This window comes from Paracoccus sp. S-4012 (assembly GCF_009674885.1).
Classification (GTDB): Bacteria; Pseudomonadota; Alphaproteobacteria; order Rhodobacterales; family Rhodobacteraceae; genus Paracoccus.
In genome coordinates, this window is sequence record NZ_WKKA01000006.1 from 1 (window position 1) to 110,748 (window position 110,748).

Below are 110,748 nucleotides of genomic sequence, written 5' to 3' on the forward strand. Positions count from 1 at the left end.
ACGCTGCCAGACTGGTGGTCGCCCAGGCGAGCGCAATTTGCGTCGGGTCGATTTGTCAGAACGACGCTTGTGGGTATTCATCGCAACCTCCTGGTTCAGGCCGTTGCGACGACCGGTTGAATCCGCCCAATACCTGTCGATCCGCTATACGGATCGTCTCGCCGAGGCCGGGATCGAGCCGTCGGTCGGCAGCGTCGGCGACCGCTACGACAACGCTTTGGCCGAGACGATCAACGGCCTGTTCAGAGCCGAGGTGATCCACCGACGTGGACCCTGGCGCAGCGTCGAGGCCGTCGAACACGCCACCCTCGAATGGGTCGACTGGTTCAACCACCGCCGTCTTCTCGAGCCGATCGGGAGCATCCCGCCCGCCCAAGCCGAAGCGAACTTCTACGCCGCCATGGATACCCCGGTCATGGCCGCGTCGCTAAGACCAACCGGCCTCCGGGAAACCCGGTGCGGTTCAATCACGAGGTGGACACCTCCGCTTACTGCCCCAATCGCCGAGCTGGCGCTGCAAGCAGCCGCCGACGGTCCGTTTGGCTGGTGACGGGTCGGCCTGGTTGCAGAAGTGCTGGTCTTTCTTGATGGACTGCCGTCAGACGGACGCGGCTCGGCCGTTGAGCCAGCGCCAGCGGGTCATGTTGTAGGCCATGTTCGCCAGCGTGATCGCCGCCTCGGCGCGCGCGATACCGATGGTCCGGATTGTCAGCCGCATGCGCGCCTTCTGTCTAAGACGTGCTCCACCTTCGAGCGCAGCGCCGACCTCGCGGCGGTGGCTCGGCTGGTCCGTGTCGCCATCGCACGGCCGCGCCGCTTCTTGCGATGGATCCGGCTCATCATCCTGTGGTCCGTCAGCCAGACCTCCTTCTCGGCCGAGCGGTAGGCACTGTCTGCCCACACGTCTCTGGACGCCTTGGCACGCCGGATTAGCCCCTCGCAGACGGGCGCCGTCGCGACCTGGCGGCGGACGATCTCGTGCCTCCGGTCGATGGAGATGTGCGACTTGTAGCCGTAGCCGGGGATCGCGAGGTCGACCGGCTTCGTGCCGTCTGCGCGGGCGGTCGCATGGAATACTTGACGGTGCAGCGGCCATCGAGAGCCTTCTGCCGTGCCCTGGCAGGCTTCTCGGGCCAGATCTCGGCGGCGCTCCGGCCCGCGTTGATCTGCGCCTTCTCCGCCTCGGTGTTGCGCTGCCGCGGAGCGGCAATCAGCGTAGCGTCGAGGATCTGGCCGCCGCGCCGCAGATGCAGTGGCTGGTTCGGTAGCGGGGCTCGTCATCGTCGATAACTGAGAACAGGTCATCTTCTGCATTTGTATCTACGCGGTGGTGAAGGGTGAGCGGGAAGCATTGATATCCGCCCATCGCCGGGGCGACATTAAAGATCCGGGATAGAGTTCAGAAGAAGGGCCGAGAAGCCTTTGTCGCCGCCACGACCTGGAACGCAGATCAGCCAGTTAGGCACTCGCGTGTCCGGGAACAAACGCGGGATTTGGCCCATTCGTTCGTTTAGTTGGCGACCAAGGTAAAGCCATTGTCGAAAGAATGGACGGCAGGTCGCCAGAACCAAAGGTGCCATCGCTGAAGCGGAATTTCTTACTGCTCGCGGAATTGCGTCGCATTCCTTCGGACCATGATATCTCATGTGGCGCGTTCTGCCGAAAGTCTTCGGGATAAACGTCAACGGCTGCCTGCCAAGCCCCAGGGGCAGCCCGCCACCGGCCGGGCCAGAAGCGGCGCCTCCAAGGGGCCGCGACGGGCAGGCCCGCCTGCGGGGACACCCAGGAACGCTCGGCGGGAGCCCGGCCGGGTCCCGCGATGCGTCCGTCACGATGACGCCGAGGAACAGCGCCATTCCCGCCAGCGAAGACAGCGCGCCGAGGATCACGACGCTGATGAAGGCGCCGTTGCTGGTGAGGAGATAGGCGACCAGGCCGCCGGTCATCAGCGGAAATCCATCGCCGCGCAGCCGACCTGCGTCCAGCCAAGGCGGTAGTCCTCGCGCCGGATGCCGCGGTGATACAGGCCATCGAGGGTCATCGTCACCCAGCCGAGCAGGTTGAGGTGGGCATGGACGGGCACGCTCGAGAACTCGCCCTCAAGGCCCAGGTAGAGGCCGACGGTCACGCCGCTTAGCGCTGCGAGGCCTGAAGTAACGAAGCAGAAGCTCGCGATAGCCATTTGACAACTCCCAGGGTGTTGAAGTGGTGGATGAGCGCCATGCTCGTTGTCGTGCGTGCGCCGCGGGCCGGGTGAGCGCCACTGCGCTCCAGCACGTAGCCGTCGGCTGCGGGGTTCTGTCCTTGCCGTCATGTCCGTCTCCGCTCGCGCGCGACCCGCCCCCGGAGTGCTTTTCCGTCCCCGCCGGTGGCGCGGGCGTGGTAGAAAGCGTGGTAGAGTCGACAATCAGCGTGGTTTCTGGCCGGAGTGCTTGGCCGATGTCTCCGTCGCTGCGCCTCGAGGTCCTCGGCGGGCTGCGCGTCCTGCGCGGCGGGGAGCCGGCCGTGCTGCCGCCCTCCAAGAAGACCCGCGCGCTGCTGGCCTACTTGGCGCTCACGGGCCGCCCGCACCGGCGCGAGCGGCTGTGCGAGATGTTCTGGGACCTGCCCGACGATCCCCGCGGCTCGCTCCGCTGGGCGCTCAGCAAGCTGCGCCCGCTGGTCGGCGGCGAGCGCAGCCGCATCGAGGCCGACCGCGAGCGCGTGGCCCTGCCCCTTGCGGCAGAGGAGGCCGACCTGCTGGAGATCCGCCGCCTGCTGCGCCCCGGCGCCCCCGAGCCGCAGGTGGAGCGGCTGAAGGAAGTCGCCGCCACGCTGGCGCAGCCGCTGCTGGACGGGCTGGACCTGCCACAGCTCGAGATCTGGCAGGCCTGGCTGACCGCCGAGCGCGAGGAGGTCTTCCGCCTGCGCCTGGCGGTGCTCGAGCGGATCACCACCCGCTCGGAGACGGGGGACCTGGAGGCGCTGCGCTGGCTGCGTGACCGTCTCGCCGCCGACCCGCTGTCGCCCCAGGCGGTCGGGCTGCTCGCCCGCGCGCTGACGCGGCTTGGACGCACGGGCGAGGCCGAGGCGGTGGTCCGCGACTTCCGCGAGACTGCCCGCGCCGCCGGCCTGCCCGAGGCGCCCCAACTGCTCTCGGCCCCGGCGCAGCGCGCCGCCGATGCCGTGACCGCGCGCGGTCTGCTGCGCCACCAGACCATCGGCTTCTGCGAGGCGCCCGACGGCGTGCGGATCGCCTATGCCTGCGTCGGCGACGGCCCGCCACTGGTGAAGGCCGCCAACTGGCTCAACCACCTCGAGCTCGACTGGCAAAGCCTGATCTGGGGCCGCACCTTCCAGCGGCTGGCCAGGGGGCGGACCTTCATCCGCTACGACGAGCGCGGCAACGGCCTCTCGGACTGGGAGGTGGACGAGATCGGCTTCGAAGCCTTCGTCCGCGACCTCGAGACCGTCGCCGACGCGCTGGACCTGGAGCGATTCCCGCTGCTCGGCATGTCGCAGGGCTGCGCCGTGTCCATTGCCTACGCCGTGCGCCACCCCGAGCGCGTCTCGGCCCTGATCCTGATCGGTGGCTACGCCGCGGGCTGGCGGATCGGCGCCTCCCCAGAGGAGCGCGAGCGGCGGCAAGCGGTGATGACGCTGACGCGCCTCGGCTGGGGCACCAACAACTCGGCCTATCGCCACATCTTCAGCCAGACCTTCATGCCCGACGGCACCCCCGAGGAACTGGCCTGGTTCGACGAGTTTCAACGTCAGACCACCTCGCCCGAGAACGCCGTCCGCTACCAGGACGCCTTCGGCGACATCGACGTGCGCCATCTGCTGCCCGAGGTCCGCGCGCCCACGCTGGTCCTGCACGCGCGCGGCGACGAGCGCATAACGCTCGCGCAGGGTCGGGAAGTCGCGATCGGCATCCCCGGCGCGCGCTTCGTGCCGCTCGACAGCCGCAGCCACATCATCCTCGGCCACGAGCCTGCCTGGGCCGTCTGCATGGCGGAGGTGGAGCGGTTCCTGGTGGAACAGGGGCTGTGAGGCCGAACCGCACCGGGTTTCCGGGAGCCGTTTTGTCTTAGCGACGCGGCCATGACCGGGGTTTCCATGGCGGCGTAGAGGTTCGCTTCGGCTTGGGCGGGCGGGATGCTCCCGATCGGTTTGAGAAGACGGCGGTGGTTGAACCAGTCGACCCATTCGAGGGTGGCGTATTCGACGGCCTCAAGGCTGCGCGAGGGTCCACGTCGGTGGATCACCTCGGCTTTGAACAGGCCGTTGATCGTCTCGGCCAAAGCGTTGTCGTAGCGGTCGCCGACGCTGCCGACCGACGGCTCGATCCCTGCCTCGGCCAGACGTTCCGTGCCGCGGACCGACAGGTATTTGGGAACCGCGGTCACGGTGATGGCCAGCCCCATCCCCTTGGCGGGGCGGCGCTCGTGGACCGCCTGCTCCAGGGCATCGAGAACGAAGCCGGCCTGCGCGGTCGAGCTGACCCGCCAGCCGACGATGCGTCGGGCATAGGCATCGATGGCGAAGGCGACATGGACGAAGCCCTTCCAGGTGGGGACACAGGTGAAGTCGCGGACCCAAAGCAGGTTCGCGCCGGCACCCTGAACTGGCGGTTCACCTTGTCGAGCGGACGAGGCGCCGATCTGTCGGGGATCGTCGTCCGGTGCGGCTTGTCCTGATACCTCGAATGCCCATGCTCTTCATCAGCCTCGCAACCGTGCAACGGGCAATGTCGAAGCTCTCGCGGCCGAGCTGTCGCCAGACCTTGCGAACGCCGTAGACGCGCCAGTTTTCCTCGAACACGCGACGGATTTCGGGGCGCAAGGCCGCGTCCCGGCGCGCCGGGTGCGACAGCCGCGCCGGATCAGCCCGCTTCGCCAGGTGATCGTAACAGGTGGACAAAGCGATCGGCAGCAGCCTGCAGATCGGCTCGACCCCGTGTGTCCCTCGATGCCCGTCGATGAACGACACCATCACGCAGGCGGCGGTCGAGCGCCGCCATAGCAAAATATGCTGACGCCTTGCGCAGGATCTCGTTGGCCTAGCGGAGGTCCCGGTTCTCGCGCTCGAGCGCCTTCAGCCGCTCCGCCATCTCCGTCGGAATCCCGGTCCGATGGCCGCTGTCGATCTCGGCCTTCTTCACCCATTCGTTCAGCGTCTGGGCCGCGCAGCCGATCTTCGCAGAGATCGACACGATGGCCGCCCAGCGAGAGCGGTGCTGGCCTTGGTAGTCAGCACCATCCGCACCGCACGCTCACGCATCTCGGCGCAATACTTGTTCGTCGTCTTGCTCATGGGGCTTCATCCTACTCAGGAGTTGAAGCCTCGGGGACACCCGGTGCGGTTCACATCGGGGTCTCCTGTGGTCCGTGGTTGAAGCGTCGAAACTCCACCTCGACCATACACCTCGATGGCCACCTCGGGTTACACCGGCAGAGCCAGCGAAATTACACCACCTGCGCGGACGCTAACCCAATCCAAGGCCTGGAACCGCGGCGCGTATCTCGTGGAGGGCCTGAGACATTGCGGTGCCTGTCATACGCCTCGCAACCGTCTCGGGGGGCTCGACGGCGCCGCCAAGTTTTCGGGCGCGGAACTCGCCGCTGGCTGGTACGGTCCTGCGATGGACGAGCAGACGCCCGGTCGTTCCTTGGACAGAGGACGCGATGGTCAACTATCTGCTCGACGGCTGGGATCGGGATCACGGCACCGCCGACGGGCCCATGACCTCGGTCGTGAACAATCTCTACACCCACTTGTCTGAAAGCGACGCCTACGCAATGGCCGAGTACGTCCTGTCCTTCCAACCTCAGCGAGACGGGCAGGCGGATCGAGAGAGCATCCGGGCCGAGGCAGAGGAACGTAACCTCTCAGGAGCCTTGCTCACAGAAGAAGAAACCGCTCGGACCGCGGATGAGCCCGTTCTGAGCCTTGGGCAGGAGGTCTTTGCTCGCGCCTGCGCCAACTGCCACCGTGCAGGGACAGACACTGTTCCGCTGGCGCTGACGACCGCCGTCAACGTCCCACATGCCGGAAACATGCTGGGTGTGACCCGCTGTGGCATCAGGCCGCCTCTCGGCGCATCGTCGCGGTCCATGCCGCCGAACCTTGCACTTACGCGAGAGGAGCTTGCAGCACTGGCCAGCTTCGTGCGCTGGCAGTTCACGGACAAGCCCGCTTGGGACAACATCGAGGATGACCTCGACGAGGTGCTTGCCGGTGCCTACAACGCGCCGACTGGACTAGGAGAGGCGACCCCCACGGCTGCCTCGCCTTGAGAACGTGATGTCAGCCGCTCAGGCCGAACCGATAGACGTCCACGGGTACTCTGCCGTCCAACCCGGCGTCGCCTGCGCCTCGCGCATCGGTGCCCGCGGCTTCGGCACCCTCCGGCTGGCCGCCCTGGGCAGTATCGTCCGCGGCAGCATCCTCCACCGCGGCAGGCTGATCGGCACTCGGGGCAGCAGAGCCATCCTCTCCGGCGAGGCCTTCGGCATCGGTCGCAACTACCTCAGCATCATGGGCTCCAGCGTCTATCCCTGCCGCGTACTCGCCCTTGTCCTCCCACCCGGCGGCCATCGCAGCGTCGCGTGCGCGAGTGAACCGGTCGGCGCCCGCGCTGCTGTATTCCATGAGCGTGAGATCGCCCGAGGTATCGGCGTCAAGCCGCTGGAACTCGGTCTCGACCCCGGCAGCCTCGCGGCCTTGGCCCTCACCCATCCACTCCTCCGGTGTCAACGCGCCATCACCGTCCGCATCGAGCAGCCGGAAGAATACCACGGCCCTTGCCGCAAAGCCGTCACGGCCGAGAGATCGTATGTCCGTCTGGGACTCGTCTGCTGTGAGGAATATGAACGCACGCGCGCCCACTCCAACTGAATGTCTTCCTCGTTTCCTGTGGCGTCGAAGGCGCTCATGGCAGCATCCATGAACTCTTGGCGGCCAAGGGATCCGTTGACGAGACCCTCAAGTTCCACCTGCACACCCGAGCCGTCGAGTTCGCCGCTGCCAGTGCGCGAAACATTGCGAGGAGCCATTTCGGTGGAGCGATCCTGGTCCGCACGCAGCGAACTCTTCGGCACTCACAGCGCCGCTTGCGTCCGTATCGAGGCCACCGAATTCCTGTTCCCAAAGCGCCTCCGCCTCAGCGATCCCAAGGATGCCGTCTCCATCCGCATCGGCGAGCACGAAACCTGCCCGGCAGAAGTCGGGAGCCTCCTGGGCGATGACGGGGGCGGCAAGACTCGAGACGGCGATCGCCGCGATCAGCATTCACTGAAGAGCGTTTCTGGGGGTTTCTCTCCGGAGGCTGCGTCGAGGCCGACGTCGCACGTCATGCACGCGCAGCTTTCGCGACAGGCGAGCCATGCCGATTGACATACGGTCATGGCAGCCCGTTTTTTGATATCCGATTGCCCTGCTGAGGCCGCATCGATCTCCTCGTTGAAGTCATCCGTCCGCACGACCCAGACATCCTCACGCTCGTTGGGAGCGCGGAAGTCCGTCGTCCTTTGCGCTACCTCAGCGATGGCCGCCGCCGGCAAGTGGCCCAGCCAGTAGAGGCGGCAGGGGAAGATTGGATAGTGCGCCGCTTGTACGAGCCGCCGCAGAGGCTTGCGGTGGTGGGGAGCGATCCTTTCGCGCTGGCGATTGCCGCGGCGGGGCTCCAGCAGGGTTGGCAGGTTACGCTCATCCGTCCCAACGGTCCTTCGGTGCCTCCACCATTGGCAGTGGCATACAGCACCGCGGCTCCGGATGTCGCCTTGTCCAAACTCGCGCCTGACCCCTGGACGGCCGTTGCGGTGGCGAGCCATGACTCTGAGCTTGACCACAAGGCGCTGTACGCAGCTCTGACCTCTTCAGCGGGATATGTAGGAGTCCTGGGCTCGCGCCGGCGGCTTGAGGAACGTAGAGAACGGCTTCTCTCCGCCGGCTTGGCTCCGGGGCTGTTCGCTCGGCTGCGCGCGCCCATAGGCCTGCCAATTGCCGCCCGTTCGCCTCGGGAAATCGCGGTGGCGGTAATCGCTGAGATCCTCGACCATCGGCCAAGTTCCGTCGCCTGCTTCGAGCCGATCAGGGCCGTGGCAGCCTCTGTCTGGGAGCCGGCACCGGCATGCGACTGATCGCGGTGTGCTTGCGGGATTGGATGTGGCGAGGGACGGCTATGTTGATCATTCGACATGTGGGGTGACCAAGCGCTCAAGAGCGGCGTCACGGGCAACGACATGCGTCGCGCGGGAGTTGACGGCTCTGATCGCCCGGCGCGGGCCAAGCCAGGCCTGATCGTCAGCGATCATGGAGCCGAGTTCACTCGAACGCCATGCTGGGGAGCCGCCGGCCCACCGACCCGCCACGCCGCAACCCCGCGAATTCCGGCTTCTTCCGGAACGAATGGCGGCGTGCGGCCATTGTGGGAGGGAGGGGTCGGCCGGACCGGGCCCGGCCATGAGCAGCGCGAAAGGGGAAGTTCCGTGACCGGCACGTCCGACGACGCCACGACCCAGAACCCGGCAACGCCCCATTATCCCGGCCCCGCAGGCGGCTATGGCTCGCTCGAGGGCATCAGCAAGGTTCTCGCGGGCCATCCGCCGTCGCCCGCCGCGATCGACACGCTGCGGCGCCAGAACAAGCCCGGCGGGCATATGTGCACCTCCTGCGCCTGGGCCAAGCCGAAGCATCCGCATCTGGCGGAGTTCTGCGAGAACGGCGCCAAGGCCACGATCTGGGACCTCGACCGCGCCAGTTGCGGCCCGGAGTTCCTCGAGCGCCATCCGGTGACGGAACTCTGGGGCTGGACCAGCCACGACCTTGAGGCGAAGGGCCGGCTGACGCATCCGATGCGCTTCGATCATGCCAGCGGCTGCTACCGCGAGACGAGCTGGGAGGAGGCCTTCAGCGGCATCGGCAAGGCGCTCCGGCGGCTGCGGGCGCAGGATCCGAGGTCGGTGGTCTTCTACGCCTCGGGACGCGCGGCGCTCGAGACCTCGTTCATGTGGCAGCTTCTGGCGCGCCTCTACGGCAACAACAACCTGCCCGACTCCTCCAACATGTGCCACGAGACGACCAGCGTCGCGCTCGAGAAATACATCGGCTCGCCGGTCGGCACCTGCGTCCTCGACGATTTCGAGCATTGCGACCTGATGCTGTTCATGGGTCAGAACACCGGCACCGCGAGCCCGCGCTTCCTGCACCAGATACAGACGGCGGTGGAGCGTGGCTGCCGGGTCATCACCTTCAACCCGATCCGGGAGCCCGGCCTCCTCGGCTTTCGCAACCCGCAGCGGCCGAGACAGATGCTGGGTGGGCCGGTCACGAAGATCTCCGACCCCTATCTGCAGATCCGTCCGGGCGGCGATCTCGCGGCGCTCATGGGCGTCATCAAGCGGGTGTTCGAGATGGAGGAGGCCGAGGGCAACATCCTCGACCGCGACTTCATCGACGCCCATACGACCGGCTTCGCCGCGCTGCGCCAGCGGGTGGACGCGACCCCGTGGCAGGAGATCGAGGCGGAGTCGGGGCTGACCCGCGCGCATCTGACCGAGGTGGGGACGGTCTATGCCCGCTCGAAGGCGGCGATAGCGATGTATGGCATGGGGCTGACCCAGCATGTGCATGGCGGCGAGACGCTGGGGATGCTGGTCAACCTGATGCTGCTGCGCGGCAACATCGGCAGGCAAGGCGCCGGCATCTCGCCGGTGCGTGGGCATTCCAACGTGCAGGGGCAGCGCACGGTCGGCATCGCCGACGACCCGAGCCTCGTGCCGATGGACAAGCTGGCCGACCTCTTCGGCTTCGATCCGCCGCGCGAGAAGGGCCGCACCACCGTCGAGGTGGCCGAGGGGATCATCGACGGGTCCGTGCGCGGCTTCCTGCAACTCGGCGGCAACTTCGCCTGCTCGATCCCCGACACCGGCCGGGCCGAGCCGCACTGGGCCGACCTCGAACTGGTGGTGAATGTGGCGACCAAGCTCAACCGCTCGCATCTGCTGCCGGGCAAGGAGACGTGGCTGCTGCCCTGCCTGGTGCGATCCGAGGAGGACATGCAGGCCAGCGGCCCGCAGACGGTGTCGATCGAGGACTCGCTCTCCCACATCCACGCCTCGCTGGGGAAGGTGACGCCCCATGCCGAGACGCTGCTTTCCGAGCCCGCCCTCGTCGCCGGGATTGCCAAGGCGGCGCTCGACCCGAATCCGCGGGTGAAGTGGGACGAATGGGTCGGCGACTATGCCAGGGTGCGGGCGCTGATCGAGGCGGTCTGGCCCGAGGAGTTCGAGGGTTACGAGAGCCGGATGCGCGAGCCGGGCGGCTTTCACAAGGGCAACAAGGCCCGCCAGCGCATCTGGAAGACCGAGAGCGGCAGGGCCGAGTTCACCGCCCCCGAAGTGCTGAGCGGGCTCGGCCGGCCGCTGGAGGATGGCGAGTTCACGCTCGTCACCCTGCGCTCGAACGACCAGTTCAACACGACCATTTACGGCTATGACGATCGCATGCGAGGCTTGGCCCGAAACCGCATGATCGTGCTGATGAACCCGGACGAGATCGCACGAGCGGGGCTGGAGGAGGGGCAGCATGTCCGCATGGTGTGCGCCGAGGAGGATGGCCACCGGCGCGAGCTGGGCGGGCTGATGGTCACGCCTTACGACCTGCCCGATCGCTGCGTCGCGGCCTACTACCCGGAGATCAATCCGCTGATCCCGGTGGGCCTGCACGACCGGATGTCGAAGACCCCGGCCTACAAGGGAACCCCGGTCCGGCTGGTGCCGGACGCGGCCAGCGGAGGGAGCGGACGTGCCTGACACCCCGATCGCCTATTGCGGCGCGGCCCCGCTTCCGGGCGAGCTGATGACGGTCTGGAACCTCGACCCGGTGCTGCTGGCCGGGCTGGGGGTCCTCGCCTGGGCCTGCCATGCCCGTGCGACCCGCCCCGGCGCCGCCTGGGCGGGCTTCGCGCTGGCGGTGCTGGTCTTCGTCTCGCCGCTCTGCAACCTGACCTCGGCGCTGTTCTCGGCCCGCGTGCTGCACCACGTCCTGCTGACGGCCGCCATCGCACCCCTGCTGGTCCGCGGCTTCGGCCTCGAGCGTTTCGCCATCGGCGGCGGCCTTGCGGCGGCGGGGGTCCATGCGGTGCTGATGTGGCTCTGGCACATGCCCGGCGCCTATGCTTGGGGGCTCGGCAGCGTGCCGGGCTACTGGCTGATGCAGGCGACGCTGCTGCTCAGCGCGCTGTGGCTCTGGTCGGTGATCCTCGGCCGCGCCGGCGGAGCGGCGCTTGGCGCGGCGGCGGCGAGCTTCATCCAGATGGGGATGCTGGGCGCGGTGATCGTCTTCGCCTCCGTCCCCCTCTACGGCGCGCATCTGCTTACCACCGCACCCTGGGGCCTCACCGCGCTTGAGGACCAGCAGCTTGCCGGCCTGCTGATGTGGGTGCCGGCGGCGGGGCCCTACATGGCGGCGATCCTCTGGCAGGTGATGGTGCTTCTGCGCGAGGACGAGCCGGCGGCCGGCCACGCATGACGGCCGAGACCTGGGTCTGGCTGCTCAAGTTCGTGCATGTGTCGGCGATCGCCATGTGGGTAGGTGGGCTGTTGTCGATGCCCTACCTCATCTGGCAACGCCACGGGCTGCTGGAGAGCGTGGGGGCGCACGCCGTCCACCGGCTGCACCGGGCGGTGCGGATGGTCCATGTCGGCATGACCTCGCCCGCGGCAGTCATCGCCATCGGCACGGGCGTGCCGCTGATCTTCCTGCGCGAGACCTATGACCCCTGGTTCATGGCCAAGCTGCTCTTCGTGGGCGTGCTGGTCCTCGCCCACAACATCGCCAGCCGGACCGAGCGTCGCGTCTTCGCCGACGACCCGGTGCGCGCCGATCCTGACGAGGGCGGCGGCGAGACGGGCGTGCGGCTCAGCGGAGCGCGGGCGCTGGCCCTCGGCGTGATGATCGCCATCGGCTCCAGCGGGGTTCTCGTCACGGTTCTCGGCAAGCCCGACTGGAACCTTCGCGCGCTGGCGCCGGAGCTGCTTCAGCCCGGCGCGCTTGGCCCCATCCTCGCCCGCCTCATCCCCTGGACATATTGATCCCGATGCCCTCCTCGAAGATCAGCTTGCCGCCGTGGTATCCCGCAACGCCCGCGAGGACGGTGCAGATCAGCGACAGCGCGAGGGCGTCGGGCACCACCGGCAGGCCGACGAGGCGCAGACCCCAGCTGGCGGCAAGCGCGGCGAGGAAGGTCATGCCCGCCGAGGCATGGGTCCAGCTGGCGGCGCGGGCGCGGATGCCGGGGACCAGCAGTACCTCGACGATGCCGACGAGGCTGGCGAGCGCGCCGCTGAGGAAGGCCCCGCCCGCGGCCCAGGTCCCGGCCCGGGCGAAGAAGGGATCGCCGGTGATCCACACGAGCAGGTCGCAGCCCAGCACGGCGATGGCGAGCGCGATGGGGAAATGCACCAGCATCGCATGGACCGGATGGCCGATCACCGCGACGGCGGATTCGGTGCTCTTGGCCTCGATCTCGGCCACGACCGGGCTGGTCGGGTGCTCCTCGCCGCCGTTCTCGTCGCCGGAGACGGTCGAATGATCGGATCGTTGCGCCATGTTGCCCTCGCTTCCCTGCGCCGCAGCCTGATCTCGGGGGCAACACTTGTCACGCTCGCCGGTTGCGAGGCGCTGCCGCTTCCATCGCTGCATCCGATGGGCGCGGTCGCCGCGGACATCTCGGCCATCACCTGGACGCTGATCGGGCTTTTCGGCGCTATCTGGATCGCGATGGTCGTCCTGTTCCTCGTGGTGGCGCTGCGGCCCGGCCCGCTCGCACGGCCGCGGACCAGCACCTGGGCGATCTGGGGCGGCGTCGTGCTGCCCCTGGGCGTGTCGATCCCGCTCTTCGTCTGGGGCGCGGTGGTGGCGCACCGGGTCTGGCCCGAGGGTGGCCCGGACGTGACCCGGATCGAGGTGCTGGCCTATCAGTGGGGCTGGGAGTTCACCTATCCCGATTTCCCCGGCGCGGTCAGCGAGGATGTCCTCTACCTGCCCGCGCGGACCGATGTTGAACTGTCGATGCGCTCGCGCGACGTGATCCATTCGGTCTGGATTCCGCGCCTCGCGGGCAAGCTGGACGCGTTGCCGGGCTATGTCGGCACGCTGACGCTCCGCGCCGACGCGCCGGCGGTGATCGAGGGGCAATGCGCCGAGTTCTGCGGCCTCGGCCATACCGAGATGCGCTTCATCGTCGACATCCGCACGCCCGAGGACCACGCGAGCGCCGTGCAGGGGCTGATCGACGGCACCACGCCCGCCACCATCGCCGAGGTCTCGGACGAGACCCTGATCGCGGCGCAGGGCGCGGCCATCGCCGCCACCCGCGCCCCCGCCGCCATCGAGGGGCTTGCCCGATGACCGACATCCCGGCCACTGCCACCGGCCCCCCCGACGAGGCGCAGGACGACGCCGCCGCCGTCACCCTGCCGCGGCCGGTGGCGCCCGATGACGGGATGGCGCCGATCGCCCGCCACAAGGCGCTGCACGCGATCTGGAATCCCGGCCGGGGGCTCTACGGCTTCACGACCACGATCAACCACTCAGTTCTCGGCGTCCGCTTCATGGTCACGGCGGGGATCTTCTTCGCCATCGGCGGGATCCTGTCGATGCTGATCCGGGCGCAGCTGGCGACGCCCGACAGCGGGTTCCTCACCGCGGATACCTACAACCAGATCTTCACCATGCACGGCACGGTGATGATGTTCCTCTTCGCCATCCCCATGCTGGAGGGCTTCGGCCTCTACATCCTGCCGAAGATGCTGGGCACGCGCGACATCGCCTTCCCGCGGCTCGGGGCTTACGGCTACTGGTGCTACCTGTTCGGCGGCTCGATCCTGGTCGTGTCGATGCTGTTCGGCGCGGCCCCGGATGCGGGCTGGTTCATGTACACGCCGCTGTCGTCGGACGTCTACACGCCGGGGATCAGCGCCGATGTCTGGCTGCTCGGCGTCACCTTCGTCGAGATCTCCGGCCTGACCATGGCGGTCGAGCTGGTGGTCTCGATCCTCCTGATGCGGGCGCCGGGGATGAGCCTCGGGCGGATGCCGATCCTCGCCTGGTACTACCTCGTGACCTCGGCGATGATGGTCGTCGGCTTCCCGCCGCTGATCGCCGGCTCGCTGATGCTGGAGGCCGAGCGCGCCTTCGGCTTCGCCTTCTTTGATCCGCTGAGGGGCGGCAGCCCGCTGCTCTGGCAGCACCTGTTCTGGCTCTTCGGCCACCCGGAGGTCTACATCATCTTCCTGCCCGGCGCGGGCATCCTCTCGACCATGATCCCGACGCTCTGCGGGGTGCCGCTGCGGGGCTACCGGATCGTGGTCGCCGCGATCGTCGGCATGGGCATCATCAGCTTCCTCATCTGGGCGCACCACATGTTCACCGTGGGCCTGCCGCTCATGGGGCTGCACTTCTTCTCGGTCAGCTCGGTGCTGGTCGCGGTGCCGACGGCGGTGCAGATCTTCGCTTGGCTGGCCACCATGGCGAAGGGGCGGACGCGGCGGACGATGCCGATGCTCTATGTCTTCGGCTTCGTGGTGATCTTCGTGAATGGCGGCCTCACCGGCGTCATGGTCGCCATCGCGCCCTTCAACTGGCAGGTCCACGACACGCATTTCATCACTGCGCACATGCATTACGTGCTGATCGGTGGCTTCCTGTTCCCGCTGCTCGGCGCGCTCTACTACTGGATGCCGCATGTGACCGGACGGCTGAACCTGCAGAGCGTCGGCATCCCCGCCTTCTGGCTGATCTTCGCGGGCTTCAACGGCACCTTCCTGCTGATGCACCTGACCGGGCTGCTGGGGATGCGGCGGCGGGTGCATGGCTATGAATGGGCCGACGGCTGGCACTGGCTGAACCTGCTCTCGTCGGTCAGCGGCTTCGTGCTGGCGATGGGACTGGCGCTGGTGCTGGCCGACATCATCCTGCACCGCAAGCTGGGGCAGCAGTTCCGCCGCAATCCATGGGAGGCGCAGACGCTGGAATGGGCGATCCCGACCCCGCCCGCCAGCTACGCCTTCGCCGCGATCCCGGCGATCAACAGCCGCGCCGACAAGCTCGATCCCGACCGCCTCGGCCGCGAGCTTGCCGGGGGCGAGGGGTATCTCGCGATCCCGCGCGGCTGGCAGGAGACGATGGTCGTGGACATGCGGACCGGCCGGCCGGACCATATCGTGATCCTGCCGCGGAACACGGTGCTGCCGCTGCTGACCGGCCTGGCGACCGCGGCGGCGATCCTGGGGATGCTGTTCAAGGTCTACGCCGCCGCGATCGGTTTCGCCGGGCTGGTGGTGGTGCTGTTCCTGATCTCGGCCGCGCGCTCGGGGCAGAAGGAGGACCACGGCCTGATCGACGCCGGGCAGGGCCTGAAGCTGCCCGTCCATACCGAGGTCGCGCGCCCGCTGCCGGTGAGGGCCACGCAGATCACGCTCTTCGCCGATGGCGCGCTCTTTGCGTCGCTGCTGTTCGGCGTGGCCTATCTGCGCTTCGCCTCGCCCGGCTGGCCGCCGCCCGAGGCGGCCCGGATGCGCGGCGAGACGGGCGAGATGCTGATCCTGCTCGCCGCCGGGGCGGTCGTGACGCTCGCGACCTGCGTCCTGCGCCGCTGGTGGGTGGCGCGGAACGCCGAAGGCGGTGGCTGGGGCGTGGTGCCATGGCTCACCGGCGCCGTCGAGCTGGCGGCGGGGGCGGCGCTGGTGTTGCTGCTCTGGTCCGGCTGGCTGCCCGATCCGCGCGCCCACGCGCTGGGGGCCACGATGGGCGCGCTGGTGGCCTATGCAATCCTGCATGTCGGGGTGGGCTTCCTGATGACGGTCGCGACGCTGATCCGCCGGATGCTGGGCCGGGTGGGGATGCGCCGCCGCTACGAGCTGGAACTGGCGCGGATCTGGACCGACTACACCGCCGCGACGACGGCGGTCGCGCTGGGGGTGGCGGCGGCGCTGGTGCTGACCCTCTGAGGGCCGCCGGGCTTCCCGCGCGGCCGCGACGACGGAGGGCTACTGCCCGCTGCTCGGCTCGGCGATCACCGGCGCCATGCCTTCGAGGATGCCGCGGTCGAGATGGCAGCAAATGGCGTGGCCATTCTCGAAGCGTTGCATCGGCGGCAGGACGGTCTCGCAGAGGGTCCCCGGCACCTGCGCCTTGCGGTGGCAGCGGGTGTGGAAGGGGCAGCCGGGCGGCGGGTGCGTGGCCGAGGGGATGTCACCCTCCAGCACGATGCGGCGCTGACCGGCGCCGGGATCGGGGAGCGGGACGGCGGAGAGGAGCGCCTCGGTATAGGGATGGAAGGGCGGCGAAAAGACGGCCTCGGCAGGGCCGATCTCGACGATGTGGCCGAGATACATGACCATGACCCGGTCCGCGAGGTGGCGCACGAGGGCGAGGTCGTGGCTGATGAAGATCAGCGTCGTGCCCGTCTCGCGCTGCATGTCGGTCAGCAGTTTCGTGACCGCCGCCTGCACCGAGACGTCGAGGGCGCTGACCGGCTCGTCCGCGACCACGATGCGGGCGCCCGAGGCGAAGGCGCGGGCGATGCCGACGCGCTGCTTCTGGCCGCCCGAGAGCTGGCGCGGCAGGCGGGCCGCGAAGGCGCGCGGCAGCTGCACGAGGTCGAGGAGGTCGAGGGTCCGCGCGCGGCGGTCGGCGTCGGAGGCGCCCTGGCGGAAGACCTCGAGGGCGCGGGTGATCTGGCGGCCGACGCTGATCGCGGGGTTCAGCGTGTCGGCCGGGTTCTGGAAGATCATCTGCAGGTCGGCGACCACGGCGCGGGGGCGGGCTTCGACGGGGAGGTGCTGGACCTCGTGCCCGTCGAGCAGGATGCGGCCGGAGGTGGCGGTCTCGAGGCCGACCAGCAGCTTGGCGAGGGTGGACTTGCCGCAGCCGGATTCGCCGACGATGGCGAGTGTTTCGCCTTGCCGGACGGTGAAAGTGAGGGACTCGTTGGCCTTGACGATGGCGCCGGCGCGGGGGCCGAAAAGGCCGGAGCCGGTCTCGTAGTATTTCCGCAGGTCCTCGATCCGCAGGATTGTTTCACCGGACGGGGCGTGCGGCTGGATTTCGCCCGCGGGCGGCCGGGCGGACCAGTCGATCTCGTCCCAGCGGATGCAGCGGCTCGCATGGGGCGGGGCCACGGGCAGCATCGGGATCTTCTGCGCGTCGCAGCGGCGGGGGACGACATGCGGGCAGCGGGGGCCGAAGTTGCAGCCGGGCGGGCGCTCCTGCGGCAAGGGCGCGTTGCCGGGGATGGGAACGAGGGCCTCCGTGGCGCGGCGGGCGGCGAGACGGGGGATCGCGCGGAAGAGGCCCTGCGTGTAGGGGTGGCGCATGGCGGTGAAGACCTCGGCCACCGTGCCGGTCTCGACCGCCTCGCCCGCATACATCACGCAGAGGCGGTCGCAGGTGTCGCGGATCAGGCCGAGATTGTGGCTGATGAACAGCATCGCGGTGCCGTGTTTCCGCCTCAGCTCGCGCAGCAGGTCCACGATCCCGGCCTCCACGGTGACGTCGAGGGCGGTGGTCGGCTCGTCGAGGATCAGCAGCGAAGGGTTTGACATCAGGGCCATCGCGATAACGATGCGCTGCTGCTGGCCGCCCGAGAGCTCGTGCGGGTAGGCGCGCAGGATGCGGTCGGGATCGGGCAGGTGGACATCCGCCAGCATCGCGCGGGCGCGGGCGAGGGCTTCGCGGCGGGAGGTGCCTTCGTGGGTCATCGGAACCTCGGCCAGCTGCGCGCCGACGCGCATGGCGGGGTTCAGGGAAGCCATCGGCTCCTGGTAGACCATGGCGATCTCGCGGCCGCGGATGGCGCGGAGGTCGCGGGGCGAGAGGGCGGCGAGGTCGCGCGCGTCGAAGCGGACGCGGCCTGCGGTGACGCGACCCGCGGGGCCGAGATCCTGCATGATGCCGAGCGCGACAGTGGACTTGCCGCAGCCTGATTCGCCCACGAGACCCATGGCTTCGCCGGGCATGATGGTGAGCGAGAAGTCCGTCACGGCCGGGATGGTCAGGCCGCGCGTCTGGAAGCTGATGGACAGGTTCTCGATCTCGAGGAGCGGCATCGGTCAGTCCCTCAGGCTTTCCTCGCGCAATCCGTCGGCCAGCAGGTTCAGGCCGAGGACCAGCGACATCAGCGCGAGCGCGGGCGCAAGGGCGGCATGCGGGTAGGCCGTCAGCAGTCGCCGGCCCTGGTTGATGGTCGAGCCCCAGTCGGGGCTCTCGGGCGAGACGCCGAGGCCGAAGAAGCCGAGCGCGCCGAGCAGGATGGTGATGTAGCCGATGCGCAGGCAGAAATCGACGATCAGCGGGCCGCGGGCGTTCGGCAGGATCTCCCAGAGCATGATGTAGGCGGGTGTCTCGCCCCGCGTGCGGGCGGCGGCGACGTAGTCGCGGCTGGCGAGGTCGAGGGTGAGGCCGCGGGTGATGCGGAAGACGACCGGGGCGCTGACGAAGACGACGGCGATGAAGATGTTGAGCAGGTTCGGAGGCATCCGCCAGAGGCCCAGCGGGTCGGCGTCGAGGACGAGGCCGGACCATGCCCAGACGCCGAGCGCGAGGGTGAGGGCGAGCAGCGCGCGGCGGCGGGTGCGATTGGCGACGTGGCGGGTGCGGATGAGCTGCGCGGCGAAGGCGAGGGGGATGGCGAAGAGGATCGCGGACATGGCGCGGGGGATCGGGGTCTGCCGGATCTCGGGCGTCACCAGCAGGAAGAAGAGCAGGATGCCCGGAAAGGCGATCACGAGGTTCGCCGCGAAGGTCAGCCCGGCGTCGATCCGGCCGCGGTAATAGCCGGCGGGAAGGCCGAGCGAGATGCCGGTCATGTAGGCCACGAGCGCCGCCGCGGGGGCGATCGCCAGCACCGCGCGCGCGCCGGCGATCATGCGCGAGAACACGTCGCGGGCGAGGGCGTCGCCGCCGAGGAGGTAGTGGGGATAGCCGCCGCCCTGCGGGTCCGGCAGCGGCGTGCCGGGGACGGCGTTGCGCATCCCGGAGAGTTGCGCGAGCGGGTCGTGGGTGACGATCAGCGGCGCGAGCAGGGCCGCGAAGGTCCAGAACAGGACGAGGGCGAGGCCGGTCATGCCGGTGCGGGAATCGAGCAGGCGGCCAAGGAAGCCGAGGCGGTGGCGGAAGGCGCGGGCGGCGCCGAAGCTGAGCGCGAGGGCGAGCCAGACGGGCCAGAGGCGGAGCGCGATGCGGAGCAGGATCGCGGCCCAGCCGAGCTCCATCAGCGGACCCGGATGCGGGGGTTGAGCCAGACATAGCCGAGATCGGAGATCAGCTGGGTGGCGAGGACCAGCACAACCGCGACGACCGAGCAGGCGAGCAGCAGGTCGATGTCGTTGTTGCCCGCGGCCTCGACCAGCGTCCAGCCGAAGCCGGGGTAGGAGAACAGGACCTCGGTGATGACGACGCCGTTCAGAAGCCACGGAAATTGCAGCATGATCACGGTGAAGGGCGCGATCAGGGCGTTGCGGAGGGCGTGTCTCAGGACGATGTCGCGGAAGGGCAGGCCCTTGAGGCGCGCGGTGCGGATGTAGGGCTGCGCCATGACCTCGGCCATCGAGGCGCGGGTCATGCGGGCGATGTAGCCCATGCCGGCGAGCGCGATGGTGGCGACGGGGAGGGCGAGGTTCCAGAAGGTTGGCTCGGTGGCGGCGCTGCGGGCGTTGCCGAGGAACAGGGTCGGGCGGTCGATGAGGCCGAGGTCGGTCAGGAGCGGCGAGAGGCCCGCCTGCGTCGAGGCGAGCAGCGCGATCAGCAGGACGCCGGAGACGTATTCGGGGGTCGCGGTGGTGGTGATGGCGACGGTCGAGAGGGCGCGGTCGATGCGCGAGCCCTCGCGCATCCCCGCGAGGATGCCGAGGGTGAGCGCCGCGGGAATCATGACGAGCATGACCCAGAACATGAGGCGGCCGGTGGCGGCGAGGCGGTCGCCGAGGATCGCGGACACCTCGCCCTGGAAGCGGGTGGACCAGCCCCAGTTGCCCTGAAGCACGCCGCAGAAGCGGGGGGCGGGGTCCGTGTTGCAGCGGCCGCCGGTGCCGTCCTCGCCGCGCCATGCGGGGACCACGCCCAGCCACTCGCTGTAGCGGATCAGCATGGGGCGGTCGTAGCCGTTGCGGGCGAGCCAGCTTGCGACCTCGGCGTCGGACATGCGGGTCGAGGCCTGGGTGCGGGCGAGCTTCTCGAGGTTCGGCTGGAGGTTCGTCAGGGCGAAGACGATGACGGTGAGCGCGAGGGCGGCCAGCGCCATCGACGCCAGCCGCCGCAGGAGGAAGCGGGTCACGCGCCCGGCCGGGGCGTCAGGAGGCGAGCCAGTAATGCTGGTAGCGCACCTCGAAGCTCGGGTGGATCTCGGCGCCGCCGACGCCTTCGCGCGCGTGGCGGTAGGTCTTGCGCCAGAAGGGCAGGATCGTGACGGCGTCGTCGCGCATCATCTGTTCGGCCTCGGCCATGATCGCGCGGCGCGCCTCGACATCGGGCGTGCCCATGGCGCGGTCCACGAGGGCGTCGAAGGCAGGGTTGCGCCAGGCGGTCTCGTTCCATTCGGCGGTGGAGTAATAGGCGAGCTTCAGGGTCTGCACGCCGAGCGGGCGCATGTTCCATTCGGTCGCGCTGAACGGTAACTTCAGCCAATCGTTCCAATAGGTTGCGCCGGGCAGGACGCGGCGCTCGACAGGGATGCCGGCGTCGCGGAGTTGCGCCGCGATGGCGTCGCAGGTGGCGGCCTGGTAGTCGCCGTCGAGGGAGACGAGCTCGATGGGGGTGGTCGGGGCGGCGGCCTCGAACATCTCGCGGGCGCGGGCCGGGTCGTGTTCGGGCGGGCCGATATCGGCGTATTCGGGGTGGATCGGGCAGAGATGGTGGTTCTCGCCGACCTCGCCCTGGTTGTCGTAGCCGATCTCGAGGACGCGGGCGTTGTCCACGGCGAGCTGGAGCGCGGCGCGCACGTCGCGGTTGGTGAAGGGCTCCTGCTCCTGGTTGAAGCGGACGGTGAGGGTGTTGGCGGTCAGCGTCTCGGTCCGCGGCCAGCCGAGGGCGTCGAAGAGCGGGATGAAGTCGCCGATGGTGGTGTAGTTGAGGTCGATCTCGCCCGCTTCCGCGGCGGCGAGGGTGGCGGCGGGGTCGGTCCCGAGGTCCACGAACTCGATTGCGTCGAGCCAGGCGCCGTTGCCTTCGTTCCACCACGCATGATCGGGGTTCTTCTCGATCAGCGCGCCCACGCCGGGTTCGTGGCGGACGGGACGGTAGGCGCCGGTGCCGATGGGCAGGGCCACGGGATCGCCGTCGAAGGAGGGATGGACGACGGCGGCCGGGTAGTCGGCGCAGCCGACGATGAGGGTGATGTCGGGGGCGCTGAGGCTGAGGCGCAGCGTGAGATCGTCCACGATCTCGGCGGCATCGCCGCGAAGCTGGCTGGTCGCCTCGTCCATGATGGCGGTGAAGCGCGAGGCCATGGAGTTGCCCTCGACCGAGCCGTCGCACCACCGCTGGAAGTTGTGCAGCACATCTTGGGCGGTGAAGCGGTCGCCGTTGTTCCAGGTGACGCCGGGACGCAGGTGCAGGACGTATTCGGTAGCGTTGTCGTTCACGTCCCAGCCTTCGAGGAGGACCGGCTTGAGGGTGCCGTCGTTCTCGTAGGAAACGAGCCACTCGAGCCAGCCACGGCAGACATTGGCGTGCTCGGACCAGTCCCAGGTGCGGGGGTCCTTCTGGGCCTTGATGTACATCTGCATCCTGAGGGTGCCGCCGGGCTGGGGCGCGCCCTGCGCGCGGGCCGGGGCGGGGAGGCCGAGGAGGCCCCAGGCGGCCGTGGCTGTCACGCCGACGGCGGTGGCGCGGGTCAGGAACTCGCGGCGGGACAGGGTTCCGGCCTGCGCTTCGCGGGCCCACATGCGGGCGGCGGGATGGATGCGGATGGTCACGGTCAGTCCTCCCGAGGCTGATTCTGGGGAAGGTTAGCATTCCTCTTTGCGCGAGCGCGACAGCGAAGGGGGGGCGCTGCCCCCCGTCGCGCGGCGCGCGACTCCCCCCGGGATATTTGGGGCAAGGCAAAGCGGGGCGTTGCAGCCTCCGGCTGGAGTGTTGCGCGGGTGTTGCGCGGTCAAAGACCTGTAAATGCTGGTTTACGGAGGGTTGAGCGCGCGGTGCTGGGGCGAGTCGTTGACCAGGCGCTCTCCTCAGGGTAGAACAACCACATGCTGGGAGAGGTGGGCAAGCGGCCGAGGGGGCAACCCCGGCCGCTTGTTTCGTCTCTTGCGCCCGTGCGGACACCACGAGGCAGGACAAGCAGAACAATGACGGTGATCGACGATCTGCGCCACGCGGCGCCGGACGCAACGCACAGCCTCGCCGCCGCGACCGGCGGCGAGGGCCGGGAAGACGCCTCGCTGGGCGTCGCCTTCGACCTCGCCGAGAGCCTGTTTCTGGGCTGCGCGGCCGACCTCGAGCGGATCGAGCGGCGGCTGCGGAACGCCGAGGCCGAGGGCTGCGACGAGGCGGTCAAGGTGGCGCGCGCACTGCGCGGCGCGACCGAGAAGATGCTGGAGGAGAGAAACCGTGTCGACAAGCTTCGCAGACAGGTCGCCGGTGTGGTCGAGGGGGCGGGAAGCCTCGACCTCAACGCCGCCCGGCACGAGATCGGGCGCCGCCTGGCTTGCCTCCGCCGCGCCGGAGGAGGTGGATGAGTTCCTGCTCGGCTTGAGCGACAACGCGCTGGCGGCGCTGCCGTGGCTGTTCGAGTTCTGGGCGCTGCCGCATCAGCTGCCGCCCGAGGGCGACTGGAAAAGCTGGGTCATCATGGGCGGGCGCGGCGCGGGCAAGACCCGCGCCGGGGCCGAATGGGTGCGGGCGCAGGTCGAGGGGCCGACGGCGGGCGCGCCGGGGCGCGCGCGGCGGGTGGCGCTGGTGGGGGAGACCTTCGATCAGGCGCGCGAGGTGATGGTGATGGGGGAGAGCGGGATTCTGGCCTGCTCGCCCCCCGACCGGCGACCGGTGTGGGAAGCCACGCGGCGGCGGCTGGTTTGGGCCAACGGCGCTGTGGCCACCGTCTATTCGGCGCATGAGCCGGAGGCCCTGCGGGGGCCGCAGTTCGATGCGGCCTGGGTGGATGAGCTGGCGAAGTGGAAGAAGGCCGAGGAGACCTGGGACATGCTGCAGTTCGCGCTGCGGCTGGGCGAGCATCCGCAGCAGGTGGTCACGACCACGCCGCGGAACGTGGGGGTGCTGAAGCGGATCCTCGGGAATGCGTCCACGGTGACGACGCATGCGCCGACGGATGCGAACCGGGCCTATCTGGCGGAGAGTTTTCTGGCCGAGGTCGAGAGCCGCTATGGCGGCACGCGGCTGGGGCGGCAGGAGCTGGAGGGGGTGCTTCTCGACGATGTCGAGGGAGCGCTGTGGACGACGCGGATGCTGGAGGCGTGCGGGATCGGGGAGGCGCCGAAGCTGGACCGGGTGGTGGTCGCGGTCGACCCGAGCGTGACGGCGGGGCGCGGCAGCGACGAATGCGGGATCGTGGTCGCGGGGGTCGTGGCGCAGGGCGAGCCCTCGGCGTGGCGGGCCTTTGTGCTGGAGGATGCGAGCGTCCGGGGCTCGCCGGTGGACTGGGCGAAGGCGGCGATCGCGGCGCGGGACCGCTGGGCGGCCGAGCGGCTGGTGGCCGAGGTGAACCAGGGCGGCGATCTGGTCGAGAGCGTGCTGCGGCAGGTCGATCCGCTGGTGCCGTTTCGGGGACTCAGGGCGGCGCGCGGCAAGGGGCTGCGGGCCGAGCCGGTGGCGGCGCTCTATGAGCAGGGGCGGGTGCGGCACCTGCGGGGGCTGGGCGCGCTGGAGGATCAGATGTGCCAGATGACAGTGCGCGGCTGGGAGGGGCGGGGCAGCCCCGACCGGCTGGATGCGCTGGTCTGGGCGGTCCATGAGTTGGTGATCGAGCCGGCGGCGGGCTGGCGGCGGCCGCAGGTGCGGATGCTGTAGCGTCCCGCGGTTTCGGGCGCTGCTCCCGAAGATGGATATTTGAGGACAGAAGAAGGGGCTGGCCATTTGGCTGGCCCCTTCGCGTTTGGGATGGAGGGTCGCGCGATGGCGCTGAGACTGTTCGGGCGGGGCGAGCGGGCCCCGTCACAGGCGGAAGTGCCGGCGGCGCCGGAGCGGAAGGCCTCGGCCGCGGGGCGTGTGGTGGCGCTGGCGACCGGGTCGGGTCGCGTCGCCTGGAGCGCGCGGGACACGGCGAGCCTGACGCGGACGGGGTTCACGGCGAACCCGGTGGGGTTCCGCACGGTGAAGCTGATCGCGGAGGCGGCCGCCGCCGTGCCGCTGGTGTGTCAGGACGAGGCGCGGCGCTACGAGACCCATCCGGTCCTTGACCTGCTGCGCCGGCCGAACCTTGGGCAGGGGCGGGCGGAGCTGTTCGAGGCGCTCTACGGGCAGATGCTGCTCTCGGGGAGCGGGTTTCTGGAGGCGGTGGGCGCGCGGCCGGACGGGGTGCCGGAGGAGCTGCACGTCCTGCGCTCGGACCGGATGGCGGTGGTGCCGGGGACGGACGGCTGGCCGGAGGCCTGGGAGTATCAGGTCGGCGGGCGCAAGGTGCTCTTCGACATGACCGGCTCGCCCGATCCGGTGTGCCACGTCAAGGCGTTCCATCCGCAGGACGACCATTACGGGTTGTCGCCCATGCAGGCGGCGGCGGTGGCGGTGGATGTCCACAACAGCGCCTCGGCCTGGTCGAAGGCGCTGCTGGACAACGCCGCCCGGCCTTCCGGTGCGATGGTCTATCGCGGGGTGGACGGGCAGGGGGTGCTGAGCCCTGAGCAGTTCGAGCGGCTGCAGTCCGAGATCGAGATGCATCATCAGGGCGCGCGAAATGCCGGCCGGCCGATGCTGCTGGAGGGCGGGCTCGACTGGAAGCCGATGGGGTTCTCGCCCGCGGACATGGAGTTCCACCAGACCAAGGCCTCGGCGGCGCGGGAGATCGCGCTGGCCTTCGGGGTGCCGCCGATGCTGCTGGGGATACCGGGCGACCTGACCTACGCCAATTACGCCGAGGCGAACCGGGCCTTTTACCGGCTGACGGTCCTGCCCTTGGCGACGCGGGTGGCGGCGGCGGTGGCCTGGTGGCTTTCGGAGCATCTGGGGGCGGAGGTCATGCTGAAGCCGGACCTCGACCAGATCCCGGCGCTCGCCGACGAGCGCGACCAGCACTGGCGGCGGGTGGCGGCGGCGGATTTTCTGACCCCGGCCGAGAAGCGCGCGGCGCTGGGGCTGCCGCCGATCGCGGGTGCCTGAGGTGGAGGGGTCGCGCTTCACCCCGCCCGGCTGGCACGAGCACCGCTTCGAGACGCAGGAGCGGATCATGGCGCTGCAGTTCGGGCAGGTCGAGAAGCGGCTCGAGCGGATCGAGCTGCTGATGGGGGCGCTGGAGAAGCGGCTCTGGGTGACGGTCTACGGCGTCGTCGCTGTGATCCTCACCCAGGCTGTGCAGGGCATTCTGGATTACGTTCCGAAAGGGGGCTGACCCATGCGGCTGACGGACTGGGGACTGGAGACGAAATACGCCGCGGCGGCGCCGGCGCCGGTGCTGACCGGGGGCCGGGTGATCGACGGCTATGCGAGCCTCTTCGGCGTGCCGGATCAGGGCGGCGACGTGGTGCGGCCGGGCGCCTATGCGGCGGGGCTGGCGCGGCTCGCGGCGGGAGCAGGGCGGGTGCGGATGCTGTGGCAGCACGACCCGGCGGCGCCGATCGGGGTCTGGGACGAGATCGCCGAGGACGAGCGGGGCTTGCGCGTGAAGGGGCGGCTGCTGACCGAGGTGGCGCAGGCCCGCGAGGCGGCGGCGCTGATCGAGGCGGGGGCGATCGAGGGGCTCTCGATCGGCTACCGCACGATCCGCGCCGAGCGCGACGACAAGGGCCACCGGGCGCTCAGCGAGGTGGAGCTGTGGGAGGTGTCGCTGGTGACCTTCCCGATGCTGCCGGAGGCGCGGCTGGCGGCCACCAAGGCGGCGGGCGAGCCCGAGGCGGCGGCGCTGGCGGGGGTCTTCGCCCGCGCGGCGGCAGCCCTGCGGATCGCCTGACGCAAGATTTCCGACAAGGAGGAGAGAGCGATGACCGAGGCAAGGGCCGCGGCCGAGGCGGGCATGCCCGCCACCGACCTGCACCGGGCGGTCGAGGAGTTCGTGGGCGAACTCAAGACCTTCCGCACTGACATTCACAACCGTCTGATAGCACAGGACACCCGCATGACGATGCTCGACCGCAAGGCCGCGTTCCGCGGCCGCTCGCCCCTCTCGACCGACGCGCAGGCCGAGGCCCCGCACCAGAAGGCCTTCGCGGCCTATGTCCGCTCCGGCGACGAGGACGCGCTGCGCGGCCTCGGGGTCGAGCAGAAGGCGATCTCGGTCGCCGACGGGGGCTTCCTGATGCCGCCGCAGGTGGCGGAAACGGTGCAGTCGGCGCTGCGCGCGGCCGGTTCGCTGCGCGCTATCGCCAATGTCGTGCAGGTCGAGGGTTCGAGCTACGATGTGCTGGTCGAGACGGGCGACACCGGCACCGCCTGGGCCAACGACATCGCCGCCACGGCGGAGACGGCGGCGGCGGGCGTGTCGCGCATCACCGTGCCGCTGCATGAGCTGTCGGCGATGCCGAAGGCCAGCCAGCGGCTGCTGGACGACGCGGCCTTCGACGTCGAGGCCTGGCTGGCCGAGCGCATCGCTGACCGGTTCGGCCGCGCCGAGGCCGCGGCCTTCATCAACGGCGACGGCAGCGACAAGCCGCGCGGGTTGACGCGGGTGCCGCAGGGTCCGGCGAACAGCAACGACCCGGCGCAGATCGGCACCCTGCCCGAGGGCTTCGAGCCGGACTACGCGGACGAGACGCTGATCTCGCTCGTCTATGCGCTGCATCCGGCCTATCGCGCCAATGCCTGCTTCGTCATGAGCTCAAAGACGGCGGCGGCGCTGCGGCGGATGAAGGACGCGGACGGGCGGTTCCTCTGGGCCGACACCCTCGCGCAGGGAGAGCCGGCGCGGCTGCTGGGATACCCGGTGATGATCTCGGAGGACATGCCGGAAGCCGGCCCCGGCGCTGCGGCGCTGTTCTTCGGCGATTTCCGCGCCGGCTACACGGTGGCCGAGCGGCCCGAGCTGCGCGTGCTGCGCGATCCCTTCTCGGCCAAGCCGCATGTGCTCTTCTACGCGACCAAGCGCGTTGGCGGCGCGGTCACAGACGGGCGCGCGATCAAGCGGCTGAACTTCGCCTGATCCACGGGCGAGGCGGGGCCGCGCAACACGACGCGCAGGCTGGTCCAGCTGTCCGCGCGCAACGGCCCGCGCGCGGGCGCGCGGCCCCGACATCGCCGCCGAAGCCGCCCGCGCGGGGCGGCCATTGCGTGCCCCGTGGCTTGGGCGTGGGACGGGAGGTCCAGGAGATGATGCTAGTCGAGGAGACGGCCCCGCCGGCAGAGGCGCTGCCGGTGGCGGGGCTCAGGGCGCATCTGCGCCTCGGGTCGGGCTTCGCCGGAGGGGTGGATGCGGCCGAGGACGCGGCGCTCGCCTCGTTCCTGCGCGCAGCCATCGCGGCGATCGAGGCGCGCACCGGCAAGGTGCTGCTGCGCCGCCGTTTCCGCATGCGGATTGAGGACTGGCGCGAGCCGGAATGCCAGCCGCTGCCGCTGGCGCCGGTCGCCTCGGTGGACGAGGTGGTGGTGACGGATCGGCGCGGCGTGGAGCGCGCGGTCGAAGCGGAGGCCTGGCGGCTGGTGCCGGACAACCAGCGGCCGCTGTTGCGCGGGGCGGGCCTGTCGCTGCCGGTGGTGCCGGCGGGCGGGTTCGTGACGATCACGTTCACCGCGGGATTCGGCAGCGGCTGGGAGGCCATTCCGCCGGATCTGGCGCATGCGGTGATCCTGCTGGCGGCGCAATACCATGACGACCGCGGCGCGGCCGGTCTTGGCGCGGCGCTGCCGTTTCCGGTGGCGGCGCTGATCGAGCGCTGGCGCGCAGTGCGGGTGCTGACCGGCAGGGTCGCGCGATGAGGCGGGTGCAGCCGGATGTGGCGCTGGTGCTGGAGGCGCCGCTGAGGATCGCGGACGGGCTCGGCGGCCAGGTCACGCAATGGGTGGCGCGCGGGCAGCTCTGGGGCGCGATGGACGCGGGCTCGGGGCGCGAGGCGCGGGGCGAGGCGGGGGCGGCGAGCGTGGTCGCCTGGCGCATCACGGTGCGGGCGGCGCCGCCGGGTGATCCGCGAAGGCCGAGGCCGGGCGAGCGGCTGCGGCTGGGGCCGCGGATCTTCCGCATCGAGGCGGTGGCCGAGGACGGGCCCAGGGGGCGCTGGCTTGTCTGTCACGCGAAAGAGGAGGGCGGCGCATGAGCTTCATGGCGTCCATCGCGCTGCAGGGCGCGGTCTATGAGCGGCTGCGGGACGATCCGGCGGTCGCGGCCCTAGTGGGCGATGCGGTCTACGACGCCATGCCGGTGAGCCCGCCCTCGGGCACGCATGTGTCGCTGGGGCCGGAGGTGGTTCGCGATGCGGGCGACATGACGGCGGCGGGGTCGGAGCATGATTTCACCGTCTCGGTGCTGAGCGGCGCGGATCAGGACAATGGCGGCTTCGGCGGCGTCAAGGCCGCCGCCGCCGCGGTGGCCGCGGCGCTGGAGGGCGGCGAGGCGCTGGCGCTGTCGCGTGGCCGGCTGGCGGGACTGTGGTTCCTGCGCGCGAATGCGCGGCGGACGGAGAACGGGGCGGGGCGACGGGTCGACTTGACCTTCCGCGCCCGCGTGGACCTGGGTTGAGGAGGACGGCTGATGCCGGTGCAGAACGGACGCGACCTGCTGATCAAGATGGACATGACCGGCAACGGGCAGTTCGAGACGGTCGCGGGGCTCAGGGCCACGCGGCTCGGCTTCAACGCCGAGACGGTTGACGTGACGAGCCTCGACAGCACCGGGCGCTGGCGCGAGCTGCTGGGCGGGGCCGGGGTGAGGTCGGCCACGATCTCGGGCTCGGGCGTGTTCCGCGACGCGGGGTCGGACGCGCGGATGCGGCAGGTCTTCTTCGACGGCGAGGCGCCGCGCTGCCAGGTCATCATCCCGGATTTCGGGACGGTGGAGGGGCCGTTCGTCATCACCGGGCTGGAATATGCCGGGACCTGGAACGGCGAGGCGACCTATGAGCTGACGCTGGCCTCGGCGGGCGCGCTCGGGTTCCTCGCGGATGCCGCGGTGGGCCCGTGAGCGGTGCGAACCCGCATGCGGGGGAGGTGGAGGTCGTGCTCGACGGGCAGCCGTGGCGGGCGCGGCTGACGCTGGGCGCGCTCGCGGGGCTCGAGGCCGATCTGGGGGCCGAGAGCATGATCGCGCTGATAGAGCGGTTCGAGGGCGGCGGCTTCTCGACCCGCGACGTGCTGGCGGTGCTGGTCGCGGGGCTGAGGGGGGGCGGCTGGCAGGGGCAGGCGGCCGACCTCGTGACGGTCGAGATCGGGGGCGGGCCGCTGGGCGCCGCGCGGGCGGCGGCGGAGCTGATCGCGCGCGCCTTCCGCATCGCGGCGTGAAGCCGCGGGGGCTGGACTGGCCGGGGCTGATGCGGGCTGGGATCGCCGGGCTGGGGCTGAAGCCGGCGGAGTTCTGGGCGCTGACCCCGGCGGAGCTGGCGCTGATGCTGGGGATCGATCCGGGGGGCGCGGGCGGTGGCATGAGCCGCGCGCGGCTCGACGAGCTGGCGGCGCGGTTTCCCGACGCTGCGCGCGACAACTGAGAGGAGGGCGGCCGATGGCCGATCAGGACGGGCTGGACCGGCTGGAGCAGGGATTTGCCAACTCGGGGCGCATCTCCGCCGAGTTCGAGGCGGAGCTGGCGCGGCTGCGGCAGTCCATGCTCTACACCGGGCGCGAGACGGGGCAGCTGGCGGCCGGGATCGGCGGCGGGCTCAGGCGGGCCTTCGACGGGCTCGCGCTCGACGGCATGAAGCTCAGCGACGCGCTGAAGGGGATCGCGCGGAGCCTGGTGGATACGGCCTACAGCATTGCCATGAAGCCGGTGCAGCAGGCGCTGGGCGCGGCGGTGGCGAACGGGATGAACGCCATGATCGGCGGCATCGGCGCGCCGACGCCCTTCGCGCGGGGCGGCGTCTTCACCGAGGGGCGGGTGATGCCGTTTGCGCGGGGCGGGATCGTTTCGCAGCCGACGCATTTCCCGATGCGCGGCGGCACCGGGCTGATGGGCGAGGCGGGGCCGGAGGCGATCATGCCGCTGCGGCGGGGGGCCGATGGCCGCCTGGGGGTCGCGGCGGCGGGGTCAGCAGGCCGCGCGGTCAACGTGACGATCAACGTCTCGACCCCGGATGTCGCCGGCTTCTCCCGCAGCCAGAGCCAGATCGCCCAGCAGATGCGCCGCGCGCTTGCCCGCGGCGAGCGCAATTCGTGAGGAAAACATGGCCTTCCACGAGATCCGCTTTCCCCCGAAACTCAGCTTCGGCTCGCTCGGCGGCCCCGAGCGGCGCACCGAGATCGTCGCGCTGACGAACGGCTTCGAGGAGCGCAACACGCCCTGGGCGCATTCGCGGCGGCGCTATGACGCGGGGCTAGGGCTGCGCTCGCTCGACGATGTGGCGGAGCTGGTGGCCTTCTTCGAGGCGCGCGGCGGGCAGCTGCACGGTTTCCGCTGGAAGGACTGGGCCGACTACAAGAGCTGCGCGCCGTCGCGGGTGCCGGCGGCGCAGGACCAGATGCTGGGGCAGGGGGACAGCGCGCGGACGGCGTTTGCGCTGCACAAGGCGTATGTCTCCGGGCCGGGGCGGTACGTGCGGCCGGTGGTGAAGCCGGTGCAGGGCACGGTGCGGATCGCGGTTGGCGGCGACGAGCTGCGCGAGGCGGTGCACTGGAGCCTCGACTACGCGACGGGGGTCGTCACCTTCGCCGAGCCGCCGGGCGACCGGGCGGCGGTCACGGCGGGGTTCGAGTTCGACGTGCCGGTGCGCTTCGACACGGATCATGTGGCGGTCTCCGTGGCCTCGTTCGAGGCCGGGAGCATGCCCGACGTGCCGGTGATCGAGGTGCGGACATGAGCGGGGTCACGACGACGCGGGCGCGGGCCTGGGCGGTCAAGCGGGGCGATGGGCTGGTGCTGGGGTTCACGGACCACGATGCGGCGCTGAGCTTCGAGGGCATCCGCTTCCGGCCCGAGACAGGCATGAGTGCTGCGGCGGTGATGCAGAGCGCGGGGCTGGCGGTCGACAACAGCGAGGTCGCGGGGATGCTCACGGACGACGCGATCACCGAAGCCGACCTCGCCGCGGGGCGCTGGGACGGGGCCGAGGTGCGGTTCTGGGAGGTGGACTGGACGGCGGTCGACGAGCGACGGCTGATGTTTCGCGGCTCGCTGGGCGAGATCACGCGCAAGGGGGCGTCGTTCCGGGCCGAGCTGCGGGGGCTGGCCGAGGCGCTGAACCGGCCCTGCGGGCGGGTCTATCACACGCGCTGCTCGGCGTTGCTGGGGGACGGCGCCTGCCGGGTGAACCTCGACGCGCCGGGGTATCGGGGGGAGGCGGTGGTGGCCGCGGTGGAGGAGGAGACGCGCATCACGCTGCTGGCGCTGCCGGGGCATGACGCGGGGTGGTTCGAGCGCGGGGTGCTGGAGGCGCTGGACGGTGCCGCGAAGGGGCTCTCGGGGAGCATCAAGCGGGACGTGGCGCGCGCGGATGGCGGGCGCGAAGTGGAGTTGTGGGCGGGACTGCGGGCGGGGCTCGCGCCGGGGGACCGGGTAAGGCTGACGGCGGGGTGCGATCGGCGGGTTGAAACCTGTCGGTTGAAGTTCAACAATCATCTGAACTTCCGCGGCTTTCCTCACCTGCCGAGCGAGGACTGGCTGACGGCGCCCTCGGCGGCGGCGACCCGCGGGAGGAGGGCATGAGCCTCGCGGCCGCGATTGTCGAGGAAGCGCGGGCCTGGATCGGGACGCCCTATGTGCATCAAGCTTCGGTGAAGGGCGCGGGGGCGGACTGCCTCGGGCTGCTGCGCGGGATCTGGCGGGCGCGGCTCGGGCCGGAGCCGGAGGCGGTGCCGCCCTATTCGCCCGACTGGGGCGAGACCGGCGCAGCGGAGCTGCTGGCGGGCAGCGCGGCGCGGCATCTGCTGCCGGTCGCGTCCTCGGCGCCGCTGGCGCCGGGGCAGGTCCTGCTGTTTCGCATGCGCGACGGCGCGGTGGCCAAGCATCTCGGCATCCTCGCCGAGGCGGGCGCCGCCCCGAGCTTCGTTCACGCCTATGAGCGGCATGGCGTGGTCGAGAGCCCGCTGTCGCAGCCCTGGCGCGCGCGGATTGCCGCGCGGTTCACCTTTCCGGGCGCCTGACGCCCAGCCTTTTCCGGGAGGAAGCGATGGCGACGATTCTGCTGTCCGCAGTCGGGGCGTCCATCGGCGCCGGCATGGGCGGGACGATGCTGGGCCTGTCGACCGCCGTCATTGGCCGCGCGGTCGGGGCGACGGTGGGGCGGATCCTGGACCAGCGGCTGCTGGGCTCGGGGTCGCAGGCGGTCGAGACCGGGCGGATCGACCGGCTGCGGCTGCAGAGCGCGGGCGAGGGCACGCCGATCGCGCGCATCTGGGGGCAGATGCGGGTGCCGGGGCATGTGGTCTGGGCAGCGCCGCTGGAGGAGGTGCGCCGCACAACGGGCGGGGGCGGGGGCAAGGGCGCGCCGTCGGGGCCGGAGGTGACGGAGATCAGCTATCGGCTGAGTGCGGCCTTTGCGCTGTGCGAGGGACCGATCGCGGGCGTGGGGCGGGTCTGGGCCGATGGGGAGGAGGTGGACCCGGCGGAGCTGGGGCTGCGGGTCTATCCGGGTGACGAGGCGCAGCTGCCCGATCCCTGCCTTGCGGCGCATCTGGGCGAGGCGGCGCCGGCGTTCCGCGGCATCGCCTATGTGGTGGCGGAGGGGCTGAGCCTCGAGCGCTGGGGGAACCGCGCGCCGCTGCTGACCTTCGAGGTGACGCGGCATGTGCCGGGCGGGCACGGCCTCGCGCAATGCGTCGAAGGCGTGGCGATGATTCCGGGGACCGGGGAATACGCGCTGGCGACGACGCCGGTGGAGGTTGACCTGGGCCTCGGCGAGACGCGCGTGGTCAACCGCAACACGGTGGCGGGGCCGACGGATTTCGCGGCCTCGCTTGGGACACTGACGCGCGAATTGCCGCGGGCGAATGCAGTGGCGCTGGTGGTGTCGTGGTTCGGGGACGACCTGCGCTGCGGTGAATGCACGGTGCAGCCGAAGGTCGAGAACGACACCGATGCGAGCATGGTGTGGCGCGCGGGCGGGGTCTCGCGGGCAGAGGCCGGGCGGGTGGCGCAGGTGGACGGCAGCCCGATCTATGGCGGCACGCCGGCCGACCGTTCGGTGATCGAGGCGATCCGCTGGATGAGGGCGCGCGGGCGGCACGTCACCTTCTACCCGTTCATCCTGATGGAGCAGCTGGAGGGGAACCGGCGGCCCGATCCCTGGAGCGGAGCGGCCGATCAGCCGGTGATGCCGTGGCGGGGGCGGATCACGACCGCGGCGGCCGCCGGGCGGCGCGGCAGCACGGACGGGACGGCTGCGGCGGCGGACGAGGTGGCGGCGTTCTTCGGGTCGGCGCAGCCGGAGCATTTCGCGCGTGTGGGCGGCCAGGTGCGCTACAGCGGGCCCGACGAGTGGCGCTATCGCCGCTTCATCCTGCATTACGCGCATCTCTGCGCCGAGGCGGGGGGCGTGGATGCCTTCCTGATCGGCTCGGAGATGGTCGCGCTGACGCAGGTTCGCGGCCCCGGCGGCAGCTATCCGGCGGTGGCGGCGCTGCGGCGGCTGGCGGTGGAGGTGCGGGCGATCCTCGGGCCGGAGGTGAAGCTGAGCTATGCGGCCGACTGGAGCGAATATGCCGGGCACATGCCGGGCGGGGGCGAGCGGCGGTTCCATCTCGACCCGCTCTGGGCCGACGATGCGATCGATTTCATCGGCATAGACAACTACATGCCGCTGACCGACTGGCGCGAGGGCGAGACGCATCTCGACGCCGTGTGGCGGCGGATCGACGATCCCGACTACCTGCGCGCAGGGGTCGCGGGGGGCGAGCTTTACGATTGGTATTACGCCGACCCGGCGCATCGCGACGCGCAGATCCGCACGCCGATCACCGACGGCGCGCATGGCGAGGCGTGGATCTGGCGGCAGAAGGACCTGCGCGGCTGGTGGGAGAACCCGCATCACGAGCGGGACGCCTCGGGGCGGCGGGCGGCGCAGCCGACGGCATGGGTGCCGCGCAGCAAGCCGTTCTGGTTCACGGAATACGGCTGCGCGGCGCTCGACAAGGGGACCAATCAGCCGAACAAGTTCCTCGACGCGCGCAGTTCGGAGTCGATGCTGCCCTTCTACTCGGACGGCGGCCGCGACGACGCGGTGCAGGCCGCCTATGTGCGGGCGGTGGTCGAGCACTGGCGCGATCCGGCGAACAACCCGGTCGGTCCGGCGGGGCGCATGGTGGACACGGCGCGGATGCATGTCTGGTGCTGGGACGCGCGGCCCTGGCCGGCGTTTCCGGCGCGGACCGACCTTTGGACCGACGGGCCGGCCTGGGCCCGCGGGCATTGGCTGAACGGGCGCGCGGGGGCGGTGCCGCTGGCGGATGTGGTGGTTGAGATCTGCCGCGCGGCCGGGGTCACGGCGATCGATGCCTCGCGCCTTTCGGGCGTGGTGCGCGGCTATGCGGCGCAGTGGGACGAGACGCCGCGGGCGCTGCTGCAGGCGCTGATGCTGGTGCATGGCTTCGACGCCGTCGAGGCCGACGGGCTGCTGCGGTTCCGCATGCGGGACGGGCGGGTTGACGCCGTGGTCGGGTCCGACGATCTCGCGGAGGCCGAGGGGCTGGCGCAGCCGGAACTGGCGCGGGCGCCGGAGGCGGAGCTGTCGGGCCGGGTGCGGGTGAGCCATCTGGAGGCGGGAACCGATTACGAGACCTGCACCGCCGAGGCGATCCTGCCCGACAGCCGCGCGACGACGCTGGCGACGGACTCGGAGTTCGCGATGGCGCTGACGCGGGGCGAGGGGCGCAGCCTCGCCGAGCGCTGGCTGGCCGAGGCGCGAGTGGCGCGGGACGGCGTGCGGCTGGCGCTGCCGCCCTCGCGCGCGGCGGGGCTGTCGCCAGGGGACGTGCTGCGGCTGGAGGCGGGCGCGGGTCCCGCGGGGCGGTGGCGGATCGACCGTCTGGAGCGGGCGGGCGCCGTCACGATCGAGGCCGTCAGGGTGGAGCCGGGCCTCTATCGCGCGCGGGCAGAGGGGGATGTGCCGGGCGCGATGCGCCTCTTCGTGCCGCCGATCCCGGTGCTGGCCGAGTATCTCGACCTGCCGCTGCTGCGCGGCGACGAGGTGCCGCACGCGCCGCATGTGGCGATCAGCGCGACCCCTTGGCCGGGGAGCGCCGCAGTCTACAGCGCGCCGGAGGCGGAGGGCGGCTTCACGCTGAACCGCCTGGTGACGCGGCCCTCGGTGGTGGGCGTGACCCTGAACGCCTTGCTGGCGGCGCGGCACGGCGTGATCGATCGCGGGCCGGCGCTGCGGGTGCAGGTCAAGGGCGGCGCGTTGCGGTCTGCCTCGATGGCGGCCCTGCTCGGCGGGGCCAATGCGCTGGCCATCGGCGACGGCACGCCGGACGGCTGGGAGGTGCTGCAGTTTGCCACCGCGACGCTCGCGGCGCCGGGGGTGTGGGAGCTGTCGGCGCGGCTGCGCGGGCAGGCAGGGACCGACGCGCTGATGCCGGAGGTCTGGCCGGCGGGCAGCCATGTGGTGCTGCTCGACGGGGCGCCGGTGCAGCTCGATCTGCCGCCCTCGGCGCGAGGGCAGCTGCGCAGCTGGAGCGCGGGACCGGCCCTGCGGGGCGTGGCGGATGCGAGCTACCGCGAGCGGCGGCTCGCCTTCTCGGGCGTCGGATTGCGCCCCTACGCGCCCTGCCACCTGCGCCTCGACGGGCGGCGGCTGACCTGGGTGCGGCGGACGCGGATCGGGGGCGACGGATGGGACGGTCCCGAGGTTCCGCTCGGGGAGGGGCGCGAGGCCTACCGGGTGCGACTGCTGCGCGCGGGCACACGGCTCGCGGAGGTGATGGTGGGGGCGCCCGAATGGGTGATTCCGGAGGCGGTCTGGTCTGCGGCGGTGGCGGGCGGGCCGCTTGACGCGGAAGTCGTGCAGCTCTCGGACCTCTATGGGGCCGGGCCTGCGGCAAGGAGGATGATCGATGCCTGAGATGGAAACCGCGCGCCTCGGCCTGCCGCTGTTGCAGGCGGCGCAGGCGCAGAAGCACGTCACGCTGAACGAGTCGCTGCTGCGCCTCGACGGGCTGGTGAACCTGGTGCTGCAGCAGGCCGCCCGCACGACCCCGCCCGGGGCGGCCGCCGACGGGCTTTGCTGGGGCGTCGGCCGCGGCGCGGTGAACGCCTGGGAGGGACACGACGGCGAGATCGCCATTGCCAGCGACGGCGGCTGGATCTTCGTCCACCCCCGCGCCGGCATGCGCGCCCATGACGCGGCGAGCGGGCGGCCGCTGATCCATGACGGCGAGGACTGGATCGCGGGCGCGCTGACGCTGGGCCCCTCCGGCACCGGCATGATCGCCGGGCTGGCAGAAGGGGAGGTGGCGATCACCCCCGGCACCGAGGTTGTCTCGACCGTGACGGTGCCGGCGGGGGTCATGCTGGTCGGCGCTACCGCGCGGGTGCGGGAGGCGATCACCGGCAGCGTCTCGACCTGGTCGCTGGGCACGCAGGGCGCGCCGGACCGCTTCGGCACCGGCCTCGGGACCGGGGCCGGCTCCTGGGCGCGCGGCATCCTGTCGGCGCCCATGACCTACTGGGAGGCGCAGCCGCTGCGCCTGACCGCGCAGGGCGGCAGCTTCGCGGGCGGGCGGGTGCGCCTCGCGCTGCACTGGTGGGAGCTGCGGCTGCCCGCGTGAGACCGCTACCCTCGGCGGCGCGCGGGATGTAGGATTGCCCGCGCGACGCAGAAGGGGACGGCAGTGGACGACGGCAGGATGCAGACGCGGGGCGAGGCCATCTGGCGCGAGATGCGGGTCGAGGCGGAGGCGGCGGTCGGGGCCGAGCCGCTCCTCGGCGCGCTGATCCATGCGGGGCTGCTGCACCACGCGCGACTGGAGCAGGCGCTGGCCTACCGCTTCTCGCTGAAGCTCGCCTCGGGCGAGATGAGCGAGCAGATCCTGCGCGAGATCGCCGATGCCGCCTATGAGGAAGACCCCGCGCTCGGCGACGCGGCGCTGCGCGATCTTCTGGCGGTCCGCAGCCGCGATCCCGCCTGCCACCGGCTGATCCAGCCGCTGCTGTTCTTCAAGGGCTACCAGGCGTTGCAGGCCTATCGCATCGGCCACTGGCTCTGGCGGGGGGGCCGCCGGGACATGGCCTATTTCGTGCAGATGCGGACTTCGGAAGCCTTCGGGGTCGATATCCACCCGGCCGCCCGGCTCGGCGCGGGCCTGATGATCGACCATGCCCATTCGATCGTGATTGGCGAAACCGCGGTCGTGGGCGATGACGTCTCGATGCTGCACAGCGTGACGCTGGGCGGGACCGGCAAGGCGCATGGCGACCGGCATCCGAAGATCGGCGACGGGGTGCTGATCGGCGCGGGGGCGAAGGTCCTGGGCAACATCCGCGTCGGTGCCCGCAGCCGGATCGCCGCGGGGAGCGTGGTGTTGGAGGAGGTGCCGGCCTGCGTGACGGTGGCCGGGGTGCCGGCACGGGTCGTCGGCCCGGCGGGCTGCACCGACCCGGCCGAGGCGATGGATCAGCAGCTTCCACCAGAGGCGGGCTGAGGCGGGGATCACAGCAGGAAGCCCTCAGGTTCGGCAGTAGGGCCGGGGCTTGCCGAAGCGAGCAGCCGTTGCCTCAGGCTTTCAAGCCGCAACGGGGCGCCCAGGATCGCGGGATCGATTCTGATGCGCGCGAGCGGCGATTGCGCCGCCCCCGCGGCAAGGCCGGCCAGATCGTCGAGGATCTGGGTCAGCGGGTCGAGGTCCTGAAGCGCGATCATCATCCCCGGCAGCGGGGGGCGCCCGTCGTCTCCGGCTGCGGCCGACTGCAACATGCGGCAGCGCAGTACGAGGTCGCGAAGCTCGCGTTCGAGATTGACCATCAGCAGGCCGAAGGGGATGTCGGGCGCGCTCACAGCCGGCCCACCACCGCCTCGAGACAGGCCCGGAGCTCCGCCGGGGTGAACGGTTTTCGCAGGAAGTTGTTCATGCCCAAGGCTTTGCCCCGGTCGACGATCTGCTGATCCGCGCGTCCGGTGATGAGAATGAAACCAGTGCCGCGGGTGGTCGCCTCGGCGCGTATCGCCTGCAGAAGGCCCAGGCCGTCCATGCCCGGCATGTTGTAGTCGGAGAGCACCAGATGCACGGAGCGCGCCTTCATCGCCTGGAGCGCGCCCTGCGCATCGGCCGCGTGGCGAAGGTCGCTGATGCCCATGGCCTCGAGCGCCTGGATGATGAGGCCGCGGCTGGTGGACATGTCGTCCACAACCAGCACCCGCAGCCGGTCCCGCACGCTCATGGCGTCGCCGCGGCGGGATGTTTCACATAGGCCGTGCGGCCGAGGTAGCGGACCTGCGCCAGCAGGCTTTCCGGCAGCCGCTCGGCGTGGCCCAGAAAGAGCCACCCGCCGGGCCGCAGGACCCCCAGAAGACGGGTCCATAGCCGCGCCTGCGTCGCGGCGTCGAAATAGATCGCGACATTGCGGCAGAAGATGGCGTCGAACATCGCCCGGAACGGCCAGTCAGCGATCAGGTTCAGCGGCCGGAAGCCCACCCGCTCCTGCAGCGTTCGGGCGATTTGCCCGCCGCCCGGCACCGGCGCGATGAAGCGACGGCGCAGGAGCGCGGGAACAGGCCTCAACTCACTGGTGCGGTAACAAGCCGTGGCGGCGCGGGCGAGAACGCCCCGGTTGATGTCGGTTCCCAGCACCGCGGCCTCTCCCGTCTCGAGACCCGCGGCGGCAAGGGTCATGGCAATGGACCAGGCCTCCTCGCCGGTGGAGCATCCGGCCGACCAGATCCGCAGCGGCTGTGCGGGGTTGCGGGCGCCGATCACCTCGTCGCGCAACAGCTCGAAGTGAGGCGCCTCGCGGAAGAACTGGGTCACATTGATGGTCACGGCGGAGACGAGTTGCATGCGCTCCTCGCCGCCGCCGGGGCCGCCGAGGACGTCAAGATATGCGGGCAGATCGGGGCAGCCTGTGGCCGCCATGCGCCTCGCGAGCCGGGACCGGAGCATGTCCGTCCTGTGGTCCCCGAGCACGATTCCCGACGTCTCCTGGATAAGCTGCCGCACCCGGCCGAAGGCTCGGGCATCGAGCGGCGCCGCGTCCAATCGATCATCCCTCATGCTGCGCGGCTCCCACCCGGCGGCATGATCGCTGAAAGGTTCAGCACCCGCACCAGCTGACCTTCGAGCAGCGTCAGGGCGCGGATGCAGCCGGGAATGTCATCGCCCAGCTCGGGCAGCGGCTGCAACTGCGCCGCCGGAATGGTCAGGATGTCCGACACCGCGTCCACCATCAGCCCGGCGCTGACGCCGTTCAGCTGGACGACGACGATCACCTTGCGCTCGCCGTCCGCGATCCCCTCCATCCCGAGACGCAGCGAGAGGTCGAGCACCGGCAGAATCGTTCCGCGAAGGTTGATGACGCCCTTCACGTGGCTGGGCGCGAAGGGCAGCGGTGTCGCCGGGGTCCAGCCGCGGATTTCGCGCACCGAGGCGACCTCGACGCAGAACTCCTGCTCGCCCAGGCGGAAGGAGAGGAGTTCGACATCGGCGAGAGAATCGTGAGACATGGGCTATCCTGCGAGGGCGGTCGGAGGGACGGGGCCGGAGCGGGCCGCGGGGGCGAGGTCCGCGGGGTCGAGGATCAGCGCGATCTTGCCATCGCCGAGGATCGTCGCGGCGGCGACCCCCGGCACCGGACCGAGGAGCGCGCCGAGGCCTTTGATCACGACCTGGCGCTGCTCCATGATCGTGTCGACCACGAGGGCGATGCGACCGCCGTCGTCGCGGGCGGTCAGCAGCACGATGCCCCCGCGCGCATTCCCGTCGGGCGCGCGGAAGCCGAGATGCGAGGCGAGGTCGACCAGCGGGACGACCTCGCCCCTGATCTGCAGCAGCTCGCCCCGCGGGCCGACGCGCCGGATCGCCTCGGGGGCCAGGGCCGCCGTCTCGAGGATGCCCGAAAGCGGCACCACGAAGGTCTGCCCCGCCGCGCCGATCACCATCCCGTCGAGTACCGCGAGGGTCAGCGGCAGCGAGACCGAAAGCGTGGTGCCCTGGCCCCGCAGGCTCGAGACCGAAATGCGGCCGCCGATCGCCGCGATGGCGCTTTTCACGACATCCATGCCGACGCCGCGGCCGGACAGGGCCGAGACGCTCCCCGCGGTCGAGAAGCCGGGGAGAAACAAGAGGTTGGAGATCTCGGCCTCGCTCAGCGCCGCATCGGGCGCGACCAAGCCTCGGGCCGTGGCGACGCGTTGAACCTTGGCGTGGTCGATCCCGGCGCCGTCGTCGGCGACCTCGATGATGATGCGGCCGGAGCGGTGGAAGGCCGAGAGCGTGATCACCCCTTGGGACGGCTTGCCGGCCGCGCAGCGTGCCTCGGGCGTCTCGATTCCGTGGTCCACGGCGTTGCGGATCATGTGGGTCAGGGGATCGGCCAGGCGCTCGATCACGGTGCGGTCAACCTCGGTTCCCTCGCCCTCGGTCCTCAGGCGGACGCTCTTGCCGGTCGCCGCCGACGCCTCGCGGACGATGCGCGCCATGCGCTGGAAGAGCGGTCTCACTGGCTGTGCCCTGACGGACATGACGCTGTCCTGGAGGTCGCGGGTCAGGGTCATGAAGGCCTCGAGGCCGGTCGTGACCTCGGGGTTGGCGAGGCCGGCGGCGCCGACGCTCTGCGACAGCATCGCCTGGTTGATGACCAGTTCCCCCACGAGATTTACCAGGCGGTCGATCTTCTCGAGATCGACCCGCAACGTGACGGCGCCGGGTTCGGGGGCGGCGGGCTCAGGGCGCAAGCCCGCGGCGGACGAGGGCGGTTCGGGCAGGCCTGATCGGTCGTGGTGCGGGCCAGGGAAAGCCAGAACCGGTGCCGGTGGCGGCTCGGGGGGCAGGCGCTCGGACGCGAGCTCGGCCGGGCCGGGCTCGATCGTGATGTCGCAGACGTCCTCGACGAAGTCGAAGAGGTCGTCGATCTCGGCCCGCTCCACATCGCCGACGAGGTGGATGGTCCAGACGAGCCGCGGGACCTCGGCCGCGTCCTCGGTCAGCGCGAGGTCGGGTGGCACCTTGCAGCGGATCCCGGTGCGGCCGAGGGTCGTGAGCGCGCGCAGCAGGTGCAGGGCCTCGTTGCCGCTGCGGTAGAGGCCCTCGCGCGGCGCGAGGCGGATCAGCCAGCCGCGGCCGCCGATTTCCGCGGCATCGGCGCTGCAGTCATCTTCCGACGCGAAATCGAGGGCGATGAGGCTAGGGCTGAAGTCGATCGGCGGCTCGGCGTTCACGGGCTGCGCGCCTGTCAGGGCCTCGATCCGGGCGAGCAGCGTCTCGCCGGCTGGCACCTCCCCACCCTCCTGCGCGGCGCGGACGTGGTCGGCGAGCAGGTCGGCGGCCTGCAGGAACAGGCTTGCGACCTCGCGCGAGGGCGCCAGCCGTCCGGTGCGGAGGTCGTCGAGGACCGTCTCGCAGCGATGCGAGAACCCGACCAGCCTCTCGAGGCCGAAGGCCGCGGCACCGCCCTTGATCGAATGAACGGCGCGGAAGGCGGTGTTGACCGTCTCCGCATCGCCGGCGCCCTCGTCCATGGCGGACAGCGCGTCCTGCAGCGATTGAAGCAGGTCCTCGCATTCGGCGAAGAACCCCGCCCGGATCTCGGCCATCGGATCGGTGCCCATGCCGCCGCCTCAGCCCGTGACCATGCGGATCGAGCGCACGAGCTTCTGCGGGTCGAAGGGCTTCACGATCCAGCCAGTCGCGCCTGCGCCGCGGGCGCGGGCCTTCAGCTCGGGAGCGCTCTCGGTCGTCAGGACCAGGATCGGGGTTGCGCGGAAGCGGTCGATGCGGCGCACGGCCTCGATGAAGCCGAAGCCGTCCAGGCGGGGCATGTTGATGTCCGAGATGATGGCGTCGGGCGGGCCGCCTTCTTCGAGCACCTCGAGGCCGGCGACCCCGTCCTCGGCTACCGTCACCTCCATCCCGGCACCGGTCAGGGCGAGGGTCAGCATGTCACGCATGGTGCGGCTGTCATCCACCGCGAGGATCTTCAGGCTCATGCGGCGCCTCCGGCCTGCAAGGCGGCGGGTGTCAGGCCGAACTGCGCGAGCGCCGCGTCGAAGGCGGCGGATCGCGGGCCGAGGTCCAGCGCCGCGCCGCGCCGCCGCCATTCCTGCGCAGCCGCGAGCAGCACCTGCAGGCCAAGTCCCCCAAGGCTCTCCACCCGCGATGCGTCGAGCGTCAGCGGTGTCCCGGCATGATCGCGCAAGGCGCGCGTCAGGCGCCGGGCCTCGGTCAGGTCGAGCCGGGCGGGCAGCGTCAGGCCGACGCTCATGCCCGGCCCCGGTGTCGAACGATTCGGATCGGCGTCACGGCGGCGGGTCCTTTCCTGGGGTTCCGCCAAGCCATAGCGCGGAGGCGTTAAGGCAGGGTTAGCGCCGCCCGGCCTCCGCGTCCCGCGATCGCTCAAATGCCGCGCACTCGCCCTGCGCTCAGGTCGGTTTCGCGCCGCGGGTGACGCAATCGGCGCCTCGGCCCGCACGCCGCGCACCTATCTTGAGCCCGCGACAAGGCACGAGGCACAGGCGATGGACCAGGGACGGCGGCGGGGCGGCGGCGGGGCGGCGCGGCGGGCGGAGCGGGGCGCGCCCAGCCATGAGGTCGCGCGTTATATCGAACGCAACATCCCCAACCTCGAGATCCTGAACGCCGAGGCGCTCGAGATCATCGAGGCCAATGCCGAGACCGTGCTCGAGGAGATCGGCGTCAACTTCACCGACAACCCGGCCGCGCTGGACCGCTGGCGGCAGGCCGGCGCGGATGTGGAGGGCGACCGCGTGCGCCTGCCGAAGGGCCTCGCGCGCAGCCTTTGCGCAACGGCCCCGCGGCAGTTCACCCAGGCCGCCCGCAATCCCGAACGCTCGGTCGAGATCGGCGGGCGCAACCTCGTCCTGGCGCCGGTCTACGGCCCGCCCTTCGTGCGCGACGCCGAGGGCGGGCGGCGCTATGCCACCATCGAGGATTTCCGCAACTTCGTGAAGCTCGGCCAGTCCTCGCGCTGGCTGCATCACTCCGGCGGCACGGTCTGCGAGCCGACCGACGTGCCGGTGAACAAGCGCCACCTCGACATGCTGCTGGCGCACATGACGCTCAGCGACAAGCCCTACATGGGCAGCGTGACCGAACCCTCGCGCGCGGCCGACAGCGTCGAGATGTCGAAGCTGCTCTTTGGCGAGGGTTTCCTCGACACGAACACGGTGATGACGAGCCTCGTCAACATCAACTCGCCGCTGACCTTCGACGGCACCATGATGGGCGCGCTCGAGGTCTATGCGGCGGCGAACCAGGCGGCGATCGTCTCGCCCTTCATCGTCGGCGGCGCGATGGCGCCGGTGACGGTCGCGGGCACGCTGACGCAGGTGCTGGCCGAGGTGCTGGCGGGCGTGGCCTACAGCCAGCTGATCCGCCCCGGCGCGCCGGTGATCTTCGGCGCCTTCGTGACCTCGATCGACATGAACTCCGGCGCGCCGACCTTCGGCACGCCCGAGGCGGCGCAGATCACGCTGGGCGCCGGGCAGCTCGCGCGCCGGCTGGGGCTGCCCTACCGCTCGGCCGGGGCCTTCTGCGGCTCGAAGCTGCCCGACGCGCAGGCGGGGTATGAGAGCGCCAACAGCCTCAACATCGGCCTCATGGCGGGGGTGAACTTCATGCTGCACGCCTGCGGCTGGCTGGAGGGGGGGCTGGTCTCGAGCTACGAGAAGTTCGTGATGGACGCCGACCAGCTCGGCATCCTGCACCGCCTCGCCGCGGGCGTGGACATGAGCGTGAACGGGCAGGCGATGGATGCGATCCGCGAGGTCGGGCCGGGGGCACACTACCTCGGCTGCGACCATACGCAGGCGAACTACAAGGATGCGTTCTGGCGCACGCAGGTCCTCGACTACAAGCCGTTCGAGACCTGGGAGGAGGAGGGCGCGCGCGACACGCAGGCGCTTGCCTCGGCGCGGGTGAAGCGGATGCTGGCGGAATACGAGGCGCCGCCGATGGATGCGGGCGTGCGCGAGAGCCTCGAGGCCTATGTGGCCCGCAAGAAGGAGTCGATGCCCGACGCCTTCGTGTGAGGCGTTGATCCCCGCCGCCGTCCGGGTCACGATGGCGGCCAGAGGAGCGCCCATGACCGCCACCATCTATCACAACCCGAACTGCAGCACCTCGCGCAAGGTGCTGGAGATGCTGCGCGAGGCGGGCGAGGAGCCGAAGGTGGTCGAGTATCTCAAGGCCCCGCCCCCGCGCGAGGAACTCCGCCGCCTGTTCGCGGACGCGGGCCTCACGGTGCGCGAGGCGCTGCGGCGGCGCGGCACGCCCTATGACGAGCTTGGCCTTGACGACCCCTCGCTCTCGGACGAGCAACTGCTCGACACGATCGCCGCGCATCCGATCCTGCTCGAGCGGCCTTTCGTCGTCACCGACCGCGGCACCCGCCTCGCCCGCCCCGTCGAGCGGCTCCACGAGATCATGGACCCCGCCTGACCCTTGCGCCGCGCGGCCCTATCGGCTAAGGCGCGCGCACTTCACAGGCGAGGGCGGGCCGATGCGGGGAGACATCCCGTGCGGTCCACCGGTTGGGGCTTCCCTCGGGATGCCCTGAAATCCCCCGCCGAGGCGCAAACCGGAAAGGAAACCCCATGGCGCTTCCCGAATATTCCATGCGTCAGCTCCTCGAAGCTGGCGTGCATTACGGCCACCAGACGCAGCGCTGGAACCCGCGGATGTCCGAATACATCTACGGCGACCGCAACGGCATCCACATCATCGACCTGACCCAGACCGTGCCAATGCTGGACGCGGCGCTGCAGGCGGTGCGCGACACCGTTTCCAAGGGCGGGCGCGTCCTCTTCGTCGGCACCAAGCGGCAGGCGCAGAAGGCCGTGGCCGACGCGGCCGAGCGGTCGGCGCAGTTCTACATGAACCACCGCTGGCTCGGCGGCACGCTGACCAACTGGAAGACCGTCTCCCAGTCCATCAACCGCCTGCGCCAGATCGACGAGACGATGGAGCGTGGGGCCGAGGGCCTGACCAAGAAGGAGCGTCTGGGCATGGAGCGCGAGCAGCAGAAGCTGCAGGCGTCCCTCGGCGGCATCCGCGAGATGGGCGGCCTGCCCGACATGCTGTTCGTCATCGACGTGAACAAGGAGGACCTCGCCGTCCTCGAGGCCAACAAGCTCGGCATCCCGGTCGTCGCCGTGGTGGATACCAACTGCTCGCCCAAGGGTATCGACTACGTGATCCCCGGCAACGACGACGCGGCCCGCGCCATCGCGCTCTACTGCGATCTCGTGTCGCGCGCGGCGCTTGACGGCATGTCGGCGCAGATGGGCGCCGCGGGCGTCGATCTTGGCGCGCTGAGCGATGCGCCCGAGGAGCTGCTGGACGAGGACCTGCCCGCCGAGACCGGCGCCGAGGCCGAGCCTGCCGCTGAGCCGGCGGCCGAGGCCGCCCAGGGCTGAGCCACTGTCACGAGACCTTTGCCGGGCCGCGTCCTGCGCGCCCGGCATGACCCATTCCGCACGAGGAGAGACCCCATGACCGTCACCGCCGCCATGGTGAAGGAGCTGCGCGAGACCACCGGCGCAGGCATGATGGATGCCAAGAAGGCGCTGACCGAGACCTCTGGCGACATGGAGGCCGCGGTGGACTGGCTCCGCAGCAAGGGCCTCGCCAAGGCCGCCAAGAAATCCGGCCGCGTGGCCGCCGAGGGCCTGATCGGCGTCGCCGTCCGCGACGGCCGCGGCGTCGCGGTGGAGATCAACTCCGAAACCGACTTCGTCGCCAAGAACGCCGACTTCCAGACCCTCGTCCGCGAGATCACGGAACTGGCGCTCGAGACCGGCGAATCGGTCGAGGTGCTGCGCGCCACGCATCTGAACGGCACGCCGGTCGAGGAAGTGGTGCAGAACGCCATCGCCCGCATCGGCGAGAACATGACCCTGCGCCGGATGCATCTGCTCGAGGGCGAGACCGTCGTCCACTACGTCCACAACGCGGCCGCCCCCGGCATGGGCAAGATCGGCGTCCTCGTGGCGCTGAACGGCCCCAAGGACAAGGCAGCCGAGATCGGTCGCCAGATCGCCATGCATATCGCCGCGACCTCGCCCGCCTCGCTCTCGGAGGCCGACCTCGACCCGGCGCTGATCGAGCGCGAGAAGAGCGTCCTGACCGAACAGGCCCGCGAAAGCGGCAAGCCGGAGGCCGTGATCGAGAAGATGATCCAGGGCCGGATGTCGAAGTTCTTCGAGGAAGTCACGCTCCTCGGCCAGAAGTTCGTCATCAACCCGGACGTGACCGTGGGCCAGGCGGCCAAAGACGCGGGCGCCGAGGTCACCGGCTTTGCGCGCGTCGCTGTGGGCGAAGGCATCGAGAAGAAGGAAGAAGACTTTGCCGCCGAGGTGGCGAAAACGCTGAAGGGCGACTGATCGCGCCATTACTTCAGAACGGAGGCCGGTCCCTCGGGGCCGGCCTCGACGTTCCGGCTCATCCCGCGCCGGGCAGCACGAAGCCGCGGTTCCGCCTGCGCGCGAGTTCGGTCTTGGCGTGGCGGATGATCGTCGCCGCGCCGTGCAGCGCGAGCGCCGCCATGATCGCGGCCACGATCAGGTCCGGCCAGCCGCGCCCGGTGCCGAACACCCCGAGCGCCGCGGCCATGACCGCGAAATTTGCCAGCACGTCGTTGCGCGAGCAGATCCAGACCGAGCGCATGTTGGCATCGCCATCCCGCCAGGCATGAAGCAGCGCGAGACAGGCGAGGTTCGCGGCGAGCGCCGCGGCGCCGACCGTCCCCATCGTTCCCCAGGCCGGAACCGTGCCGTGGATCGCGTGCCAGGCGACCGTGGCGATCACCCAGAGCCCGAAGCCGCCCATCGACAGCCCCTTGAGGAGCGCCGCGCGCGAGCGCCAGACCCGCGCGAGGCTGAGCGCGAGGAGGCTGATGCCGTAATTCGCCGCATCGGCGAGGAAGTCGAGTGCATCGGCCTGCAACGCCGCCGACCCCGCGAGCAGCCCGGCTGCCGCCTCGACGGCGAACATCCCGGCATTGATCCCGAGGACGATCCAGAGCACCCGCCGATACCGCCCGACGGCGGCGGGGGCGCATCCCTCATGCGAGCAGCAGGTCATCCGGTTCGCCTCCGCGGACGGCAACCACGCCCACAGGATCGGCCCGCGCGCCTCGGCCGTCAAGCGGGCCGGCCGGCTGCCAGGCCGTCAGCTTCGGTCGAAAGCCGGATGATAGGTGACGCGGCCGGCGGGTAGCGGGCCGGCAAGGACAAGCCGCATGAAGTATTCCGGCGGCACCCCGTCCAGCCGCAGCGCCGGATCGGGCGCAAAACCGAAACGCCGGTAGTAGGCCGGATCGCCCAGCACCACGCAGCCGCGCGCGCCCGCGTCCCGCAGTCGCGCCAGTCCCGCGTGGATCAGCCCGGTGCCCACTCCGCCGCGCTGCCGGTCGGGCCGCACCGCCACCGGCCCGAGGCCGAACCAGCCGTCGGCGGCCGCCGCGCCACCCTCGCCCGCGATGCTGACGGGCGAGAAGGCCACATGGCCGACGACCGCGCCCTGATCCTCGGCGACCAGCGACAGGGTCAGCCCGCCCGCTCGCCGCAGCCCCGCGACGATCTCTGCCTCCCTCCCCGAGGCATGGGCGGCGCCGGCAAAGGCCGCCTCGATCAGCGCCGCGATGACCTCTCGATCCTCGGCTGTCTCAGGCCTGAAGTGCATCTGCCCCGCGCTTTCCTTCATCCCGGCCCCGTGCTAACCGCCCGGCGCATCGCCGCGGGCGCCGCCCGCGAGCCCTTCCCAGAGGATTCCATGGCCATCGAACGCACCCTTTCGATCATCAAGCCGGATGCCACCAAGCGCAACCTGACCGGCCGCATCAACCAGAAATTCGAGGATGCGGGCCTGCGCATCGTCGCCCAGAAACGCATCCAGCTGACGCCCGAGCAGGCCGGCAAGTTCTACGAGGTCCACAAGGACCGTCCGTTCTTCGGCGAGCTGCGCGACTTCATGGCCTCGGGTCCGGTCGTGGTCCAGGTGCTGGAGGGCGAGGACGCGATTGCGAAGAACCGCGAGGTGATGGGCGCGACCAACCCGAAGGACGCCGCCGAGGGCACCATCCGCAAGGAGTTCGCCGAGTCGGTGGGCGAGAACTCGGTCCATGGCTCGGACGCCGCCGAGACCGCGAAGGAGGAGATCGCGTTCTTCTTCTCGGGGCTCGAACTGGTCGGCTGACCCTGCCCGCAGGAAAGGAGGGCCGGCCCCGCGAAAGGCCGGCCCCCAAACCGCAAGCAATCCTGCAAACAATGAGCGATGCGCCGGGAGCCCCAGCCGTAGGCCATCGTTAACCATTTCGGTCCCGGTGATAAATCGAAGGATTGTATTGGAGGAATAGCCTCCGCTGATAGGATGGGCAAAGGCCGGCCGGGGGAGACGGTGGGCATTGCCGCGCTTGACCTCAATCTGCTGAAGGTGCTCGACGCGCTCCTGCGCGAGGGTTCGACGGTGCGTGCCGCCGCCCGCGTGGGGCTGTCGCAGCCCGCCGTCTCGGCCGCGCTCGCCCGGCTGCGCCAGTCCCTCGGCGATCCGCTCTTCGTGCGCCGCGGCCGCGGCCTCGAGGCGACCGACTTCGCCCGCGAGATCGAACCCGACGTGCACCGCCTGATCGAGGACATCGAGGCCGTCCTCCGCGGCAAGTCGCGCTTCGATCCGGCCACCGAGGAGCGCGCCTTCCGCATTTCCGGGAACGACTTCTTCGCGCCGACGCTGCTGCCGCGGCTCGAGGCCCGGCTGGCCGCCGAGGCGCCGGGCATCGTCGTGCAACTGATCGACCTGCCGTATCCGGTCGTGACCGATGCCCTGGCGCCCGGCCGCGCCGACCTCGTGCTTGACCGCGACATCGAGCCGGCCGAGTGGCTGGTCAGGCGCGACCTGATCGACGTGCCGCTCTGCGTCTGCGCCCGCGTCGGCCACCCGGCCGTTGCCGCCGCGGGCCTGCGCCGCGGCCGGCCGATGCCGCTCGACCTCTACTGCGGGCTGCGCCACGTGATCTATTCGATCGACGGCAGCCGCGCCGGCATCGAGGAGCCGCTGCTGGCCGAACTGGGCTGCACGCGTTCGGTGGCCCAGACCGTGCCCGATTTCTCGAGCGCCTTCTCGGTCGTGGCCCGCAGCGACCTCATTGCGCTCCTGCCGCTGCACCTCGCGCACAGTTTCGATGACGGCCGCATCCACGTCTATGCCACGCCGTTTCCGATCGCGCCGGTCCGCGTGCAGATGGCCTGGGCGCGGCGGTCGCATGATTTCCCCGCGCATCGCTGGCTGCGCTCACTGGTCGCCGACATCATGGCGCGGCTCCCGTCCGGCTTCCCGCCGCCCGCCTCCACCCCCTAGCCGCTTGCGCGCCCGGCCGCGCCTGCCTACGGAAAGGCAGACGGGACCTGCGGGAGAGTGGTTGATGCGCGCCTTCGTGTTTCCGGGCCAGGGGGCCCAGACGGTCGGAATGGGCAAGGCGCTTGCGGATGCCAGTCCGGCCGCGCGTGCGGTCTTCGACGAGGTGGACGAGGCGCTCGGCGAGAAGCTGTCCGCGCTGATCTGGGAGGGGCCGTCCGAGACGCTGACCCTGACCGCCAATGCGCAACCGGCGCTGATGGCGACCTCGATCGCCGCGTTCCGCGCGCTCCAGGGCGAGGGCTCCGGCCTGGGCGACGCCGCCTTCGTCGCGGGTCATTCGCTGGGCGAATATTCCGCCCTCTGCGCCGCCGGTGCGCTGACCCTCTCGGACACCGCCCGGCTCCTGCGCCTGCGCGGGCAGGCGATGCAGGAAGCGGTGCCGGTGGGCGAGGGGGCGATGGCCGCGATCCTCGGCCTCGACTTCGTCGCCGTGGACCATCTCGCCCGCGAGGCGGCGGGGGACGAGATCTGCCAGGCCGCGAACGACAACGACCCCGCGCAGGTGGTGATCTCGGGCCACAAACCGGCGGTCGAGCGCGCCGCGGCGCTCGCGAAGGAGCGCGGCGCCAAGCGGGCGCTGATGCTCCCGGTCTCTGCCCCGTTCCATTCCGAACTGATGCAGCACGCCGCCTCCGTCATGGCCGAGGCCCTCGCCGGCGTGGACATCCAGCCGCCGCAGGTGCCGCTCGTCAGCAACGTGCGCGCCGAACCGGTAACCGAGCCGGGCGCGATCCGGCGGCTGCTGGTCGAACAGGTGACGGGCGTGGTCCGCTGGCGCGAGTCGGTCCTCTGGATGGGCGAGGCGGGCGTCACCGAGTTCTGGGAGATCGGCGCGGGCAAGGCGCTCTCCGGCATGATCCGCCGCATCCTCCCCGACGCCACGGTCAGGGCCGTGGGCACGCCAGAGGACATCGCCGCGCTCAAGGGCTGAGCCTGAGGGCTTGCGAAAGCCGCGGCGGCTTGCCACACCCCGGCCGTCCCCAGCCGGAGCCTGCCATGATCCGCCCCTACCGCTCGGTCCTCTACCTGCCGGCCTCGAACGCCCGCGCGCTCGAGAAGGCGCGCACGCTGCCGGTGGACGCGATCATCTTCGACCTCGAGGACGCCGTGGCCCCGGACGAGAAGCCCGCCGCGCGCGCGGCGCTGAAGCCCGCCCTCGGCGGTGACTGGGGCAGGCGCGCGCGGATCGTGCGGATCAACGGGTTTGAGACCGAATGGGGCGAGGCCGACGCCCGCGCCTTCGCCACCGGCGCCGACGCGGTGCTTGTCCCGAAGGTGAACGCCCCCGCCGACCTCGACCGCGCGGCCGCGCTGATCCCCGACACCCCCCTCTGGGCGATGATGGAGACGGCGGCCGGGATGCTCAACGCCGCCGCCATCGCCGCGCATCCGCGGCTGCAGGGCATGGTCATGGGCACCAACGACCTCGCCAAGGAGCTTGGCACCAAGGCCCGGCCCGACCGGCTGGGGCTGCTGACCGGCCTCGGCCTCTGCCTGCTGGCCGCGAGGGCGCATGGCCGGGTGATCGTGGACGGGGTGTATAATGCCTTCAAGGACGAGGCCGGGCTGGCCGCCGAATGCGCCGAGGGGCGCGACATGGGCTTCGACGGCAAGACGCTGATCCACCCGGCGCAGGTCGCCACCGCCAACGCGGCCTTCGCGCCGTCCGAAGACGACGTCACCCTCGCCCGCCGCCAGATCGAGGCCTTCGAGGCCGCGCAGGCCGAGGGCCGCGGCGTGGCCGTGGTGGACGGGCGCATCGTAGAGAACCTGCACGTCGAGACCGCCCGCCGCACGCTCGCCACGGCCGAGGCCATTGCCGCCGCGGGCGGCTGACGGCATGGTGGCGCGCGAAACGGCAGGGGAACCGCAATGCTGATCCTGATCCTCGGCGTGATCCTCTGGTGGGCCGCGCATCTGTGGAAGCGCGTGCTGCCGGGCAACCGGGCGGTGGTCGGCGATCGCGGCAAGGGCCTCGTGGCCGCCGCGCTCGTGGTGGCGGTGCTGCTGATGATCTGGGGCTACCGGATGGCCGACCAGACGATCTGGTGGGCCGCCACGCCGATGCTGAAGGGCATCAACAACCTGCTGGTGCTGATCGCCTTCTACCTCTTCGCCGCTTCCGGGTCGAAGTCGCGCGTCGGCGTCCGCCTGCGCCACCCCCAGCTGATCGGCTTCTCGCTGTGGGCCGTTGCGCATCTGCTGACCAACGGCGACCTGCCATCGCTCGTGCTGTTCGGTGGCCTGCTCCTCTGGGCGCTTCTCGAGATGGCCCTCATCAACGCCGCCGAGCCGGGCTGGACCCCGCCGCCGACCAGGCACATCCCCGTCCGCAAGGAGTTCACAACCGCCATCGCCGCAATCGTGGTCTTTGGCATCGTCGGCCTGATCCACGGCTGGCTGGGCCCCAACCCCTTCGGAGCCTGACATGGCGCTGCTCTACCGCTTCCTCACCGAGGACGACACCTCGGCCTTCTGCCACAAGGTCAGCGAGGCGCTGTCGCGAGGCTGGGAACTGCATGGGGCGCCGGCGATGGCCTTCGATCCGCTGAAGGGCGTCATGCGCTGCGGGCAGGCGGTGGTGAAGGACGTGGCAGCGGACTACGCGCCGGAGATGAAGCTGGGGGCGCAATGAGCAAGACGAACCCGGGCCGCTTCTTCGAGGATTACCGGTTGGGCGAGGTGATCCGCCATGCCGTGCCGCGCACGCTGGGGCAGGGCGAGCGCGCGCTCTGCCACGCGCTCTATCCCGCGCGCCATGCCCTCAACTCCTCTGACGCCTTCGCGCAAGCCTGCGGGTTGAAGTCCGCGCCGCTGGACGACTGGCTGGTGTTCCACACCGTCTTCGGCAAGACCGTCCCCGACATCAGCCTCAACGCGGTGGCCAATCTCGGCTATGCCGAGGGCCGCTGGCGGGCGCCGGTCTGGCCCGGCGACACTCTGTCGGCCGAGAGCGAGGTGATCGGCCTCAAGCTCAACTCCAACCGCGCCTCGGGGGTGGTCTGGGTGCGGACCCGCGGGGTGAACCAGCACGGGGACACGGTGCTGGACTATGTCCGCTGGGTCATGGTCCGCACCCGCGATCCGAACGCGACGATGCCCGAGACCGCGATCCCGGAGCTTGCCCCCGCCCTCGGCGCAGGCGACCTCGTGCTGCCGCCGGGCCTCGACTTCGGCGATTACGACTTCGCCCTCGCGGGCGAGCCGCATCGCTGGGGCGACTACGAGCCGGGCGAGATCATCGACCATGTGGACGGCGTCACCATCGAGGAGGCCGAGCACATGCTCGCCACCCGGCTGTGGCAGAACACCGCCAAGGTCCATTTCGACGCCACCTTCCGCGAGGACGGGCGGCGGCTGATCTATGGCGGGCATGTCATCAGCATGGCCCGCGCGCTCAGCTTCAACGGGCTGGCGAACGCGCAGCTGGTGGTGGCGCTGAACGGCGGCGCGCATGCCAATCCGTGCTTCGCGGGCGACACCGTGCGGGCGTGGTCGCAGGTGCTGGACCGGGCCGAGACCGCGCGGCCGGGCATCGGCGCGTTGCGGCTGCGGACCGTCGCCATGCGTGACGGCGGCCGGGCAGGGGCGCTTCGCGGCGAAGACGGCCGCTATCTGCCCGAGGTGCTGCTCGATCTCGATTACTGGGCGCTGATCCCGCGGTGATATGTGATCGCACGCTTGCAGCGTGTGATCACAACGGGGGACGCCGGTCGCAAGAAGGCCATCATGCAGCGAAAATGGGCGTGACACTCCCTCGGCCTTAGGGTTAAGCAGCGCCCGAACCCCGCGTCACTTGGGGCGCAAGGCACCGGAGGAGGCATCATGGCCGATGTTCCGCGCGGCAACCGTCCGCTGTCCCCGCATCTGCAGGTCTATCGCCTGCCGCTGACCGCGATCACCTCGATCATGACCCGCGGCACCGGGCAGGGCATCCTGCCGGGGCTGCTGCTGGTGGTCTGGTGGCTGGTCGCGGCCGGGACCTCGGACGCGGCCTTTGCGACGGCCGACTGGTTCCTGCGCTCGTGGCTCGGCTGGCTTATCCTGCTCGGCTCGACCTGGTCGCTCTGGTTCCATTTCCTCGCCGGGCTGCGGCACCTCTGGTATGACTCGGGCCGCGGGCTCGAGATCGACCAGGGCCGGACGCTGAGCATCGTCATCATCGTGGGCTCGGTGGTGCTGGCGCTGCTGACCGTCATCCTGATGCTGGTCTGAGGAGCGGACAATGCATTTCTACACCCCCCGCAAGCTCGCCGCCGGACTCGGCTCCGGCCACGGCGCCACCGCCGCGCACTGGTTCATGAGCGTCAGCGGCATCGGTCTCGCGATCCTCACGCCGCTCTTCGTGATCGCGGTCGGCGGCGCCATCGGCCTCGACCGGGCGGGCGTCGTCGCTCATTTCGGCCGTCCCTTCGCGGCGGTCGTGACCGGCCTCTTCGTCGTCGTGGGCATGATCCACTGGATTCGCGGCACCTTCGTCATGATCGACGACTACGTCCAGGGCGGCCCGCGCGCCTGGGCGCAGATCCTGACGCAGCTCTTCGGCTGGGCGGTCGTCGCGCTCACCCTCTTCGCGCTCGCCCGAGTGCTCCTGGCGCCGGATGTGGCGGTCGTGGTTCCCGCCGCCGCCCCCGTCGTCATCGTCAACTGAAGGCCGAGCCCCCATGTCCGCATATGAAATCCAGACGCATGACTATGACGTGGTGGTGGTGGGGGCCGGCGGCGCGGGGCTGCGCGCGACCCTCGGCATGGCCGAGCAGGGCTTCCGCACCGCCTGCGTGACCAAGGTCTTCCCGACCCGCAGCCACACGGTCGCCGCGCAGGGCGGCATCGCCGCGTCGCTGTCGAACATGGGCCCGGACAACTGGCAGTGGCACATGTATGACACCGTCAAGGGCTCGGACTGGCTCGGCGACACGGACGCGATGGAATACCTCGCCCGCGAGGCGCCGAAGGCGGTCTATGAGCTCGAGCATTACGGCGTGCCCTTCAGCCGCACCAAGGACGGCCGCATCTATCAGCGCCCCTTTGGGGGCCACACGACCGAGTTCGGGGAAGGCCCCCCCGTGCAGCGCACCTGCGCCGCCGCCGACCGCACCGGGCACGCGATCCTGCACACGCTCTACGGCCAGAGCCTCAAGGAAAAGGCCGAGTTCTTCGTCGAATACTTCGCCATCGACCTCGTGATCACGGACGGCGCCTGCACCGGTGTCGTGTGCTGGAAGCTCGACGACGGCACGATCCACGTCTTCAACGCCAAGATGGTGGTGCTGGCGACCGGCGGCTACGGCCGCGCCTATTTCAGCGCCACGAGCGCCCATACCTGCACCGGCGACGGCGGCGGGATGGTGGCGCGCGCCGGTCTGCCGCTGCAGGACATGGAGTTCGTGCAGTTCCACCCGACCGGCATCTACGGCTCGGGCTGCCTCATCACCGAGGGCGCGCGCGGCGAGGGCGGCTACCTTACCAACTCCGAGGGCGAGCGGTTCATGGAACGCTACGCGCCCACCTACAAGGACCTCGCCTCGCGCGACGTGGTTTCGCGCTGCATGACGCTGGAGATCCGCGAGGGCCGCGGTGTCGGCGAGCACAAGGACCACATCTTCCTGCACCTGTCGCACCTGCCGCCCGAGACGCTGGCCGAGCGCCTGCCGGGCATCAGCGAGAGCGCCCGCATCTTCGCCGGCGTCGATGTCACGCGCGAGCCCATCCCGGTGCTGCCGACGGTGCATTACAACATGGGCGGCATCCCGACGAACTACTGGGGCGAGGTGCTGGACCCGGTCGAGGGCGAACCGGACCGCGTCTTCCCCGGCCTGATGGCGGTGGGCGAGGCGGGCTGCGCGTCGGTCCATGGCGCGAACCGGCTGGGGTCGAACAGCCTGATCGACCTCGTCGTCTTCGGCCGTGCCGCCGCGATCCGTGCGGCCGAGGTGATCGACCGCGAGGCCGCGATCCCCGGCACCAACCGGGCCGAGGTGGACCGTGCGCTCGACCGCTTCGACGCGCTCCGCCACGCCAACGGCGGCACGCCGACGGCACAGCTGCGCGACGAGATGCAGCGCACCATGCAGCGCGACGCGGCGGTGTTCCGCACCGACAAGACGCTGGCCGAGGGCGTCGAGGCGATGACCGCGATCGCGGCGAAGCTCGACGACCTGCACGTCACCGACCGCTCGATGATCTGGAACAGCGACCTGATGGAGACGCTGGAGCTGACCAACCTGATGCCGAACGCGCTGACGACCATCGTCGCGGCCGAGGCGCGCAAGGAGAGCCGGGGCGCGCATGCGCATGAGGACTGGCCTGAGCGGGACGACGCCAACTGGCGCAAGCATTCGCTGGCGCGCGTGGACGGAAACCGCGTAGAGTTGAGCTATCGCCCGGTGCATCTCGAGCCGCTGACCACCGCGGAGGAGGGGGGCATCGACCTGAAGAAGATTGCTCCCAAAGCGAGGGTCTATTGATGCGTTCCGTTCTTGCCCTGTCCGCCGCCGCTCTGACGCTCGCCGGTTGTGCTTATCCGGTGGTCGCACCCGCCCCGGTGACGCGCCCGCCGGTCGTGGTGACGCCGCCCTCGACGGTAAGCACCGCGACCCGCTCGGCCGCGATCACGGTCATCAACCGCGAGATGGCGGCGCGTCTGCCGGGCACGAACGTCGCCCCCTACACGACCTGCGTCGTGAACAACGCCAACCAGGCGGAACTGGCCGACCTCGCCTCGATGTCGGGCAACAGCGCGGCGGCCTCCTCGGCCGTGGCGGCAATCGTGCAGCGCCCGGCGGCGACGCAGTGCATCGCCAGCATCGCGCGCACCGCCTGACGATGACGCCGCGGCTCGCCCTCGCTGCCATTGCGCTCGCGGGCCTCGCCGCCTGCGGGCCGATCCCGGTCGAGCAGGCCGAGCGTGTCTGTCTCGATCAGGCGCGCGGGGCCGCGGGGCCGCGGTCCCAGGTGTCGATGGGCGTGGCGACGGATGGCCACCGGGTCCGTCCGGTCGCCGGGATCGAGCTTGCGATCTCGTCCGACTGGATCGCCGGGCGCGATCCGGCGCAAGCATTCGACCGCTGCGTCGTCAACCGCTCGGGGCAGATGCCGACCCGGCCGCTGAGCCAGCAGCCGGGCTGGATCGGCCGCCAGTAACATTCCGGGCGGCGCCGCTCGCGCGCCCTCCGACCGACCCGAAGGAGCCGACATGGTCCAGTTCACCCTGCCCAAGAACAGCCGGATCACGACCGGCAAGACCTGGCCCGCGCCGCAGGGCGCCACGCGGGTCAAGACCTTCCGCATCTACCGCTGGGACCCGGATTCGGGCGAGAACCCGCGGATCGACAGCTACACGCTCGACCTCGACAAATGCGGGCCGATGGTCCTTGACGCGCTCATCAAGATTAAGACCGAGATCGACCCCACGCTGACCTTCCGCCGCTCCTGCCGCGAGGGGATCTGCGGCTCCTGCACGATGAACATCGACGGCGGCAACCACCTCGCCTGCATCTACGGCATCGACGAGGTGAAGGGCGACGTGGCGATCTACCCGTTGCCGCACATGCCGGTGGTCAAGGACCTGATCCCTGACCTGACCATGTTCTACGCCCAGCACGCCTTCGTGCAGCCTTACCTCAAGACCGAGACCCCGGCCCCCGGCAGGGAGTGGCGGCAGACGGTCGAGGACCGCAAGAAGCTCGACGGCCTTTACGAGTGCATCCTCTGCGCCGCCTGCTCGACCTCCTGCCCGAGCTACTGGTGGAACGGCGACCGCTTCCTCGGGCCAGCGGCCTTGCTGCACGCCTATCGCTGGATCATCGACAGCCGCGACGAGGCTACGGGCGAGCGGCTGGACGACCTCGAGGACCCGTTCAAGCTCTATCGCTGCCACACGATCATGAACTGCACCAATACCTGCCCGAAGGGGCTGAACCCGGCCAAGGCGATCGCGAACATCAAGCACCTGATGGTCGAGCGCAGCCTCTGACGCCTGCTGGATTCGACCGGAACGCCGCCCCGCTGCGAGGCCGGGCGGCGTTTCTCGTCGTGGCGCCGCGGAGGGTTCCCGAGGGTTACGCTGCGTCGCAGCATCTTCCCTCCGTGCCTGAGACATCCCACATATGCCGCGGGAGGGCCACGACCTTTATCGAAGGAGGCCCATGAAGATGGCCGATATCCGCAACCTGCCCCGCCGCCCCGAAGCCGCCGCCGAAGCCGCGCGCCGGGCCGAGGACGTGCTGGCGCAGATGTATGCCTATTTCGACTACGACGACCTGCCGGTGCTGGCACCTGCGGCCGACGAGCCGGAATATGCGCTCGTCGCCTGATCGCCTGCCAAGCCACCGCCGCGTGGGCTTAACGCCGCGGCGGCGGCCTCGCTCATGCGGCGGTGCAGCGCCGGGCTGACCGGCGGCGGCACCTGCTCGGGATGAGCACGGACGAGGCCCGCGAGGTCGGCCGCGTCGAGAAACTCGATATCCGGCCGATCCGACAACCCGAGGTAACGCGACACCGCGCGAGTCATCGCCCCCGGCCCGGTCAGCGCCCATTCGCCGCTGCCATCCCCCTCCGCCAGTTCTGCCTGCATCTGCCGCAGGATCGCCGCGATCAGCGGATGCCCCGCGCGGGCCGCGATCAGGTCCTGGCCGATGCTGCCATCGGCCTCCACGACCAGCACCGCCCCCGCGCGCCGCGCTTGCAGAAAGGCGCGCAGGTCGCCCCGCCGCCGCAGATGCGGCGCGACGAGCAACCCGCCCTCGACCGCGAGCGCCGCGAGCGAGAGCAGCACGCGGCGGGACTGCGCCGAGGGCGCCTGCCGCAACCCCTCGGCCAGCGCCGCCCCGAACCGAGGCACCGCGCGGTCGAGCGCGGCTCCGGCCTCGAGCCGCAGATGCGCGATGCCGTCCTGCGCCCAGCTTTCCGACATCGGCCGCAGGGCTGCGGGCGTATCCACTTGAAGCACCGTTGGCGGGATCGCACCCGCGCCAGCCTCCGGCTGCCCATCCCGCCAGCGGGCTATCGCCGCCCGAGCCACCGGAAACAGGTCGGCATCGTGGACGCCCGCTTCGGCGAAGGCTCTGGCGAGCCGCATCTCGTTGAACCGCGCGCCCTCCGGCGACTGCGACAGGTGCCGCCCGCTGCCGCGGCGCTCGGCCTCTGCGAGGATCGCCGCCGCTGCCTCGGTGTCGCCGGCTGCCACCGCGAGGGCAAAGGCGCGGCGGGGATCGGTCGCAGGATCGAGGAGCGCGAGGGCTTTGGCGTGGCGGCCCTCGGCCGCAAGGATGCGGATGCGTTCGGCCGCGGCGACGGCGGGAGGGATGGCAGCGAGGAGGCCAGCGGCCGTCGCCGCCCGGCCCTCGGCGATGCGGATGCCGATGCGGTCGGTGGTGAGGAAATGCGCCCGTGGATGCCGCGCGGCGGCGCGGGACAGCAGCCGGTCGGCCGCCGCCGCATGGCCGGCGCGGTCGAGGAGCCGGGCGAGGGCGGCGATCTCCACCGGTTCATCGGCCGGGCGCAGGCCGCCGCGCGCGCGGGCCGCGGCGAGGACGGTGTCGGGCGGGTCGGTCAGGATCGCCAGATGCGGGTGCCACCGGACCGCGCTCGCCGCGTCCTGCCGCGCCAACAGCGCCGCTGCGACCTGCCGCGCCGCATCCACCGCGCCCGCCCCGGCCACAAGCCGCACCACGCGGATGGCCGAGGACAGCGTCAGCCGCCGCTGCAGGAGCGCGGCGAGGAGCGGCGCAAACGGCGCGTAGGGGTCCTCCGCAGCGGCTTCGAGGCTGGTGACGAGGTCGGCCTCGAGCAGCGCCGCCATCGCCCGGCGCGCACGCTCGCGGCGGCGGGCGATGGCGGCCGGATCGGCGTTGTCGGGCATCTCCTGGAGGGCAGCGACGGCCTCGGCGGGCCGGTCCGCCGCGAGCAGCAGATCGACCTTCCGCAGCGGTGGGACCGCATCGCGCGGCGCGGCGGCGGCGACCGCGTCGAGGCCGCGCAGCAGCGCCGGGACGTCCCCGGCCTCCCGCGCGGGCGCATGCTCGTAGAGCCAGAGCGCGGCCATGACCACCGCGCGATCCGTCGGAAAACGCGCCCGGACGCTGCGCCAGAGGGCAAGGCCGTCGGTCCCCGCGCCGTTGCAGGCCAGATGCCGCAGGACCGCGCCGGCCTCCGACCCGTCCTGTCCGAGGCAAGCGGCGGCTGCCTCGCGCTCGGCCGCCGTGCCCGCCGCGAAAAGCCGCAGCGCCGCGCGCGGGCCGAGGCGACCGGTGGCAAGCGCCTCGCGGGCCGCGGCGAGGCCCGCCTCCGGGCCGGCGGTCAGCGCGGCCAGCTCGGCCTCGCGGTCGGCCCTCAAGCGGTCCTCGACGCCGGCGAGGGTCCCCGGCGCTTCCGCCAGCCGCCCGCGCCCGATCGCCAAGTCCGCGGCGATCAGTGCCGCGCCCGAGGGATCGCCCGCCGCGCGCGCCTCGGCGGCCAGCGTTTCGAGGCGGCCGAGATCGCCCGTCGCCGCGGCAAGCGCCGCGCGCCGCAACCGCGCCGAGGGCAGGGGAGTGTGCTGTGCGGCGTCATCCATGGCCGCAGGATAGCCATGCGGCCCGGCGCGACGCTACAAGCGCAGGTTGCGCGAGGCATCCGCAGCGCGAAGGGCGCAGCACATCGGCCACAGGCGGCACCGGCTGCAACTCCGTGCTTGCCCGAAGCTTTTCCGTGCATTAACCAAAAGGCGCAGTCGCCTTTAACTTGTGTCAGGATGCCACAATTCACGCGCGAGCATAGAACGTGAACGGCCTTCCGCTCGGCTGCGCTCCCTTGGGACAACCGGACGGGGTCGGGTCGGATGACTGAGCATGCGGTGGCGCAGGCCGGGCGGGAGGGCGCGGCGCGGGTCGCGGCCGTCGTGATAAGTTGGGACGGGATGCACGAGGCGGCGGCGTCGATTGCCGAGGGCCTCGCCGGGCATGTGGACGAGCTTTTCGTCGTCTACTCCAACGCCACCGACCGTAACGAGGTCGGCCCCGGCGCCTGGCACCGGGTGGCGCAGAGCTGGTTCTACGGCCGCAAGTTCGAGGTCGCGCTGCGCCTTGCCCCCACGGATTCGGTGCTGCTGGCGATCTCGGCCGATGCGGCGGCCGAGGACTGGGGCGACATCGTCGCCGGGCTGCGCGAGGCGCTGCGGGCCGATCCGGCGATTGCGGTCTGGGCGCCCGATCTCGACGCGACGCCCTGGCCGAGCCATCTGGTCGCGGATGCGGATGCGGATGCGGATGCGGATGCGGAGGCGCCGGGCGCGCTCGACGAGGACGGCCTCCTTGACGTGCTGCAGACAGACGGCGTCGTCTGGGCGGTGACGCCGCCGGTGGCGGCGCGGCTGCGGCGGCTGGACTATGGGGCGAACAATCTCGGCTGGGGGATCGACTGGACCGCCATCGCCTGCGCCCGGCTGGGTGGCGGGCGGGTCGTCCGCGATCTCAAGCGCCGCATCCGCCATGCCGAGGGGCGCGGCTACAGCACGGCGGCGGCGACGCAGAACTTCAAGAACCTGCTCGGCCAGCTCTCCGAGGAGGAGCGCCGCTGGGTGCTGGCGGCGCATGAGCGGGTGAGCGGGCGCGCGCCCGCGCCGGCGCGCGGGCCGGGGCTGGCCGAGGCGCCGGCGGTTTTCGCGCAAGCGCGCACGGTCCTTGCCCATCCGGCGCAGGAGGCGGCGCGCGAGCACCCGCTGGACGCGGTGAAGGCGGTGCATCTGCTCGACGGCCGGGCCTGGGTGCTGGCCGCGCGGAGCCTCGAGGGCGAGGACGTGGCGCTCGAGGCAGGCGGGCGGCGGCTGCCGCTGAGGCCCGTGGCCGCGCCGCCGCCGCTCTCGGGCGTGGCGCAGCCCTATCCGATGCGCGATGCCGACGGGGGCTCGGCCAGCTGCCGCCTCAACGGGCATGGCGGTTGGCAGGTCGCGGCCTGGAACACCCTCTGCGTCACCATCGCCGAGCGCGAGGCGCCGCTGCGCCTGGCCCTCGGCCCGCCGCTCGCCATCGCCGGGGCGGGCCGGGGCGCGCGCTTCAGCGCGCGGCTGGCCGCGCATCGGGCGGCGGGCGACCTCGTGCTGCGCCTGCGCGACGGCGGTGGCGGGTTGCTGGACGAGATCGTCACCGCGTTCGATCCGCGCTGCCTCGGCGCCGACCGGCCCGAGGGCTATCAGGCGGTGAGCCTCGCGCTGCCCGACGAGGCGCAGACGGTCGAACTGCTGCTCGACTATCGCCGCGCCGCAAGCCCCGCGGGCGATCCGCCGGTGTTCTTCGTGGCCGAGCCGCAGATCGTTCCCGCCCGCCCGCGCGAGAGTCATTACCGCGCCGAGGCGGTCCATTACGGCACGACCGACACGCCGCATTGGCACGCGGCCGAGATGCTGCTGTCCGATGCCGAAGCCGCGCAGGGCGTGGCGCTCGTCTCGCTCGCCGCCCGCCGCCCGGTCGCTGACCTCGCGGCCTCGGGCATCACGCTGCAGCGGGACTGGGGGCATGTGCTGGAACTGAACGCCGCCCGCGCCTTCCACGGCGTGCTGCTGCGGGACGGTCAGCCCGTCTGCCCGGTCCACCTCGCGGCCGGGCACAACGTCCTGCGTCTGCCCGAAGCCTTCCTGACCGGCACCACCACGGCGGTCGAGATCCGCGACGCCTCGGGTATCCATGTCGCCTGGCGCGACTGGCTGCTGCCGCCACGGCAGCTGACGGCGCTGCCGCATCTGCAGGCCGAGGGCCGCGCGCCGCTGCCGGTGGAGCTGTTCCCGCAGACCGCCTTCCGCTACCGCGCGCTGCGCGCCCATGCCCGCGGCGGCTCCTCGCCCGCGCTCATGGCGCAGCTCGACACCGCGATTGCCCGGCTCGAGGCGGGAATGGACCACGTCCGCCTGGGCCCGCTCGCCTTCCCCAAGGTCGAGGCGCCCGATGTCACCGTGGTGATCCCCGCGCATAACCAGATCGGCGCGACCTTCTGCTGCCTCAACGCCCTGCTGCTCGCCTGGAACCGCGCCAGCTTCGAGGTGATCGTCGTGGACGACGCCTCGACCGACGCCACGCGCGAACTGGAAGCCCATGTCACCGGCATCCGCGTGATCCGCCACGACTCCGCGCAACGCTTCATCCGGGCCTGCAACGCGGGCGTGGCGGCGGCGCGTGGGCGCTATGTGGCGCTGCTGAACAACGACACTGAGCCGACGACCGGCTGGCTCGACGAACTGATCGAGGCGATGGAGGCCCGCCCGGACGCCGGGCTGGTCGGCTCCAAGCTGCTCTGGCCAGACGGCCGGTTGCAGGAGGCGGGCGGGATCGTCTGGGGCAATGGCGATCCCTGGAACTACGGCCGCGGCGCCAACCCGTGGGAGCCGCGCTTCTGCTACACGCGGCAGGCGGATTACCTCTCGGGCGCGGCGCTGCTGACGACGCGCGCCCTCTGGGACGAGGTCGGCGGCCTGTCGGACTATCTCGAGCCGATGTATTTCGAGGACACCGACCTCGCCTTTAAGATCCGCGCTGCGGGGCGGACGACCTGGTTCGTGCCGTCGTCCGTCGTGTTCCACCATGAGGGCGTGACCAGCGGCACCGACACCGCCGGCAGCGGCTTCAAGCGGTTTCAGGAGGTCAACCGGCCCAAGTTCAAGCGCCAGTGGCTGCGCGACTACGCCGCCCACGCGCCCTATGGCGAGGCGCCGGACCTCGAGAAGGACCGCGGCATCCACGGCCGCATCCTGTTCGTGGACTACACCACGCCCACGCCCGACCGCGACGCCGGCAGCTATGCCGCGCTGATGGAGATCGAGCTGATGCAGTCGCTCGGCTTCAAGGTGACGCTGCTGCCGGAAAACCTCGCATGGCTGGGCGGTTACAGCGAAAACCTGCAAAAGATGGGGGTCGAGGTCATCACCGCGCCCTTCTTCGCCTCCATCGACCAGTTCCTCGAGGCCCGGGCGGCGGAGTTCGACGCCTTCTATGTCATGCGCTACCACGTCGTGAACAACGTCGTGCCGAAGATCCGGGCGCTGAACCCCGAGGCGCGGATCGTGATGAACGGCGCCGACCTGCACTACCTCCGCCTGCTGCGCCGCGGAAAGGCGGCGGGTGACGCCGACCAGATCGCCGCTGCGCGCGAGGTGCGGGTGGCGGAAATCGACGCCATGCGCAGCGTCGACGTCGTCGTCTCCTACAACGAGGTCGAGGCCGCGGTGATCGAGGCAGTCTCGGAGGGCGAGGTTGCGGCGCTGCCCTGCCCTTGGGTGCTGGACTTCCCCGAGGTCGTGCCGCCGCGCATCGGCCGGGCGGGGCTCTCGTTCCTCGGGAGCTTCCATCACCACCCGAATGTCGAGGGCCTGCAATGGTTCGTCGAGCGGGTGATGGGTCCGCTCGCCGAGGCCGCGCCCGACCTCGTCCTCTCGGTCTACGGCTCTCGGATGAACGACGCGATCCGCGCCATGGCCTCGCCGGTGATCCGTCCCCTGGGCTATGTCGAGGACGTGGCGCAGGCCTATGACCCGCATCTGTTGTTCGTGGCGCCGCTGATCTCGGGGGCGGGGATCAAGGGCAAGGTGCTGAACGCGCTGGCCCGCGGCGTGCCCTGCGTGCTGAGCCCGGTCGCCGCAGAAGGCATCGGCCTGCGCAGCGGCCACGACTGCATGGTGGCCGAGACCCCAGAGGAGTGGGTCGCGGCGATCACCGGCCTCACCGCCGACCCGGCCCGCTGGACCGCGATCCGCGACAACGCGATGGCGCATGCACGGGCGCGCTACGGCTTCGAGACCGCCCGCGCGCAGATGCGGCGGGTGTTCGAGGCGGTGGATCTTTACGGGAGGGCGTGAGGATGGACGGAGCCGAGCGCTTCATCGAGGGCAACCTCTGCGTGGCGGTGCAGTATTTCGTCAAGCACGACACCACCCTCGCAACTCTGGAAACGGTGCGCCGGATGGCGGGCGGCCGCGGGATCAGTTTGCTGCTGATGCAGGACGGCATCGAGGGCGCGCGGCGCGAGGATGAGCGGCGTGGTGTCCACGCCGAATGCGGTGCTGCGGTCGAGGACTGGTGCGCGACGCATGCCGCTGCCTTCGCCCGGATCAAACACCGCCGGTTGCCGCGCAACCACGGCACATGCGGCACCGCGCGGGAGATCATCGACGCCGCGCTCGATCTGGGCGACTGGGTGCTCTTTGCCGAGGACGACGTGCTTTTCTGCGACAGCGCGCTCGACTGGTTTGTGACGGCGGTCAACAGCGATGTCTTTGCCCGGGAGGAGGTCTGGGCGGTCGCGGGCGAATCGAAGGCCTTCGATGCCCGCGGCGCGGCAGTCGATCCCGACCGCCGCGAGGCGGACCGCACCCGGGCCGAGGCCTTGGGCCTCGTCTCGCGCTATGTGCTGTTCGACTTCCTGCCGTCGAGTTGCTTTGCGACCACGCGCGCGAAATGGGCCGAGTTCGGCGAAACCCGCGGCCTGCCGAACGGCGTGCGCGACCTCAATCTGCGCTGCCGGGCCGAGGCGCAGCGCTCGCTCTGGCCGGTGATCGCGCGCTGCCGGGACGAGGGGATGCATCATCCGCTTGGCTACAGCATGATGATGCGCAAGGGCGATGCCGCTGCGATCGCCGGGAAGAGCGTCTATCTGACGGCCGACGATCTCGAGCCGGGAGCAGGGTTCACGCCGCTGGAAAAGACGCTGACCGGCCTCTTCACCGAATGGCGCGCGGCTTCCTGACGCCTCATGCCACCCGTTGACCCTCCACCCAGGTCCCGCGCAGCAGCGGCGCCGTTCCGAGCCGCCCGAAGCGCACCAGGTCGGCGCGCAGGCCCTCGCGCAGCACGCCGCGGTCCGCGAGGCCGGTGGCCGCCGCGGGGGCCGCGGTGACGGTGGCGATGGCCCGCGGCAGGTCGTCCCAGAGGTCGGCCAAGGCGAGGGCGCCGGCCAGCAGCGAGGCGGGGATGTAGTCCGACGACAGGATGTCGAGGAGGTCGGCCGCCGCGAGGTCGGATGCCGCGACGTTGCCGCTGTGCGAGCCGCCGCGGATCAGGTTCGGGGCGCCCATCATCACCGCGATGCCGCGGGCGCGGCAAGCCTGCGCTGCCTCGACGGTGGCGGGAAACTCGGCCAGGCGGATGCCGCGGGCGGCGCTTTCGGCGACCTGCTCGGGCGTCGTGTCGTCGTGGCTGGCGAGGGCCGCACCGAGGCGGCGGCCGGCGGCGATCACGGCGGCCTCGTGCGCGGCGCCGACGCGGGCGCGCAGTGCCTGCATCGCGGCGATGTGAGGCGCGAAGCCGGGGTCGTCGGCGCCGCCGGGGAAGTAGCGGGCAAGCTGTGCGATGTCGCGGAACTGCCGCTGGCCGGGGGTGTGGTCCATCACGCTGACGATGCCGATGCGGTCCTCGGGACCGAACTCGTCGAGTTCCTCGGCCAGCGTCTCCGAGCAGATCTCGGCCCGCAGGTGGATGCGGTGGCTGATCTTCAGCGCGCCCGCCGTCCGCAGCGCCATGATCTCGGAAGCCAGCGGGCGGGCATAGCGGGGGAACTCGTCGGCGCGGCTCTCGAGCGAGCCCACGCGCAGCGCGTCGAAGACAGTGGTGATGCCGGCGCCCGCAAGCTCGGCGTCATGGGCGAGGATGGCGTTCGCATGCGGCCAGTCGACGCGGGGGCGTGGCCGGATGTGGCGCTCGAGGTTGTCGGTGTGGAGTTCGATCAGGCCCGGCGCGAGGAAATCGCCGCCGCAATCCTCGGCGCCCTTCGGGACGCCGGCGCCGGGCTGGACCTCGGCGATGCGGCCCTCGGCGATCCGCAGGCTGCCGCGGACGACCTCGCCGGGCAGCACCAGCATGGCGTTGGCGAGGACGGTCTCGGACATGCGGCGGCTCCTCGGGCGTGCGGTCCGCTCTTCGGGGATCGCGGCGCGCGGCGCAAGCGGGTGGCGGAAAATGCGCGCGGCGTCTTGCATCGGCGGGCGCTCCGCGGTCAGAGGGAAGGGCGCACGGCGCTGTTGAGGAAAGGAAAGAGCCATGACCGACGGACCCGTCCTGGTTGCCATCGACCCCGCCAATCTCGAAGGGCAGCGCTACCTCCTCGCCCGCGCCGAAGAGCAGGCCGCGAAGCGGGGCACCACGCTCGAGGCGATCCTCGTGGTCGAGGCGCCGAGCTATGCGGGCGGCGGCGCGGGCTTCGCCTCGGCGGTGGCCCGGCTGACGGCGGAGGCCGAAGCCCGCGCGCGCGACTGGCTGGCCGAGTCCCGCGGTGCGAATGCGCCGGCCGCGCGGGCGCGCGTGACCCATGGCGACGCGGTCGAGTGCATCCTGCGCGAGGCGAAGGCCATCGGCGCCTCGGTGATCGTGATGGGCGAGAGGAGCCTCAGCCTCGACAGCCGCCTGCTCGGTTCGGCCGCGCGGGGGGTCTCGGAGCAGGCCGAGGGCGAGGTGGTTCTGGTGCCGACGCCCGCGCGGGGGTGAGAGGGTCGGTGCGTTCCTGGAACGCACCCTACCCGCGAAGCCTCGCCGTAGGGTGCGTGGTTTCCACGCACCTTTTCGCGGCGCCTGCACTCCCTCAGACGTATTCATCCTCCCACCCGCGCCGCAGCAGCAGGTTGTGCCGCCCGACGTTGCGGATGTCCCGCTCGCCGCAAAGCGCCATCGTGACGTCCAACTCCTTGCGGATCACGTCGAGCGCCGCCGTCACCCCCCGCTGCCCGAGCGCGCCGAGGCCGTAGATCCAGGCCCGCCCGATCCAGGTCCCCTGCGCGCCGAGCGCCACCGCCTTCAGCACGTCCTGACCCGAGCGGATGCCGCTGTCGAGATGGACCTCCACCCGGTCCCCCACGGCCGCCACGATCTGCGGCAGCATGCGGATCGAGGACAGCGCGCCGTCGAGCTGCCGGCCGCCGTGGTTGCTGACCACGATCGCGTCGGCGCCGAAATCGGCGGCCATGCGGGCGTCCTCGGCGTCCAGTATCCCCTTCAGGATCAGCTTGCCGCCCCACATGTCGCGGATCGCGGCGATCTTGCCCCAGTCGAGTTGCGGGTCGAATTGCTCGGCCGTCCAGCTGGCGAGGTTCGCGGTGTCGGTCACGCCCTTGGCATGGCCGACGATGTTGCCGAAGAACCGTCGCCGGGTCCGCAGCATCTCCGATCCCCACCGCCACTTGGTCGCGAGGTTCGCCATCGTCGGGATCGTCAGCTTTGGGGGCGCCGAGAGGCCGTTCTTCAGGTCCTTGTGCCGCTGGCCGAGGATCTGCAAGTCCAGCGTCAGCACGAGCGCCGAGCAGTTTGCGCGCTTCGCCCGCTCGATGATGGCGGCGAGGAACTCCTGATCCTTCATCACATACAGCTGGAACATGAAGGGCTTGGTTGTGTGCACCGCCAGGTCCTCGATCGAGCAGATCGACATGGTCGAGAGGCAGAAGGGCACCCCCGCGGCCTCCGCCGCCCGCGCCGCCTTGATCTCGCCATCGGCGCTCTGCATGCCGGTCATGCCGACCGGGGCGAGGCCCACCGGCATGGCGACGGGGAGGCCCACCATCTCGGTTGCGAGGTTGCGGTTGGTCATGTCCACCGCGACCCGCTGGCGCAGGCGGATGTCGTGGAAATCGGTGGTGTTCTCGCGGAAGGTCTGCTCGGTGTAGCTGCCCGATTCCGCATAGTCGTAGAACATCCGCGGCGCGCGGCGGCGGTAGATGGCTTTCAGGTCGTCTATGCTGGTGATGACCGGCATGGGCTGGGCTCCGCGGGCAGGGTGGCGTTGGTTGTGGACGCGCGGGCCGCGGGGCGCAAGTCAGGGCTGGCGGGCGGTGGCGGCGCGCATCCTCGCGAGGGTGGCGGGGTCGATGACCTCGCCGCCGCGGATCGCCTCGGCGCGGTCGCGCAGCGCATCGGCGCGGGCGGAGAGATCGCCGTTCACCGGCGGCGGCGCGACCGTCGCGGCTTGCAGGCCCGCTTGCGCGGCGCGGAGGTCGCGGGTCACGGCGTCGGGATCGGCGGCGGCATGGGGCGGCAGCGCGGGTTCGGCCAGAAGCTGGTCGAGGGGCAGCAGCGCCGGATAGTCCTCGCCCTGCCGGCCGTCGCCGCAGGCAGCCAGCAGCAGGAGGAGAGGCAGGGCGCGGCGCATGGTCGCGGAGGATAGGGCCGGGCGGGCGCGAACGGAAGCGCCGCGCTTCCCCACACGCGGCTAGCGGCCTATGACCCGGCGCATGGCCCGCACCCAAGGTTCCCGCGCCGAGATCACCGGCCCCGCGCTGCGCGACGCGGCGCTGCGGCTGTTCGCGCGGCACGGCTATGCCGCCGTCTCGATGCGCCAGTTGGCGGGTGAGGTGGGCGTGCAGGCGGGGGCGCTCTACGCCTATACGCCCGACAAGCAGGCGCTGCTGGCGGACCTGCTGCGCGGCCATATGGAGGAACTGCTAGCCGAGTGGTCCGACGATGCCGCTGCCCCGGCGCTCGACCGGCTGGAACGGTTCGTCGCCTTCCATGTCCGCTTCAGCCTCGAGCATCGCGATGCGGTATTCCTGAGCTACATGGAGTTGCGCAATCTCGCGCCCGAGAACCACGCGGCGATCGCCCGCCTGCGCCGCGCCTATGAGGACGCGTTGCAGGCGATCCTCGACGCGGGCTGCGCGGCTGGTGTGATGCACCTGCCCGACACCCGCGTGGCGGCCATGGCGCTGATCGCCATGCTCACCGGGGTCACGCACTGGTATCGCGAGGGCGGCCGCTACGACCGCCCGGGCATCGAGGCGATCTATCTCGACCTCGTCCTTGGCGCCGTGGGCGCTGCGTGACTCCGCCGCCCCGCGGCCCCATGATCGCGCCATGAGTCTCCCGCCCGCCTTCCTCGACGAGATCCGCGCCCGCGTGCCGCTGTCGCGCGTGATCGGCCGGCGCGTGGCGTGGGATCTGCGGCGCAGCAATCAGGCGCGGGGCGACTGGTGGGCGCCGTGCCCGTTCCACCACGAGAAGACTGCCTCCTTCCACGTCGATGATCAGAAGGGTTTCTACTACTGCTTCGGCTGCCTCGCGAAGGGCGATGCCATCGGCTTCCTGCGCGAGGCCGAGGGGATGGGCTTCATGGAGGCCGTGGCGGCGCTCGCCGCCGAGGCCGGCATGGCGTTGCCCGAGCGCACGCCGGAGGCGAAGGCGCAGACCGACAGACGCACGCAGCTGGTCGAGGTTATGGAGCAGGCGGTCCGCTGGTTCCGGTTGCAGCTGCAGACCGCGGCGGCGGGGGCGGCGCGGGATTATCTCGCCGGGCGCGGGCTGGACAGCGCCACGCTCGACCGCTTCGAGATCGGGTTTGCGCCCGACAATCGCCGGGCGCTGGCCGAGGCGATGGCGCAGAAGGGGATCGCGGCGGAACTGCTCGACGCCGCCGGGCTGGTGATCCGCCCCGACGACGGCGGCAACCCTTATGACCGTTTCCGCGGCCGCATCATCTTCCCGATTCGCGACGCCCGCGGCCGCGCCATCGCCTTCGGGGGCCGCGCGATGGACCCCGGCGCGCGGGCCAAGTACCTCAACTCGCCGGAAACCGCGCTCTTCGACAAGGGCCGCACGCTCTACAACCTCGGCCCGGCGCGGGTGGCTGTGGGCAAGGGCGCGCCCCTCGTCGTGGCCGAGGGCTACATGGACGTGATTGCGCTCGCCCGCGCCGGGTTCGAGGGCGCGGTGGCGCCGCTCGGGACTGCGATCACCGAGGAGCAGCTGCGGCTGATGTGGCGCGTGAGCCCCGAGCCGGTGGTGGCGCTCGACGGCGATGCGGCGGGGCTGCGCGCTGCGATGCGGCTGGTCGATCTGGCGCTGCCGCTGACCGGGCCAGGGCAGGCGCTGCGATTCGCGCTCATGCCGCCGGGACAGGACCCGGACGACCTGATCCGGGGGCAGGGCAGGGCGGCGATGCAGGCGGTGCTGGACGGCGCCCGGCCGCTGGTCGACCTGCTCTGGCAGCGCGAGACCGAGGGGCGGCAGTTCGACAGCCCCGAGCGGCGCGCGGCCCTCGACCATGCGCTGCGCGCCGCGATCGCGCGCATCCCCGACCCCGCGACCCGCGCCCATACCGAGGCCGAGATCCGCGCCCGCCGCGCCGCCCTGTTCCGTCCCGAGGCCCCCGCGCGCCCCAGCGGCCCCGGCCCGCGCCGGTTCGGCAAACCCGGCCCCGAGGCCCCGCGCGCCCAGACCCGCGCCTCGCGCCTCGCCGCCGGGGACGAGGGCGAGCGGCTGCTCGAAGCCGCGGTCCTCGCCGCCTGCGCCCGCCACCCGGAGATCGTCGCCGCCCTCGAATCGCGCCTCGAACGCCTCGTCCCCGCCGATCCCGGTCGCGCGGCGCTGCTCCATGACCTGCTGGCGGGCAGCCGCAGCGAGGCCGGCGCGGCGGCCCTTGATGCGCTGCTCGCCGATCCCCATCTCCGCCTTGTCCCGCCCAGCCAGCAGGATGATCCCGACCATGCCGCGCGGATCGTCGAGAACGCGCTCGACCGGATCGAGGCACGCCGCGCCTCGCGGGTCGAGCGTCATCGGCTGGAGGACGAGATCGTGGCCGGCGCCGCGGATGAGGGGCTGACCTGGCGCGCGGCGCAGCTGACCCGGGTGCGCGAGGCCGCCGACCGGCCCAACCTCGGCGAAGCCGGCGATCTGGGCGAGGACCCGGAGGCGCTGGTCGCCGGGATCGACGCGCTGCTCGAAGCGGTGCAGTCCGGCAGCCTCGGCCGCCGCGGGCGGCGCTGAGCCGCGCCGAATCATCGCCCGGAAGGGCATCGAAAGCTTTGCGGCTCGTCGGGCGGACGGGTCGTGAAGCGATTTGAATCGGGGCTGTGAAGCCAGTAGACCGCCCGCTAGCCTTCGGTGATTCGCTCCGCGAATCGAATCGCCGCTGCCTCGCGAATCGCTTGCCCGCGAATCGCCCCCTGTGAGGGAGAGCCTGCATGGCCGCCAAGGACGACGAAGACCTGAAGCCCGACGCCGAAGCCGATCCGTCGCTCGACGTGAGCCAGGCGGCGGTCAAGCGCATGATCGCCGAGGCGCGCGAGCGCGGCTACATCACCTACGACCAGCTCAACACCGTCCTGCCGCCGGAGCAGGTCAGCTCCGAGCAGATCGAGGACGTGATGTCGATGCTCTCGGAGATGGGCATCAACGTCATCGAGGACGAGGAGGCCGAGGACGCCGACGCCGACAAGCCGAAGGAGGTCGCGACCACCGGCACCACCGGGCGCGAGGTCGCGGTCGCCCAGCAGGAGACCGAGAAGCTCGACCGCACCGACGACCCGGTGCGGATGTATCTGCGCGAGATGGGCTCGGTCGAGCTGCTGTCGCGCGAGGGCGAGATCGCCATCGCCAAGCGCATCGAGGCCGGCCGCAACACCATGATTGCGGGCCTCTGCGAGAGCCCGCTGACCTTCAAGGCCATCACCATGTGGCGCGAGGAGCTTCTCGAGGAGGAGATCCTGCTGCGCGACGTGATCGACCTCGAGACGACTTTCGGCCGGGCGATGGACGACGACGCCGAGGAAGAGGAAGTCGACGACGCCGATCCCGTGACCACCGCGGCCCAGCCCGGCCCGATCCGCACGCCCGGCACCAGCAGTGATGACGACGATGACGACGAGGGCGTGAACCCCTCGCTCGCCGCCATGGAAGCCACGCTGAAGCCGCAGGTGCTGGAGACGCTGGAATCGATTGCGCGGGACTACGAGACGCTGGCCGATCTTCAGGATCAGCGCATGTCGGCGCGGCTGAACGAGGATGGCAGCTTCTCGGCCCGCAGCGAGAAGACCTATCAGGAGGTTCGCTCGCGCATCGTCGAACTGGTGAACGGCCTGCACCTGCACAACAACCGCATCGAGGCGCTGGTCGACCAGATCTACGGCATCAACCGCCGCATCGTGACGATCGATTCGGGCATGGTGAAGCTTGCCGACGCCGCCCGCATCAACCGGCGCGAGTTCATCGACGCCTATCGCGGCAGCGAGCTGGACCCGACCTGGGTCGAGCGCATGGCCGGCAACAAGGGCCGCGGCTGGCAGGCGCTGTTCGACCGCTCGCGCGAGCAGGTCGAGGGGCTGCGCGGCGAGATGGCGATGGTCGGCCAGCATGTCGGCGTGGACATCGAGGAGTTCCGCCGGATCGTGAACCAGGTCCAGCGGGGCGAGAAGGAGGCCCGGCAGGCCAAGAAGGAGATGGTCGAGGCGAACCTGCGGCTGGTCATCTCGATCGCCAAGAAATACACGAACAGGGGCCTGCAGTTCCTTGATCTCATTCAGGAAGGCAATATCGGCCTGATGAAGGCCGTGGACAAGTTCGAGTATCGGCGCGGCTACAAGTTCTCGACTTATGCGACCTGGTGGATCCGTCAGGCGATCACGCGCTCGATCGCGGATCAGGCCCGGACCATCCGCATCCCGGTCCACATGATCGAGACGATCAACAAGCTGGTCCGCACCGGCCGCCAGATGCTGCACGAGATCGGCCGCGAGCCGACGCCCGAGGAACTGGCCGAGAAGCTGCAGATGCCGCTCGAGAAGGTTCGCAAGGTGATGAAGATCGCCAAGGAGCCGATCAGCCTCGAGACCCCCATCGGTGACGAGGAGGACAGCCAGCTCGGCGATTTCATCGAGGACAAGAACGCCGTCCTGCCGCTCGATTCGGCCATTCAGGAGAACCTGAAGGAGACGACCACGCGCGTTCTGGCCAGCCTCACGCCGCGCGAGGAGCGGGTCCTGCGGATGCGCTTCGGTATCGGCATGAACACCGACCACACGCTGGAGGAGGTCGGCCAGCAGTTCAGCGTCACGCGCGAGCGGATCAGGCAGATCGAGGCCAAGGCCTTGAGAAAGCTCAAGCATCCCAGCCGCTCGCGGAAGCTGCGGTCGTTCCTCGACCAGTGATGGAGACCGGCTGCTTTCTCTACCGCAGCACCGCCCGGCTGGGCAGCGACCGCGACCTCCGCGCCATTCTCGCGGAGGCGCGCGACCGCAACACGCGCCTCGACCTGACCGGCTACCTGCATTGCGAGGACGGCAGCTTCTATCAGTGGCTCGAAGGCCCGCCGGAGCCGCTGGCCGAGGTCGCCACGATGATCGAGCGCGACCGCCGCCATCAGGACATGCGCTACCTGCTGCGCGGGACGCAGGCCGTACGCCAGTTCAAGGACTGGCGCATGGGCTTCGGGGTGAGCGACCCCGGCACGCTCTTCGAGTGGATCGCCGAACGCGGGATCTCGCGGCTGGACGAGGCCCGTTTGGCGCGGTCTATCCTCGGTTTTCTGCTGAGCGAGCCAGTCCGCGGCAGGGCGGAGATCAGTTGACCGCGCAACCGGGCGCCGATTCACCGCATTTTAGGCATTTTCGGCGACATTGGCGCTTGCCTTCATAGCACAAAGCGGGAACAAATCGGCTCTGGTGAGGCGCCGGTGGGGGCGAGGCTTTCCATGCGCTATCGGGCAACGGGGACGGGAACTTGGGTCTGGGATGCGGCGAAGCTCCTCGTCCTGACCCTTGCCGCGATCACGGCCGGGCTGGCGGTGTGGCAGCTGACGCAGGTGCTGCTGCTGCTGTTCGGCTCCGTGCTGATCGCGGTCCTGCTGCGCGGCGTGGCCGCCCCGCTGCGGCGCTTTCTGCCGATCGGCGAGGGCTGGTCCGTGATCCTTGCCGCCCTGCTGATCGCGGCGGCACTGATCGCCTTCCTCACACTGATCGGGGCGCAGTTCCTGACCCAGGCGCGCGCGCTGCTCGACACGCTCCCCGACCTGATCGCCGCGACCGAGAACCGCTTTGGCCTGAACGGCCTTGGCCGCTGGCTGGAGGATCTGCAGGTCCGCCTCTTCTCGGACGGCGGCATCGTCATCAACGTCGCCAGCTTCTCGACCAACATCTTCAGCCTCGGTGCGCAGCTGGTGGTGGTGGTGTCGGCCGCCATCTATCTCGCCATCAACCCGCGCCTCTACCTCGAGGGCTTCCTGCTGCTCGTGCCTCAGGAGCGGCAGGAGAAATGGCGCGACACGCTGGAAACGGTGGGCAACGCGCTCCGACTCTGGCTGCTGGGGCAACTCGCGGCGATGGCGCTGATCGGCACGGTGACGAGCCTCGGGCTGTGGCTCCTCGGCATCCCCTCGGCCCTGGCGCTCGGCGTCTTTGCCGGACTGTTCGAGTTCGTGCCCTATGTCGGGCCGGTGCTCAGCGCCATTCCGGCCATCATCGTGGGGCTGGGGCAGGGCGTGGACACCGCGCTCTGGGTGCTGCTGTTCTACGTGGTGATCCAGCAGGCGGAGGGCATCCTCATCACGCCGCTGATCCAGCAGCGCTCGGTCGACCTGCCCCCGGTCATCACGATCTTCGCCATCATCGCCTTCGGGGCGCTGTTCGGCGCGCTCGGCGTGGTGCTGGCGACGCCGCTTGCCGTGGTCTGCCTGGTGCTGGTCAAGAAGCTCTGGGTTCGCGAGGTGCTGCAGGAGGACGTGGCGGTGCCGGGTGACGAAGAGGACGAAGCCGCGAAGAGGAAGGAGGCCGCGTCATGAAGCCGGAACGCGAAGGACGACGCACCGCATGAACGAAGCTTTCACAACGATGCCGGTCCTGCTCGTCCTGACGGGCGCCGCCGCGGCGATCCTGACGCTGCTGTCGCTCTGGCGGCGGGCAGCCGCGGCGCGCGACGGGGCGCTCGCCGCGGCGCAGGCGGCCGAGGCGCGCTTCGCCGACAGCGCCGCCCGGCGCGAGGCCGAGACCATGCGCGCCACCGCAGCCGAGACCCGCGCCGAAGCGCAGGCCGCGCGGCTCGAGGAACTCAGGGTCGAGGCCGAGGGCCTTACCGACGCGCTCAACGGCGCGCGGGCCGAGGCGGCGGAATCCGCGCGCCAGCTGGCCGAGGTTCGGATCGCCGCCGCTAAGGACCGGGAGGCGGCCGCGCGCGAGATCGAGACCCTGCGCGGGTTGCGCGAGGAGATGACGGCCCAGTTCAAGGCGCTCTCGACCGAGACCCTGCGCCTGCAGGCCGAGGATACCAAGCGCAGCCAGAACGAGACCCTCACCTCGCTCCTGACCCCCTTCCGCGAGCAGGTCCACCGTTTCCAGACCGAGCTGCAGACCCGCGAGACCGAGGCCGGCAAGGAGCGCGAGCGGCTCGCTGCCCAGATCGAGTTCCTGCACAAGCGCAGCGAGGAGATTGGCCGCGAGGCCGTGGCGCTGACGCGCGCGCTGAAGGGCGAGAAGCAGGCCCAGGGAGCCTGGGGCGAGATGATCCTCCACCGGCTGCTCGAGGACAGCGGACTGGAAGAGGGTACCCACTATACCATCCACGAGAAGCGCCATGACGAGGCCGGACGCCGCTTCCACCCCGATGTAGTGGTGCGGATGCCGCGTGGCCGCCAGGTCGTGGTGGACAGCAAATGCTCGCTGATCGCCTATGAGGCCGCGGCCAATGCCGAGGACGAGGCGGTCCGCGCGGCGGCGCTGGCCGACCATGTTCGCGCCGTCCGCGCGCATATCACGGCGCTCTCGGCCAAGGCCTATGACAGCCTCGATTCGCAGTCGCTCGACTATGTGGTGATGTTCATCCCGATCGAGGGCGCCTTCGCCGACGCGCTGCGGGCCGACCGCGACCTGCCCGGCTTTGCCATGTCCAGGCGCATCGTTCTGTCTCCGCCGACCAACCTGATGCTGATGCTGCGCACGATCGAGCACATCTGGACGGTCGAGAAGCGCGAGAGCAACGCCGCTGAGATCGCTGCCCGCGCGGGGCGCCTCTACGACAAGGTCGCCGGCTTCGTCGCCTCGATGGAGGATGCCGGCCGCGCCATCGGCAAGGCGGCCGAGGCGCATGAGAAGGCGATGGGCCAGCTGAGCCGCGGCTCCGGCAACGTGATCCGCCAGGTCGAGCAGCTGCGCGAACTCGGTGCCCGGGCGACCAAGCGGATCGAGCTCGACCACGACCGCGCCGATGCCGAGCCCCGGCGTCTGACCGCCGAAGCCTGATCCCGGCCCGAGGGAACGCCTGCGCCGCCGCGGCGTTCGGCCCCCACATCCGGAGGATCGCGCATGCATCTCAGCCCTCTCGCCCGCCGCACCCTGGTCGGCTACCTGAACCACCTGATCAACGGCGGCGGCCATCTGGTGAGCCGGGATGAACTCGCCGCCCTCGCCCGGGCCGACGGCAGCGGGGCCGCCCGCATCGCCGACGCCGCGGCCGAGGCTGGCCGCTGGTGCGCCCAGCACAGCCTGCCCAACATCGCGGTCGCGCTGATCGGCGCCGAGCACGAGGGGAGCGCGGTCATGCTGCCCGACGCCGAGGTGGTCGACGCGATGGGCGGCGAGGCAGCGGTACGGGCCGAGCAGGCACGCCTGCGCGACTTCGACTGGCAGGGCTGGCGCGACGCGTGATCCGGACGATCGAGGCCGGTACAGGCTGCACTGACGCCTTCGAGCGCCAACGACGCCGTGCTCGACACGACGCCGGGCAACCATGGCGCCACTGGTTCACCGACGAGACGGCCCGCCTCGGCCGGATCTGACCGATACGGAAAAGTGGGGGATCACCGGGTCCCCGAACGCTGCGACCTGTGACAACTGCTCCGCCGAGCCGCGCGGCGCGCCGTCCCGGATGCCTGTTTGGACGAGCACAACACGTCCGGCGGCAGCACCTGATCGGCAGCCGGACCCTCGCCAATACGGCGCCAGACTCTCGGAGCTGGGGGTCGAGGCCGTGCATGTGCCCTGCGAGGGCCGGCGGACCGGCCCTGCAAGTTCTGATCGGCGGTCAAATTCTGTTCGTGCCGCCCGCGTCGGTTCAGGATCTGGCCGCGACGAACAAGGTCAAGGTTCTAGCCGTCACCGAAGGCGAGGCGATTGCGACCATGCCGGATGTTCCCACCGTCGAGCAGGCTGGGGGCTATGGGCGATTTCATCGTCCATAGCTGGCAGTCCTCGGCGCGCCCGCCGGAACCTCCGAGCCGGTCGTCGTGCAGCCCACCGAGACGCTGCAGGCCGTGCAGGCGAACCCGCCACAGTCGAGCGTCTGACCCAGATGGGCGATCGTGCCGCTTTTCGTCCCCCATCGCGAACAGACCGGCCGGGTACCGGAAGAACAGAAGGTGGCGCGGACGGCCCGCGCGATCAACCCGAGCGTCTGGAGAAGCACGCACTGGTGCGGATGGCTAAGCCGTTGGGCTAAGCTGTCCTCGGACGCGAGGAGCAGGTCATGATTATAGCAGTGTCATGAATCACGCCGGTCTGCGGCTTGGCATCGACCTCGGCGGCACCAAGGTCGAGGCTGCCGTGGTGGCTGCGGACGGCTCGGTCGTCGCCCGCTCCAGAGGGCCGAACCCCGGCCATTACGACGGCCTTCTGGGGACCGTCGCGGGGCTGGTCCACGCCGTGGAGGCAGAGGTCGGGCAGCGGCTCGAGCGGATCGGGGCAGGGGTTCCGGGCTCGGTGTCGCCGGTGGACGGGGCGATGCGCAACGCCAACAGCGTCTGGCTGAACGGGCGGCATCTGAGGGAGGATCTGGAGCGGACGCTCGGCCGGCCGGTCCGCTTGGCGAACGACGCCAACTGCATGGCCCTGTCCGAGGCCATCGACGGCGCCGGGGCGGATGCGCGGGTGGTCTTCGCGGTGATCCTCGGCACCGGCTGCGGCGGCGGGCTGGTCGTCGATCGCCGGCTCTGGGAGGGCCGCAACGGCGTCGCCGGCGAGTGGGGTCACACAGCCCTGCCCTGGATGCGCGAGGATGAGCTGCCGGGCACGCGCTGCTGGTGTGGGCGCGCAAACTGCATCGAGACCTATCTCTCCGGCTCGGGGCTGGAACGCGACTTCCGCGAGGCCACGGGGGAGGCCGTGAAAGCGGCCGAGATCATCGGCCGCGCGCGCGAGGGCGACCCGGATGCCGCTGCCGCGCTGTCGCGTCATCGGGACCGGCTGGCGCGGGCGCTGTCTGGGGTGGTGAACCTGCTCGACCCCGACGTCTTCGTCATCGCCGGGGGCCTCTCGAACGTGCCGGAGATCCTCGATGGCATGCAGGACGCGATGCGGCCTTATGTCTTCTCGGACAGGCTGACGACGCCGGTGCGGCGGGCGGTGCATGGCGACTCGTCCGGGGTGAGGGGCGCGGCCTGGCTCTGGCCGCTGGACTGAGCCCGCCCTCCGGCGAGGCGTGGAAGTTGGCGTCGGGTGTCGCGCCTCCGCCCGCGGACGGCCGCCTCGCCGTCCTGCGAATTGAGCTTCCGCCATCATTGCGAACTCGATACCCATGACGGGCGGGGTGAGGCCCCTGCCGCGCATTAGCGGCGGCCGGTGGTCTGACGGGGACTTGTCGAGCGGCTGGTTGTTTTTCGATCAGGGCATTTGAACAGCGATTGAAGGAGCGTGCTGGACAATGAAGATTGCTGTCGTCGGGCTTGGCTATGTGGGCCTTTCCCTTGCGGTCCTGCTGGCGCAGGCCGATGAAGTCGTGGCGCTCGACATCGATGCCTCGCGCGTGGATCAGGTGAACGCCGGGACCTCGCCGATCGAGGATGCCGATATCAGCCATTTCCTGGCCACCCGCCCGCTGAACCTCGCCGCCACCTCGGACGCCGGGCAGGCGCTGACCGGCGCGGAGTACGTCATCGTGGCGACGCCGACCAACTACGACCCGGACACCAACCGTTTCGATACCTCGACGGTCGAGAACGTGATCGCCACCGCCCGCCGCCATGCCCCGGACGCAACCATCGTCGTCAAGTCGACGATCCCCGTGGGCTTCACCGAGCAGATGCGGGCCGAGCACGATACCCGCCGCATCCTTTTCTCGCCCGAGTTCCTGCGCGAGGGGCGGGCGTTGCACGACAATCTGCATCCCTCACGCATCGTCGTGGGCGACACCACTCCCGAGGCGCGCCGCTTCGCCGAACTGCTGGCGGCGAGGTCGCTGGACGGCGACGTGCCCGTGCTCTTCACCGGCTCGACCGAGGCCGAGGCGATCAAGCTGTTTTCCAATACCTACCTCGCCATGCGGGTCGCCTTCTTCAACGAGCTCGACAGCTATGCGCTGAGCCGCGGGCTGGAAACGCGCCAGATCATCGACGGCGTGTGCCTCGATCCGCGGATCGCCGCGCATTACAACAATCCGAGCTTCGGCTATGGCGGCTACTGCCTGCCCAAGGACACGAGGCAGCTTCTGGCCAATTACGAGCAGGTTCCGCAGAACCTGATCGCGGCCGTGGTGGATTCGAACCGCACCCGCAAGGACGTGATCGCCGAGCAGGTCGTGGCAATGCGGCCCGCGACGGTCGGCGTCCACCGGCTGGTGATGAAGGCCGGTTCCGACAATTACCGCGACAGCTCGGTCCAGGGGATCATGAAGCGGATCAAGGCCAAGGGTATTCCTGTCGTCGTCTACGAGCCGGTGTTGCAGGACGACCTGTTCTTCAACTCGCCGGTCATCCGCGACCTCGACGAGTTCAAGGCCATGGCCGACCTCATCATCACCAACAGGCGCAGCCCGGAACTTGACGACGTGGCCGAGAAGGTCTTCACCCGCGATCTCTTCGGGCAGGACTGACGGCAGCCAGCAGCCCGGTGTTCCGGTCCTTCTGATCGGGTCAGGGCCGGCCGCAGCAGCGGGCTGGTCGCAGAACGGGAGCAGGTGGGAGCCGGCAAGGCCCCGCCCGCAAAGCTCCAGTTGATCGGCGGTGCGCCGTCGCGCGGGGAGCGTCTGCAAGCAGGCGAGTGGACAAGCCGCGGACCTGCATGCTACCTCCCCGCCGCGCCTCATGGGCGCGCGTGCGCCCGGCGCAGACGACAACCGCCAGACGAGACCGTCCATGCTCATTCTCCATGTCGGGACGCAGAAGACCGGCTCGTCCTCGATCCAGCACTTCCTGAGGCCGAACCGAGACGCGCTGCTGGGGATGGGACTCGACTTCATCCGGGCGGCGCGGGGCTGGATCGACCACAACAAGCTCGCCCACGAACTGCGCGGCGGCAGCGAGGACACGCCGCTGCTCGACGCGGTGGTGGCCGAGGTCCAGGCCTCGAAGGCGCCCATGCAGCTGGTCTCCGGCGAGATGCTGTTTCACCCGCGCGTGGCCAACCGCCTCGCCCGGCGCATGCCCGAGGCCCTGCGGGCGCGGACCCGCATCGTGACCTATCTGCGCCGGCCCGACGAGCTGATGGAATCCCTCTACAAGCAGCGGGTCAAGACCGGGGCGATCCAGCCGAAGCCGAAGCAGTATCTCGACGGCGCGCGCTACGAATGCGATTACCTCGCCACCCTCGACGCCTTCGAAGCGGCCTTCGATCGCGGGGCGATGATCGTGCGCCCCTACCGCCGCGACCTGCTGGAGGGGGGCGACATTCTCGCCGATTTCCTCGGCGTCCTGGGCCTGCCGGGCGCCATCGACCTGCCGCGCGAGAAGCCCGAGGACAACCCCACCTTCTCGGCCGCGGTCTCGGAGCTGATGGGCACCGTGGTCCGCCGCACGCCGTTCCACAGCGCCAAGGTCAACGAGATCCTGGCGGTCGAGGACATGCCCGGCATCCGGCGCGCGGGCGATGTCTATACATTGCAGCACCGGCGGGCGCTGATGAACGAGCTGCGGCCGGGTCTCGACGAGATCGCCACCCGCTATGGCGGCCGGCTGGCCGAGGTCTTCGCGGCCCCGGACCTCGAGGCCGAGCCGCCCGGTTCCTTCCCGCGCCCGCCCGAGCGGGTGGAGCTTTACCGCGCCGCGGCGAATGCCGTCATCAGCGCCATCGGCAAGCTGCAGCGCGAGGAAGCCTGAGCCGCCTCAGGGGTCCAGCCCCAGAAGCGCGTAGCCTCGCGCGCCGAGAAAGCCGTATTGCTGCTTGAGGATCTTGCGGACCGCGTCGGGCTTGATCAGCGTCGCGCCGGTCTTGCGCGGTTCCTCGAGGTCGTAGGAGTAGCGGTCGTTATCGTCGCGATGGGTCAGGAAGACATGCCGCCGGGTGTCCTGGAAAGTCGGGACGTGACGCGGGATGTGCTTGTGCTGGGTCCAACTGAAGACGCTCTTCTGCCGATGCCGCATGGCCAGCCCGCAGCCGATGAAGGACGCATAGCGGTGCAGCATGACCGGCGCACGCCCGCCATAGGCCGCCGAGATGAGGATGTTGGGATAGGCGATGCCGTAATTCTTCAGCGGCGCCAGCATCCCGGAATGCGCCCGCGTCAGGGCGATGTAGTCGTCGAAGAGGAAATCGTCGTCGTCGAGCCGGAACTGCGTGATCTCGCCCCAGTCATGGCCCAGTCCGCGCACGATCTCCTTCTGCGCCTCGACGGTGTCGGAGGGCGGCAGGAAATACGGCACGATGCTGCACGACGCGGCGCAGATCGCCTCCAGCCGCCGCCGGTAGGGCGCGGGCAGCCGGTCCGAGGACATCAGCACCATCGTGAAGTCCTGGTCCGTCTGCCCCTCCATCGAGGGCACGAACAGGTTCTCAAAGGCGTCGAACCGCCGCTCGAGCCGCTCCTCCGCGAAGAGCTGCGGGGCAACGCGCTCGACGATCTCCTCGTCCCCCATCCCGCCCGCGCGATCCTTGTTGTAGGCCGTCCAGTCGCCCCGCCCGAGCATCGAGAAGCGGCAAAAACCCACGAGCTTCATGCGAGATCCCTGTCTTGCCGCAGCGTCCGGTGGTCATCCAAGGGCGTGACCGGAGCGGGGCCACACCGGCCGCCGCGCAGAGGCGCATGGCGGCGGACTGCGTTCACGCCTTCAGCCCGGTCTCCTTCAGCAGCCCCTTGCGCTTGGCCTCGTAGTAATAGCCGTTCGCATACCACTGCACCGCCTTCGCCTCGTCGCCGCCGGAGACGAGCCAGGCGCCGCGCAGGTATTTCACGCCGTAGCGGAGGTTCGTCTCGGCATCAAGGAGCTGCGCGGGCTCGCCGCGGAAGCCCATGGTCTGCGCGGTCTGGGGAAGGATCTGCATCAGGCCCATATAGGGGCCATTCCGCGCCTCCGCCCGGTAGCGCGATTCGCGCTGCACGACGCGGTGGACCAGCGTGACCGGCACATCGTATTCCGCGGCGTAATGCTCGATCAGCGCCCGCAGTTCGGGCGTCAGGCCGGCGTTGTCGCCCTGCGCCATGCCGCGGGGCATCATGGTCATGGGATCGGGCTTGCCGGTGCAGGCTGCGAGCGCAAGGGTCGCGGCCAGCAGCGTGGCCCGCGTCAGGGTCTGGGATGTCACTGTCGCCTCGGCTGTCTTGTTCTTATGCGCGTGAGCATAGCAGCGCCCGCGCCGCCGATCCAGAACGGCAACGCGGGCGCACGGGCTTGTCAGACGTGGATGGCGCCGTCGCCGCAGGCGAGCGCGGCCTCGCGCACCGCCTCGGAGACGGTCGGATGCGCGTGGCAGGTCAGCGCAATGTCCTCAGCCGCGGCGCCGAAGGACATGGCGACGGCGACCTCGTGGATGATCTCGCCCGCGCCGGGGCCGATGATGTGGCAGCCGAGGACGCGGTCGGTCTCGGCATCCGTCACCAGCTTCACGAAACCCTCGGCCTCGAGCATCGCCTTGGCCCGCGCGTTGCCCATCAAGGGGAACTTGCCCGTCTTGACCTTGCGCCCGCTCTCCTTCGCCGCCGCCTCGGTCAGGCCGATCGCCGCGACCTCCGGCATGGTGTAGATGACCGAGGGAATGACGCCGTAATCCACATGGCCGTGCCTGCCGGCGATGACCTCGGCCACCGCCATGCCTTCGTCCTCGGCCTTGTGGGCGAGCATCGGGCCTTTGGTGACATCGCCGATGGCGTAGATGCCGGGGATGTTGGTTTGCCACTGCTCGCCGGTGACGATCACGCCGCGGTCGGTCTCGACCCCGAGCGCGTCGAGGCCCAGCCCCTCGGTGTTCGCCCTCCGACCCGTGGCGACCAGCACCACATCGGCCTCGGCCGACTGTGCCTCGCCGCCCTTGGCAGGTGCCCAGCTCACAGTCGCGCGGCCGTCCTTGACCTCCACCCCGGACACCGCCGCGCCGAGCGTGAACTCCAGCCCCTGCTTGGCGAGGATCCGCTGGAACGCCTTCTGCACCTCGGCATCCATGCCCGGCGTCACCGCGTCGAGATATTCCAGCACCCGGACCTTGGCGCCCAGCCGGGCATAGACCGACCCAAGCTCCAGCCCGATCACGCCGGCGCCGATCACGACCATGCTCTCCGGGATCTTCCTCAGCGCGAGCGCCCCGGTCGAATCCACGACCACGCCCGCGTCGTTGTCCACCTCGACCCCTTTAAGCGCCGAGGGCACCGAGCCTGAAGCGATCACGATGGCCTTTGCCTCGTGCACCTCGTCGCCGACCTTGACCTTGCCGGCCTCGGGGATGCTGGCCCAGCCCTTCAGCCAGTCGATCTTGTTCTTCTTGAACAGGAACTCGATCCCCTTGGTGTTCCCCCCCACGGTCTCTGCCTTGTAGCCCTGCATCTTCTCCCAATCGATGCCGGGCGCCTCGCCGGTGATTCCAAGCTTGGCGAAGTTGTGCGTCGCCTCGTGGTAGAGATGGCTCGCATGCAGCAGCGCCTTTGACGGGATGCAGCCGACATTGAGGCAGGTGCCGCCCAGGCTCTCGCGCCCCTCGACGCAGGCCACCTTGAGGCCAAGCTGGGCCGCGCGGATGGCGCAGACATAGCCGCCGGGGCCGGCGCCGATGACGACGAGATCATACATGGGAGAGGGTCCTTTTCTGCGGCCGGGTCAGATGAGTGCGGCCAGGATCATGGCGAAGGTGGCAAATGCGCCCACGGCGTAGATGAGCGAGCGCCACGGGCTCCATCCGCGGGCATAGGCCGGGACGTAGAGGATGCGGGCGATCAGATAGACCCAGGCGCAGGCGGCGGTGAAGCCCGAGGCGCTGCCCGAGAGGGTGACGACCACCACGGCGATGGTGAAGAAGCTCAGCGCCTCGAAGTGGTTGCTGACGGCGCGTCGCAGGCGGCCGGTCAGGATCGAGAAGCCCGGCTCGTGGTCACGCGGGCTGGCGTTCCATTCGGCCAGCCCGTCGCGGTTCATGGACCAGCCCGCTAAGCCGATCTGGCCGAGTTGCAGGATCGCCGCGAGGGCGAGGGCGGTCAGTTCGTGCGACATGCCGGGCTCAGGCGGTCTGCAGGACGTGGACCTCGGTCCCGGTCACGCCCGCCTGCGCGTTGAGGACCTGCGCCGCGCCGTCGAGATAGTCGCGCGCGCGGGCCGGATCGCCCGACTGGTAGAGCGCCCAGGCAGTCGCGCCGCCCTCGCGCCACAGTTGCAGCAGCGACAGCCCGTTGCGGCCGCGGTCCTCGGCATCGGCGTCGAAGGCGCGGCGGAAGGCGGCGGCATCGCCGTGGTCGTAGCGAACGAGGATCTGGGTGGTCATGTCCGGTCTCCCTCAGGCGGCGTCGGGCGGGCGCCGGTTGGTCATGTCGCCGCGCCCGGCAAGGAGGCCAGCCACGGAAATGTCCTCGTCGAGCGCGTCCCAGTGCAGACCCTCGCCGCCGTGGCCGATGCGGCTCGCGGCGCGCTCGGCCGGGGTGGCGTCGAGGAGGCGGGGGAACCACGCGAGTGGTACCGCCAAGCTGCGGCCGTCGGCGAGGTCCACCCACAGCGTGTCATCGTCGCAGCGCAAGGCGGTCGCTTCAGCGGAAATGCTCATCCCATGCCCTCTCGATCTCAGCACGCCGGCCACGCGCCACGAAGAGCAACTCGGCCAGCCGCCGCCTATCGTAACCCGCGCTCGATGCCATCGCCACATCCGGCCGCATCCAGGTTTTCGCGCGCCCACCGAGGCCTTCGACATGGACGTGGACCGGCTCGCGCGGATCGCCCTCGTTCGAGTAGAAGAAGAACCGGTCCGTGCCGTGACGGAAGACGGTCGGCAAAGCCTCACAGATCCATCAGCAACCGCCGCGGGTCCTCCAGTGCCTCCTTCACGCGGACGAGGAACGTCACCGCCCCCTTGCCGTCGACGACCCGGTGGTCGTAGCTCAGCGCCAGATACATCATCGGCCGGATCACGATCTCGCCGCCGACGACGACCGGGCGGTCCTGGATCTTGTGCATCCCGAGGATGCCCGATTGCGGCGGGTTGAGGATCGGCGAGGACATCAGCGAGCCGTAGACGCCGCCGTTCGAGATGGTGAAGGTGCCGCCCTGCATCTCGGCGAGCGTCAGCTTGCCGTCGCGGGCGCGGGCGCCGAGATCGCCGATCTCCTTCTCGATCTGCGCGAAGCTCTTGCCATCGGCGTCGCGGACGACCGGCACCACGAGGCCGTTCGGCGTCCCCACGGCCACGCCCATATGGACGAAGCGCTTGTAGACGATATCGCCACCATCGATCTCGGCATTGACCTCGGGGACCTCCTGCAGCGCATGCACGCAGGCCTTCACGAAGAACGACATGAAGCCGAGCTTCACCTTGTGCTTCTTCTCGAACTGGTCCTTGTACTCGGCCCGCAGGTCCATGATCGCGGACATGTCGGCCTCGTTGTAGGTCGTCAGCATGGCCGCGGTGTTCTGCGCGTCCTTGAGGCGCCGGGCGATGGTGGCGCGCAAGCGGGTCATCTTGACCCGCTCCTCGCGCGCCGCATCGTCAGCGGACGATGGCGCGCGCGGGGCGGGCGCGGGCTCGGGCGCGGCGCTTCGCTGCGGGGCAGGGGCGGTACCGGCGCGGGCTACGTCCTCCTTCATCACTCGGCCGCCCTTGCCGGTGCCCTCGACCTGCTCGCGGGCGAGGCCCTTCTCGGCCATCGCCTTCTTCGCGGAAGGCGCGTCCTCGACATCCTCGCGCGGGACCAGTTGCTCCGGCCCGGCGCCCGGCGAGCCGACGGCATGCGCCTCCTGCGGCGAGCCCTGCGGCTGGCTCGCCTCGGCCTTCGCGGCTTCGGTGGCGGGCGCGGCGCCCCCGGCAGCCGCCCCCGCGGTGGCGCCCGCGGTGATGATCGCCAGCCGCGCGTTGGCGGCCACCGTCTCGCCCTCCGGCGCGAGGATCTCGGCCAGCACGCCCGCGGCGGGGGCGGGCACCTCGACCGAGACCTTGTCGGTCTCGAGCTCGCACAGCATCTCGTCCTGCTGGACGGCTTCGCCCGCCTTCTTGAACCATGTCGCGACCGTCGCCTCGGTCACGCTCTCGCCGAGGGTCGGCACCATCACGTCCACGGTCTTGTCGCTCATCGGGGTCGCAGCCTCATCCATGTCGCGGGCGTGGGCCCCCGCCTTGCCAGCGACGGAGACAGTCGCCTCCGCGCCCTCGTCAATCTGCGCCAGAAGCGCGTTTGGGGCCACCGTCTCGCCCTCGGCGGCGACGATCTCGGCCAGCACCCCGGCCACCGGCGAGGGCACCTCGACCGTCACCTTGTCGGTCTCGAGTTCGCAGAGCATCTCGTCCACCGCCACGGCATCGCCCGGCTTCTTGAACCAGGTCGCCACCGTCGCCTCGGCCACGCTCTCGCCCAAGGTCGGGACGCGGACCTCGGTTGTCACGAGGACGCCTCCAGCCCGAGAGCCTCGGCCACGAGCTTGTCTTGCTCGGCCTTGTGGCGACTGGCGAGCCCGGTCGCGGGCGAGGCCGCGGCGTGGCGGCCGGCATAGGTCGCGCGCGTGTGCGTCGCGCCGATGCGGGTCAGCACCCATTCGAGGTTCGGCTCGACGAAGCTCCAGCCGCCCTGGTTCTTCGGCTCCTCCTGCGCCCAGACGAACTCGGCTCCCTTGAAACGCTCGAAGAGCTTGATGAGCGACTGCTGCGGGAAGGGATAGAACTGCTCGAGCCGCGCCAGATAGACGTCCTCCAGCCCGGCCTCGTCGCGCGCGGCAAGCAGGTCGTAATAGACCTTGCCCGAGCAGATCACGACGCGGCGCACCTTGTCGTCGGCGGCCAGCCGGAGCGTCCAGCCCTCGCCATCGGCATGGTCGCAGAGGACGCGGTGGAAGGTCGAGCCGGTCTGGAACTCCTCGGCGGTCGAGACCGCCTGCGGATGGCGCAGCAGCGACTTGGGCGTCATCAGGACCAGCGGCTTGCGGAACGGCCGCGCGATCTGCCGGCGCAGGATGTGGAAGTAGTTGGCGGGCGTCGTGCAGTTGGCGACGATCCAGTTGTTCTCGGCGCACATTTGCAGGAAGCGCTCGAGCCGGGCCGAGCTGTGCTCCGGCCCCTGTCCCTCGTAGCCATGCGGCAGCAGCATCACGAGGCCCGACATCCTGAGCCACTTGCGTTCGGCCGAGGAGATGAACTGGTCGAACATGATCTGCGCGCCGTTGGCGAAGTCGCCGAACTGCGCCTCCCACATGGTCAGCGTGTTCGGCTCGGCCAGGGTGTAGCCGTATTCAAAGCCCAGCACCGCGTATTCCGAGAGCATCGAATCGATGGCCTCGTAGCGCGCCTGCCCGCTGCGGATGTTGTTCAGCGGGTAATAGCGCTCCTCAGTCGTCTGATCGACGAAGGCCGAGTGGCGCTGGCTGAAGGTGCCGCGGACGCTGTCCTGCCCCGACAGGCGCACGCCGTGCCCCTCGACCAGCAGCGATCCGAAGGCCAGCGCCTCGCCGGTCGCCCAGTCGAAGCCGCGGCCCTCCTCGAACATCCTGCGCTTGGCCTCGATCAGCCGGCCCACGGTCCGGTGCAGGTCGAACCCCTCGGGCGCGCGGGTCAGCGCGGCGCCAATCTCGGCCATGGTCTCGGGCGCGATGCCGGTGCTGCCGGAGACGTAGTCCTCGCCCTCGCGCTCCAGCCCCGACCACTTGCCGTCGAGCCAGTCGGCCTTGTTCGGCATGAACTGCTTGCCGGCCTCGAACTCCTCGTTCAACCGCGCCTGGAAAGCGGCCTTCATGTCCTCGATCTCGCCCTCGGGGATCAGCCCGTCCGAGACCAGCCGCTCGGTATAGAGCTGCAGGGTGGTCTTGTGGGACTTGATCTCCTTGTACATCGCCGGGTTGGTGAACATGGGCTCGTCGCCCTCGTTATGCCCGAAGCGGCGGTAGCAGAAGATGTCGATCACCACGTCCTTGTGGAACTTCTGCCGGAACTCGGTCGCCACCCGCGCGGCATGAACCACGGCCTCGGGATCGTCGCCGTTCACGTGGAAGATCGGCGCCTCGACCATCAGCGCGATGTCGGTCGGGTAGGGCGAGGTGCGCGAGAAATGCGGCGCCGTCGTGAAGCCGATCTGGTTGTTGACGATGATGTGCATCGTCCCGCCGGTGCGATGCCCGCGGATGCCCGAGAGCTGCAGGCACTCGGCCACCACGCCCTGGCCCGCGAAGGCGGCGTCGCCGTGCAGGAGCACCGGGATGACGCTGGTGCGCTCGTTCTGGTCGCCGAACTGGTCCTGCTTGGCGCGAACCTTGCCCAGCACCACCGGGTTCACCGCCTCGAGATGCGAGGGGTTCGCGGTCAGCGACAGGTGGACGACATTGCCGTCGAACTCGCGGTCCGAACTCGCGCCGAGGTGGTATTTCACATCGCCGGAACCGTCGACGTCATCGGGCTTGAAGCTGCCGCCCTGGAACTCGTGGAAGATCGCCCGGTAGGGCTTGCCCATGACGTTGGCCAGCACCGACAACCGGCCGCGATGCGGCATGCCGATGGCGATCTCCTTCACGCCGAGCTGCCCGCCGCGCTTGATGATCTGCTCCATCGCCGGGATCAGCGCCTCGCCGCCGTCGAGGCCGAAGCGCTTGGTGCCCATGTACTTGACGTGCAGGAACTTCTCGAAGCCCTCGGCTTCCACGAGGCTGTTGAGGATCGCGCGCCGGCCCTCGCGGGTGAACTGGATCTCCTTGCCGTAGCCCTCGATCCGCTCCTTCAGCCAGGCCGACTGCTCGGGGTCGGAGATGTGCATGAACTGCAGCGCGAAGGTGCCGCAATAAGTGCGGGTCATCAGGTCCACGATCTGCCGGATCGAGGCGATCTGCAGGCCCAACACGTTGTCGATGAAGATCGGGCGGTCCATGTCCTCCGGCTTGAAGCCGTAGGTGGCCGGGTCGAGCTCGCCCAAGGGCGGCATCTCGCGCATGCCCAGCGGGTCGAGGTCGGCATGCAGGTGGCCGCGGATGCGGAAGGCGCGGATCAGCATGATCGCGCGGATGCTGTCGAGGACCGCGCGGCGCAGCTGCTCGCTGGTCAGCGCGATGCCCTTTTCCTCGGCCTTGTCGGCGATCTTGTCCATCGCCGCCCGGGCCTCGGTCTTCGAGGACATCGGCCACTCGCCGGTCAGCGCGGCGATGGTGTCGTCGGAAGGCTGCACCGGCCAGTCGCTGCGCGCCCAGGAGGCGCCCTTCGCGCTCCGCTCGGCGTCACCCGCGCCATCGCCGAGGCTGCGGAAATAGGCGTCCCATGCCGCATCGACGGCGGCCGGGTCCTTCGACCACTGGCCGTAGAGCTGCTCGACCCAGGCGGCGTTGACGCCCTGCAGGAAGGAGCTGTCATGGAAGGCGGCGTTCGGGCTCTGGTCGTTCATGGATATCCTCCCGGGGGGTCCCCGACAGTGGCGATGCGCCTCAGGCGCAGGTGATCTCGATCAGGCGGGCGCCGGGCAGGTCGCCCGCGCCCTGGGTTCGTCCCTCGGACACGCCGGCGAGCGGCCGGCCCGCACTGGCGCAGAGCCGCTGACCCACGGCCGAGGGCGTGGCGGCGGAGGCGTGGTAGAGCACGCGCCAGCCGCGCGCGGTCTGCGCGACGCTGTAGACCGCGCCCGGCGGCAGGCCGGTCGCAGCGTGAAGGTTGGTCGAGGCGGGCAGGCCGCGCATGGTGCCCCCGGCGACGCCCGGCGCGATCGTCTCGGGCGCGCAGGCGGCGAGCGTCAGGACGGCGACGGCCGCCCCGGCGAGGGCGACAGTGCGGGCCGCGGGGCGGCGGATGGTCGTGGTCGGCTCGGCCATGATGGTCTCCCCTGTCCTCCCCCCCCAACGTGGCCGGTGCGGGGCGGCGTTCCCGCCCTCGCGCCGGCGTGACCGGCCGGCCTCAGCCGCGGATCGCCGCCATGACGGCTTCGCCCAGCTTCGCCGGGCTGTCGGCGACCACGATGCCCGCGGCCTTCATCGCCTCGATCTTGCTCTCGGCATCGCCCTTGCCGCCCGACACGATCGCGCCCGCATGGCCCATGCGCCGGCCCGGAGGCGCGGTGCGGCCGGCGATGAAGCCCGCGGTCGGCTTCCAGCGCCCGGCCTTCTTCTCGTCGGCCAGGAACTGCGCCGCCTCTTCCTCGGCCGCGCCGCCGATCTCGCCGATCATGATGATCGACTCGGTCTCCGGGTCGGCGAGGAACATCTCCAGCACGTCCAGATGCTCCATCCCCTTGATCGGGTCGCCGCCGATGCCGACGGCGGAGGACTGGCCGAGGCCCACATCCGAGGTCTGCTTGACCGCCTCATAGGTCAGCGTGCCGGAGCGCGAGACCACGCCCACCTTGCCGCGGCGGAAGATCGAGCCGGGCATGATCCCGATCTTGCACTCGTCCGGGGTCATGATGCCAGGGCAGTTCGGGCCGATCAGGCGGCTGGCCGAGCCTTCGAGCGCGCGCTTCACGCGCATCATGTCGAGGACCGGGATGCCTTCGGTGATGCAGACGATCAGCGGCACCTCGGCGTCGATTGCCTCGAGGATCGAGTCGGCGGCGAAGGGCGGCGGCACGTAGATCACGGAGGCGTCCGCTCCGGTGCGCTCGACGGCCTCGTGGACCGAGTCGAAGACCGGCAGGCCCAGATGCTCGGAGCCGCCCTTTCCGGGCGTCACGCCGCCGACCATCTGCGTGCCATAGGCGATCGCCTGCTCGGTGTGGAAGGTGCCCTGCGACCCGGTGATGCCCTGGGTGATGACGCGGGTCGTTTTGTCGACGAGAATGGCCATTTCATGCCCTTGCGTAGGGTGCGTGCTCCGCACGCACCGTCATTGGAATGGTGCGTGCGGAGCACGCACCCTACGGTTCAGCCCTTGACGGCCTTCACGATCTTCTCCGCCGCGTCGCTGAGGTCATCCGCCGGGATCACGTTCAGCCCCGAGTTGCGGATGATCTCCTTGCCCTGCTCGACATTGGTGCCCTCGAGCCGCACGACCAGAGGGACCTGCAGCCCGACTTCCTTCACCGCGGCGACGATGCCCTCGGCGATGATGTCGCAGCGCATGATGCCGCCGAAGATGTTGACCAGGATGCCCTTCACGTTCGGGTCGGAGGTGATGATCTTGAACGCCTCGGTCACCTTCTCGCGGCTCGCGCCGCCGCCCACGTCGAGGAAGTTTGCGGGCTCGGCGCCGTAGAGCTTGATGATGTCCATCGTCGCCATCGCGAGGCCGGCGCCGTTCACCATGCAGCCGATCTCGCCGTCGAGGGCGATGTAGTTGAGGTCGAATTTCGAGGCCGCGAGTTCCTTCGGGTCCTCCTCGGTCTCGTCGCGCAGCGCCATGATCTCGGGCTGGCGGTAGAGGGCGTTGTTGTCGAAGCCCATCTTCGCGTCGAGGGCCTTGAGGGTGCCGTCGGGCGTCACGATCAGCGGGTTGATCTCGAGCATCTCCATGTCACGCTCGACGAACATCTTGTAGAGCGTCTTCACGAGCGCGACGCACTGCTTGACCTGCGCGCCCTCGAGGCCGAGGGCGAAGGCCACGCGGCGGCCGTGGAAGTCCGAGAGGCCCGAGGCCGGATCGACGCTGAAGCTCTCGATCTTCTCGGGGGTGGAGGCCGCGACCTCCTCGATGTCCATGCCGCCCTCGGTCGAGGCGACGAAGCTCACCCGCGAGGTGCCGCGGTCCACCAGCAGCGCGAGGTAGAGCTCGCGCTCGATGTCGGAGCCTTCCTCGATGTAGATGCGGTTGACCTGCTTGCCGGCCTCGCCGGTCTGGTGCGTCACGAGGGTGCGGCCCAGCATCTGCCGCGCGAGTTCCTCGGCCTCGGTCACCGACTTCGCCAGCCGCACGCCGCCCTTCTCGCCCGCGGCCGCTTCCTTGAAGTGGCCCTTGCCGCGGCCGCCGGCGTGGATCTGCGACTTGACGACCCAGAGCGGACCGGGGAGCTGCGAGGCTGCGGCCTTGGCTTCCTCGGCGCGCATGACGATGCGCCCGTCGCTGACCGGTGCGCCATACTGGCGCAGCAGCGCCTTGGCCTGGTACTCGTGGATGTTCATCGACGGCCCCTGCTATCGTGGATTTGCCGGGCTCCATGCGCCTTCAGCGTGCAAAAGGGAACCGTTATCAGCGCGCCGGGGCGGAAATCCGCCCGTTGTGATCACACGATTTCGGGCCGTGATCACAACGCCCTCAGGCCAGCATCGCGAGGGGGTTCTCGAGGTTGCGGGTGATCGCCGCCAGAAGCTCGGCCCCGAGCGCGCCGTCGATGACCCGGTGGTCGCAGGAGAGCGTCATGGACATGACCGTCGCGACCTTCACTTCGCCATTCTCGACCACCGGCTGCTGCAACCCGGCTCCGACCGCGAGGATCGCGCCATGCGGCGGGTTGATGACGGCGTCGAAATTCTCGATGCCGTACATCCCCAGGTTCGAGATTGCGAAGCTGCCGCCCATGTATTCCTCGGGCGCGAGGCGCTTGCGCTTCGACTTGGCCCCGAGGTCGCGCATCTCGTGCGAGAGCTGCGACAGCGACTTCTTCTCGGCGTCGCGGATCACCGGGACGAACAGCCCACCCTCGACCGCCACCGCCACGCCCACATCCGAGGCCTTCATCTTCAGAATGCGGTCGCCGGCCCAGACGGCGTTGGCGGCCGGGATCTCCTGGAGCGCCATGGCGCAGGCGCGGATGATGAAGTCGTTGACCGAGAGCTTGACCTTGCGCCCCTCGAGCGCGCCGTTGAGTTGGGCGCGCAGCGCCATCAGCGCGTCGAGCCGGGCCGAGCGGCGCAGGTAGAAATGCGGGATTGTCTGCTTGGCTTCGGTCAGCCGCGCGGCCACGGTGCGCCGCATCCCGTCGAGCGCGACTTCCTCATAGTCGCGGCCGTCGTAGAGCTTCTTGACCTGATCCGCGGTCATGCCCTGGGCCACCGCCGGGGCGGGCTGGCTGGGTGCTTTGGCCGCAGAAGCCGGGGCAGGGGCCTCCTTCGCCGGAGCCGCCGCGCCGGGCTTCGCGGCCTCCACGTCAGCCTTGACGATGCGGCCGTTCGGCCCCGAGCCGGTGATGGCCGAGAGGTCCAGCCCCTTGTCTGATGCAATCCGCCGCGCGAGGGGCGAGGCGAAGACGCGCTCGCCGTCACGCCGCGCGGGGGCGGGGGCAGGGGCCTCCGCCCGCTTCTCCGCGGGCGCTGCGGCCTTTTCCGGCTCCGGCTTTGCCCCCGCCTTCTCGGCCTTCGCCGCGGGTTTCGCCTTCGGCTCCGCCCCGGCGTCCTCGCCTTCCGCCAACAGCGTCGCGATGGGATCGTTGACCTTCACCCCCTCGGTGCCCTCGGCCACGAGGAGCTTCCCGATCACCCCCTCATCGACCGCCTCGAACTCCATCGTCGCCTTGTCGGTCTCGATCTCGGCGAGGATGTCGCCGGATTTCACCGTGTCGCCCTCGGCGACCAGCCATTTCGCCAGCGTCCCCGCTTCCATCGTGGGCGACAGCGCGGGCATCAGGATCTCGGTGGCCATGTCTCGCGCGCCTTCCCTAGCGATAGGTGACTTGCTTCACCGCCTGGACGACCTCGTCGGCGGTGACGAGCGCCAGACGCTCCAGATTGGCGGCATAGGGCATCGGCACGTCCTTGCCGGTGCAGTTGATCACCGGCGCGTCGAGCCAGTCGAAGGCCTGCTCCATCAGCACGGCGCTGATGTGGTTGCCGATTGAGCCGACCGGGAAGCCTTCCTCGACGGTCACGCAGCGGTTGGTGCGCTTGACGCTCTCGATCACGGCGGCGGTGTCCATGGGCCGCAGCGTGCGAAGGTCGATCACCTCGGCCTCGATCCCGTCTCCCGCGAGCTTCTCGGCCGCCTCGAGGGCATGGGCCATGCCGATGCCGAAGCTGACGATGGTGACGTCGCGGCCCTTGCGGGCGATCTTCGCCTTGCCGAACGGCACCGTGAAATCCTCGAGGTCCGGCACCTCGAAGCTGCGGCCGTAGAGGATCTCGTTTTCGAGAAAGATGATCGGGTTTGGGTCGCGGATGGCGGTCTTCAGCAGGCCCTTGGCGTCCGCGGCGGAGTAGGGCTGGACGACCTTGAGGCCGGGGATATGGGCATACCAGGCCGCATAGTCCTGGCTGTGCTGGGCGGCGACACGGGCGGCGGCGCCGTTCGGGCCGCGGAAGACGATCGGGCAGCCCATCTGGCCGCCCGACATGTAGAGCGTCTTGGCGGCCGAGTTGACGATCTGGTCCATCGCCTGCATGGCGAAGTTGAAGGTCATGAACTCGACGATGGGCCGCAACCCGCCGAAGGCCGCGCCGACGCCGATGCCGGTGAAGCCGTGCTCGGTGATGGGCGTGTCGACCACCCGGCGGGCGCCGAACTGCTCGAGCAGGCACTGGCTGATCTTGTAGGCGCCCTGATACTCGCCGACCTCCTCGCCCATGAGGAACACGGTCTCGTCGCGCTCCATCTCCTCGGCCATGGCCTCGCGCAGAGCCTCGCGCACGGTCATGGTCTTCATGGCCGTGCCCTCGGGCCATTCCGGCGCCTCGGCGGCGGGGTCGCGGGTCTCGACGCTCTCGACGGCGGATTTCGCGACGGCGGGCACGCGCTCGGGGGCCTCGCCGGTCTCGTCCTTCGCGCTCTCGCCCTTGCCGGGCTCGGCCGCCGGCTGGGCGGCGGGCTTCGCCTCATCCGCCTCCTCACCCTCGGCCAGCAGCGTGGCGATGGGGGCGTTGACCTTCACGCCCTCGGTGCCCTCGGACACCAGCAGCTCGCCCACCGTGCCCTCGTCCACCGCCTCGAACTCCATCGTGGCCTTGTCGGTCTCGATCTCGGCCAGAATGTCGCCGGATTTCACCGCATCGCCGGGCTTCACCAGCCACTTCGCGAGGGTGCCTTCCTCCATCGTGGGGGAGAGGGCGGGCATCAGGATTTCGGTCGCCATGTTGCGCGGCCCCCCTCAGGCGTTCCGGTCCGCGGCTTCCGCCTGCGGGATCGTGTCGGCGTAGATGTCGGTCCAGAGCTCCTCCACCGGCGGCTCCGGGCTTTCGCGGGCGAAGTCGGCCGAGTCGTTCACGATCTCGCGGATCTCCTTGTCGACGGCCTTCAGGTCGTCCTCGGATGCATGGCCGCCGCTGAGCAGAAGCTGGCGCACATGCTCGATCGCGTCGCGCTCGTCGCGCATCTTCTGCACCTCCTCGCGGGTGCGGTATTTCGCCGGGTCGGACATCGAGTGGCCGCGGTAGCGGTAGGTCATCACCTCGAGGATGTAGGGGCCGTTGCCGGCCCGGCAGTGCGCCACCGCCTTCTCGCCCGCGGCCTTCACGGCCAGCACGTCCATGCCGTCCACCTGCTCGCCCGGGATTCCGAAGGCCTCGCCGCGGCCGTAGAGGGTCCTCGACTTGGTGGAGCGCCTGACCGAGGTGCCCATCGCATACTGGTTGTTCTCGATCACGAAGACGACCGGCAGCGACCACAGCTCGGCCATGTTGTAGGTCTCGTAGACCTGGCCCTGGTTCGCCGCGCCGTCGCCGAAATAGGTGAAGGTGACGTTGTCGTTGCCCAGATACTTGTCCGCGAAGGCCAGCCCCGCGCCGATCGGCACCTGCGCGGCGACGATGCCGTGGCCGCCGTAGAAATGCTTTTCGCGGCTGAACATGTGCATCGAGCCGCCCTTGCCCTTGGAGTAGCCGTCGATGCGTCCGGTGAGCTCCGCCATCACCCCGCGCGGGTTCATGCCCGAGGCGAGCATGTGGCCGTGGTCGCGGTAGGAGGTGATGCGCTTGTCGCCCTCCTGCGCTGCCGCCTCGAGGCCGACGACCACCGCCTCCTGCCCGATATAGAGGTGGCAGAAGCCGCCGATCAGCCCCATGCCATAGAGCTGTCCGGCCTTCTCCTCGAAGCGCCGGATCAGCAGCATCTCGCGGTAATACTTCAGCAGCTCGTCTTTCGAGACGTTGGCGCCCCCGCCATTGCCGCTGCCCTGTGCCGGGGCCTCCTCGCGGGGGGCGGCGGTTCTGGGCGATGCGGCTCGGGCCATGAGGATCTCCTGCGGCGGAACGCGGCGTCGTGTCACAAGGCGTAGCGGATCGTTTCGCACCCTGCAATCGGCCTGAGCTTTCCAACCGCCGCCGCCGCGGCTAGACGGGCGGCGACCCCCATAAGGCACGCGCGCATGGCCCGGCACCTCATCACTTCGGCCCTTCCCTACATCAACGGCATCAAGCACCTGGGCAACCTCGTGGGCAGCCAGCTGCCGGCCGACCTCTACGCCCGCTACCTGCGCGCGCGCGGCCACGAGGTCATGTTCATCTGCGCCACCGACGAGCACGGCACCCCGGCCGAGTTGGCCGCCGCCAAGACCGGCGAGGCGGTGGCCGACTACTGCAAGCGGATGCACGCGGTGCAGTCGGAGCTGGCGCGCGGCTTCGGCCTCAGCTTCGATCATTACGGCCGCAGCTCCTCGCCGCAGAACCATGCACTGACGCAGCATTTCGCCGGCAAGCTGGCCGACAACGGCCTGATCCGCGAGGTCGAGGAGCGGCAGGTCTATTCCATCGCCGACGGCCGCTTCCTGCCCGACCGTTATATCGAGGGCACCTGCCCGAACTGTGGCTATGACAAGGCCCGCGGCGACCAGTGCGAGAACTGCACCAAGCAGCTCGACCCCACCGACCTGATCGACCCGCGGAGCGCCATCAGCGGCTCGCGCGATCTCGAGGTTCGGACGACCAAGCATCTGTATCTGCGGCAATCCGCGCTCAAGGACGAGATCGCGGCCTGGATCGACAGCAAGAGTGACTGGCCGATCCTGACCACCTCGATCGCCCGGAAATGGCTGAACGACGGCGACGGGCTGCAGGACCGCGGCATCACCCGCGACCTCGACTGGGGCGTGCCGGTGAAGCGCGGCACCGAGCCCTGGCCGGGCATGGAGGGCAAGGTCTTCTACGTCTGGTTCGACGCGCCGATTGAATACATCGCCGCGACCGCCGAGCTGGCCGACAAGCTGGGCGAGCCCGACGCCTTCTGGCGCCGCTGGTGGCGGCTGGACGAGGGCGCGGAGGACGTGACCTACACGCAGTTCATGGGCAAGGACAACGTGCCCTTCCACACGCTGAGCTTCCCCGCGACGATCATCGGCTCGGGCGAGCCGTGGAAGATGGTCGATTACATCAAGTCGTTCAATTACCTGACCTATGACGGCGGCCAGTTCAGCACCTCGCAAGGCCGCGGCGTGTTCATGGACCACGCGCTCGAGCTGCTGCCGGCGGATTACTGGCGCTGGTGGCTGCTCTCGCACGCGCCCGAGAGCGGCGACAGCGAGTTCACCTGGGAAAACTTCCAGACCAGCGTGAACAAGGACCTGGCGGATGTTCTTGGAAACTTCGTGAGCCGCGTGACCAAGTTCGCGCGCTCGAAATTCGGCGAAACGGTGCCGGAGGGCGGCGACTGGGGCGGGCGCGAGCGGGCCCTCGTTGCCGATCTGGCCGAACGCCTGCGCGCCTATGAGGGCTTCCTCGACCACCGCGAGGTCCGCAAGGCGGCGGCCGAACTGCGCGGTATCTGGGTGCTCGGCAACGAATACCTGCAGGCCGCCGCGCCCTGGGCCACCTTCAAGACCGACCCGCACGCGGCCGCCATGCAGACCCGCCTCGGCCTGAACCTCATCCGCCTCTACGCGATCCTGTCGCAGCCCTTCGTCCCGTTCACGTCCGAGGCGATGCTGGAGGCGATGCAGACCGGCGACCGGGACTGGCCCGCCGACATCGGGGCCGCGCTGACGATCCTTCCGCCCGGCCACGCCTTCACGGTGCCCGAGGTGCTGTTCGCCAAGATCACCGACGAGCAGCGGGCCGAGTGGGAGGAGCGGTTCAAAGGCGTGCGGAGCTAACCCCCCGCCAGCCGGCGGCCGAAGGCCCCGCACGAGGCGACGAGAAGCTGGAACCGGTCGATCGACCGCTTCTTCGAGGCGACGGCATGCGGGGCGTCATCCTGCAGTCTGCCGGAGGCGGCAAGTTGGGCAGAGTTGAAGACGCGGCTCCTTGCAGGCATATTGCCTGCATGAAGACAGCGCGGAGGTCTCGATCATGGGCCAGCTTACCGTCCGGGGCGTCGCCGACGAGATCACCGCGGCGCTGAAAGCACGCGCGGCGCGCGCGGGACGCTCGGCCGAGGCCGAGCATCGCCGCATCCTGGAGGAGGCCCTTTGTCCCCGGGCCGAGGCCGACTTCTTCGAAACCGCGCGCCGACGCCGCATCAAGCTCCCTCGCGGCACGCCCGACACCACGGACCTGCTGCGCCGCGACCGCGACGAGACATGAGTTCGGCCACGCTCATCGTCATCGACGCTTCGGTGGCGATCAAGTGGCTCGTGGACGAGGATGGCAGCGACGCCGCGCTGGCCCTGCAGGGCAGGGACCTTGCCGCGCCTGCGCTGTTGCGGATCGAGGCGGCGAACGTCCTGCGGACGCTCGTCGCGCGCCGCGCTGCAACGCGGGACGAGGCGCGCGACCTCTTCGCGCTCCTGCAGGACGCACCGGTCACCATCGTGGATCACGACGACGCCCTCGAAGGCCGCGCGCTCGACCTGGCACTCGACCTCGGCCATCCGGTCTACGACTGCGTCTATCTGGCGCTCGCGGAACGGATGGATCGTTGCCTTGTCACGGCCGACGGCCGCTTTCTCGGGGCGCTCCGGTCGACGCCGCATGCATCAAGGGCCGTTGCTCTGGAGGCGGCAGTATCCTGAGCGATGCACCGGCGAAACTGCAAGGAGCCCCATGACCCACTGCATCCTCATCGGCGCCCCCGTCGACAGCGGCCAGCGGCGGCCCGGCTGCCTCATGGGACCGGCGGCTTACCGCGTGGCGGGACTGGCGACGACGCTGGAGGCGCTCGGCCATACCGTCGAGGACCGCGGCGATGTCGCGCCGCAGGCTCTCGTGACCGCGGCGCATGACAACCCCGCCGTCCGCAACCTGCCCGAGACGATCGCCTGGACGCAGGCCCTCGCAGGGGCGGCGACGGCGGCGATGGGGCAGGGGATGCCGGTGTTCATGGGGGGCGACCATTCGCTCTCGCTCGGCACGGTTGCGGGGGTTGCGGCCCATGCGGCGGCCGTCGGACGCCCGCTGTTCGTCCTCTGGCTCGACGCGCACAGCGACATCCACAGCCTTGCGACCACCCGCTCGGGCAACCTGCACGGGACGCCCTTGGGCTACATCTCCGGCCGTTCGGGCTTCGACCCGTTTCCGCCCTTCACGGCGGCGGTGCCGGAGCGGAACATCTGCCTCTTCGGCATCCGCTCCGTCGATCCCGAGGAGCACGCGATCCTCGCCGGAACCGAGATCGAGATCGTCGACATGCGGGTGCTGGACGAGTGCGGGGTCGCCGCCCCGCTGCGCGGATTCCTCGACCGGGTGCGCGGGGCGGACGGGATGCTGCATGTCTCGCTCGACGTGGATTTCATGGACCCGTCCATCGCCCCTGCGGTCGGGACCACGGTGCCCGGCGGCACCACCTTCCGAGAGGCGCATCTGGTGATGGAACTGCTCCACGAGAGCGGCCTCGTTACCTCGCTTGACCTCGTGGAACTGAACCCGTTCCTCGACGAGCGCGGCCGCACGGCGCGGCTGATGGTCGAGCTGGTCGGCAGCCTGATGGGCCGCAAGGTCTTCGACCGGCCGACGCGCGCGGGCTGAGGCGCCTTGCCGCACCGCGCCCGGCCGCAGTAGTGTCGCGCCGTTGCGGGCGTGGTGGAACGGTAGACACAAGCGACTTAAAATCGCTAGGGCTGAGCCCGTGCGGGTTCGAGTCCCGCCGCCCGCACCACCGGCCTCCCATGCTTGCCCCCGGCGGCCATGCGGCCTAGACCCGGCCTGCCCTGAACGGAGGCGTCGATGGCCCGCAGACCCGCTTCCACCGTCGACCGGCCCACCACCCGGCGGGTCGGGGCGCTCGCGGCGCTCTGGCCGTTCGTGCGGCCCTATCGCGGCCTCCTCGCGGCGGCGCTCGTGGCGCTCGTCGCCACCGCCTCGGTCAGCCTCGTCCTGCCGCTCGCCGTGCGGCGGGTGGTGGACGGCTTCGACCAGGGCTCGGCGCTGCTCGACCAGTATTTCGAGGCGGCGATCGGGATCATCGCGCTCCTCGCGCTCGGGACCGGCCTTCGCTACTACCTCGTGACGCGGCTGGGCGAGCGGGTCGTGGCCGACATCCGGCGGGCGGTCTTCGACCGCGTGATCGCCATGTCGCCCTCGTTCTTCGAGCGGGTGATGACCGGCGAGATCATCAGCCGCATCACCACCGATACCACGCTGATCCTGTCGGTGATCGGCTCCTCGGTCTCGCTGGCGCTGAGGCAGTCGCTGGTCATGGCCGGCGGCCTGGCGCTGATGCTCTGGACCTCGCCGAAGCTCAGCGGGCTGGTCTTGCTGCTGGTGCCGGTGGTGATGGTGCCGATCATCGCGCTCGGGCGGCGGCTGCGGGGGCTGGGGCGCGAGAACCAGGACTGGATCGCGGCCTCCTCGGGCACGGCGTCGGAGACGCTGCTGGCCGCGCAGACCGTGCAGGCCTTCACCGCCGAGGCGGCCACCCGCGCCCGCTTCGCCGAGGTGACGGAGGCCAGCTTCGTCAGCGCCCACCGCCGCATCCGCATCCGCGCGCTGATGACGGTAATCGTCATCTTCCTGATCTTTGCCGGGGTCGCCGGCGTCCTCTGGATCGGCGCCCGCGACGTGCGGATGGAGACGATGACCGTGGGCGAGCTGGTCCAGTTCGTCATCTACGCGGTGCTGGTCGCCAGTTCCGCCGGCGCGCTGAGCGAGATCTGGGGCGAGATCCAGCGCGCCGCCGGGGCGACCGAGCGGCTGGGCGAGCTGCTGGCCGTGACGGACACGCTCACTGATCCCGCCGACCCGGTGCCGCTGCCGCGCCCGGCGCGCGGCGCGATCGGCTTTGAGGGCGTCACCTTTCACTATCCCTCTCGGCCCGATTCCCCGGCGCTCGAGGACGTGACGCTGGCGATTGCGCCCGGCGAGACGGTGGCGCTCGTCGGCCCCTCAGGCGCGGGCAAGACCACCATCGTGCAGATGATCCAGCGGTTCTGGGATCCCGAACGCGGGCGTGTCACCATCGACGGCATCGACCTGCGCGACATGGCCCGCGGAGACTTCCGCCGCGAGATCGCCCTCGTCCCGCAGGAGCCGGTGATCTTTGCCACCACCGCGCGCGAGAACATCCGCTTCGGCCGCCCCGAGGCCAGCGACGCCGAGGTCGAGGCCGCCGCCCGCGCCGCCCATGCGCACGAGTTCCTGACCGCGCTGCCGCAGGGTTACGACAGCATGGTGGGCGAGCGCGGGGTGATGCTCTCTGGCGGCCAGCGGCAGCGCATCGCCATCGCCCGCGCCATCCTGCGCGACGCGCCGATCCTGCTGCTCGACGAGGCGACAAGCGCGCTCGATGCCGAGAGCGAGCGGCTGGTCCAGCAGGCGGTGGACGCGGTCTCGCGCGGGCGCACCACGGTGGTCGTGGCGCATCGGCTGGCGACCGTGAAGAAGGCCGACCGGATCGTGGTCATGGAGGCCGGCCGGATCGTCGCGATGGGCACCCATGAGGAGTTGGTGGCGCAGGGCGGCCTTTATGCGCGTCTCGCGCGGCTGCAGTTCGCCGATGGAGCGGCGCAGCCGACCGTCGCGGCGGCGGAGTGAGGGCCGCCGTGGGGCCTTACATGAAGAAGCTGGTGCAGGCGTTCCCGCTCTGACCGCAGGGCGGTCCGGCCAAGCGCTCAGCGCGGGGCGGCGTAGACCGCGGTCCAGTAGCCCATCCCGTCCGCGGTGAAGGCCCCGCCGATGCCGACCTCGCGCGCCTGCGGGTGGAGGATGTTGGCGAGGTGGCCGGGCGAGAGGTTCCACTGCGCGAGCGCCTGGCCGGCGTCCCAGCGGGGTCCGACGGCGATGTTCTCGGCCACGACCGCCCAGCCGTAACCCGCCTGCGCCAGCCTCGGGCCGGGGCCGCGGGTGGAGCTTCCGGCGTGGGAGAGCGTGCCGCGGGTGGCCATGTCGCAGGAATGCGCGGCCGCGGCGTGCGAGAGGGTGGGGTGCGCCCGCACCTTGGCGAGGCCACGGGCCACGCGCGCCTCGTTGGTCGCGGCGACGAGGGCGGCGGTCTCGGCCGCGGACGGGCCGGCGCAGGCGCCGGAGGGGGCGGCGACCCGCGCAGGGGCGGTTTCGGCGAAGCTGACGCTGTCGGCCGTGCGCGGGGACGCGGCTGCTCCCGGGCCGGGCGCCGGGACCGGCACCACCATGAGGCAGCCCGGCAGGGTGGCGACGAGGAAAAGGACGGCTGCGGCGCGGGGCAGCGCCGTCGAACGGGGGACGGTCATGCAGGGAGGCTCCGTGGCGGTCTTGACACGCGGAGGTTGTGGAGGACGGCGGCGGAAGATGCCAGAGGCGCGGTGGGCGGATCGCCGCTTTCAGCGGCGTGCCGCTCAGGTCGCGGACCAGCGGCGCGTGATTCCGTCCGCGGCGGGTTCAGAGAGGATCGGATGGGCCTGCCCCACGCGCGGAACCCGACGCGGCGTTCCCTGCCGCAGCCGCGCTTGCCCCCCGGGGAACTTTTGCTTCATCCTCGCCGCAGGATGCGCACGGAGGGACACGGGACGATGCCGCCATTCGACAGCCTTGCCGATCGCGATGCCATCGAGGCGGCCGCGCCCTGGGACAGCCTTGATCTGCCGAAGACGCTCTACGGCTATCTGACCCGCACCCGCGACCGCTTCCCGGACCGCCCGGCGGTCAGCTTCCAGATCCTGTCGAAACCCCATTCCCGCGCCTGCACGCTCACCTGGGACGAGTTCCATCAGCGCGTCACCGAGACCGCCAACCTCTTCCGCGACCTCGGCGTCGGGCCGGATGATGTCGTGGCCTATCTGCTGCCGAACTGCCTCGAGACCGCGGTCGTGCTGGTCGCGGGCGCGACGGCGGGCATCGTCAACCCGATCAACCCGTTGCTCGAACCCGAGCAGATCGCCGGCATCCTGCGCGAGACGAATGCCAAGGTGCTGGTCACGCTCAAGGCCTTCCCCAAGAGCGACGTGGCCCAGAAGGCCGCGCAGGCGGTGGCCGAGGCGCCCAATGTCGAGGCCGTGCTGGAGGTGGACCTCGCGCCCTATCTCTCCGGCATCAAGCGCGTGGCGGCGCGGCTGCTGCGGCCGCGGGTGAAGCTCCGCCACAACGCCCGCGTGCTCGACTTCGAGGCAGAGGCCTCGGCCCACAAGCACACGCGCCTGACCTTCGAGAACCCGGACCAGGACCGCATCGCGGCCTATTTCCACACAGGCGGCACCACCGGGCTGCCGAAGGTCGCGCAGCACAAGTATTCGGGGATGATCTACAACGGCTGGCTTGGCTCGGAGCTTCTGTTCACGTCGGATGACGTGCTGATGTGCCCGCTGCCGCTGTTTCACGTCTTCGCCGCCTATCCGGTGTTGATGGCCTGCATCGGCTCGGGCGCACATCTGGTAATGCCGACGCCAGCGGGCTACCGCGGCGAGGGGGTGTTCGACAACTTCTGGAAGTTGATCGAACGCTGGCAGGCGACCTTCCTCATCACGGTCCCGACCGCCATCGCTGCGCTGATGCAGCGCAAGGTGGATGCCGATGTCGGCACGCTGAAGACCGCGATCTCGGGCTCGGCGCCGCTGCCGGTCGAGCTTTACAACCGCTTCAAGGAAGCGACCGGGGTCGAGATCGCCGAGGGCTACGGGCTGACCGAGGCGACCTGCCTCGTCAGCGCCAACCCGCCCTTCGGCCGCAAGAAGGTCGGCTCGGTCGGCATCCCGTTCCCGCATACCCGCGTCCGCATCCTGCGCCACACCGATGCCGGGCCGGTGGACTGCGGCGAAGGCGAGGTGGGCGAGATCTGCGTGGCCAATCCCGGCGTGCTGCCCGGCTCGACCTATGTCGAGGCCGACAAGAACCGCGACCTGTTCGCCGAGGGAATTTACCTGCGGACCGGCGACCTCGGCCGGATCGACGCCGACGGCTACCTGTGGATCACCGGGCGGGCCAAGGACCTCATCATCCGCGGCGGCCACAACATCGACCCGGCCGAGATCGAGGCCGCGATGATGAGCCACCCGGCCGTCGCCTTCGCCGGCGCCGTGGGCCAACCCGACGCCTTCGCGGGCGAACTGCCCTGCGTCTATGTCGAACTGGTGGATGGCGGGAAGGCCAGCCCCGAGGAACTGTTGGAGCACGCCCGTGCCCGTGTGAGCGAGCGCGCCGCGGTGCCGAAGCATGTCGAGATCCTCGACGTGCTGCCGAAGACCGCGGTCGGCAAGATCCTCAAGCAGCCGCTGCGCGCGCGCGCCATCGCGCGGGTGCTGGATGCGGAGCTGAGACCGCTCGGTGCCGATGTCGGCGAGGTGACGGAGGACCGCAGACGCGGCCTCGTCGCCCGTATCCGTCCCGGCCCGAAGACCGACCCGGAGGCGCTGCGCCGCAAGCTCGGCGAGTTCGCGCTGCACTGGGAATTGATGGAGGACGCCGCCGGGCCCGCGGATCAGAAGACGTCGAGAAGGTAGAGGATGATGATGATCGGGATCGGGATGCCGATGAGCCAGGCAAGGGCGCCCTTCATGTGATGTCCTTTCGCGGTTGCTTCGGGGTGGCAATGCCCCGGTAGCGGCCGCGTTCCCGGTCAGGACGCTTGCCAGCCCGACCGAGTCGGCCTCATGCTTCCGGGTGCGGCAGCGCGCCGCACCGAACGGAGGTGCTCCCATGAAGCTCCCGATCCTTGCGGCCGTGCTGGCGATCGCCGCCGCCGGCAGCGTCGCGGCCCAGACCGCGCCGACGCCTGCGCCCACCCCGCCCGTCGCCGCGCCGACCGACACGACACCGCCGGTGGTCCTGCCCTCGGGCGGCCATGACTGCGGCTCCAAGGGGCGGCAGCTGACCTCCTGAGGCGGCCGGCCTCAGCCCAGCGTCTCGCGGGCACGGGCGATCATGGCCTGAAGCTCCTCCAGGCTGGCACGGCCGAAATGCCCTTCGTCGCCCGCGATCAGCGTGGGCGTCCCGACCAGCCCCATGTGGTCGGCCAGTTCATGCGAGCGCGCGATATGGGCCGCGACCCGCTCGGCCTCCATCTCGGTGCGCATCCGCCCCAAGTCGATCCCCTGCGCCTCGGCCACCCGCAGCACCGTGGGCTCCGCCGCGCGGTTCTTCAGCCCCATCAGCCCGGCATGCATCGGCCAGTATTTCCCCTGGTCGAGCGTGGCGAGGGCCGCCCGCGCCGCAAACTCCGACCCCTCGCCGAAGACCGGCCACTCACGGAACACGATCCTGAGGCCCGGATCGGCCGCGATCAACCGCGGGATCTCGGGCATGAGCTGGCGGCAGAAGGGGCAGTTGTAGTCGAAGAACTGCGTGAGCGTGATGTCGCCCTCGGGATTGCCGAGGACCGGCGCGTTCGGGTCGCGCTCGAGCGCCTCCCGCAGCGCCTCGGGCATCGGGTTGTCCCGTGCGAGGCCGAGGGCCGGCAGGGCGATGAAGGCGGCACCGAGGGCGAGGGCATGGCGGCGGGTCGGCATGGCGGTCCTTTCCGGTCGGATGGGCCATGGGTAAGGGGCCGCGTGGGGGCGGGCCAGTCACGATGGGGTGGGTGGTGCGGGCGAGTGCCGGCGGCGAGACCGCGGCGATGTCCGACGATCCCATTTGCCCCGCCTCAGCGCGTGAATTTCTTGTACTTCACCCGCTTCGGCTCGATGCTGTCCGGCCCTAGGCGCCGCACCTTGTCCGCCTCATACGCCTCGAAGTTCCCCTCGAACCACTCCACATGCGCATCGCCCTCAAATGCGAGGATATGCGTGCAGAGCCGATCGAGAAAGAAGCGGTCGTGCGAGATGATGACCGCGCAGCCGGCGAAATCCTCCAGCGCGGCTTCCAGCGCCTGCAGCGTCTCGACGTCGAGGTCGTTGGTCGGCTCGTCCAGCAGCAGCACGTTGCCGCCGGATTTCAGCAGCTTCGCCATGTGGACGCGGTTGCGCTCGCCGCCCGAGAGCAGGCCCACCTTCTTCTGCTGGTCGCCGCCCTTGAAGTTGAACGCCCCGGCATAGGCGCGGCTGTTCATCTGCGCGTCGCCGAGCTGGATCACCTCGGCCCCGCCGGAGATTTCCTCCCACACCGTTTTCGACGGGTTCAGCGCGTCGCGGGACTGGTCGACGTAGGACAGTTGCACCGTGTCGCCGAAGAGGATCTCGCCCGCGTCGGGCTCTTCCTGCCCGGTCAGCATGCGGAACAGCGTCGATTTGCCGGCGCCGTTCGGGCCGATCACGCCGACGATGCCGCCGGGTGGCAGGCTGAAATCGAGCCCTTCGATCAGCAGCTTGTCGCCGAAGGCTTTCGCCAGGCCCTTCACCTCGATCACCCGGCCACCGAGGCGGGGGCCGTTCGGGACGATGATCTGGGCGCTGCCGACCTTCTCGCGTTCGGATTTCGCGGCCATCTCGTTATAGGCGTTGATCCGGGCCTTCTGCTTGGCCTGCCGCGCCTTCGCCCCGGCGCGAATCCATTCCAGCTCGCGCTCCAGCGATTTCTGCCGCGCCTTGTCCTCGCGCGCCTCCTGCTCCAGCCGTTTCGCCTTCTGCTCCAGCCAGGCGGAATAGTTGCCCTCGTAGGGAATGCCGCGGCCGCGGTCGAGTTCGAGGATCCAGCCGGTGATGTCGTCGAGGAAGTAGCGGTCGTGGGTCACGATCAGGATCGTGCCGGGATATTCGATCAGGTGCTTCTGCAGCCAGGCGATAGTCTCGGCGTCGAGGTGGTTCGTGGGCTCGTCCAGCAGCAGCATGTCGGGCGCTTCCAGCAGCAGCTTGCAGAGCGCGACCCGCCGCCGTTCGCCGCCCGAGAGGGTCTCCACGTCGGCATCGTCCGGCGGGCAGCGCAGCGCCTCCATCGCCACGTCCACCTGGCTGTCGAGATCCCACAGGTTCTCGGCGTCGATCTCGTCCTGCAGCTTCGCCATCTCCTCGGCGGTCTCGTCCGAGTAGTTCATCGCCAGTTCGTTGTAGCGGTCGAGCTTGGCCTGCTTGGCCTTGACGCCTTCCATGACGTTGCCGCGCACATTCAGCGCCGGGTCAAGCTGCGGCTCCTGCGGCAGGTAGCCCACGGTCGCGCCCTTGGCGGCCCAGGCCTCGCCGGAAAAGTCCTTGTCGATGCCAGCCATGATCCGCAGCAGCGTGGACTTGCCCGCGCCGTTCACGCCGACGACGCCGATCTTCACGCCGGGCAGGAAGTTCAGGCGGATGTTCTCGAAGGTCTTCTTGCCGCCGGGATAGGTCTTCGAGACGCCATCCATGTGGTAGACATACTGATACGAGGCCATGATCCGCTCCTGTCCGCTGGTTGCGGGCTATCTAGGCGCTCGCACGGGGAAGCGGAAGGCGGGCCGCGCCGGGGCGCGGCCCTGGTCGCGGTCAGCTCTCGGGCTCGGAGAGGAAGGCGCGGATCTGCTCGCCGGCCTGCGCGATGCTCACCACGCCATCGAGGTGGCCCATGACGCCCTGAAGCTCGACCACCTGCACCGGCGTCCCGTCCGAGCGGATGATGGCCGCGGTCTCGCGCACCGCGTCGCCGGAAAAGACCTCGTCCTCGTTCGAGTGGATGATGAGCACCGGCACGTCGATCGCCTTCAGCCCGTCGAAGATGTCGCCGTCGGTGCCACCCGCCACGAAGAGCTGGTTGGCGCGCGCGAGGTAGAGGAGGTGGTTCGCGTCCGCCGATCCCGCCCGCGCCGCGCCGCCGTCATTCAGGGTCTGGACGACCTTGAACTCATGCTGCCAGGACTGGCCCGGATCGGCGTCTTCGGCGGTCCAGTCGCGGCCGAAGGTCGGATTGTAGAACTCGGGCGAGCCGGCGTGGAAGGTCACGATCTTCAGCGCCTGGGCGAGGCCCGCGTCGGGCGCGGTGCCGCCGTAGTAGTCGCCGCCGTTCCAGTTCGGATCGAGCCGGATCGGCGCGGCCCAGATGTCGAGCCAGGCGATCAGCCCCGCATCGGCATAGCCCGAAGCGATGACCGGGATCACCCGCTCGAGCTTGTCGGGATGGCGCGCGGCCCAGTCATAGGCCTGCAAGCCGCCCATCGAGGCGCCCATGACCGCGTGCCACTTCTCGATCCCGAGTTGCTGCATCAGCCCGTGCTGGGTCTCGACGAAATCGCCGATGGTCATGATCGGGAAGTCCATGCCCCAGGGCTCGCCGGTGGCCGGGTTGACCGTCGCGGGGCCGGTGGTGATGACGTTGGGGTTCTTCGCCCCGAGGTTCACCGGCGTGTCGGCCGAGACGACGAAATATTTGTCGGTGTCGATCGGCTTGCCGGGGCCGATGATCGAATCCCAGTAGCCCGGCGCCGGGTCGTTCTCGGCATATTTCCCGGCGGCATGCGAGTTGCCCGAGAAGAAATGCGTGATGAGGATGGCGTTGTCTTTCGCCTCGTTCAGTGTGCCGTAGGTCTCGTAGCCGAGGGTCATCTCGGGGATCGTCTCGCCGCCCTCGGTGACGAAATCGGCGAGGGTGAAGCTCTGCTTCTCGACCAGTTCGTCGAGGGCGAGGGCGGGTCCGGCGGCGAGGCCGAGACCGGCGGCGAGGGCGAGACGGGAAAGGGCGGGGCGGGAAATCTGGGCAAGGCGCATCCGGGGCTCCTGTGGGTCGGTCATGCGCCTGCGATGAGGCCCGCCGCGGGGCGACCTGTCCAGTCTTTTTACAACCGGCTCAGCGGATCGCCTCCAGGAACGCCGGCCCGAAACTCTCGCGCAGATAGTCGTATTGCGGCGCGAATCGCGCTCGCAGTGCCGCCATTGCAGGCTCCGGCAGCGCGATCTCTCTCGGACCCTCGAAGACCACCGTCTGCGGGTTGCGGTAGTCCCAGTCCACCAGACCGCAGAACCGCTCCACCTCGGCCAGCAGCCCGCGCGGGTCGGACTTGATCCGGCCATAGGGCAGCACCAGCAGCCGGTCGCCCGCATGCTTTTGCCAGCGAGGCAGGTTGGCCGCATAGTCGCCGCGGTCGCCCAGCACGGGGTTCTCGACCTCCCGCAGCCAGTCGTCCAGCGTCTTCGGCCGCCGCTTCTCGCGGGCGAGATTCATGCGAAGCTGCGAGGCGGCGCGGTCGGCGGGGTCGCGGATCAGGTAGATGAACCGCGCCCGGTCGAGCCATTCGGCCATGAACTGCACGCCGTCCTCGGGGAGGGTCGAGTATTCCGGCGTCACGTCGATCGGAAAGCTGCCCTTCGGCGCCGGATGGAAGATCCACCGATACCAGGGTCGGGTATACATGTGCCGCGAATTGGCCACGCGGTCGAGATAGCTGTCCATCTGCGGCGGGATGACCCCACCCCGACGCTGGAAGCGGGCGCGGATCTCGGCCGGCTTGTTGCGGTAATGCCAGCGGATCCAGTAGCGGTGTTCGGGAATGTAGAGGTGGTTGAAGAAGTGGATTTCCTTGAAGGGCGTGGTCCAGACCTGCGGGTGTTGGCCCAGCATCTGGCTCAGCCACGAGGTCCCCGCCTTCTGCGCCCCGATGCCGACGATCAGCGGTTTGCGGGACTTGCCCTCCGGGTCCCAGCGGAGGTCAGCCACGCAGCTTGACCACCTTGCTCTGCGAGTGGTTGGCGTAGGTTGGCCAATCGGGCGTGTATTCCTCGGACTGGTTGCCCCAGACGGTCCAGCCGAGCCGCGGGCCGCGGGCGAACATCTCCAGCCGCGGCCCCCAGCTGCACCCCTCGATGAGCGCATATTGCTCGTCCGGCTTGCGGCTGTGCTCGCGCTTCTGCGAGGCCAGCAGGTTCTCCTGCCGCCGCCCCTGTGCCAGCGTCCGCACGTCGCGCCCGCGGGTGCCGAAGAGCAGGATCTCGGTCACGTTGCGGAAGTAGAAGCCGACCCCGCGCCGGTCCGGCCCGCCATCCTTGCGGATCTTGTACC

General features: G+C 70.3%; 109 protein-coding genes, 1 tRNA gene, 3 pseudogenes and 1 other annotated feature (1 of these 114 only partly in view). Of the genes and pseudogenes, 68 read left to right on the forward strand and 45 right to left on the reverse strand.

Annotation, left to right across the window (positions count from 1 at the left end; all coding sequences use genetic code 11):
• The coding region (locus GI374_RS19185; protein WP_229583030.1) for an integrase core domain-containing protein at positions 1–550 on the forward strand (550 nt) is incomplete at its 5' end.
• Between the two features lie 158 nt (positions 551–708).
• Here GI374_RS19185 and GI374_RS09425 read toward each other — a convergent pair.
• The 3 genes from GI374_RS09425 to GI374_RS09435 all read right to left on the reverse strand — a co-directional run bounded on the left by GI374_RS09425 (position 709) and on the right by GI374_RS09435 (position 2,182).
• Positions 709–1,314: a hypothetical protein gene (locus GI374_RS09425; protein WP_154336835.1), complete on the reverse strand. Its 606-nt coding sequence runs from the start codon at positions 1,312–1,314 to the stop codon at positions 709–711.
• A gap of 65 nt (positions 1,315–1,379) precedes the next feature.
• Positions 1,380–1,946: a type ISP restriction/modification enzyme gene (locus tag GI374_RS09430; protein ID WP_154336836.1), complete on the reverse strand. Its 567-nt coding sequence runs from the start codon at positions 1,944–1,946 to the stop codon at positions 1,380–1,382.
• Positions 1,946–2,182, reverse strand: a complete 237-nt coding sequence (locus GI374_RS09435; RefSeq protein WP_154336837.1) for a hypothetical protein — start codon at positions 2,180–2,182, stop codon at positions 1,946–1,948. Before GI374_RS09435 ends, GI374_RS09430 begins: the two co-directional genes overlap by 1 nt.
• A 257-nt stretch (positions 2,183–2,439) precedes the next feature.
• Between GI374_RS09435 and GI374_RS09440 the strand changes: the two genes are divergently transcribed.
• Positions 2,440–4,032, forward strand: coding sequence for an alpha/beta hydrolase (locus tag GI374_RS09440; RefSeq protein ID WP_154336838.1), 1,593 nt, complete (start codon positions 2,440–2,442; stop codon positions 4,030–4,032).
• A 44-nt stretch (positions 4,033–4,076) separates the two neighbouring features.
• Here the strand turns inward: GI374_RS09440 and GI374_RS09445 are convergent.
• Positions 4,077–5,295, reverse strand: a pseudogene (locus GI374_RS09445) (IS3 family transposase); the annotation flags it as partial.
• Positions 4,900–5,015, reverse strand: a sequence feature (AL1L pseudoknot). It overlaps the preceding pseudogene by 116 nt.
• A gap of 371 nt (positions 5,296–5,666) precedes the next feature.
• Here GI374_RS09445 and GI374_RS09450 point away from each other — a divergent pair.
• Entirely contained in the window at positions 5,667–6,278 is a 612-nt protein-coding gene (locus tag GI374_RS09450) for a cytochrome c (protein ID WP_154336839.1), read from the forward strand.
• A gap of 10 nt (positions 6,279–6,288) precedes the next feature.
• Here the strand turns inward: GI374_RS09450 and GI374_RS09455 are convergent, their stop codons facing one another.
• Positions 6,289–6,870 carry a hypothetical protein gene (locus tag GI374_RS09455; protein WP_154336840.1) on the reverse strand — a complete coding sequence of 194 codons (582 nt, stop codon included), beginning with the start codon at positions 6,868–6,870 and terminating at the stop codon, positions 6,289–6,291.
• Between the two features lie 452 nt (positions 6,871–7,322).
• Between GI374_RS09455 and GI374_RS19795 the strand changes: the two are divergent.
• The 5 genes and pseudogenes from GI374_RS19795 to GI374_RS09485 all read left to right on the forward strand — a co-directional run.
• A pseudogene (locus tag GI374_RS19795) lies at positions 7,323–7,424 on the forward strand (XdhC family protein); the annotation flags it as partial.
• Between the two features lie 198 nt (positions 7,425–7,622).
• Complete coding sequence (locus GI374_RS19800; RefSeq protein WP_370515273.1) at positions 7,623–8,123, forward strand: XdhC family protein; 501 nt, start codon at positions 7,623–7,625, stop codon at positions 8,121–8,123.
• A 348-nt stretch (positions 8,124–8,471) separates the two neighbouring features.
• Positions 8,472–10,796 (forward strand): FdhF/YdeP family oxidoreductase, encoded by a 2,325-nt coding sequence (locus GI374_RS09475; protein WP_370515253.1) that lies wholly within the window; start codon positions 8,472–8,474, stop codon positions 10,794–10,796.
• Positions 10,789–11,514 carry a cytochrome c oxidase assembly protein gene (locus GI374_RS09480; protein ID WP_370515254.1) on the forward strand — a complete coding sequence of 242 codons (726 nt, stop codon included), beginning with the start codon at positions 10,789–10,791 and terminating at the stop codon, positions 11,512–11,514. The genes GI374_RS09475 and GI374_RS09480 overlap by 8 nt, the downstream gene beginning before the upstream one ends.
• The gene (locus GI374_RS09485; RefSeq protein WP_154336843.1) at positions 11,511–12,077 is read left to right on the forward strand and encodes a CopD family protein; all 567 of its coding nucleotides are present in this window, start codon (positions 11,511–11,513) and stop codon (positions 12,075–12,077) included. Before GI374_RS09480 ends, GI374_RS09485 begins: the two co-directional genes overlap by 4 nt.
• Here GI374_RS09485 and GI374_RS09490 read toward each other — a convergent pair.
• Complete coding sequence (locus GI374_RS09490) at positions 12,058–12,594, reverse strand: DUF2231 domain-containing protein (protein ID WP_154336844.1); 537 nt, start codon at positions 12,592–12,594, stop codon at positions 12,058–12,060. The two genes, GI374_RS09485 and GI374_RS09490, sit on opposite strands and share 20 nt — an antisense overlap.
• On the opposite strand from GI374_RS09490, the gene GI374_RS09495 reads away from it, so the two are divergent.
• Positions 12,574–13,395 (forward strand): cytochrome c oxidase subunit II, encoded by an 822-nt coding sequence (locus GI374_RS09495; RefSeq protein WP_154336845.1) that lies wholly within the window; start codon positions 12,574–12,576, stop codon positions 13,393–13,395. The genes GI374_RS09490 and GI374_RS09495 overlap by 21 nt on opposite strands.
• Positions 13,392–15,995, forward strand: a complete 2,604-nt coding sequence (locus tag GI374_RS09500; RefSeq protein ID WP_229583036.1) for a cbb3-type cytochrome c oxidase subunit I — start codon at positions 13,392–13,394, stop codon at positions 15,993–15,995. Before GI374_RS09495 ends, GI374_RS09500 begins: the two co-directional genes overlap by 4 nt.
• Before the next feature lie 39 nt (positions 15,996–16,034).
• On the opposite strand, the gene GI374_RS09505 is transcribed toward GI374_RS09500, so the two are convergent.
• The 4 genes from GI374_RS09505 to GI374_RS09520 are packed head-to-tail and all read right to left on the reverse strand — an operon-like array spanning position 16,035 to position 21,929.
• Positions 16,035–18,095 carry an ABC transporter ATP-binding protein gene (locus GI374_RS09505; protein WP_154336846.1) on the reverse strand — a complete coding sequence of 687 codons (2,061 nt, stop codon included), beginning with the start codon at positions 18,093–18,095 and terminating at the stop codon, positions 16,035–16,037.
• 3 nt (positions 18,096–18,098) lie between these two features.
• Positions 18,099–19,262 (reverse strand): ABC transporter permease, encoded by a 1,164-nt coding sequence (locus tag GI374_RS09510; RefSeq protein ID WP_195759898.1) that lies wholly within the window; start codon positions 19,260–19,262, stop codon positions 18,099–18,101.
• Positions 19,259–20,320: an ABC transporter permease gene (locus tag GI374_RS09515; RefSeq protein ID WP_370515255.1), complete on the reverse strand. Its 1,062-nt coding sequence runs from the start codon at positions 20,318–20,320 to the stop codon at positions 19,259–19,261. Before GI374_RS09515 ends, GI374_RS09510 begins: the two co-directional genes overlap by 4 nt.
• Positions 20,321–20,336: 16 nt before the next feature.
• Entirely contained in the window at positions 20,337–21,929 is a 1,593-nt protein-coding gene (locus GI374_RS09520) for an ABC transporter substrate-binding protein (protein WP_154337037.1), read from the reverse strand.
• A gap of 402 nt (positions 21,930–22,331) precedes the next feature.
• On the opposite strand from GI374_RS09520, the gene GI374_RS18880 reads away from it, so the two are divergent.
• The 19 genes from GI374_RS18880 to cysE all read left to right on the forward strand — a co-directional run bounded on the left by GI374_RS18880 (position 22,332) and on the right by cysE (position 37,863).
• Positions 22,332–22,721: a permease gene (locus GI374_RS18880; RefSeq protein ID WP_195759893.1), complete on the forward strand. Its 390-nt coding sequence runs from the start codon at positions 22,332–22,334 to the stop codon at positions 22,719–22,721.
• A complete protein-coding gene (locus GI374_RS09530) occupies positions 22,714–24,009 on the forward strand; it encodes a DNA-packaging protein (protein WP_370515256.1) in 1,296 nt (431 codons plus the stop codon). The genes GI374_RS18880 and GI374_RS09530 overlap by 8 nt, the downstream gene beginning before the upstream one ends.
• A 105-nt stretch (positions 24,010–24,114) precedes the next feature.
• Entirely contained in the window at positions 24,115–25,317 is a 1,203-nt protein-coding gene (locus tag GI374_RS09535) for a phage portal protein (protein ID WP_154336848.1), read from the forward strand.
• Between the two features lies 1 nt (position 25,318).
• Positions 25,319–25,546, forward strand: a complete 228-nt coding sequence (locus tag GI374_RS09540; RefSeq protein ID WP_370515257.1) for a hypothetical protein — start codon at positions 25,319–25,321, stop codon at positions 25,544–25,546.
• Between the two features lie 3 nt (positions 25,547–25,549).
• On the forward strand, positions 25,550–26,104 hold the full coding sequence (locus GI374_RS09545; RefSeq protein ID WP_154336849.1) for an HK97 family phage prohead protease: 555 nt from the start codon (positions 25,550–25,552) through the stop codon (positions 26,102–26,104).
• Positions 26,105–26,134: 30 nt separating this feature from the next.
• Positions 26,135–27,289: a phage major capsid protein gene (locus tag GI374_RS09550; protein ID WP_154336850.1), complete on the forward strand. Its 1,155-nt coding sequence runs from the start codon at positions 26,135–26,137 to the stop codon at positions 27,287–27,289.
• A 167-nt stretch (positions 27,290–27,456) separates the two neighbouring features.
• Positions 27,457–28,062: a hypothetical protein gene (locus tag GI374_RS09555; RefSeq protein WP_154337039.1), complete on the forward strand. Its 606-nt coding sequence runs from the start codon at positions 27,457–27,459 to the stop codon at positions 28,060–28,062.
• Positions 28,059–28,397: a head-tail adaptor protein gene (locus tag GI374_RS09560; protein ID WP_154336851.1), complete on the forward strand. Its 339-nt coding sequence runs from the start codon at positions 28,059–28,061 to the stop codon at positions 28,395–28,397. The genes GI374_RS09555 and GI374_RS09560 overlap by 4 nt, the downstream gene beginning before the upstream one ends.
• Entirely contained in the window at positions 28,394–28,819 is a 426-nt protein-coding gene (locus GI374_RS09565) for a DUF3168 domain-containing protein (protein ID WP_154336852.1), read from the forward strand. Before GI374_RS09560 ends, GI374_RS09565 begins: the two co-directional genes overlap by 4 nt.
• Before the next feature lie 12 nt (positions 28,820–28,831).
• A complete protein-coding gene (locus GI374_RS09570; RefSeq protein ID WP_154336853.1) occupies positions 28,832–29,260 on the forward strand; it encodes a phage major tail protein, TP901-1 family in 429 nt (142 codons plus the stop codon).
• Positions 29,257–29,577: a gene transfer agent family protein gene (locus GI374_RS18885; protein ID WP_370515258.1), complete on the forward strand. Its 321-nt coding sequence runs from the start codon at positions 29,257–29,259 to the stop codon at positions 29,575–29,577. Before GI374_RS09570 ends, GI374_RS18885 begins: the two co-directional genes overlap by 4 nt.
• A 29-nt stretch (positions 29,578–29,606) precedes the next feature.
• A complete protein-coding gene (locus GI374_RS18890) occupies positions 29,607–29,780 on the forward strand; it encodes a phage tail assembly chaperone (RefSeq protein ID WP_195759899.1) in 174 nt (57 codons plus the stop codon).
• Positions 29,781–29,794: 14 nt separating this feature from the next.
• On the forward strand, positions 29,795–30,448 hold the full coding sequence (locus GI374_RS09580) for a phage tail tape measure protein (RefSeq protein ID WP_154336855.1): 654 nt from the start codon (positions 29,795–29,797) through the stop codon (positions 30,446–30,448).
• A 7-nt stretch (positions 30,449–30,455) separates the two neighbouring features.
• A complete protein-coding gene (locus GI374_RS09585; RefSeq protein ID WP_154336856.1) occupies positions 30,456–31,088 on the forward strand; it encodes a DUF2460 domain-containing protein in 633 nt (210 codons plus the stop codon).
• Positions 31,085–31,933 (forward strand): DUF2163 domain-containing protein, encoded by an 849-nt coding sequence (locus GI374_RS09590; protein WP_154336857.1) that lies wholly within the window; start codon positions 31,085–31,087, stop codon positions 31,931–31,933. Before GI374_RS09585 ends, GI374_RS09590 begins: the two co-directional genes overlap by 4 nt.
• A complete protein-coding gene (locus GI374_RS09595) occupies positions 31,930–32,370 on the forward strand; it encodes a peptidase (RefSeq protein ID WP_154336858.1) in 441 nt (146 codons plus the stop codon). The genes GI374_RS09590 and GI374_RS09595 overlap by 4 nt, the downstream gene beginning before the upstream one ends.
• Before the next feature lie 26 nt (positions 32,371–32,396).
• Positions 32,397–36,284 (forward strand): glycoside hydrolase/phage tail family protein, encoded by a 3,888-nt coding sequence (locus tag GI374_RS09600; RefSeq protein WP_154336859.1) that lies wholly within the window; start codon positions 32,397–32,399, stop codon positions 36,282–36,284.
• Entirely contained in the window at positions 36,277–36,990 is a 714-nt protein-coding gene (locus tag GI374_RS09605; protein WP_154336860.1) for a DUF2793 domain-containing protein, read from the forward strand. Before GI374_RS09600 ends, GI374_RS09605 begins: the two co-directional genes overlap by 8 nt.
• A gap of 78 nt (positions 36,991–37,068) precedes the next feature.
• Positions 37,069–37,863, forward strand: coding sequence for a serine O-acetyltransferase (cysE, locus tag GI374_RS09610; RefSeq protein ID WP_154337040.1), 795 nt, complete (start codon positions 37,069–37,071; stop codon positions 37,861–37,863).
• 8 nt (positions 37,864–37,871) lie between these two features.
• Here cysE and GI374_RS09615 read toward each other — a convergent pair whose 3' ends face one another.
• The 8 genes and pseudogenes from GI374_RS09615 to GI374_RS09645 form a co-directional block, all read right to left on the reverse strand.
• The gene (locus GI374_RS09615; RefSeq protein ID WP_154336861.1) at positions 37,872–38,216 is read right to left on the reverse strand and encodes a hypothetical protein; all 345 of its coding nucleotides are present in this window, start codon (positions 38,214–38,216) and stop codon (positions 37,872–37,874) included.
• A complete protein-coding gene (locus GI374_RS09620) occupies positions 38,213–38,599 on the reverse strand; it encodes a response regulator (RefSeq protein ID WP_154336862.1) in 387 nt (128 codons plus the stop codon). The genes GI374_RS09615 and GI374_RS09620 overlap by 4 nt, the downstream gene beginning before the upstream one ends.
• Positions 38,596–39,216, reverse strand: a complete 621-nt coding sequence (locus GI374_RS09625) for a protein-glutamate O-methyltransferase CheR (protein WP_229583039.1) — start codon at positions 39,214–39,216, stop codon at positions 38,596–38,598. The genes GI374_RS09620 and GI374_RS09625 overlap by 4 nt, the downstream gene beginning before the upstream one ends.
• 39 nt (positions 39,217–39,255) lie before the next feature.
• Positions 39,256–39,429: pseudogene (locus GI374_RS19805) on the reverse strand (hypothetical protein); the annotation flags it as partial.
• Positions 39,426–39,878, reverse strand: coding sequence for a chemotaxis protein CheW (locus GI374_RS09630; protein ID WP_154336864.1), 453 nt, complete (start codon positions 39,876–39,878; stop codon positions 39,426–39,428). The pseudogene GI374_RS19805 and the gene GI374_RS09630, both read right to left, overlap by 4 nt.
• Before the next feature lie 3 nt (positions 39,879–39,881).
• Positions 39,882–41,981 (reverse strand): chemotaxis protein CheA, encoded by a 2,100-nt coding sequence (locus tag GI374_RS09635; protein WP_154336865.1) that lies wholly within the window; start codon positions 41,979–41,981, stop codon positions 39,882–39,884.
• A gap of 9 nt (positions 41,982–41,990) precedes the next feature.
• Positions 41,991–42,359: a response regulator gene (locus tag GI374_RS09640; RefSeq protein WP_154336866.1), complete on the reverse strand. Its 369-nt coding sequence runs from the start codon at positions 42,357–42,359 to the stop codon at positions 41,991–41,993.
• Positions 42,356–42,634 (reverse strand): STAS domain-containing protein, encoded by a 279-nt coding sequence (locus GI374_RS09645; RefSeq protein WP_154336867.1) that lies wholly within the window; start codon positions 42,632–42,634, stop codon positions 42,356–42,358. The genes GI374_RS09640 and GI374_RS09645 overlap by 4 nt, the downstream gene beginning before the upstream one ends.
• Before the next feature lie 253 nt (positions 42,635–42,887).
• Between GI374_RS09645 and GI374_RS09650 the strand changes: the two genes are divergently transcribed.
• The 4 genes from GI374_RS09650 (at position 42,888) to tsf (ending at position 46,772) form a co-directional block, all read left to right on the forward strand.
• The gene (locus GI374_RS09650; RefSeq protein WP_154336868.1) at positions 42,888–44,420 is read left to right on the forward strand and encodes a trimethylamine methyltransferase family protein; all 1,533 of its coding nucleotides are present in this window, start codon (positions 42,888–42,890) and stop codon (positions 44,418–44,420) included.
• Between the two features lie 52 nt (positions 44,421–44,472).
• Positions 44,473–44,829, forward strand: coding sequence for an arsenate reductase (glutaredoxin) (gene arsC, locus GI374_RS09655; protein ID WP_154336869.1), 357 nt, complete (start codon positions 44,473–44,475; stop codon positions 44,827–44,829).
• A gap of 155 nt (positions 44,830–44,984) precedes the next feature.
• A complete protein-coding gene (rpsB, locus tag GI374_RS09660; protein WP_154336870.1) occupies positions 44,985–45,806 on the forward strand; it encodes a 30S ribosomal protein S2 in 822 nt (273 codons plus the stop codon).
• Between the two features lie 75 nt (positions 45,807–45,881).
• Positions 45,882–46,772 carry a translation elongation factor Ts gene (tsf, locus tag GI374_RS09665; RefSeq protein ID WP_154336871.1) on the forward strand — a complete coding sequence of 297 codons (891 nt, stop codon included), beginning with the start codon at positions 45,882–45,884 and terminating at the stop codon, positions 46,770–46,772.
• Positions 46,773–46,830: 58 nt separating this feature from the next.
• Here tsf and GI374_RS09670 read toward each other — a convergent pair whose 3' ends face one another.
• Together GI374_RS09670 and GI374_RS09675 are read right to left on the reverse strand one after the other, a co-directional pair.
• Positions 46,831–47,415, reverse strand: coding sequence for a cation transporter (locus GI374_RS09670; RefSeq protein WP_370515259.1), 585 nt, complete (start codon positions 47,413–47,415; stop codon positions 46,831–46,833).
• Between the two features lie 144 nt (positions 47,416–47,559).
• A complete protein-coding gene (locus GI374_RS09675; protein ID WP_154336873.1) occupies positions 47,560–48,072 on the reverse strand; it encodes a GNAT family N-acetyltransferase in 513 nt (170 codons plus the stop codon).
• A gap of 90 nt (positions 48,073–48,162) precedes the next feature.
• On the opposite strand from GI374_RS09675, the gene ndk reads away from it, so the two are divergent.
• The 14 genes from ndk (at position 48,163) to GI374_RS09745 (ending at position 58,118) form a co-directional block, all read left to right on the forward strand.
• The gene (gene ndk / locus GI374_RS09680) at positions 48,163–48,585 is read left to right on the forward strand and encodes a nucleoside-diphosphate kinase (RefSeq protein ID WP_154336874.1); all 423 of its coding nucleotides are present in this window, start codon (positions 48,163–48,165) and stop codon (positions 48,583–48,585) included.
• A gap of 174 nt (positions 48,586–48,759) precedes the next feature.
• Positions 48,760–49,743, forward strand: a complete 984-nt coding sequence (locus GI374_RS09685; protein WP_154336875.1) for a LysR family transcriptional regulator — start codon at positions 48,760–48,762, stop codon at positions 49,741–49,743.
• Between the two features lie 61 nt (positions 49,744–49,804).
• Entirely contained in the window at positions 49,805–50,734 is a 930-nt protein-coding gene (gene fabD, locus GI374_RS09690; protein WP_195759894.1) for an ACP S-malonyltransferase, read from the forward strand.
• A 65-nt stretch (positions 50,735–50,799) separates the two neighbouring features.
• A complete protein-coding gene (locus tag GI374_RS09695; protein ID WP_154336877.1) occupies positions 50,800–51,639 on the forward strand; it encodes a CoA ester lyase in 840 nt (279 codons plus the stop codon).
• A 36-nt stretch (positions 51,640–51,675) separates the two neighbouring features.
• Complete coding sequence (locus tag GI374_RS09700; protein WP_154336878.1) at positions 51,676–52,230, forward strand: NnrU family protein; 555 nt, start codon at positions 51,676–51,678, stop codon at positions 52,228–52,230.
• Position 52,231: 1 nt separating this feature from the next.
• Positions 52,232–52,438 (forward strand): DUF1737 domain-containing protein, encoded by a 207-nt coding sequence (locus tag GI374_RS09705; RefSeq protein WP_154336879.1) that lies wholly within the window; start codon positions 52,232–52,234, stop codon positions 52,436–52,438.
• Positions 52,435–53,469: a MaoC family dehydratase gene (locus GI374_RS09710; RefSeq protein ID WP_154336880.1), complete on the forward strand. Its 1,035-nt coding sequence runs from the start codon at positions 52,435–52,437 to the stop codon at positions 53,467–53,469. Before GI374_RS09705 ends, GI374_RS09710 begins: the two co-directional genes overlap by 4 nt.
• A gap of 159 nt (positions 53,470–53,628) precedes the next feature.
• Positions 53,629–54,018 carry a succinate dehydrogenase, cytochrome b556 subunit gene (gene sdhC, locus GI374_RS09715; protein ID WP_154336881.1) on the forward strand — a complete coding sequence of 130 codons (390 nt, stop codon included), beginning with the start codon at positions 53,629–53,631 and terminating at the stop codon, positions 54,016–54,018.
• Positions 54,019–54,028: 10 nt separating this feature from the next.
• A complete protein-coding gene (locus GI374_RS09720; RefSeq protein WP_154336882.1) occupies positions 54,029–54,454 on the forward strand; it encodes a succinate dehydrogenase, hydrophobic membrane anchor protein in 426 nt (141 codons plus the stop codon).
• Positions 54,455–54,467: 13 nt separating this feature from the next.
• Positions 54,468–56,270, forward strand: coding sequence for a succinate dehydrogenase flavoprotein subunit (gene sdhA / locus GI374_RS09725; RefSeq protein ID WP_154336883.1), 1,803 nt, complete (start codon positions 54,468–54,470; stop codon positions 56,268–56,270).
• Complete coding sequence (locus GI374_RS09730; protein WP_154336884.1) at positions 56,270–56,626, forward strand: hypothetical protein; 357 nt, start codon at positions 56,270–56,272, stop codon at positions 56,624–56,626. The genes sdhA and GI374_RS09730 overlap by 1 nt, the downstream gene beginning before the upstream one ends.
• Positions 56,627–56,628: 2 nt before the next feature.
• Positions 56,629–56,946: a hypothetical protein gene (locus tag GI374_RS09735; RefSeq protein ID WP_154336885.1), complete on the forward strand. Its 318-nt coding sequence runs from the start codon at positions 56,629–56,631 to the stop codon at positions 56,944–56,946.
• A 52-nt stretch (positions 56,947–56,998) separates the two neighbouring features.
• Positions 56,999–57,778: a succinate dehydrogenase iron-sulfur subunit gene (locus GI374_RS09740; protein ID WP_154336886.1), complete on the forward strand. Its 780-nt coding sequence runs from the start codon at positions 56,999–57,001 to the stop codon at positions 57,776–57,778.
• 172 nt (positions 57,779–57,950) lie between these two features.
• The gene (locus GI374_RS09745) at positions 57,951–58,118 is read left to right on the forward strand and encodes a hypothetical protein (protein ID WP_154336887.1); all 168 of its coding nucleotides are present in this window, start codon (positions 57,951–57,953) and stop codon (positions 58,116–58,118) included.
• Here the strand turns inward: GI374_RS09745 and GI374_RS09750 are convergent.
• The gene (locus tag GI374_RS09750) at positions 58,055–60,358 is read right to left on the reverse strand and encodes a hypothetical protein (RefSeq protein ID WP_154336888.1); all 2,304 of its coding nucleotides are present in this window, start codon (positions 60,356–60,358) and stop codon (positions 58,055–58,057) included. The genes GI374_RS09745 and GI374_RS09750 overlap by 64 nt on opposite strands.
• Positions 60,359–60,622: 264 nt before the next feature.
• Between GI374_RS09750 and GI374_RS19720 the strand changes: the two genes are divergently transcribed.
• Both GI374_RS19720 and GI374_RS09760 read left to right on the forward strand, forming a co-directional pair.
• Complete coding sequence (locus GI374_RS19720; RefSeq protein ID WP_154336889.1) at positions 60,623–64,624, forward strand: glycosyltransferase; 4,002 nt, start codon at positions 60,623–60,625, stop codon at positions 64,622–64,624.
• Between the two features lie 2 nt (positions 64,625–64,626).
• Positions 64,627–65,511: a hypothetical protein gene (locus GI374_RS09760; RefSeq protein ID WP_154336890.1), complete on the forward strand. Its 885-nt coding sequence runs from the start codon at positions 64,627–64,629 to the stop codon at positions 65,509–65,511.
• 4 nt (positions 65,512–65,515) lie between these two features.
• Here GI374_RS09760 and GI374_RS09765 read toward each other — a convergent pair whose 3' ends face one another.
• A complete protein-coding gene (locus GI374_RS09765; protein ID WP_154336891.1) occupies positions 65,516–66,649 on the reverse strand; it encodes an alpha-D-ribose 1-methylphosphonate 5-triphosphate diphosphatase in 1,134 nt (377 codons plus the stop codon).
• Positions 66,650–66,800: 151 nt separating this feature from the next.
• On the opposite strand from GI374_RS09765, the gene GI374_RS09770 reads away from it, so the two are divergent.
• Positions 66,801–67,244 (forward strand): universal stress protein, encoded by a 444-nt coding sequence (locus tag GI374_RS09770; RefSeq protein WP_154336892.1) that lies wholly within the window; start codon positions 66,801–66,803, stop codon positions 67,242–67,244.
• Positions 67,245–67,338: 94 nt separating this feature from the next.
• Here GI374_RS09770 and GI374_RS09775 read toward each other — a convergent pair whose 3' ends face one another.
• Both GI374_RS09775 and GI374_RS09780 read right to left on the reverse strand, forming a co-directional pair.
• A complete protein-coding gene (locus tag GI374_RS09775; protein ID WP_154336893.1) occupies positions 67,339–68,502 on the reverse strand; it encodes an alpha-hydroxy acid oxidase in 1,164 nt (387 codons plus the stop codon).
• A 60-nt stretch (positions 68,503–68,562) separates the two neighbouring features.
• The gene (locus tag GI374_RS09780) at positions 68,563–68,895 is read right to left on the reverse strand and encodes a hypothetical protein (RefSeq protein ID WP_154336894.1); all 333 of its coding nucleotides are present in this window, start codon (positions 68,893–68,895) and stop codon (positions 68,563–68,565) included.
• An 82-nt stretch (positions 68,896–68,977) separates the two neighbouring features.
• Between GI374_RS09780 and GI374_RS09785 the strand changes: the two genes are divergently transcribed.
• From GI374_RS09785 to GI374_RS09830, 10 genes are all read left to right on the forward strand, one after another.
• Positions 68,978–69,565 carry a TetR/AcrR family transcriptional regulator gene (locus tag GI374_RS09785; protein ID WP_154336895.1) on the forward strand — a complete coding sequence of 196 codons (588 nt, stop codon included), beginning with the start codon at positions 68,978–68,980 and terminating at the stop codon, positions 69,563–69,565.
• Positions 69,566–69,596: 31 nt separating this feature from the next.
• Entirely contained in the window at positions 69,597–71,504 is a 1,908-nt protein-coding gene (gene dnaG, locus GI374_RS09790) for a DNA primase (protein WP_154336896.1), read from the forward strand.
• A gap of 197 nt (positions 71,505–71,701) precedes the next feature.
• Positions 71,702–73,663, forward strand: coding sequence for an RNA polymerase sigma factor RpoD (rpoD, locus tag GI374_RS09795; RefSeq protein WP_154336897.1), 1,962 nt, complete (start codon positions 71,702–71,704; stop codon positions 73,661–73,663).
• Entirely contained in the window at positions 73,663–74,082 is a 420-nt protein-coding gene (locus GI374_RS09800; protein ID WP_154336898.1) for a BLUF domain-containing protein, read from the forward strand. Before rpoD ends, GI374_RS09800 begins: the two co-directional genes overlap by 1 nt.
• Before the next feature lie 123 nt (positions 74,083–74,205).
• Entirely contained in the window at positions 74,206–75,291 is a 1,086-nt protein-coding gene (locus tag GI374_RS09805; protein WP_154336899.1) for an AI-2E family transporter, read from the forward strand.
• 28 nt (positions 75,292–75,319) lie between these two features.
• Positions 75,320–76,744, forward strand: coding sequence for a DNA recombination protein RmuC (locus GI374_RS09810; protein ID WP_229583044.1), 1,425 nt, complete (start codon positions 75,320–75,322; stop codon positions 76,742–76,744).
• Between the two features lie 63 nt (positions 76,745–76,807).
• Positions 76,808–77,149 carry a hypothetical protein gene (locus GI374_RS09815; protein ID WP_154336900.1) on the forward strand — a complete coding sequence of 114 codons (342 nt, stop codon included), beginning with the start codon at positions 76,808–76,810 and terminating at the stop codon, positions 77,147–77,149.
• Between the two features lie 834 nt (positions 77,150–77,983).
• Positions 77,984–78,898 carry an ROK family protein gene (locus tag GI374_RS09820; protein ID WP_154336901.1) on the forward strand — a complete coding sequence of 305 codons (915 nt, stop codon included), beginning with the start codon at positions 77,984–77,986 and terminating at the stop codon, positions 78,896–78,898.
• A gap of 241 nt (positions 78,899–79,139) precedes the next feature.
• Positions 79,140–80,306, forward strand: coding sequence for a nucleotide sugar dehydrogenase (locus tag GI374_RS09825; protein WP_154336902.1), 1,167 nt, complete (start codon positions 79,140–79,142; stop codon positions 80,304–80,306).
• A gap of 262 nt (positions 80,307–80,568) precedes the next feature.
• Entirely contained in the window at positions 80,569–81,528 is a 960-nt protein-coding gene (locus GI374_RS09830) for a hypothetical protein (RefSeq protein ID WP_154336903.1), read from the forward strand.
• A 6-nt stretch (positions 81,529–81,534) separates the two neighbouring features.
• On the opposite strand, the gene GI374_RS09835 is transcribed toward GI374_RS09830, so the two are convergent.
• The 15 genes from GI374_RS09835 to pdhA all read right to left on the reverse strand — a co-directional run bounded on the left by GI374_RS09835 (position 81,535) and on the right by pdhA (position 96,815).
• Entirely contained in the window at positions 81,535–82,365 is an 831-nt protein-coding gene (locus GI374_RS09835; protein ID WP_154336904.1) for a glycosyltransferase, read from the reverse strand.
• A 103-nt stretch (positions 82,366–82,468) separates the two neighbouring features.
• Entirely contained in the window at positions 82,469–82,951 is a 483-nt protein-coding gene (locus GI374_RS09840; RefSeq protein ID WP_370515260.1) for a transglycosylase SLT domain-containing protein, read from the reverse strand.
• A gap of 89 nt (positions 82,952–83,040) precedes the next feature.
• Entirely contained in the window at positions 83,041–84,426 is a 1,386-nt protein-coding gene (lpdA, locus tag GI374_RS09845) for a dihydrolipoyl dehydrogenase (RefSeq protein WP_154336905.1), read from the reverse strand.
• A gap of 27 nt (positions 84,427–84,453) precedes the next feature.
• On the reverse strand, positions 84,454–84,843 hold the full coding sequence (locus tag GI374_RS09850; protein WP_154336906.1) for an MAPEG family protein: 390 nt from the start codon (positions 84,841–84,843) through the stop codon (positions 84,454–84,456).
• 7 nt (positions 84,844–84,850) lie between these two features.
• Positions 84,851–85,111, reverse strand: a complete 261-nt coding sequence (locus GI374_RS09855; protein ID WP_154336907.1) for a hypothetical protein — start codon at positions 85,109–85,111, stop codon at positions 84,851–84,853.
• 12 nt (positions 85,112–85,123) lie between these two features.
• A complete protein-coding gene (locus tag GI374_RS09860) occupies positions 85,124–85,360 on the reverse strand; it encodes a DUF2442 domain-containing protein (protein ID WP_229583049.1) in 237 nt (78 codons plus the stop codon).
• A gap of 10 nt (positions 85,361–85,370) precedes the next feature.
• Entirely contained in the window at positions 85,371–85,613 is a 243-nt protein-coding gene (locus tag GI374_RS09865) for a DUF4160 domain-containing protein (protein WP_154336909.1), read from the reverse strand.
• A gap of 4 nt (positions 85,614–85,617) precedes the next feature.
• Complete coding sequence (gene odhB / locus GI374_RS09870) at positions 85,618–87,213, reverse strand: 2-oxoglutarate dehydrogenase complex dihydrolipoyllysine-residue succinyltransferase (RefSeq protein ID WP_370515261.1); 1,596 nt, start codon at positions 87,211–87,213, stop codon at positions 85,618–85,620.
• Positions 87,210–90,182 (reverse strand): 2-oxoglutarate dehydrogenase E1 component, encoded by a 2,973-nt coding sequence (locus tag GI374_RS09875; RefSeq protein WP_154336910.1) that lies wholly within the window; start codon positions 90,180–90,182, stop codon positions 87,210–87,212. The genes odhB and GI374_RS09875 overlap by 4 nt, the downstream gene beginning before the upstream one ends.
• Before the next feature lie 40 nt (positions 90,183–90,222).
• Positions 90,223–90,603 carry a hypothetical protein gene (locus GI374_RS09880; RefSeq protein ID WP_154336911.1) on the reverse strand — a complete coding sequence of 127 codons (381 nt, stop codon included), beginning with the start codon at positions 90,601–90,603 and terminating at the stop codon, positions 90,223–90,225.
• Positions 90,604–90,685: 82 nt separating this feature from the next.
• Positions 90,686–91,570, reverse strand: coding sequence for a succinate--CoA ligase subunit alpha (gene sucD, locus GI374_RS09885; protein ID WP_154336912.1), 885 nt, complete (start codon positions 91,568–91,570; stop codon positions 90,686–90,688).
• A gap of 77 nt (positions 91,571–91,647) precedes the next feature.
• A complete protein-coding gene (gene sucC / locus GI374_RS09890) occupies positions 91,648–92,841 on the reverse strand; it encodes an ADP-forming succinate--CoA ligase subunit beta (protein ID WP_154336913.1) in 1,194 nt (397 codons plus the stop codon).
• Between the two features lie 133 nt (positions 92,842–92,974).
• On the reverse strand, positions 92,975–94,297 hold the full coding sequence (locus GI374_RS09895) for a pyruvate dehydrogenase complex dihydrolipoamide acetyltransferase (protein ID WP_154336914.1): 1,323 nt from the start codon (positions 94,295–94,297) through the stop codon (positions 92,975–92,977).
• Between the two features lie 16 nt (positions 94,298–94,313).
• Positions 94,314–95,720, reverse strand: coding sequence for a pyruvate dehydrogenase complex E1 component subunit beta (locus tag GI374_RS09900; RefSeq protein ID WP_154336915.1), 1,407 nt, complete (start codon positions 95,718–95,720; stop codon positions 94,314–94,316).
• A gap of 15 nt (positions 95,721–95,735) precedes the next feature.
• Positions 95,736–96,815, reverse strand: a complete 1,080-nt coding sequence (gene pdhA / locus GI374_RS09905) for a pyruvate dehydrogenase (acetyl-transferring) E1 component subunit alpha (protein WP_195759895.1) — start codon at positions 96,813–96,815, stop codon at positions 95,736–95,738.
• Positions 96,816–96,950: 135 nt separating this feature from the next.
• Between pdhA and metG the strand changes: the two genes are divergently transcribed.
• The 6 genes from metG (at position 96,951) to GI374_RS09935 (ending at position 102,483) form a co-directional block, all read left to right on the forward strand.
• Entirely contained in the window at positions 96,951–98,669 is a 1,719-nt protein-coding gene (gene metG, locus GI374_RS09910; protein WP_154336916.1) for a methionine--tRNA ligase, read from the forward strand.
• Between the two features lie 196 nt (positions 98,670–98,865).
• Complete coding sequence (locus GI374_RS09915; protein ID WP_154336917.1) at positions 98,866–99,099, forward strand: hypothetical protein; 234 nt, start codon at positions 98,866–98,868, stop codon at positions 99,097–99,099.
• The gene (locus GI374_RS09920) at positions 99,096–99,527 is read left to right on the forward strand and encodes a type II toxin-antitoxin system VapC family toxin (protein WP_154336918.1); all 432 of its coding nucleotides are present in this window, start codon (positions 99,096–99,098) and stop codon (positions 99,525–99,527) included. The genes GI374_RS09915 and GI374_RS09920 overlap by 4 nt, the downstream gene beginning before the upstream one ends.
• 31 nt (positions 99,528–99,558) lie before the next feature.
• The gene (gene rocF / locus GI374_RS09925) at positions 99,559–100,479 is read left to right on the forward strand and encodes an arginase (protein WP_154336919.1); all 921 of its coding nucleotides are present in this window, start codon (positions 99,559–99,561) and stop codon (positions 100,477–100,479) included.
• 45 nt (positions 100,480–100,524) lie between these two features.
• Positions 100,525–100,609 (forward strand) — tRNA-Leu (locus tag GI374_RS09930).
• Between the two features lie 68 nt (positions 100,610–100,677).
• Positions 100,678–102,483 carry an ABC transporter transmembrane domain-containing protein gene (locus tag GI374_RS09935; protein WP_154336920.1) on the forward strand — a complete coding sequence of 602 codons (1,806 nt, stop codon included), beginning with the start codon at positions 100,678–100,680 and terminating at the stop codon, positions 102,481–102,483.
• Between the two features lie 77 nt (positions 102,484–102,560).
• On the opposite strand, the gene GI374_RS09940 is transcribed toward GI374_RS09935, so the two are convergent.
• Positions 102,561–103,157 (reverse strand): CAP domain-containing protein, encoded by a 597-nt coding sequence (locus GI374_RS09940; protein WP_229583051.1) that lies wholly within the window; start codon positions 103,155–103,157, stop codon positions 102,561–102,563.
• Positions 103,158–103,436: 279 nt separating this feature from the next.
• Between GI374_RS09940 and GI374_RS09945 the strand changes: the two genes are divergently transcribed.
• Both GI374_RS09945 and GI374_RS09950 read left to right on the forward strand, forming a co-directional pair.
• Positions 103,437–105,359 (forward strand): acyl-CoA synthetase, encoded by a 1,923-nt coding sequence (locus tag GI374_RS09945; protein ID WP_154336921.1) that lies wholly within the window; start codon positions 103,437–103,439, stop codon positions 105,357–105,359.
• A gap of 196 nt (positions 105,360–105,555) precedes the next feature.
• On the forward strand, positions 105,556–105,738 hold the full coding sequence (locus GI374_RS09950; RefSeq protein WP_154336922.1) for a hypothetical protein: 183 nt from the start codon (positions 105,556–105,558) through the stop codon (positions 105,736–105,738).
• A gap of 11 nt (positions 105,739–105,749) precedes the next feature.
• Here GI374_RS09950 and GI374_RS09955 read toward each other — a convergent pair whose 3' ends face one another.
• The 5 genes from GI374_RS09955 to GI374_RS09975 form a co-directional block, all read right to left on the reverse strand.
• Complete coding sequence (locus GI374_RS09955) at positions 105,750–106,364, reverse strand: DsbA family protein (protein ID WP_154336923.1); 615 nt, start codon at positions 106,362–106,364, stop codon at positions 105,750–105,752.
• Between the two features lie 134 nt (positions 106,365–106,498).
• The gene (gene ettA / locus GI374_RS09960) at positions 106,499–108,154 is read right to left on the reverse strand and encodes an energy-dependent translational throttle protein EttA (protein WP_154336924.1); all 1,656 of its coding nucleotides are present in this window, start codon (positions 108,152–108,154) and stop codon (positions 106,499–106,501) included.
• Between the two features lie 91 nt (positions 108,155–108,245).
• Positions 108,246–109,460: a homoserine O-acetyltransferase gene (locus tag GI374_RS09965; protein ID WP_154336925.1), complete on the reverse strand. Its 1,215-nt coding sequence runs from the start codon at positions 109,458–109,460 to the stop codon at positions 108,246–108,248.
• Positions 109,461–109,539: 79 nt separating this feature from the next.
• The gene (locus tag GI374_RS09970) at positions 109,540–110,406 is read right to left on the reverse strand and encodes a sulfotransferase (RefSeq protein WP_370515262.1); all 867 of its coding nucleotides are present in this window, start codon (positions 110,404–110,406) and stop codon (positions 109,540–109,542) included.
• A protein-coding gene (locus GI374_RS09975; RefSeq protein ID WP_154336926.1) for an MT-A70 family methyltransferase crosses the window boundary here: on the reverse strand, positions 110,399–110,748 show its 3' portion. The gene runs 289 nt beyond the window's last position; 350 of the gene's 639 nt are visible here — the last part of the coding sequence; its start codon lies beyond the right edge, outside the window; the stop codon is at positions 110,399–110,401. Before GI374_RS09975 ends, GI374_RS09970 begins: the two co-directional genes overlap by 8 nt.

What these genes read in the sequence shown, in the direction of transcription:
- GI374_RS09600 (WP_154336859.1), top strand. Translation starts at nt 32,397, where the DNA reads ATGGCGACGATTCTGCTGTCCGCAGTCGGGGCGTCCATCGGCGCCGGC.
- GI374_RS19720 (WP_154336889.1), top strand. Translation starts at nt 60,623, where the DNA reads ATGACTGAGCATGCGGTGGCGCAGGCCGGGCGGGAGGGCGCGGCGCGG.
- sucC (WP_154336913.1), bottom strand. Translation starts at nt 92,841, where the DNA reads ATGAACATCCACGAGTACCAGGCCAAGGCGCTGCTGCGCCAGTATGGC.
- GI374_RS09880 (WP_154336911.1), bottom strand. Translation starts at nt 90,603, where the DNA reads ATGGCCGAGCCGACCACGACCATCCGCCGCCCCGCGGCCCGCACTGTC.
- GI374_RS09450 (WP_154336839.1), top strand. Translation starts at nt 5,667, where the DNA reads ATGGTCAACTATCTGCTCGACGGCTGGGATCGGGATCACGGCACCGCC.
- GI374_RS09675 (WP_154336873.1), bottom strand. Translation starts at nt 48,072, where the DNA reads ATGCACTTCAGGCCTGAGACAGCCGAGGATCGAGAGGTCATCGCGGCG.
- GI374_RS09940 (WP_229583051.1), bottom strand. Translation starts at nt 103,157, where the DNA reads ATGACCGTCCCCCGTTCGACGGCGCTGCCCCGCGCCGCAGCCGTCCTT.
- GI374_RS09875 (WP_154336910.1), bottom strand. Translation starts at nt 90,182, where the DNA reads ATGAACGACCAGAGCCCGAACGCCGCCTTCCATGACAGCTCCTTCCTG.
- GI374_RS09945 (WP_154336921.1), top strand. Translation starts at nt 103,437, where the DNA reads ATGCCGCCATTCGACAGCCTTGCCGATCGCGATGCCATCGAGGCGGCC.
- cysE (WP_154337040.1), top strand. Translation starts at nt 37,069, where the DNA reads ATGCAGACGCGGGGCGAGGCCATCTGGCGCGAGATGCGGGTCGAGGCG.
- GI374_RS09535 (WP_154336848.1), top strand. Translation starts at nt 24,115, where the DNA reads ATGGCGCTGAGACTGTTCGGGCGGGGCGAGCGGGCCCCGTCACAGGCG.
- sdhA (WP_154336883.1), top strand. Translation starts at nt 54,468, where the DNA reads ATGTCCGCATATGAAATCCAGACGCATGACTATGACGTGGTGGTGGTG.
- GI374_RS09545 (WP_154336849.1), top strand. Translation starts at nt 25,550, where the DNA reads ATGCGGCTGACGGACTGGGGACTGGAGACGAAATACGCCGCGGCGGCG.
- GI374_RS09895 (WP_154336914.1), bottom strand. Translation starts at nt 94,297, where the DNA reads ATGGCCACCGAGATCCTGATGCCCGCGCTGTCGCCCACGATGGAAGCG.
- GI374_RS09645 (WP_154336867.1), bottom strand. Translation starts at nt 42,634, where the DNA reads ATGAGCGTCGGCCTGACGCTGCCCGCCCGGCTCGACCTGACCGAGGCC.
- GI374_RS09820 (WP_154336901.1), top strand. Translation starts at nt 77,984, where the DNA reads ATGAATCACGCCGGTCTGCGGCTTGGCATCGACCTCGGCGGCACCAAG.
- GI374_RS09620 (WP_154336862.1), bottom strand. Translation starts at nt 38,599, where the DNA reads ATGAGCGTGCGGGACCGGCTGCGGGTGCTGGTTGTGGACGACATGTCC.
- GI374_RS09695 (WP_154336877.1), top strand. Translation starts at nt 50,800, where the DNA reads ATGATCCGCCCCTACCGCTCGGTCCTCTACCTGCCGGCCTCGAACGCC.
- arsC (WP_154336869.1), top strand. Translation starts at nt 44,473, where the DNA reads ATGACCGCCACCATCTATCACAACCCGAACTGCAGCACCTCGCGCAAG.
- rpsB (WP_154336870.1), top strand. Translation starts at nt 44,985, where the DNA reads ATGGCGCTTCCCGAATATTCCATGCGTCAGCTCCTCGAAGCTGGCGTG.
- GI374_RS09430 (WP_154336836.1), bottom strand. Translation starts at nt 1,946, where the DNA reads ATGACCGGCGGCCTGGTCGCCTATCTCCTCACCAGCAACGGCGCCTTC.
- GI374_RS09710 (WP_154336880.1), top strand. Translation starts at nt 52,435, where the DNA reads ATGAGCAAGACGAACCCGGGCCGCTTCTTCGAGGATTACCGGTTGGGC.
- GI374_RS09900 (WP_154336915.1), bottom strand. Translation starts at nt 95,720, where the DNA reads ATGGCGACCGAAATCCTGATGCCCGCCCTCTCCCCCACGATGGAGGAA.
- GI374_RS09625 (WP_229583039.1), bottom strand. Translation starts at nt 39,216, where the DNA reads ATGCAACTCGTCTCCGCCGTGACCATCAATGTGACCCAGTTCTTCCGC.
- rpoD (WP_154336897.1), top strand. Translation starts at nt 71,702, where the DNA reads ATGGCCGCCAAGGACGACGAAGACCTGAAGCCCGACGCCGAAGCCGAT.
- GI374_RS09565 (WP_154336852.1), top strand. Translation starts at nt 28,394, where the DNA reads ATGAGCTTCATGGCGTCCATCGCGCTGCAGGGCGCGGTCTATGAGCGG.
- GI374_RS09630 (WP_154336864.1), bottom strand. Translation starts at nt 39,878, where the DNA reads ATGTCTCACGATTCTCTCGCCGATGTCGAACTCCTCTCCTTCCGCCTG.
- GI374_RS09440 (WP_154336838.1), top strand. Translation starts at nt 2,440, where the DNA reads ATGTCTCCGTCGCTGCGCCTCGAGGTCCTCGGCGGGCTGCGCGTCCTG.
- sdhC (WP_154336881.1), top strand. Translation starts at nt 53,629, where the DNA reads ATGGCCGATGTTCCGCGCGGCAACCGTCCGCTGTCCCCGCATCTGCAG.
- ettA (WP_154336924.1), bottom strand. Translation starts at nt 108,154, where the DNA reads ATGGCCTCGTATCAGTATGTCTACCACATGGATGGCGTCTCGAAGACC.
- GI374_RS09920 (WP_154336918.1), top strand. Translation starts at nt 99,096, where the DNA reads ATGAGTTCGGCCACGCTCATCGTCATCGACGCTTCGGTGGCGATCAAG.
- GI374_RS09730 (WP_154336884.1), top strand. Translation starts at nt 56,270, where the DNA reads ATGCGTTCCGTTCTTGCCCTGTCCGCCGCCGCTCTGACGCTCGCCGGT.
- sucD (WP_154336912.1), bottom strand. Translation starts at nt 91,570, where the DNA reads ATGGCCATTCTCGTCGACAAAACGACCCGCGTCATCACCCAGGGCATC.
- GI374_RS09520 (WP_154337037.1), bottom strand. Translation starts at nt 21,929, where the DNA reads ATGTGGGCCCGCGAAGCGCAGGCCGGAACCCTGTCCCGCCGCGAGTTC.
- GI374_RS09595 (WP_154336858.1), top strand. Translation starts at nt 31,930, where the DNA reads ATGAGCCTCGCGGCCGCGATTGTCGAGGAAGCGCGGGCCTGGATCGGG.
- GI374_RS09815 (WP_154336900.1), top strand. Translation starts at nt 76,808, where the DNA reads ATGCATCTCAGCCCTCTCGCCCGCCGCACCCTGGTCGGCTACCTGAAC.
- GI374_RS09745 (WP_154336887.1), top strand. Translation starts at nt 57,951, where the DNA reads ATGAAGATGGCCGATATCCGCAACCTGCCCCGCCGCCCCGAAGCCGCC.
- GI374_RS09685 (WP_154336875.1), top strand. Translation starts at nt 48,760, where the DNA reads ATGGGCAAAGGCCGGCCGGGGGAGACGGTGGGCATTGCCGCGCTTGAC.
- GI374_RS09750 (WP_154336888.1), bottom strand. Translation starts at nt 60,358, where the DNA reads ATGGATGACGCCGCACAGCACACTCCCCTGCCCTCGGCGCGGTTGCGG.
- GI374_RS09950 (WP_154336922.1), top strand. Translation starts at nt 105,556, where the DNA reads ATGAAGCTCCCGATCCTTGCGGCCGTGCTGGCGATCGCCGCCGCCGGC.
- GI374_RS09605 (WP_154336860.1), top strand. Translation starts at nt 36,277, where the DNA reads ATGCCTGAGATGGAAACCGCGCGCCTCGGCCTGCCGCTGTTGCAGGCG.
- GI374_RS09775 (WP_154336893.1), bottom strand. Translation starts at nt 68,502, where the DNA reads ATGCCGGTCATCACCAGCATAGACGACCTGAAAGCCATCTACCGCCGC.
- GI374_RS09495 (WP_154336845.1), top strand. Translation starts at nt 12,574, where the DNA reads ATGATCGGATCGTTGCGCCATGTTGCCCTCGCTTCCCTGCGCCGCAGC.
- GI374_RS09580 (WP_154336855.1), top strand. Translation starts at nt 29,795, where the DNA reads ATGGCCGATCAGGACGGGCTGGACCGGCTGGAGCAGGGATTTGCCAAC.
- GI374_RS09705 (WP_154336879.1), top strand. Translation starts at nt 52,232, where the DNA reads ATGGCGCTGCTCTACCGCTTCCTCACCGAGGACGACACCTCGGCCTTC.
- GI374_RS09835 (WP_154336904.1), bottom strand. Translation starts at nt 82,365, where the DNA reads ATGAAGCTCGTGGGTTTTTGCCGCTTCTCGATGCTCGGGCGGGGCGAC.
- GI374_RS09490 (WP_154336844.1), bottom strand. Translation starts at nt 12,594, where the DNA reads ATGGCGCAACGATCCGATCATTCGACCGTCTCCGGCGACGAGAACGGC.
- GI374_RS09485 (WP_154336843.1), top strand. Translation starts at nt 11,511, where the DNA reads ATGACGGCCGAGACCTGGGTCTGGCTGCTCAAGTTCGTGCATGTGTCG.
- GI374_RS09550 (WP_154336850.1), top strand. Translation starts at nt 26,135, where the DNA reads ATGACCGAGGCAAGGGCCGCGGCCGAGGCGGGCATGCCCGCCACCGAC.
- GI374_RS09955 (WP_154336923.1), bottom strand. Translation starts at nt 106,364, where the DNA reads ATGCCGACCCGCCGCCATGCCCTCGCCCTCGGTGCCGCCTTCATCGCC.
- GI374_RS09915 (WP_154336917.1), top strand. Translation starts at nt 98,866, where the DNA reads ATGGGCCAGCTTACCGTCCGGGGCGTCGCCGACGAGATCACCGCGGCG.
- GI374_RS09770 (WP_154336892.1), top strand. Translation starts at nt 66,801, where the DNA reads ATGACCGACGGACCCGTCCTGGTTGCCATCGACCCCGCCAATCTCGAA.
- GI374_RS09720 (WP_154336882.1), top strand. Translation starts at nt 54,029, where the DNA reads ATGCATTTCTACACCCCCCGCAAGCTCGCCGCCGGACTCGGCTCCGGC.
- GI374_RS18890 (WP_195759899.1), top strand. Translation starts at nt 29,607, where the DNA reads ATGCGGGCTGGGATCGCCGGGCTGGGGCTGAAGCCGGCGGAGTTCTGG.
- GI374_RS09700 (WP_154336878.1), top strand. Translation starts at nt 51,676, where the DNA reads ATGCTGATCCTGATCCTCGGCGTGATCCTCTGGTGGGCCGCGCATCTG.
- GI374_RS09570 (WP_154336853.1), top strand. Translation starts at nt 28,832, where the DNA reads ATGCCGGTGCAGAACGGACGCGACCTGCTGATCAAGATGGACATGACC.
- GI374_RS09830 (WP_154336903.1), top strand. Translation starts at nt 80,569, where the DNA reads ATGCTCATTCTCCATGTCGGGACGCAGAAGACCGGCTCGTCCTCGATC.
- GI374_RS09740 (WP_154336886.1), top strand. Translation starts at nt 56,999, where the DNA reads ATGGTCCAGTTCACCCTGCCCAAGAACAGCCGGATCACGACCGGCAAG.
- GI374_RS09650 (WP_154336868.1), top strand. Translation starts at nt 42,888, where the DNA reads ATGGACCAGGGACGGCGGCGGGGCGGCGGCGGGGCGGCGCGGCGGGCG.
- GI374_RS09560 (WP_154336851.1), top strand. Translation starts at nt 28,059, where the DNA reads ATGAGGCGGGTGCAGCCGGATGTGGCGCTGGTGCTGGAGGCGCCGCTG.
- dnaG (WP_154336896.1), top strand. Translation starts at nt 69,597, where the DNA reads ATGAGTCTCCCGCCCGCCTTCCTCGACGAGATCCGCGCCCGCGTGCCG.
- GI374_RS09735 (WP_154336885.1), top strand. Translation starts at nt 56,629, where the DNA reads ATGACGCCGCGGCTCGCCCTCGCTGCCATTGCGCTCGCGGGCCTCGCC.
- GI374_RS09555 (WP_154337039.1), top strand. Translation starts at nt 27,457, where the DNA reads ATGATGCTAGTCGAGGAGACGGCCCCGCCGGCAGAGGCGCTGCCGGTG.
- metG (WP_154336916.1), top strand. Translation starts at nt 96,951, where the DNA reads ATGGCCCGGCACCTCATCACTTCGGCCCTTCCCTACATCAACGGCATC.
- tsf (WP_154336871.1), top strand. Translation starts at nt 45,882, where the DNA reads ATGACCGTCACCGCCGCCATGGTGAAGGAGCTGCGCGAGACCACCGGC.
- GI374_RS09505 (WP_154336846.1), bottom strand. Translation starts at nt 18,095, where the DNA reads ATGCCGCTCCTCGAGATCGAGAACCTGTCCATCAGCTTCCAGACGCGC.
- GI374_RS09425 (WP_154336835.1), bottom strand. Translation starts at nt 1,314, where the DNA reads ATGCAGAAGATGACCTGTTCTCAGTTATCGACGATGACGAGCCCCGCT.
- GI374_RS09785 (WP_154336895.1), top strand. Translation starts at nt 68,978, where the DNA reads ATGGCCCGCACCCAAGGTTCCCGCGCCGAGATCACCGGCCCCGCGCTG.
- rocF (WP_154336919.1), top strand. Translation starts at nt 99,559, where the DNA reads ATGACCCACTGCATCCTCATCGGCGCCCCCGTCGACAGCGGCCAGCGG.
- GI374_RS09965 (WP_154336925.1), bottom strand. Translation starts at nt 109,460, where the DNA reads ATGCGCCTTGCCCAGATTTCCCGCCCCGCCCTTTCCCGTCTCGCCCTC.
- GI374_RS09805 (WP_154336899.1), top strand. Translation starts at nt 74,206, where the DNA reads ATGCGCTATCGGGCAACGGGGACGGGAACTTGGGTCTGGGATGCGGCG.
- GI374_RS09850 (WP_154336906.1), bottom strand. Translation starts at nt 84,843, where the DNA reads ATGTCGCACGAACTGACCGCCCTCGCCCTCGCGGCGATCCTGCAACTC.
- GI374_RS18880 (WP_195759893.1), top strand. Translation starts at nt 22,332, where the DNA reads ATGACGGTGATCGACGATCTGCGCCACGCGGCGCCGGACGCAACGCAC.
- GI374_RS09760 (WP_154336890.1), top strand. Translation starts at nt 64,627, where the DNA reads ATGGACGGAGCCGAGCGCTTCATCGAGGGCAACCTCTGCGTGGCGGTG.
- lpdA (WP_154336905.1), bottom strand. Translation starts at nt 84,426, where the DNA reads ATGTATGATCTCGTCGTCATCGGCGCCGGCCCCGGCGGCTATGTCTGC.
- GI374_RS09800 (WP_154336898.1), top strand. Translation starts at nt 73,663, where the DNA reads ATGGAGACCGGCTGCTTTCTCTACCGCAGCACCGCCCGGCTGGGCAGC.
- GI374_RS09640 (WP_154336866.1), bottom strand. Translation starts at nt 42,359, where the DNA reads ATGAGCCTGAAGATCCTCGCGGTGGATGACAGCCGCACCATGCGTGAC.
- GI374_RS09935 (WP_154336920.1), top strand. Translation starts at nt 100,678, where the DNA reads ATGGCCCGCAGACCCGCTTCCACCGTCGACCGGCCCACCACCCGGCGG.
- GI374_RS09855 (WP_154336907.1), bottom strand. Translation starts at nt 85,111, where the DNA reads ATGACCACCCAGATCCTCGTTCGCTACGACCACGGCGATGCCGCCGCC.
- GI374_RS09825 (WP_154336902.1), top strand. Translation starts at nt 79,140, where the DNA reads ATGAAGATTGCTGTCGTCGGGCTTGGCTATGTGGGCCTTTCCCTTGCG.
- ndk (WP_154336874.1), top strand. Translation starts at nt 48,163, where the DNA reads ATGGCCATCGAACGCACCCTTTCGATCATCAAGCCGGATGCCACCAAG.
- GI374_RS09635 (WP_154336865.1), bottom strand. Translation starts at nt 41,981, where the DNA reads ATGGGCACCGATCCGATGGCCGAGATCCGGGCGGGGTTCTTCGCCGAA.
- GI374_RS09590 (WP_154336857.1), top strand. Translation starts at nt 31,085, where the DNA reads ATGAGCGGGGTCACGACGACGCGGGCGCGGGCCTGGGCGGTCAAGCGG.
- GI374_RS09810 (WP_229583044.1), top strand. Translation starts at nt 75,320, where the DNA reads ATGAACGAAGCTTTCACAACGATGCCGGTCCTGCTCGTCCTGACGGGC.
- GI374_RS09765 (WP_154336891.1), bottom strand. Translation starts at nt 66,649, where the DNA reads ATGTCCGAGACCGTCCTCGCCAACGCCATGCTGGTGCTGCCCGGCGAG.
- GI374_RS09500 (WP_229583036.1), top strand. Translation starts at nt 13,392, where the DNA reads ATGACCGACATCCCGGCCACTGCCACCGGCCCCCCCGACGAGGCGCAG.
- GI374_RS09780 (WP_154336894.1), bottom strand. Translation starts at nt 68,895, where the DNA reads ATGCGCCGCGCCCTGCCTCTCCTCCTGCTGCTGGCTGCCTGCGGCGAC.
- GI374_RS09435 (WP_154336837.1), bottom strand. Translation starts at nt 2,182, where the DNA reads ATGGCTATCGCGAGCTTCTGCTTCGTTACTTCAGGCCTCGCAGCGCTA.
- pdhA (WP_195759895.1), bottom strand. Translation starts at nt 96,815, where the DNA reads ATGGCCCGAGCCGCATCGCCCAGAACCGCCGCCCCCCGCGAGGAGGCC.
- GI374_RS09585 (WP_154336856.1), top strand. Translation starts at nt 30,456, where the DNA reads ATGGCCTTCCACGAGATCCGCTTTCCCCCGAAACTCAGCTTCGGCTCG.